At 39.6% G+C, this 115,343-nt stretch carries 94 protein-coding genes (1 of these 94 cut by a window edge); 68 read left to right on the forward strand and 26 right to left on the reverse strand.

The window, feature by feature from the left end:
- From BV902_RS03150 to BV902_RS03160, 3 genes are all read right to left on the reverse strand, one after another.
- A protein-coding gene (locus BV902_RS03150) for a FecR family protein (protein ID WP_172840638.1) crosses the window boundary here: on the reverse strand, positions 1-413 show its 5' end (the start). 715 nt of this gene lie to the left of the window's left edge; the window shows 413 of its 1,128 coding nt (coding positions 1-413); its start codon is at positions 411-413; its stop codon lies off the left edge, out of view.
- Between the two features lie 150 nt (positions 414-563).
- Positions 564-1,139 (reverse strand): RNA polymerase sigma factor, encoded by a 576-nt coding sequence (locus tag BV902_RS03155; RefSeq protein WP_075990746.1) that lies wholly within the window; start codon positions 1,137-1,139, stop codon positions 564-566.
- 161 nt (positions 1,140-1,300) lie between these two features.
- Positions 1,301-2,734, reverse strand: coding sequence for an arylsulfatase (locus BV902_RS03160; protein ID WP_075990747.1), 1,434 nt, complete (start codon positions 2,732-2,734; stop codon positions 1,301-1,303).
- 386 nt (positions 2,735-3,120) lie between these two features.
- Here BV902_RS03160 and BV902_RS03165 point away from each other — a divergent pair, with 386 nt between their 5' ends.
- The 29 genes from BV902_RS03165 (at position 3,121) to BV902_RS03305 (ending at position 52,771) form a co-directional block, all read left to right on the forward strand.
- Positions 3,121-4,107 carry a LacI family DNA-binding transcriptional regulator gene (locus BV902_RS03165; protein ID WP_075990748.1) on the forward strand — a complete coding sequence of 329 codons (987 nt, stop codon included), beginning with the start codon at positions 3,121-3,123 and terminating at the stop codon, positions 4,105-4,107.
- 148 nt (positions 4,108-4,255) lie between these two features.
- Positions 4,256-6,604: a GH92 family glycosyl hydrolase gene (locus BV902_RS03170; protein ID WP_075990749.1), complete on the forward strand. Its 2,349-nt coding sequence runs from the start codon at positions 4,256-4,258 to the stop codon at positions 6,602-6,604.
- A gap of 10 nt (positions 6,605-6,614) precedes the next feature.
- The gene (locus tag BV902_RS03175) at positions 6,615-7,337 is read left to right on the forward strand and encodes a basic secretory protein-like protein (RefSeq protein ID WP_075990750.1); all 723 of its coding nucleotides are present in this window, start codon (positions 6,615-6,617) and stop codon (positions 7,335-7,337) included.
- A gap of 10 nt (positions 7,338-7,347) precedes the next feature.
- A complete protein-coding gene (locus BV902_RS03180; RefSeq protein ID WP_075990751.1) occupies positions 7,348-9,642 on the forward strand; it encodes a GH92 family glycosyl hydrolase in 2,295 nt (764 codons plus the stop codon).
- A gap of 603 nt (positions 9,643-10,245) precedes the next feature.
- On the forward strand, positions 10,246-13,179 hold the full coding sequence (locus tag BV902_RS03185) for a SusC/RagA family TonB-linked outer membrane protein (protein WP_075990752.1): 2,934 nt from the start codon (positions 10,246-10,248) through the stop codon (positions 13,177-13,179).
- 10 nt (positions 13,180-13,189) lie between these two features.
- Positions 13,190-14,704 carry a RagB/SusD family nutrient uptake outer membrane protein gene (locus tag BV902_RS03190; RefSeq protein ID WP_075994599.1) on the forward strand — a complete coding sequence of 505 codons (1,515 nt, stop codon included), beginning with the start codon at positions 13,190-13,192 and terminating at the stop codon, positions 14,702-14,704.
- Positions 14,705-14,715: 11 nt separating this feature from the next.
- Entirely contained in the window at positions 14,716-15,819 is a 1,104-nt protein-coding gene (locus BV902_RS03195) for a fasciclin domain-containing protein (RefSeq protein WP_075990753.1), read from the forward strand.
- A gap of 22 nt (positions 15,820-15,841) precedes the next feature.
- Complete coding sequence (locus BV902_RS03200) at positions 15,842-16,954, forward strand: DUF5007 domain-containing protein (protein ID WP_157625870.1); 1,113 nt, start codon at positions 15,842-15,844, stop codon at positions 16,952-16,954.
- A gap of 11 nt (positions 16,955-16,965) precedes the next feature.
- Positions 16,966-20,121, forward strand: coding sequence for a SusC/RagA family TonB-linked outer membrane protein (locus tag BV902_RS03205; RefSeq protein ID WP_237241933.1), 3,156 nt, complete (start codon positions 16,966-16,968; stop codon positions 20,119-20,121).
- 12 nt (positions 20,122-20,133) lie between these two features.
- Positions 20,134-21,681: a RagB/SusD family nutrient uptake outer membrane protein gene (locus BV902_RS03210; protein ID WP_075990755.1), complete on the forward strand. Its 1,548-nt coding sequence runs from the start codon at positions 20,134-20,136 to the stop codon at positions 21,679-21,681.
- Positions 21,682-21,692: 11 nt separating this feature from the next.
- On the forward strand, positions 21,693-22,463 hold the full coding sequence (locus BV902_RS03215; protein ID WP_075990756.1) for a fasciclin domain-containing protein: 771 nt from the start codon (positions 21,693-21,695) through the stop codon (positions 22,461-22,463).
- Between the two features lie 27 nt (positions 22,464-22,490).
- Positions 22,491-24,107: a DUF5008 domain-containing protein gene (locus BV902_RS03220; protein WP_172840639.1), complete on the forward strand. Its 1,617-nt coding sequence runs from the start codon at positions 22,491-22,493 to the stop codon at positions 24,105-24,107.
- Positions 24,108-24,123: 16 nt separating this feature from the next.
- Complete coding sequence (locus BV902_RS03225; protein ID WP_075990758.1) at positions 24,124-25,860, forward strand: alkaline phosphatase family protein; 1,737 nt, start codon at positions 24,124-24,126, stop codon at positions 25,858-25,860.
- Positions 25,861-25,876: 16 nt separating this feature from the next.
- Entirely contained in the window at positions 25,877-27,247 is a 1,371-nt protein-coding gene (locus BV902_RS03230) for a discoidin domain-containing protein (RefSeq protein WP_075990759.1), read from the forward strand.
- Positions 27,248-27,291: 44 nt separating this feature from the next.
- The gene (locus BV902_RS03235; RefSeq protein WP_172840640.1) at positions 27,292-28,335 is read left to right on the forward strand and encodes a PKD domain-containing protein; all 1,044 of its coding nucleotides are present in this window, start codon (positions 27,292-27,294) and stop codon (positions 28,333-28,335) included.
- Between the two features lie 258 nt (positions 28,336-28,593).
- On the forward strand, positions 28,594-30,867 hold the full coding sequence (locus tag BV902_RS03240) for a GH92 family glycosyl hydrolase (RefSeq protein WP_335682257.1): 2,274 nt from the start codon (positions 28,594-28,596) through the stop codon (positions 30,865-30,867).
- A 232-nt stretch (positions 30,868-31,099) separates the two neighbouring features.
- Positions 31,100-31,480, forward strand: coding sequence for a hypothetical protein (locus BV902_RS03245; protein ID WP_157625872.1), 381 nt, complete (start codon positions 31,100-31,102; stop codon positions 31,478-31,480).
- A gap of 184 nt (positions 31,481-31,664) precedes the next feature.
- Entirely contained in the window at positions 31,665-32,771 is a 1,107-nt protein-coding gene (locus tag BV902_RS03250) for an efflux RND transporter periplasmic adaptor subunit (RefSeq protein WP_075990761.1), read from the forward strand.
- A gap of 13 nt (positions 32,772-32,784) precedes the next feature.
- Complete coding sequence (locus BV902_RS03255) at positions 32,785-37,335, forward strand: efflux RND transporter permease subunit (protein ID WP_075990762.1); 4,551 nt, start codon at positions 32,785-32,787, stop codon at positions 37,333-37,335.
- A 164-nt stretch (positions 37,336-37,499) separates the two neighbouring features.
- On the forward strand, positions 37,500-39,128 hold the full coding sequence (locus BV902_RS03260) for a DUF6377 domain-containing protein (RefSeq protein ID WP_075990763.1): 1,629 nt from the start codon (positions 37,500-37,502) through the stop codon (positions 39,126-39,128).
- 289 nt (positions 39,129-39,417) lie between these two features.
- Positions 39,418-42,363 (forward strand): SusC/RagA family TonB-linked outer membrane protein, encoded by a 2,946-nt coding sequence (locus BV902_RS03265; protein ID WP_237241937.1) that lies wholly within the window; start codon positions 39,418-39,420, stop codon positions 42,361-42,363.
- An 11-nt stretch (positions 42,364-42,374) separates the two neighbouring features.
- A complete protein-coding gene (locus tag BV902_RS03270) occupies positions 42,375-43,892 on the forward strand; it encodes a RagB/SusD family nutrient uptake outer membrane protein (protein WP_075990765.1) in 1,518 nt (505 codons plus the stop codon).
- 79 nt (positions 43,893-43,971) lie between these two features.
- Entirely contained in the window at positions 43,972-45,444 is a 1,473-nt protein-coding gene (locus BV902_RS03275) for a glycoside hydrolase family 30 protein (RefSeq protein WP_075994601.1), read from the forward strand.
- A 57-nt stretch (positions 45,445-45,501) separates the two neighbouring features.
- Complete coding sequence (locus BV902_RS03280; RefSeq protein ID WP_075990766.1) at positions 45,502-46,839, forward strand: DUF5125 domain-containing protein; 1,338 nt, start codon at positions 45,502-45,504, stop codon at positions 46,837-46,839.
- A 197-nt stretch (positions 46,840-47,036) separates the two neighbouring features.
- On the forward strand, positions 47,037-47,414 hold the full coding sequence (locus BV902_RS03285; protein ID WP_075990767.1) for a hypothetical protein: 378 nt from the start codon (positions 47,037-47,039) through the stop codon (positions 47,412-47,414).
- Positions 47,415-47,828: 414 nt separating this feature from the next.
- A complete protein-coding gene (locus tag BV902_RS03290) occupies positions 47,829-48,734 on the forward strand; it encodes a hypothetical protein (RefSeq protein WP_075990768.1) in 906 nt (301 codons plus the stop codon).
- 5 nt (positions 48,735-48,739) lie between these two features.
- On the forward strand, positions 48,740-50,728 hold the full coding sequence (locus BV902_RS03295) for a TonB-dependent receptor plug domain-containing protein (protein ID WP_075990769.1): 1,989 nt from the start codon (positions 48,740-48,742) through the stop codon (positions 50,726-50,728).
- A 22-nt stretch (positions 50,729-50,750) separates the two neighbouring features.
- The gene (locus BV902_RS03300; protein WP_075990770.1) at positions 50,751-51,599 is read left to right on the forward strand and encodes an MbnP family protein; all 849 of its coding nucleotides are present in this window, start codon (positions 50,751-50,753) and stop codon (positions 51,597-51,599) included.
- 149 nt (positions 51,600-51,748) lie between these two features.
- Positions 51,749-52,771 carry a cytochrome-c peroxidase gene (locus BV902_RS03305; protein ID WP_075990771.1) on the forward strand — a complete coding sequence of 341 codons (1,023 nt, stop codon included), beginning with the start codon at positions 51,749-51,751 and terminating at the stop codon, positions 52,769-52,771.
- A 7-nt stretch (positions 52,772-52,778) separates the two neighbouring features.
- Here the strand turns inward: BV902_RS03305 and folP are convergent, their stop codons facing one another.
- From folP to BV902_RS03325, 4 genes are read right to left on the reverse strand one after another with little or no spacing between them, the layout of a single operon-like run.
- Positions 52,779-53,621, reverse strand: coding sequence for a dihydropteroate synthase (gene folP, locus BV902_RS03310; protein ID WP_075990772.1), 843 nt, complete (start codon positions 53,619-53,621; stop codon positions 52,779-52,781).
- A gap of 32 nt (positions 53,622-53,653) precedes the next feature.
- Positions 53,654-54,133 carry a DUF4920 domain-containing protein gene (locus BV902_RS03315; protein ID WP_075990773.1) on the reverse strand — a complete coding sequence of 160 codons (480 nt, stop codon included), beginning with the start codon at positions 54,131-54,133 and terminating at the stop codon, positions 53,654-53,656.
- A 1-nt stretch (position 54,134) separates the two neighbouring features.
- Positions 54,135-54,713 carry an L-threonylcarbamoyladenylate synthase gene (locus BV902_RS03320; RefSeq protein ID WP_075990774.1) on the reverse strand — a complete coding sequence of 193 codons (579 nt, stop codon included), beginning with the start codon at positions 54,711-54,713 and terminating at the stop codon, positions 54,135-54,137.
- 24 nt (positions 54,714-54,737) lie between these two features.
- Positions 54,738-55,556 carry a 2,3,4,5-tetrahydropyridine-2,6-dicarboxylate N-succinyltransferase gene (locus BV902_RS03325; RefSeq protein ID WP_075990775.1) on the reverse strand — a complete coding sequence of 273 codons (819 nt, stop codon included), beginning with the start codon at positions 55,554-55,556 and terminating at the stop codon, positions 54,738-54,740.
- A 400-nt stretch (positions 55,557-55,956) separates the two neighbouring features.
- On the opposite strand from BV902_RS03325, the gene BV902_RS03330 reads away from it, so the two are divergent.
- Together BV902_RS03330 and BV902_RS03335 are read left to right on the forward strand one after the other, a co-directional pair.
- A complete protein-coding gene (locus BV902_RS03330) occupies positions 55,957-56,367 on the forward strand; it encodes an RNA-binding S4 domain-containing protein (protein ID WP_075990776.1) in 411 nt (136 codons plus the stop codon).
- Positions 56,324-57,409 carry an isoaspartyl peptidase/L-asparaginase family protein gene (locus BV902_RS03335; protein ID WP_237241940.1) on the forward strand — a complete coding sequence of 362 codons (1,086 nt, stop codon included), beginning with the start codon at positions 56,324-56,326 and terminating at the stop codon, positions 57,407-57,409. The genes BV902_RS03330 and BV902_RS03335 overlap by 44 nt, the downstream gene beginning before the upstream one ends.
- A gap of 121 nt (positions 57,410-57,530) precedes the next feature.
- Here the strand turns inward: BV902_RS03335 and ytxJ are convergent, their stop codons facing one another.
- The 5 genes from ytxJ to BV902_RS03360 form a co-directional block, all read right to left on the reverse strand.
- Positions 57,531-57,869, reverse strand: coding sequence for a bacillithiol system redox-active protein YtxJ (ytxJ, locus tag BV902_RS03340; protein WP_201670052.1), 339 nt, complete (start codon positions 57,867-57,869; stop codon positions 57,531-57,533).
- Between the two features lies 1 nt (position 57,870).
- Complete coding sequence (locus tag BV902_RS03345; protein WP_145327259.1) at positions 57,871-58,611, reverse strand: hypothetical protein; 741 nt, start codon at positions 58,609-58,611, stop codon at positions 57,871-57,873.
- 287 nt (positions 58,612-58,898) lie between these two features.
- The gene (gene ribH, locus BV902_RS03350) at positions 58,899-59,387 is read right to left on the reverse strand and encodes a 6,7-dimethyl-8-ribityllumazine synthase (RefSeq protein WP_075990779.1); all 489 of its coding nucleotides are present in this window, start codon (positions 59,385-59,387) and stop codon (positions 58,899-58,901) included.
- An 88-nt stretch (positions 59,388-59,475) separates the two neighbouring features.
- Positions 59,476-60,147 carry a tetratricopeptide repeat protein gene (locus tag BV902_RS03355; RefSeq protein WP_046674761.1) on the reverse strand — a complete coding sequence of 224 codons (672 nt, stop codon included), beginning with the start codon at positions 60,145-60,147 and terminating at the stop codon, positions 59,476-59,478.
- 78 nt (positions 60,148-60,225) lie between these two features.
- A complete protein-coding gene (locus BV902_RS03360) occupies positions 60,226-62,151 on the reverse strand; it encodes a polysaccharide biosynthesis protein (RefSeq protein WP_075990780.1) in 1,926 nt (641 codons plus the stop codon).
- Positions 62,152-62,284: 133 nt separating this feature from the next.
- Here BV902_RS03360 and BV902_RS03365 point away from each other — a divergent pair, with 133 nt between their 5' ends.
- Both BV902_RS03365 and BV902_RS03370 read left to right on the forward strand, forming a co-directional pair.
- Positions 62,285-63,496, forward strand: a complete 1,212-nt coding sequence (locus BV902_RS03365) for an alanine dehydrogenase (protein ID WP_075990781.1) — start codon at positions 62,285-62,287, stop codon at positions 63,494-63,496.
- Positions 63,497-63,575: 79 nt separating this feature from the next.
- Positions 63,576-64,427, forward strand: coding sequence for an alpha/beta hydrolase (locus BV902_RS03370; protein WP_075990782.1), 852 nt, complete (start codon positions 63,576-63,578; stop codon positions 64,425-64,427).
- Positions 64,428-64,436: 9 nt separating this feature from the next.
- Here BV902_RS03370 and BV902_RS03375 read toward each other — a convergent pair whose 3' ends face one another.
- The 3 genes from BV902_RS03375 to BV902_RS03385 are packed head-to-tail and all read right to left on the reverse strand — an operon-like array spanning position 64,437 to position 67,483.
- Complete coding sequence (locus BV902_RS03375) at positions 64,437-65,483, reverse strand: ABC transporter ATP-binding protein (protein ID WP_075990783.1); 1,047 nt, start codon at positions 65,481-65,483, stop codon at positions 64,437-64,439.
- A 23-nt stretch (positions 65,484-65,506) separates the two neighbouring features.
- Positions 65,507-65,917 carry a tRNA (adenosine(37)-N6)-threonylcarbamoyltransferase complex ATPase subunit type 1 TsaE gene (gene tsaE / locus BV902_RS03380; protein WP_075990784.1) on the reverse strand — a complete coding sequence of 137 codons (411 nt, stop codon included), beginning with the start codon at positions 65,915-65,917 and terminating at the stop codon, positions 65,507-65,509.
- 12 nt (positions 65,918-65,929) lie between these two features.
- Complete coding sequence (locus BV902_RS03385; RefSeq protein WP_075990785.1) at positions 65,930-67,483, reverse strand: T9SS response regulator signal transducer PorX; 1,554 nt, start codon at positions 67,481-67,483, stop codon at positions 65,930-65,932.
- A gap of 220 nt (positions 67,484-67,703) precedes the next feature.
- Between BV902_RS03385 and BV902_RS03390 the strand changes: the two genes are divergently transcribed.
- From BV902_RS03390 to BV902_RS03425, 8 genes are all read left to right on the forward strand, one after another.
- Entirely contained in the window at positions 67,704-68,954 is a 1,251-nt protein-coding gene (locus tag BV902_RS03390; protein WP_075990786.1) for an HD domain-containing protein, read from the forward strand.
- A gap of 33 nt (positions 68,955-68,987) precedes the next feature.
- Positions 68,988-70,028 carry a UDP-3-O-(3-hydroxymyristoyl)glucosamine N-acyltransferase gene (gene lpxD, locus BV902_RS03395; RefSeq protein ID WP_075990787.1) on the forward strand — a complete coding sequence of 347 codons (1,041 nt, stop codon included), beginning with the start codon at positions 68,988-68,990 and terminating at the stop codon, positions 70,026-70,028.
- A gap of 139 nt (positions 70,029-70,167) precedes the next feature.
- A complete protein-coding gene (locus BV902_RS03400; protein ID WP_172840641.1) occupies positions 70,168-71,568 on the forward strand; it encodes a bifunctional UDP-3-O-[3-hydroxymyristoyl] N-acetylglucosamine deacetylase/3-hydroxyacyl-ACP dehydratase in 1,401 nt (466 codons plus the stop codon).
- Positions 71,569-71,578: 10 nt separating this feature from the next.
- Positions 71,579-72,367 (forward strand): acyl-ACP--UDP-N-acetylglucosamine O-acyltransferase, encoded by a 789-nt coding sequence (gene lpxA / locus BV902_RS03405; RefSeq protein ID WP_075990789.1) that lies wholly within the window; start codon positions 71,579-71,581, stop codon positions 72,365-72,367.
- Positions 72,368-72,384: 17 nt separating this feature from the next.
- Positions 72,385-73,014, forward strand: coding sequence for an ABC transporter ATP-binding protein (locus BV902_RS03410; RefSeq protein WP_312208582.1), 630 nt, complete (start codon positions 72,385-72,387; stop codon positions 73,012-73,014).
- Positions 73,015-73,271: 257 nt separating this feature from the next.
- Positions 73,272-73,832 (forward strand): elongation factor P, encoded by a 561-nt coding sequence (efp, locus tag BV902_RS03415; protein WP_046674772.1) that lies wholly within the window; start codon positions 73,272-73,274, stop codon positions 73,830-73,832.
- Between the two features lie 245 nt (positions 73,833-74,077).
- The gene (locus BV902_RS03420; RefSeq protein ID WP_075990790.1) at positions 74,078-74,662 is read left to right on the forward strand and encodes a 5-formyltetrahydrofolate cyclo-ligase; all 585 of its coding nucleotides are present in this window, start codon (positions 74,078-74,080) and stop codon (positions 74,660-74,662) included.
- Between the two features lie 327 nt (positions 74,663-74,989).
- Complete coding sequence (locus BV902_RS03425; protein ID WP_157625876.1) at positions 74,990-76,660, forward strand: helix-turn-helix transcriptional regulator; 1,671 nt, start codon at positions 74,990-74,992, stop codon at positions 76,658-76,660.
- 259 nt (positions 76,661-76,919) lie between these two features.
- Here the strand turns inward: BV902_RS03425 and galE are convergent, their stop codons facing one another.
- Together galE and BV902_RS03435 are read right to left on the reverse strand one after the other, a co-directional pair.
- Positions 76,920-77,951 (reverse strand): UDP-glucose 4-epimerase GalE, encoded by a 1,032-nt coding sequence (galE, locus tag BV902_RS03430; protein ID WP_075990792.1) that lies wholly within the window; start codon positions 77,949-77,951, stop codon positions 76,920-76,922.
- Positions 77,951-78,943, reverse strand: coding sequence for a UDP-glucuronic acid decarboxylase family protein (locus BV902_RS03435; RefSeq protein WP_075990793.1), 993 nt, complete (start codon positions 78,941-78,943; stop codon positions 77,951-77,953). Before BV902_RS03435 ends, galE begins: the two co-directional genes overlap by 1 nt.
- Before the next feature lie 65 nt (positions 78,944-79,008).
- Here BV902_RS03435 and BV902_RS03440 point away from each other — a divergent pair, with 65 nt between their 5' ends.
- Positions 79,009-80,253 (forward strand): 3-deoxy-D-manno-octulosonic acid transferase, encoded by a 1,245-nt coding sequence (locus BV902_RS03440; protein ID WP_075990794.1) that lies wholly within the window; start codon positions 79,009-79,011, stop codon positions 80,251-80,253.
- A gap of 86 nt (positions 80,254-80,339) precedes the next feature.
- Here BV902_RS03440 and BV902_RS03445 read toward each other — a convergent pair whose 3' ends face one another.
- Positions 80,340-81,791 carry a glyceraldehyde-3-phosphate dehydrogenase gene (locus BV902_RS03445; protein ID WP_237241942.1) on the reverse strand — a complete coding sequence of 484 codons (1,452 nt, stop codon included), beginning with the start codon at positions 81,789-81,791 and terminating at the stop codon, positions 80,340-80,342.
- Between the two features lie 134 nt (positions 81,792-81,925).
- Positions 81,926-83,053 carry a radical SAM family heme chaperone HemW gene (gene hemW, locus BV902_RS03450; RefSeq protein WP_075990795.1) on the reverse strand — a complete coding sequence of 376 codons (1,128 nt, stop codon included), beginning with the start codon at positions 83,051-83,053 and terminating at the stop codon, positions 81,926-81,928.
- 375 nt (positions 83,054-83,428) lie between these two features.
- Between hemW and BV902_RS03455 the strand changes: the two genes are divergently transcribed.
- Complete coding sequence (locus tag BV902_RS03455) at positions 83,429-84,550, forward strand: glycoside hydrolase family protein (protein ID WP_216640430.1); 1,122 nt, start codon at positions 83,429-83,431, stop codon at positions 84,548-84,550.
- A gap of 102 nt (positions 84,551-84,652) precedes the next feature.
- On the opposite strand, the gene BV902_RS03460 is transcribed toward BV902_RS03455, so the two are convergent.
- Positions 84,653-86,530: a M1 family metallopeptidase gene (locus tag BV902_RS03460; protein ID WP_075990796.1), complete on the reverse strand. Its 1,878-nt coding sequence runs from the start codon at positions 86,528-86,530 to the stop codon at positions 84,653-84,655.
- 160 nt (positions 86,531-86,690) lie between these two features.
- On the opposite strand from BV902_RS03460, the gene BV902_RS03465 reads away from it, so the two are divergent.
- Positions 86,691-87,548, forward strand: a complete 858-nt coding sequence (locus BV902_RS03465) for a hypothetical protein (protein WP_075990797.1) — start codon at positions 86,691-86,693, stop codon at positions 87,546-87,548.
- Positions 87,549-87,668: 120 nt separating this feature from the next.
- On the opposite strand, the gene BV902_RS03470 is transcribed toward BV902_RS03465, so the two are convergent.
- The 6 genes from BV902_RS03470 to BV902_RS03495 all read right to left on the reverse strand — a co-directional run bounded on the left by BV902_RS03470 (position 87,669) and on the right by BV902_RS03495 (position 92,859).
- Positions 87,669-89,066: an MBL fold metallo-hydrolase gene (locus tag BV902_RS03470; protein WP_075990798.1), complete on the reverse strand. Its 1,398-nt coding sequence runs from the start codon at positions 89,064-89,066 to the stop codon at positions 87,669-87,671.
- Between the two features lie 11 nt (positions 89,067-89,077).
- Positions 89,078-89,893, reverse strand: coding sequence for a sulfite exporter TauE/SafE family protein (locus BV902_RS03475; RefSeq protein WP_075990799.1), 816 nt, complete (start codon positions 89,891-89,893; stop codon positions 89,078-89,080).
- A 74-nt stretch (positions 89,894-89,967) separates the two neighbouring features.
- On the reverse strand, positions 89,968-90,381 hold the full coding sequence (locus BV902_RS03480; protein ID WP_075990800.1) for a DUF6691 family protein: 414 nt from the start codon (positions 90,379-90,381) through the stop codon (positions 89,968-89,970).
- The gene (locus BV902_RS03485) at positions 90,382-90,942 is read right to left on the reverse strand and encodes a YeeE/YedE family protein (protein ID WP_237241944.1); all 561 of its coding nucleotides are present in this window, start codon (positions 90,940-90,942) and stop codon (positions 90,382-90,384) included.
- An 83-nt stretch (positions 90,943-91,025) separates the two neighbouring features.
- Positions 91,026-91,466: a hypothetical protein gene (locus BV902_RS03490; RefSeq protein ID WP_083663466.1), complete on the reverse strand. Its 441-nt coding sequence runs from the start codon at positions 91,464-91,466 to the stop codon at positions 91,026-91,028.
- Positions 91,456-92,859 (reverse strand): WG repeat-containing protein, encoded by a 1,404-nt coding sequence (locus tag BV902_RS03495; RefSeq protein ID WP_075990801.1) that lies wholly within the window; start codon positions 92,857-92,859, stop codon positions 91,456-91,458. The genes BV902_RS03490 and BV902_RS03495 overlap by 11 nt, the downstream gene beginning before the upstream one ends.
- 404 nt (positions 92,860-93,263) lie before the next feature.
- Here BV902_RS03495 and BV902_RS03500 point away from each other — a divergent pair, with 404 nt between their 5' ends.
- From BV902_RS03500 to secG, 24 genes are all read left to right on the forward strand, one after another.
- Positions 93,264-93,944, forward strand: coding sequence for a response regulator transcription factor (locus BV902_RS03500; protein ID WP_075990802.1), 681 nt, complete (start codon positions 93,264-93,266; stop codon positions 93,942-93,944).
- Complete coding sequence (locus tag BV902_RS03505) at positions 93,934-95,316, forward strand: sensor histidine kinase (RefSeq protein ID WP_075990803.1); 1,383 nt, start codon at positions 93,934-93,936, stop codon at positions 95,314-95,316. The genes BV902_RS03500 and BV902_RS03505 overlap by 11 nt, the downstream gene beginning before the upstream one ends.
- A gap of 157 nt (positions 95,317-95,473) precedes the next feature.
- On the forward strand, positions 95,474-96,664 hold the full coding sequence (locus BV902_RS03510) for a porin (protein ID WP_083663467.1): 1,191 nt from the start codon (positions 95,474-95,476) through the stop codon (positions 96,662-96,664).
- Positions 96,665-96,701: 37 nt separating this feature from the next.
- A complete protein-coding gene (gene ureA, locus BV902_RS03515) occupies positions 96,702-97,004 on the forward strand; it encodes an urease subunit gamma (protein ID WP_046674789.1) in 303 nt (100 codons plus the stop codon).
- 15 nt (positions 97,005-97,019) lie between these two features.
- Positions 97,020-97,391, forward strand: a complete 372-nt coding sequence (gene ureB / locus BV902_RS03520) for an urease subunit beta (RefSeq protein ID WP_075990804.1) — start codon at positions 97,020-97,022, stop codon at positions 97,389-97,391.
- Positions 97,392-97,393: 2 nt separating this feature from the next.
- Entirely contained in the window at positions 97,394-99,244 is a 1,851-nt protein-coding gene (ureC, locus tag BV902_RS03525; RefSeq protein ID WP_075990805.1) for an urease subunit alpha, read from the forward strand.
- Positions 99,245-99,254: 10 nt separating this feature from the next.
- Complete coding sequence (locus BV902_RS03530) at positions 99,255-99,749, forward strand: urease accessory protein UreE (RefSeq protein WP_075990806.1); 495 nt, start codon at positions 99,255-99,257, stop codon at positions 99,747-99,749.
- Between the two features lie 23 nt (positions 99,750-99,772).
- Positions 99,773-100,459: an urease accessory protein UreF gene (locus tag BV902_RS03535; protein WP_075990807.1), complete on the forward strand. Its 687-nt coding sequence runs from the start codon at positions 99,773-99,775 to the stop codon at positions 100,457-100,459.
- 18 nt (positions 100,460-100,477) lie between these two features.
- Positions 100,478-101,098, forward strand: coding sequence for an urease accessory protein UreG (gene ureG, locus BV902_RS03540; protein ID WP_075990808.1), 621 nt, complete (start codon positions 100,478-100,480; stop codon positions 101,096-101,098).
- A 12-nt stretch (positions 101,099-101,110) separates the two neighbouring features.
- Complete coding sequence (locus BV902_RS03545; protein WP_075990809.1) at positions 101,111-102,052, forward strand: urease accessory protein UreD; 942 nt, start codon at positions 101,111-101,113, stop codon at positions 102,050-102,052.
- Positions 102,045-102,527 carry a hypothetical protein gene (locus tag BV902_RS03550; RefSeq protein ID WP_083663468.1) on the forward strand — a complete coding sequence of 161 codons (483 nt, stop codon included), beginning with the start codon at positions 102,045-102,047 and terminating at the stop codon, positions 102,525-102,527. Before BV902_RS03545 ends, BV902_RS03550 begins: the two co-directional genes overlap by 8 nt.
- Before the next feature lie 42 nt (positions 102,528-102,569).
- Positions 102,570-103,619, forward strand: a complete 1,050-nt coding sequence (mutY, locus tag BV902_RS03555) for an A/G-specific adenine glycosylase (RefSeq protein ID WP_075990810.1) — start codon at positions 102,570-102,572, stop codon at positions 103,617-103,619.
- A gap of 19 nt (positions 103,620-103,638) precedes the next feature.
- The gene (locus BV902_RS03560) at positions 103,639-104,097 is read left to right on the forward strand and encodes a single-stranded DNA-binding protein (RefSeq protein WP_075990811.1); all 459 of its coding nucleotides are present in this window, start codon (positions 103,639-103,641) and stop codon (positions 104,095-104,097) included.
- Positions 104,098-104,335: 238 nt separating this feature from the next.
- On the forward strand, positions 104,336-105,376 hold the full coding sequence (gene pheS / locus BV902_RS03565) for a phenylalanine--tRNA ligase subunit alpha (RefSeq protein ID WP_075990812.1): 1,041 nt from the start codon (positions 104,336-104,338) through the stop codon (positions 105,374-105,376).
- A gap of 125 nt (positions 105,377-105,501) precedes the next feature.
- A complete protein-coding gene (locus BV902_RS03570; RefSeq protein ID WP_075990813.1) occupies positions 105,502-106,077 on the forward strand; it encodes a TetR/AcrR family transcriptional regulator in 576 nt (191 codons plus the stop codon).
- 396 nt (positions 106,078-106,473) lie between these two features.
- On the forward strand, positions 106,474-107,883 hold the full coding sequence (gene rlmD, locus BV902_RS03575; protein ID WP_075994610.1) for a 23S rRNA (uracil(1939)-C(5))-methyltransferase RlmD: 1,410 nt from the start codon (positions 106,474-106,476) through the stop codon (positions 107,881-107,883).
- Positions 107,884-107,894: 11 nt separating this feature from the next.
- Positions 107,895-108,293 carry a hypothetical protein gene (locus BV902_RS03580; protein ID WP_075990814.1) on the forward strand — a complete coding sequence of 133 codons (399 nt, stop codon included), beginning with the start codon at positions 107,895-107,897 and terminating at the stop codon, positions 108,291-108,293.
- Between the two features lie 207 nt (positions 108,294-108,500).
- Positions 108,501-109,253 (forward strand): hypothetical protein, encoded by a 753-nt coding sequence (locus BV902_RS03585; RefSeq protein WP_075990815.1) that lies wholly within the window; start codon positions 108,501-108,503, stop codon positions 109,251-109,253.
- A gap of 218 nt (positions 109,254-109,471) precedes the next feature.
- Positions 109,472-110,155, forward strand: coding sequence for an OmpA family protein (locus tag BV902_RS03590; RefSeq protein ID WP_349681403.1), 684 nt, complete (start codon positions 109,472-109,474; stop codon positions 110,153-110,155).
- A gap of 307 nt (positions 110,156-110,462) precedes the next feature.
- A complete protein-coding gene (miaB, locus tag BV902_RS03595) occupies positions 110,463-111,899 on the forward strand; it encodes a tRNA (N6-isopentenyl adenosine(37)-C2)-methylthiotransferase MiaB (protein WP_075990816.1) in 1,437 nt (478 codons plus the stop codon).
- Between the two features lie 36 nt (positions 111,900-111,935).
- A complete protein-coding gene (locus tag BV902_RS03600; RefSeq protein ID WP_075990817.1) occupies positions 111,936-113,210 on the forward strand; it encodes a sigma-54 interaction domain-containing protein in 1,275 nt (424 codons plus the stop codon).
- A gap of 9 nt (positions 113,211-113,219) precedes the next feature.
- Positions 113,220-113,735, forward strand: a complete 516-nt coding sequence (locus tag BV902_RS03605; protein WP_075990818.1) for an LptE family protein — start codon at positions 113,220-113,222, stop codon at positions 113,733-113,735.
- Positions 113,736-113,748: 13 nt separating this feature from the next.
- Complete coding sequence (locus BV902_RS03610; protein WP_075990819.1) at positions 113,749-114,819, forward strand: hypothetical protein; 1,071 nt, start codon at positions 113,749-113,751, stop codon at positions 114,817-114,819.
- A 12-nt stretch (positions 114,820-114,831) separates the two neighbouring features.
- Positions 114,832-115,245: a preprotein translocase subunit SecG gene (gene secG / locus BV902_RS03615; RefSeq protein WP_075990820.1), complete on the forward strand. Its 414-nt coding sequence runs from the start codon at positions 114,832-114,834 to the stop codon at positions 115,243-115,245.
- Positions 115,246-115,343 lie beyond the last annotated feature (98 nt).

Here is a 115,343-nt window from a genome sequence, read left to right on the forward strand (position 1 = left end):
ATGACATCGCCTGTTTGTATACTTTGATTGAGCGAAAGATGTTCGAGATCTATTCGTTTACCATTTCCCAAGATAATGATTGCTCTTTCTTTACCGGGCGGGATTGATGCCAATTGCGCTGTGGTCGCTAAGATCTCGGGCTTTGGCCAGAATTGTAAGATCGAAAAACCAATCAGCAGTATGCTGGCGGCGATTGCTATATACCTGACTGTACGAAGCTGTATAATCTTTCTTGTCGGATTTTGTATTTCCTTGATAAGGCTCTTTTTTGCATTATTTTGAATATCCGCAAATTCGGTCTCAGAAATGCCATTTTCGGACTGTTTTTCAAACCAGTCGAGTAGTTCTTTTCTATCTTGAACAGTATCCTTCCTGTTCAAGAAGACGGAAATCAGCTTGTATATTTCGTTCATTTGATTCATAACAGGTTCCATTGGAATGGTCAGTTACTATACAAGTGTGTAAAATAAGGTGGAACCTCTAGTCGAAAATGAAAAAAAATGTTTTTTTTAAAATGGGTAAAATATCTATGAAAATGCCTGTTAAAAAGGGGCGGGTGTTGACTAGAAAAACAGTGTAAAATGAAATAAATGGCTTGTCGCTGCTCGAAGATGTTTGATTGCTTTATTAATGTGTTTTTCAACGGTAGACTCGCTGATATTAAGCTGCTGGGCAATAGCTTTGTTGCTCATGTAGAAGTCACGGCTCAATTTAAATACTTCTCGGCACTTTTCGGGAAGGTTTTCGACTTCTTTGGTGACAATATCGATGATATAACGGTAATAGAGTTTATCTTCTATTGCAACGGTTTCATCTTCCAGTTCGAGCTCCTCAAAATCGAGAGATGATACCTTTAATTTTAAATTTTTGCGATAATGAGCAAGGATGAGGTATCTACAGGCGCTAAATAGATAGGCCGGGAGAGATTCTATTTGTTCAATCATTTCCCGATTTTTCCATACTGACATAAAAAGGTCGTGCAGTATATCTTCAGCGACTTCACTGTTAGCAACTTTTTTTGCAATAAAAGCAATTAAATCGGGCGTAAATAGATCATATAATATAACAAATGCTCGTTGGTCCCCTTGGCGTATAAGAGGGAGAAGTTCGTGATATTGATATGATTTTTGATTTTTCATGGGTGTACTCGGGCAGTAAACTTAGTGAAAAAAATATGATTTCTTGTCACAGGAAAGATAATCTGTATTTTTTAGCGGTCTTACTACATTGCTATATTTTCAGTGACTTTAATCATTTTTTGGGGAATAACACTCAGTTAGCTACTCCCCAAACCTTAGTTTTATTTTTTGTGCGTGTTTACACTTGTCAATGGGAAAATACCACTTTCGACATGCGCTTTTTCAATCAGCTGACGTAATTCTTTTACTTTCGTTGGGTTTTCCTGGGCAATATTGTGTTGTTCTTTTGGATCTTGTTTGAGATTATATAGTTCGGCTGTAGGTTGGCTACTTGTAACTTTTTGTAAGATAAGTTTCCAATCTCCTTGGCGCAGGGCTTGACGACCCCCATCTTCATGAAATTCCCAGTACAGGTATTGGTGCTGTTTTTGTTGTTTGTTTTTACCTAGCAGCGTTGGTAAAAATGAAATTCCGTCTGTATAACGCGGTTTTTTTGTCCCGGCAAGCTCGACCATCGTAGGCATAATATCCCAAAAAGCGCCCAGGTAGTTTGAGGTTTTCCCTTCGGCAACTTTTCCATGCCAATAAACAATGAAAGGAGTCTTGATGCCACCTTCATAGAGGTCGCGTTTGTTGCCGCGTAACCCGCCAGAGCTATTGAAAAAATTGGGATCGGCTCCGCCTTCCTTGTGCGATCCGTTGTCGCTCGTGAAAATGATAATTGTATTATCCAATAGCTTGTTCTCGCGTAACCTATCAACAATTTGACCGACATAAGCATCCATACGGCTTACCATACTCGCATACATGGCATGCGGTTTTTCTACCGAAGCGTAACCGGGAACAGTCGCTTGTGGGCCATAGTCATTTCCTTTATGTGGTTTTTCATCAAACCTGTCTGCATATAATTGATAATATTTGTCATCCGGACCTGATAATTCGGCGTGAGGAAGAACTGTAGGTACATAAAGGAAAAAAGGTTTTTCTTTATTTTCATCAATAAATTTCAAGGTCTTTTCTTGGATTAATGCCGGTGCATACTGCCCTTGGGCCATTAAACCATTGCCATGGAGTTCTATCCTTTCGTTATTATGCCAGAGGTGAGTTGGGTAGTAGCGATGGGATTGACGTTGGCAGTTATAGCCATAGAATTCATCGAATCCTTTTTGATCAGGAGCACCTGTTGTATGGACCATGCCAAGTCCCCATTTTCCAAACGCACCGGTTGTATATCCTGCCTGTTGTAGAAGCATAGCAAAAGTTTGTACAGAGTCGGCTAGAGGTTGTTGTCCTTCGGGCTCAATTTCTTTGTTACCGCGTATATAGGTATGGCCGGTGTGCTGTCCTGTCATTAACGATGACCGCGACGGAGCGCATACAGATGTACCAGCGTAGAAGTTATCAAATTTCATTCCTTTAGCAGCCAATGAATCAATATGCCTCGTTTCAATTTTTTGCTGACCATATACCCCAAGGTCTCCATAACCAAGATCATCCGCCATAATAAGTATGATATTGGGTCTTTTGTCTTTCTCTTGCGCTACAGCCATAGCTGTTAACATCATCAGAAAAGATAACATAAAACGTGTTTTCATTTGCATCTAGTTCATTCGTCAAATCAAATCTCTTTGTTGGTTAGGATAGGCCACTAATTTAGATAATGGTCATCTTAATCTTTTAAGAAATTCTGATGGTTATCAATAATGGTTTGTATTCCTTTTTTATACATCTATTTGTAATAGACATTTGCTATTCATAAAGAATGAAGTTTAAATCTAAGCAAAAATATCTTTTAGGTCATATCGGTCTTCATTCATAGAAGTATAATAGTGTTAGTTAAACAGTCTTCATTGTCAATCTGATCCTTTTTTGACTCCCGCGCACACGATTGTGTAATAATTTATTGTGTGCTATCAATTGTAATCTCCGATATGTTCATATTTATTTTCTAATTTCACCCTAATTTTATGAAAATGCTCTTATGGCCAAATCAATTAAAGAAATAGCACAGGAACTCAATGTGTCTAAATCAACTGTTTCGTTAGTCATTAACCACAAAGCCGAGCGAGCACGCATTAGCAAGGAATTGGAAAATCGCGTACTTGCATACGTTGAAAAAGTTGGCTATAAACCCAATGCTCTCGCTAAGAGTTTAGCAACGGGGCGGTCAAATACCATTGGGCTAATTGTAGAGAATATTGGGGATTCTTTTTTTGGTCCATTTGCACTGTATGTAGAGGAATTGTTCCGAAAGAAAGATTATCACGTCCTCTACAGTAGTACGCTTGGAGATTCGCAAAACGCACGCGATATCATCGATTCGATGTTGGAAAAGAAAGTAGAGGGTATTATTTTGGCCCCGACAGTAGATCTGGAAGATTATCAGCGCAAAATATTGGAGCATAAGGTCCCGTTGGTAGTTTTTGATAGAAATTCTCCAACAGTGGAAACCCATTATGTACATATTGACAATGAAGTTAGTGGGAAGAATGCATGTGACTATTTGAAATCTATTGGTTGTAGAAATTTTGGACTGGTAACCATCGATTCGGATCAACCACAAATGCTGGCGCGTAAACGTGCTTATTTGGAGTTTTGTGATACATACGGAATGGAACCTCGCATATTGCAATTAACTTATCAGCACCTGAAGCAGAAAGGTTCACGTATGTTGAAAAATTGGGCAGCTAAGCAGATAGGCTTAGATGGTCTATTTTTTACCACAAATTATCTTTGTATCCTCGGATTGAAGGTATTACGGTCGGCACCTGAGAATAGCTATAATTTTCCGATGTTTTCTTTTGATGACCATGAATTATTTGATATTTTGAATCCTAAAATTTCCTGTATTCAACAACCATTGGAAGCTCTGGCTAAAACTTGTGTAAAAGTTTTGTTAAAGGAAATAGATCAAGGGATATCCACACCAAAAGAATATATCATCTCAGCGAAATTGATGCGACGCTAAAATGGGACAACAAAAGAATATATAGAAATTGAATTGTAAAAATCATAAGACGTGTTTGTCCAATTCCAGGTCTTTATTTTGATTTAATATTCTTTTTTATATCTTTACTAATACGTTTTAGTAGAAATATTTTTATATATCCTAAATAATGAAGAAATCTTTAAGTGTTTTTCTAGGGTCGTTATTGTCTTTGGGTTTGTTTTACGCAAAACCGGTTTTGGCTCAGAAATTTAGAGGACAGCAGCTAGAAGCTGTCGATCTTGTTAATCCATTAATGGGTACCGAATCCAAATTTGAGTTGTCCAATGGTAACACCTATCCCTCGATTGCGAGACCTTGGGGAATGAATATGTGGACACCACAAACAGGGAAAAATGGCGACGGATGGCAGTATCAATATACCGCTGATAAGATTCGTGGATTAAAACAGACTCACCAGCCATCACCCTGGATGAATGATTACGGTGTTTTTTCTATCATGCCTGTAACTGGAAAGCCTGTATTTGATCAAGATGAGCGTGCGAGCTGGTTTTCGCATAAAGCGGAGATTGTAAAACCGTATTATTATTCGGTTTATCTAGCGGATCACGATGTGACTGCAGAGATGACACCAACAGAACGCGCAGCCATGTTTAGGATCTCGTTTAATAAAACAGACGATGCTTATATTGTTTTGGATGCTTATGAAAAGGGATCTGAAGTTCAGATTATTCCAGAAAAAAATATGATAATTGGTTATTCTTCGAAATATGCACGCGGTCCACTGCCAGCTAATTTCAAGAATTATTTTGTTTTGGTTTTTGATCAACCTTTTGCAAGTGTCGCTACTTGGGAAGGCAAAGAGAAGAAGGATGGACAACTTCAGATCAAAGGTGATCACACTGGTGCAATCGTCGGGTTTAAGGTAAAAGACAAAACAAAACCAGTGCAGGTGAAAGTAGCGTCTTCCTTTATCAGTGCCGAACAAGCCTTATTAAACTTAAATGAGTTAGGTAACAAATCTTTTGATCAAATAAAAGAAGACGGACGTCAGATCTGGAATTCGACCTTAGGGAAAATTAAAGTAGAAGGTGATGATATCGATCAGTTGCGCACGTTTTATTCGACCATGTATCGGACTTTATTTTTCCCGAACAAGTTATATGAAATTGATGCGCAAGGAAAGGCTGTACATTACAGTCCATATAATGGAAAAACACTTCCTGGTTATTTATTTGGAGGGACAGGCTTTTGGGACACTTTTAGAGCGTTGTACCCATTCTTAAACTTTATGTATCCTTCCATTAATAAGGAGATGCAAGAAGGTTTACTTAACGCGTATTTAGAAGGGGGCTTCCTTCCTGAATGGAGCAGTCCAGGATATGCTGATATCATGGTGGGTAATAATTCCGCTTCGGTGGTTTCGGATGCTTATATGAAGGGATTGCGCGGTTATGATATCAATAAGTTATACGAGGCTTTACAACACGGTGCTAATAACGAAGGACCAATGAGTGCGGTTGGAAGAAAAGGCGTTGAATATTACAATAGTTTGGGTTATGTGCCATATGATGTTAAAATCAATGAAAATGCAGCGCGTACATTGGAATATGCCTATGACGATTTCACGATCTACCAATTGGCAAAAGCATTGAACCGTCCGAAGGCTGAAATTGATTTGTATGCTAAGCGTGCACAGAACTATAAGAATTTATTTGATCCATCGACCAATCTTATGCGTGGAAAGAATAAAGATGGAAAATTCCAGGCCCCTTTTAATCCATTAAAATGGGGTGACGCATTCACAGAAGGAAATAGCTGGCATTATTCGTGGAGCGTATTTCACGATGTTCAGGGACTTATCGATCTGATGGGAGGAGAAAAGACTTTTGTGAGTATGTTGGATTCGGTGTTTGTTCAGTCGCCAGATTTCGACGATAGCTATTATGGTGGTATTATCCATGAAATACGTGAAATGCAAGTTGCGAATATGGGGCAATATGCACATGGTAATCAGCCAATTCAGCATATGCCATATTTGTACAATTATGCTGGCCAACCTTGGAAAACACAATATTGGGTGCGTCAAGTGATGGACCGAATGTATAAGCCTACACCTGATGGCTATTGTGGTGATGAAGATAATGGTCAAACCTCTGCATGGTATGTTTTTTCAGCGCTGGGATTCTATCCGGTTTGTCCGGCGACGGATGAATATGTGCTCGGAGCTCCATTATTTAAAAAAGCGACCTTAACATTTGAAAATGGTAAGACATTGACTATTGATGCACCAAAGAACTCAGCTGAAAATGTATATGTAAACACATTGCAAATGAATGGTAAGGATTATGGTAAAAACTGGTTAAGTCACAAAGCATTGCATGAAGGTGGCACACTTAATTTTGACATGGCGGCAAAACCCAATTATACAAGGGGATCGTCCAAAAATTCAGTGCCTTATTCAATGACAACGGATTTGCAAACAAATATCAAGTTGAAATCGAACAAAAAGAAATAATCATTGGGTTATGATAAACTTTAAAAACTTAAAAGTAGTTGTTACCGTATTTGGTTTGGCATACTCTTGTTCACTTTTCGCGCAGGACAACTGGAAACATACAGAAAACGACCGAAAATTGGCTGTGGATGTTGATAGTATCAGTAAAGGTGGGTACACCCTGATTTGGATAAATAAAGACAAAGATTTTAGTGCTCCTTTAAAAGAAAGGTTGGTGGCGGCATATTTTACAAACTATCCTAAACTAGCCAAGAAATATAATAAAAAGACCATTAAAAAGGTGTCTTTCGTTATTGATCCGGACTATAAAGGTGTGGCAGCGACAGCGGGCGGGATTGTCCGTTACAGTCCAGCTTGGTTTGCCAAAAATCCGGGCGATATTGATGTGGTTACCCATGAGGTAATGCATATTGTCCAAGCATACCCCGATGGGGCGGGCCCTTGGTGGATTACCGAGGGGATAGCCGATTTTGTGCGATTTGATGATGGAATAGATAATGCTGGAGCAAATTGGAAGCTGCCAGAATATAACGAAAAGCAGAAATACACAGATTCTTACCGTATTACAGCGCGCTTTTTGTACTGGATCAATCTACATGTAAAGAAGGATTTTGTCAAAAAATTGGATGCGGCGATGCGTAGCAAAAGCTATAGTGATGCTTTTTGGAAAGTGGAGACGGGTAAAACTATTGATGAGCTGTGGGCCGATTATAGCCAAAATCCCAAACTATAATTCATAAGCGATGAATATCAGAAGTTTAGTCTTTTTGGGATTATTTAGTGTCCCATATCTATTAAAGGCACAAGAAACTAAATTAGTTCAGTATGTCAAACCGCTCATCGGTACGGCAAAAATGGGGCATACTTTTCCGGGGGCGACAGTTCCATTCGGTGCTGTACAATTAAGCCCTGATACGGATACATTATCGTATGCTGTAAATGGGCGGTATAACGGCGATGTTTATAAATATTGTGCTGGTTATCAGTATGATGATCCAACGATTGTCGGGTTTAGTCATACGCATTTTAGCGGTACAGGTCACTCCGATCTTGGTGATATACAGATCATGCCGACACAGGGAAAAGTCCAATTAAACCCGGGTACAGCTGATCGACCACAAGATGGTTATCGATCACCATATTCGCATGCCAACGAACGGGCTGAGGCCAACTATTACAGTGTTTTACTGGATAAACATCAGATTAAAGCTGAATTAACGACAACAACACGTGTAGGACTGCACCGTTATACGTTCAAAGAATCAAATGCATCACATCTTATTGTAGACTTAACTGCTGGGATCTATAATTATGACGGCAAGAATGTTTGGACCGTTGTCAAGGTCTTGAACGATTCAACCCTGGTAGGCTACCGCCAGACAAACGGTTGGTCAAGAACCCGCACCGTATACTTTGCGATAAAGACATCAAAAGCTTTTAAGAATTACGGCGCCAAATATGAAGATGGAAAATCTGTCTATAATGGTTTCTGGCGTAAGTTTGATCAACAGAACAATTTCCCTGATCTTGCAGCACACAATATTAAGCTTCACTTGGATTTTGATACAAAAGCACAAGAGGCCATCCTTCTGAAAGTAGCTTTAAGTCCAGTAAGCATGAAGAATGCATTGGCCAATATGGAGGCTGAGGCTCCGGACTGGAATTTTGACGGCTACGTTAAGCAAGGGCAAAACGCCTGGGAAAAGGAGTTGCATAAGATAGAAGCTGAAATGTTGAACAAGGAAGACCTTGTCAATTTTTATACAGCTATGTACCATGCAAGCTTAATGCCGACGGTGTATATGGACAGCAATGGTGAGTATAAAGGGTTGGACCAGGAGGTGCACCGTGCTGAAGGCTTTACGAATTACACCTCATTTTCTTTATGGGATACCTTTAGGGCCTTTCATCCGCTGTTGAATCTAATAAACCCCTCTCGTAATGCAGATATTGTGGCATCCATGATGGCTCATTATGATCAGAGTGTATTGAAAATGTTGCCGATCTGGTCGCATTATGCAAATGATAACTGGTGCATGAGTGGCTATCATTCCGTATCGGTTATTGTTGATGCTATCCTCAAAGGTGTTTACAAAGGTGATGCTGAGGCTGCATTAGCAGCTTGTGTACAAACAGCAAATACACGTCAGTACGAGGGGATTGGGGCTTACATAGATAAGGGATATGTTCCTGCAGATGTATCGGGAACATCTGTTTCTAATACATTGGAATATGCGTATGACGATTGGTGTATAGCGCAATTAGCGAAAAAATTGGGAAAAGAGGATATTTACACGACCTTTTCCAAAAGGGCTGAAAGTTGGAAATCACTCTATGATTCCACTATTGGATTTATGCGTCCGAAGAATTCGGCGGGTAAATTTCAAGAGAAATTTGATGTTTTGGATACACATGGACAAGGATTTATTGAAGGTAATTCATGGAATTACAGCCTGTATGTGCCGCATCAACCTACTGAAATGATGGTATTAATGGGAGGCAAAAAACGTTTAGAGTCTTATTTGGATTCACTGTTTACCATGGAATTACCGGATAAATATTTTGAACATACGGAGGATATTACCCGGGATGGCATTATCGGAAATTACGTGCACGGAAATGAGCCTTCCCATCATGTGGCATACTTGTACAATATAACCAAGAGTCCCTGGAAAACTCAGGCACGTGTAAGACAGATCATAAGGAATCAGTATCATAATGGTCATGCGGGCTTAGGGGGAAATGATGACTGTGGACAAATGTCTGCTTGGTATTTATTTACTGCATTAGGCTTCTATCCGGTGGCACCTGGGGAAGATAACTATTGGATTGGCAGTCCTTTGGTAAAATCGGCAAAGGTTAATCTTGAAAACGGACGCAGTCTTTCTATAGTTGCCCGTAACCAGTCTGAGAAGAATGTTTACGTTAAATCCGTTTCTTTAAATGGGCGGAAATTGGCTGATTTTCTATTACCCTATAGCAGCATTATAAATGGCGGTGAATTAATCTTCGAGATGAGTAATAAACCGAACAAATAATAGTAACGATAGATTACTATAATAAAACCCCTCTTTTACGAGGGGTTTTTATTTTTTTTTTCTACAATCTGAATGAGCAGTGCTATCAATCTGGTATTCATATAATTGCTAAGCTGTCCATTCGTTTTTAGATTCGTTTGTGCCATGAAGTTACAATTGAAAAAAAAATTAATTTAAAATTCCATTTTAGCAAAATCATATTTTTTCTACGTAAAAATCCAGTTTTTAAGCTATAAATTACTTAATGCTAGTGACTAAACCAGTTTAGCAAATAAAGAAAATTTCACTGATAATTTTTTTTTCTCATTTTTCTATATATCTTCAATATAACCAAGAGAGATTAGTGCTGACCAATTAAGCAAACCGACTCGTTTTGACATTTCATTCTGTTGTGTTATGCTAAAACGTTTTTATATTTTAAACTTAAAACCTTAAATTATGATGTTAATCCTATTTGATACTGCATAATATCAATTTTGGATGGGAATCGAACAATTTTCCTATCCCGAAAAATCAATGAATTTTCATCTCTTTTTTGAGGTGATTTTAACCAGTTATAGTAGAAAAGTGAAAATAACCTAATTATATATCATTCATATGTACATGATAAAAAAAAGGTATTTGGATAGGCTTATTCTTTTAGGGTGGTCCTGTGCCTGTTATTCTTTTGCTTTTGGTCAAGATAAGGTGTTGTCACCATCCGATAGTCTTAAGCTTCAGATTGGAACTTCAAAATTGGATTCAATATTTCAGATTAAGACTAGCCAAGTAAATCCAATAGAAATAAAAAAACAGGCGTTATTACCTTACTCTTCCTTAGCACAATACCTAAAAGGAAATAATACTGGGCTTTATGTAACTGAACCTTCCGGGGAATCGGGTACCAAGCAGCCAATGTATTTTCGTGGTATTTCGAGGCCATTGTTCTCTGATATCGACGTATTTCAGAATCAGCCATTAGTTGTTGTGGACGGAGTTCCTTTGGTTGGAGAACATCCCTTTGCTTATGCCGTTCAAACCTATGACCTAGAGCGTATTGGCCCAGCTACCAATTTATTAGCGAATATTAATATAGACATGGTTAAGTCTATTGAAGTATTAAAAGATGTTGCCGCGATTGCGATGTATGGTCCAAACGCTGCAAATGGAGCTATAGTTGTTCGTACGAAAGAGTATAAAGCGGATAAAAGCAATCGGATAGCGGTCAATATGTATACAGGTTTGGCCGAGCGTCCACATGTCACAACAATTAATGGCGAATACGAAAATAAATTCAGAAAGCAGTTTTATGATCTGTATACCTCCAATGGCAAATATAATAACGGCGATTCATACCCTGTGTATTTAAGCGACTCGCTCAACATGAATTATTTTGGAAAATCCGATTGGACGGACTCTTATTACAATAGTGGTTTGGTTTACAATTTGAATGCAAATTTATCAGGTGGTGGGCCACGTGCAAATTTTCAATTTGCAGCGGGCTCAACACAGGATAAAGGCGTGGCTGATCAGGTAAAATTGAATAAATATTATGCTTTGTTTGGGCTCAATATGCGGCCGATGACTTGGCTGACGTTCTCCATGCAGGCAAATATAGCTCGACTCGATCGTAATCGTAATCTGAACCTGCGGGATAGGTTTGCCCAGTTAGCTTATTTTCCGGATCTGTCGGCCCCCTTGTCGCCCAATAAGGAGGTCTACAATGAGTATTTAAGTTATTATAAAAAGGGCTTTGACAACAACAAGACGAACGTAGTGCAGGGATACGGAAAGTTGCAGTTTGATTTTGGAAATTTTCATTTTCTTTCGACAGGGATGGTCGATTATAATGAAGGCTATAGAGATCAATTCTATCACAGTAAGCTAATGGAGTCCAATAATTTTGCTTCAAATTACTATGGCTATAATCAGCGGGCAGTATTTGACAATAAAGCTTTTTATGACTGGAATATCAATGCGGAGAGCAAATTAAACCTGTTGGTCGGCAATAGTTTGCAATGGGATACCTATCGTTACAATTATGCCTACGCTTACAAGGGGGTAAATGATTTTATTAAGGTGAATCTGTTGGAGGATAATATCAATCTTCCCAATTATCTCGAAGCTACTGCATACCCCAAGGCGCTTATATTTAAATATTTAGATCGTATTCGCCACAACTTAGTTTCATTTTATGGAAAAGCGACTTACAACTATGATAACAAGGTGGAGACATCGCTTTTACTCCGTTCGGATGCATCCTCTAATGCACAACCGGACGCCCGATGGATTTTTACGCCTTCGTTGTCGATAAATTGGAATATTAAAAACAGCTATTTCAATACAAACACGAACTTGAAAGAGCTTACTGCTCGTCTAAGTGCGGGGCGTATTGGACTAAGCAATGTTTTTGACGACTTTGCTCAAGGACCTAATTATGTTGCGCAAATGGGATTTACCGGTAATCAGCTTATAGCCGGATACAATGCCATCGCGGGATTGGTAAGACCTTATGAGTCAGGCTGGGTTGGATACAATATCCCTTGGGCGTATACTGACCAGGGCAATCTGGGCTTGGATTATGCAATTCAAAAGAAAAACTTCCATGTTTCCCTTGATGTCTATGTAAAGCAAACAAAGAACCAGCTGATTAATATTCCTTCCTATAGCGAATATGGTTATAAATCAAGCTATGCGGCAGGAATGAATGTGCAGAATGTTGGAGCAGAATTAACCATTGGACTTGATCCTATTCAATCCGAGCGGTTTAAATGGTCTAGCGCGCTCAATATTTCGCATAATCAGAATAAACTGAAGGCATTGCCTAATGGTCTAGATCGTCTTGTGATCGGTAATAATCTCCTGGAGGTAGGGAAACCCTTAGACCAATATTGGTTGCTTGCTAATGAAGGTATTTACAGGACAGATGCTGAAGTTCCACAAGGGATGACCTACAATGCGATTCAACTACGCGCAGGTGATCCTATTTGGAAGGATCAAAATGGCGACAATACGATCGATGATGGCGATCGGACGTTGCAGGGCCATCGTTTGCCCGCTGTATTTGGCAATTGGTATAACAATTTTGTGTTTGGAAAATGGGACCTGGGGATTAACCTGTATTATAATATTGGTCGGGAGCTTATCAATCAAGAAATGGCTAATCGTTTTGATTTTATCAACAATGAAGGTGCTAAAAAACTGGATGCGATCAAAGAGATTACGTATTGGGAAAAAAGGGGGGATTATAGTAAATACCCATTGTATAATCCCTGGAGTACTGTCATTGCTTATCAGGCCGATCAAGATCTTTTCTTAGAGAATGCTTCATTTGTTAAAATAAGGGCGATTACGTTGGGTTATAACTTGACTTCTCTTTTGGCGGGTCGAACTCAGGCCATTAAAAATGCTTATGCCTATGTGTCTGCTAATAACATTGCAACGCTAACGTCTTACAGTGGTGTAGACCCTGAGATCGTGGATTACACGGGGTATGATATTGGGTCAAAAATGCGGATCCCGCGAATTTATACCTTAGGAATAAAGATTGACTTTTAAACGAAAAGAAATGAAAAGATATCATCTCATATTTAGTGTTATGCTATTATTCTTGATGCTTCTGGGAGGTTGTAAGAAAATGTTGGATATTGACTCTTCTCGTACAGTCAAAGAAGAGAATATGTGGAATGCTTTGGAGGACACACGTGCAGGTCTGATGGGAATCTATGGTTTAACCAAAGCGGCTTTGGACGACAATAATGCGTATTGGCTGTATGGAGAAGTTCGGTCGGGGGATTTTGAGAGCCCTAATCGGCAGGATCTAAAAGCAATTATTAAGAATGACCTCAAAGCGAATTATGAATCGCTGAATGCCCTTTCCAATTGGAGGCGGTGGTTTGCCGTAGTTAATGCCGCTAATATTTTTATGGAGCGTGCACCGGAAGTGCGGGAAAAGGACATGCGTTATACTGAAAATAATTTGGTCGTAGATGTGGCGCAGGCCCGATTTTTACGTGCGTATGCCTATTTCAATATGGTGCGTATCTGGGGCGATGTACCCCTGATACTAAACTCTCATGATGGAAGTTTTGAGAATAAAGCGAAAGAAGACCGTTTGAAACTGTATGCTTGGATTGAAAAAGAAATGTATGATGCTGCCCAATTGTTACCCTATTCCTATAGTACAGGCGATGAACAGCAGATTGGGGATTATTACAATGAATCATCAGGCCGATGGAATGGTGCCTTGGTGAGAAAGCTTTCTGCTTATGCTATTCTGGCACATTTAGCGGCTTGGCAGGGCAATTATGCCGATGCAGCTTCCTACTCACAGTTTGTTATGGATAATTATACCAAAGCGGGAGCCTATTATTTATCCACATCTTTTTTAACAGATGGTAATGGCTTCTTTTTCGAGAAGAGATCAGAGCAAATGTTTTCATTTCCGTACATATGGGCACATGTGGAGGCATCGTTTACAGGTCATATTGAAGAGCTTAGTCTAGCGTCGCCTGTTGTCAATAAGTCAGTTCCCGACATATATATGCCGAAAGAAACGATTTTAAAAACATTCAACGAGAAGAAGGACCAACGGTTTAGCATTGATACACTTGGAGCCCCAACCACAGAAGTGTATTTCCGGAATTTCAATGGGAAATACCCAATTTTTAGCAAAATCAAGTGTATTATGGGAGGTTCTTCTGATCCTACGTTTCGAATTTTTACCAGTGCTACAGTTTTGACACGTTTAGAAGATATAGCGCTTTTACGCGCAGAATCTTTAGCCGTGTTGGGTGAAAAATCTACTGCCATTGAACTGTTAAATGAGATTAGAGAGCGGAGAGGGCTTAAAGTCTACAGTGAAACTGTAAACGGTGATTTGGTGGATGCGATTTTTTTAGAACGAAAGAGAGAATTGATGGGGGAAGGGCATCGTTGGTATGATATGATTCGCCGAGAAAAGATAAAACATGACAATCCCCAATTGGCCCAATTGATAGCCAATGATGGGATCTATTGGCCAATTGCTCGAGAGATTCTCGCACAAAATAAGTTGATCGAACAAAATGCTTATTGGAAGTAAAGGAGTTAATTATGAGAAATAACCTATTTATACGTGGTGTATATGCACTCTTAATGACAGCTCTGCTGTATGCTTGTGCCAAGGATAAAGGCTATTATTCGCCCGTATCTCAGGAACCAGTCTTTAAAGGTAATTTATATAGCTATCTTAAAAGTAAACCTGGTGTATATGACTCTCTCGTTAAAGTCATTGATCGAATTGGCCTGCAAAAGAAATTGGAAGATAGTACTGTGACACTTTTTGCACTGACCAATTCCAATTTTCAATTAGCTATCCAAAACCTGAATAATACATTAGCTGTTTCGGATAAGCCTGCACAGTATCTAAACTCAGTTAAATATGAAATATTGGATTCCCTGTTGTGCCAATATATTATTCAAGGAAAAATTGCAAGTGATTCCCTCCTTAATCAGGATGGGAAAGATGTATTGGGGATTCGCTATGGCTATCCAATGCATATTGGCTTGAACAAACAGGCCTCGTCAGGCTTCCTGAATGGAGGTCCTACGATTGTTGATTTATCAGATACAAGACGATCCGTTTTCAATCGTAATTGGGTGACGACCGAGACAAGCTCATTAAATATTCAGACAGATAATGCTATAGTTCATGTATTAAACCCGGATCATGTGTTTGGTTTTAACAAATTTGTCAGTCAGATTATTTATATCCCACCACCTGAAAATCTGTTCAAGACAATCGGTGGCGAGTGGTTTACGTCAAAAGAGGCTTCTGGCGGTCCCGATGCTGTTGAAGCAGCTAAATATGTCTTTGATGGTAATCCTGAAACCAAATTCTTTCTATCAAGTCCGGGTCGTTTTTACCTCGAATGGCAATTTCCTACTGCTGTAGTAGCCAATAGTTATACACTTAGATCCGCGAATGATCTCCAGGATCGGGATCCGACAGATTGGACCTTGCAGGGCTTGGATGAGGAAGGGAACTGGATCCTATTGGATTCTAAGCAAGGCGAAGAGTTTGATGAACGATTCCAGTTGCGTGTATTCTTTTTTACGAACACCAAAGCTTACAAAGGTTATCGTTTGAATATTGCGCGTATGTATAATGGTAACGATTTCCAGTTGGCGGATTGGACAATGAACCGCAATCAATAAATCTATTTAAGAATCTATGGATATGAAAATTTCTAGAAGTTATAGAACAATATGTAGCGGGACATACCGTCTTGGTTTGTTGGCTCTGTTATGTATGGGTTTAAATGGATGTAAGAAAATCTATAATCTGCCGGATGAAAAGGACTTTTTGAGTGTCAACTTGACCTATGATGGTAAATCTTTTTACCCCGTCTTGGGACGGACGAGTCGTATGGGGACGGTCAATACAGATCATTCAACAACTCCGCTACATTTTGAAATTGTAAATCCCCGCTATGGTGATGGGAGGCCTTATACGGATCTTTTCCAGGTAAAACCGGTCTATGAGTGGATATCCCGGTATGATGGGACAGAGAAAAATCTGGAAGAGATCGAGGCGAAACGTAAGTTGGTGAACCGGCCTCTTTTTGAGGTTGACTCAACAGGTACCTTTATTTTGTGGAACTCCTCTACCAATGAATTGATAGAACCACGTTCGAAGGATAGTGTTGATCTTGTTCAAAATATACGCTATTTTGATCTTAAAATATCCAATTCAGGGGGAAGCACGATCGTAAAGGACTTTATGATTTTGCCTTGGCGGGTACAGGATTATGATCCCTATTCCGACAAAAATCCGTATGATGGTGAAATTGCGCCTGATCCGAAGGATCCTAAAAATCCGAATAAGAAAAGCTATATCTGGCCTTCCTATATGGCCAACGTCAATGGTGAAACTTCCAATCGCCCCTTGCAGACAAATGATGATTTTAAGGACCTGGTTATTTATATACGTCGTTTTACGGGGGGAAATGGACACAACTTACGTTTCGTTTTCTTGGATAAGGATGGGAAGACCATGAATCCAGACAATTTTAATGAAACAAAGTGGAATGAAATTGTACATGGTTTTAACATGAAAAAGACCGCTGATTATGTACAGTATGATGTGGCTTATCCAATTCCACTGACGAGTTATCCAACTAAATATTTAAATGGAAACATGGCGAAAGTAGACTTTAGTTATTCCAGGAAAGGATTTGGTGGCGATTTAATCACCGCATCATTTGGTTTGAACTTTAGGATTTTTACCAAGGGCGATTGGGAAATTGTTTTCCATTTTCAACGAGAGAACCCACGATTTGAGAACGAATAATAGCGAACATTATGCAAATAAAAATAGTATATCATAGTTGTATTCTGGTACTCTGCATGCTGCTGTCTGTTGGTGCTTTTGCACAAGCTATCATTATGTCGGGAAAAGTAACAGATAATAAGGGGCGGCCATTGGCCGGTGTTACCGTGCGTTATGGGAAATCCGGAAAGGAGGTGACAGCTACAAACTCATCAGGAATCTTTAGTGTGACAACTACGACGGGGACGTCTGTTGCTTTTCGGTTGATTGGATATGATGGCGTTGCAATTACTGCACGTGCCGATCGTAATGTCGTTATTCATATGAAAGAATTAGAAAACCAGATGGATGAAGTCGTTGTAAGGGGCTATGTTAATCGGCCAAGAGAAACGACAACAGGGGCTTCTACAAAGATCAGCGGTAAGGATTTGCAAGATATTCCTGCTGCTAATGTGGAAAATTTATTGCAAGGAAAAGTTGCAGGTTTAAATATCCAAAATAACACGGGGGCTCCGGGATTCAGAGGGTCAACACAGATCAGGGGACTTTCGACACTCAGCGTTTCAGGTAGCGGTGATCAATCTTTTTTAACGCCAACATCACCTTTATATGTGATCGATGGCGTTCCGATGGATGCCGATCGGGCAAATGAACTCGGCCTCAGTCAACAGGGGCCTGGTATTAGCCCATTATCTTTGATCCCTCCCGAAGATATTGAGAGTATTGAGGTGCTCAAAGATGCTCAGGCGACTTCTTTGTACGGTTCATTGGCGGCCTATGGTGTGATCATTATTAATACGAAAAGGGGGAATTCGGAAGTGCCACGCGTCCGATATACAGGCAATTTTTTCATGAAAACACCGCCCAAATTGCGTGCAACACTTGGCGGAAACCTCGAACGGCGGCTCAAATTGTTACAGATTTATAGTAACGCACTATCTCAGTTTGATCTCGATCGAATTTCACAAACCCCTATGTTGTCAGATAGTCTAAATCCGTATTATAATAACTCAACCAATTGGCAGGATCTTTTTTATACCACAACTTATAATCAGACACATAACGTGGCCATTGATGGTGGGAATCAGAAGTTGAATTATAAAGCGAACTTAAACTATTATAATGAAAATGGGATCATCAAAAATACAGGTTTCGATCGTTATATGGCCAATATGCGGTTTGAGTACTACCCTACGGAAAAATTTAAGTTTATCGCTCAATTGAATGCATCATTAGGTTCGAAGAGTAAGGGAAATGGTCTTGGGATATTACAATCTGGTGTTGCGACAAATGGCGAGTATTCCACCTTATTGCCGGGTCCGTCCTTTTATCTCGCATCTTCGGGCTACAGCTCTGCTTTAAAAACAAAAAATGATAATTCATCGAAGTCAATTAAGCCTTTCATAGAAGCATCCTATGAATTTGTTCCAGGATTACGGGCAACAACGACTGTAAGTTATGAGTCAACGTCAGATAACGAGAGTACGTTTACGCCTGCCGCAGCAAATGGACAATTTGCTCAAGTGTATGCTTACTATGGCCGGTATAATTCATTGTATAATCGGAATTCGATCAATTACAGTCATACATTTAATGAAAAGCATACGGTATTTTTTAATCTATTTAACGAAGTCCGGACGCTGGAAAAACAAGCGAATGCGGCATTGCAAGCCCGTACGCCAAATGATCAATTTGAAGGACCTCTTGGTTTTGATGGATATTTCTCTAAAGGCGGGGGGGTATTGAGTCGAGGTTTTGGAAAAGAAAGAGGAGTGTCGTTTGCTGTTGCTGGAACCTACGATTATATGAAGAAATATGTGATTGATCTGTCGTATCGCATGGACGGATCCTCACAGAATGGTTTTGGGAACCTGTATACCAAAAATCCCGCCGTGGGTTTGCGGTGGAATGCTTATCATGAGGAGTTTTTAAAGGATGTTGAGTGGATCAATTTATTGTCTATTCGCTCAAGTTGGGGTGTAAATGTAATGCCTAACAGTACGTTAGAACGTGTTTATGGAAAATATGATATCACAGGTGGGTATAACGACAAGATTGGTATCGGGATCAATTATGAACAAATTCCCAATCCGGATCTGAAACCAACCACCACAAGCCAAATCAATGTGGGTTTAGACCTTGCTTTCTTTCAAAATCGCTTTGAACTAAATTATGATACCTATTACAAAAAGGTCGATAATTTGCTGTTCGAGGAAAAATTGTCAACCTCGCTTGGCTTTGATAAAGTCAATAGTAATTCGGCTGCAATAGCGAATTATGGACATGAACTTGCTGTTTTATTTAGACCATGGACGGAGGGGCGTTTTACGATGTCAATTGGTGCAAATGGAGCCTATAATCGCGATGTACTGCTCAAACTTCCGGAGCATTATGGGGGGCAATTTGTACGTTGGGAGAATGATGATGAATATAAACAACATGTTGTTTTCAGAGTGGGAACCTCTTCTATGTCTAATTACATGTTATTGAACCGTGGTGTTTATAGTACAGATGCCGATGTCCCGGTAGATCCGGTGACGGGGCGACGTTATCGAATGGCAAATGGTACAGAGTTTCAGGCCGGGGATCCTATCTTCGCGGATTTGGATGGAAACTATATTTTAGATGAAAACGACTATGCACGTACAGGAAATTCGCAGCCTTTAATTACAGGGGGGGTACAATTGAATTTCAATTATAAGCATGAAACATTGGGCACATTTGGTCTTAATCTATGGGCATCATATACTGCAAAACGTACCATCTTAAATAATGGTTTGGCCAAGCGACTACAGCTAATGAGCGATCCCTATGGCAACAAAGTTGTTGTTCCGCTGAACGATATCGATATGTGGCAGCAGCCCGGAGATATTGCCCAGTATCCGTATGCCTATGATTATCGCAGATACGCGAGTATCAATCCATTTCGCATGGATCAAGATCTATGGGCAGAGGACGGATCGTATTTTAAAATTAACAGTGTCAGCTTGTCCTATATGTTTACAAAGGCTGCCTTGGCGCGATATGGCTTAGAGCGTCTCAGGGTATTTGTATCCGCTGAAAATATTGCAACATTTTCAAAGTACAGTGGGCCAAATCCTGAAAATGTGAGTAGTATGGGACGAGATGTTTCCAATGGGTATCCTGTACCTCGGCAGTACAATATAGGTGTTAATGTTGATTTCTAATAGGCTGATCGTATGAAAATTAAACGGAATTTTGGAAGAATAGTATTTGTGCTAGGTTTATGCACAATGCTTTTTATGGGCTGTAAAAAGTTTTTGACTGTAGAGCCTATTGATCGGCTCACTGGTAACAATTTCTACCAATCTAAAGAAGATGTAGAAGCCAATATAGCGCGTATTTATAGCCAGTTTTTTGAAAAATTGAATGAATCTTGGGTAATGGGCGCTATAGGAGAGGCGCGGTCCGGCGAAATCTTCCCTTCGCCAACATCGGGCACAGACCGTATGATTCTTCGGGACCTAGGGACAAACAATATGAATGCTGTCTATCTGAATACACTAGATGGCGGGCGCTCAAGTGGTTATGCCATGTATAAGGTTTCTTTTTGGGATACCTATTATAAGGTCATTCAAAGTTGTAATATCTTAATTGCTAAACTGGAAGAAGGGATTCCTGGACTATCTGCTGCAGACAAGGATCGCTATAAGGCTGAAGCTACTTTTATGCGTTGCTTGAGCTATTTCTGGATGGTCCGACTTTATGGTGATGTGGTCTATTATACAGAAGCTTATTTTGCAAAACAACTTCCCCGCGAAGATATGGTATCTGTTATCACCAAGTGTATTGCCGATTTGGAGTCGGTCAAGGATATTATGCCTTGGACTTTTGGTGACGCCTCTCAACGGGGCGCTCGGGCAAGCCGGGGGAGTATAATTGCATTGCTGATGCATATGAAAATGTGGAACGCCAATTTTGATTCGGGCAACTCAGCGAAGTATTACGAAAGTGTTGCAAGTTTAGGTAAGGAGCTGCGTGCAAGCGGCGTACATCATCTGTACAAATTAACGGCAGAGGAATGGGCTAAAGTCTCCAAAGGACGTACCGAAGAATCATTGTTCGAATTTTACCGTACCATCAACTATGGAGATCAAAATAATGCCTATGCACCATTGTGGGATCATTTTCTTCGATGGCCTTATAAGTTTCCCCGGTACAATCAACAAAATAGCATTGCCTATTATTCATCCGTTTTTATGTATCGTATTTATCCCTTAAATGGTCCGGCGGACAAACGGAAAGATCTTTGGTACGAGGATATGTACGCAGATAATGGACAATTTGTACTGAAAAAATTTGCCGCAAATGTATTTGCATCCGGCAATGAAGACTCTAATCCCGATAATACATTTATGATATTTCGCTATGCTGATGCGCTACTCTTAGAGGCTGAGGCGTTGGCGAATCTAGGCGGGTCACGAGAAGCTGAGGCTATTGCAGTCCTCAATATTGTTCGGGATCGTGCAGAGGCTCCACGCTATGCGGGCGGTGGTGCGGATCTTAAGAATTTCATTTTTGAGGAACGCTGCCGAGAATTGATCGGTGAGGGGGTTCGATACTTTGACTTGATTCGGACAAGACGAATATTAAATCCGCAATGGACCATGACTCCCATGACGATCGATCAATACAATCGTCGCGCATGGACTTGGCCACTGGATGCTTCGGCTAAAAATTTTAATTCAAAAATTGTGTTGAATGGTTATTGGACTGGAGGAAACTAAATAGGTGTATTATGAAGAAAGATAATATTAGCGGATATGTGTTTATGATGATTGTGGTATTGCTTTGTAGTTTGGCATCCTGTAAACAGGATGAATATTACGAAGACGGTGGCTTGGCACAGGCGAAATTTAATGGATCAATTATGGCGTATTTGGATTCAAAGCCGAGGGAATTTGATACGATAGCACAAATCATACGTTTAGCTGGGCTTGAAGAGGATTTTAAGACCAAGGAGTTCACCTTTTTTGCTCCTCGGGATGAAAATATCAAGACATTAATAGGACAGGCAAAGGGAACTACGGTCGATAATATATACGGTGTCAATGGCACGCTTTATACTTTGGGACGGGATACGATCAAAACGCTGGCAGATGTTGATAGTACCATTTGGCGAAAATACTTATTGCGTTATATGTTTAGCGGTAAGCGTAAGTTGATGGACTATCCACAAATCGATTTTGATCTCCTGAATGTTTATAAAGGTCAAAATTATACAGCATTAGGGAATACCGTGTCTAATATTGGTGTGGTCTATAATGATGCCATTAATGATTCCGATAAAAACAACATAACCCGGCTAAAATATATGGGCTATAGGCAGCTCTATATCTCTTATATACCGGACGTCAGTAGACCAATGGTCTGGATTTCATGCCCAATAGCCTCATCGGATATTCAACCGGATAACGGAGTTGTTCATGTGATAGACTATACCAAATCAAGGTTTGGGTTTCGAGAATATGATATTATGTTAGATATATTGGAGAGTAAGCGTTATTAACCAGATGTAGATTAAATTATGAACGTTATGTACAAAATTATGGGCAGATATTTGGCTCTATTGTTTATGATCCCCCTCTTTTTCGGATGTAATAAAGAAGATAAAACTTTTTCGGCTCCTTATGAAGAAGGCTTGCCGGCACTGGGTATAGAAATTAATCCAACGGATAAAATGCAGCCTGAATCAGGAAAAATTGGCACAGAGACGATTATGCGCTTTAAAGGGCTTGATAAATATAAAGATAAGGCCATTGTAAGAGTAAACGGGGAAAAGGCGGAAATTGTGGAATTGACAGCAGATCATGTTAAACTCAAAGTTCCCCCTTTTGCGAGTACAGGGGTACTCTCGGTAACGATTGATGATATTGTCTTTTTTGGACCACAATTTACGGTCCTAGGAAATGTGTCTGTAGATGCAACCTTTCAAGTCGGTGTAGGCACAAACGGGACGGTTTCAGATGTCATCTTTTTGGAAGACGGTAAAATGATCTTTACGGGAGCTTTTACAAATTATAATAATAAAGGCGCAATACGACCCATTAATCGTTTGGTGAGAACATTTGCTGATGGTACTTACGATGCGAGTTTTAGGATAGGTACTGGAGCCAATAATTCATTAAACAGCATCTTAAAATTAGGGAACTACTACTTTCTGGCAGGTTCGTTTTCGGGGTATGGTCAGCGGAATTCAGATATCAGTAATTTGACACGAATTTATACGACGGGTGCCATCGATACCATGGGTATTAAACCATTTCGTCGGCCGGGACAAGCAGATACACTGAAATATTATCCGACTTTTAATGGAGGATTTGATGGCAATGTTGGTAATATTTATGAATCTGACGGGAAAATCTTAGCGACAGGGAATTTTAGATATTATATCCGTCGCACCTACGGTAAACCTAATAAGCTAGAAACAAGAGATACTGTTATCCTAGATAGCACGGAGATTAGGCATGTCGCTCGATTGAATCTCGATGGTACCTTGGATAAGACGTTTCGATTTGCTGCTGATGGTAAGCCTTTTACCGGCGGAAATGGGGCAGTAGCATCGGTTTACCATAATGCTGGTGTTTTAAAAGGAAAGATTTTAGTATATGGGTCTTTCAATCGCTTTGACGGACAGTCTAAAGGCTATATTACACGGCTAAATGCTGATGGAACCCTAGATGAAACATTCAATACGGGGGGGGCAGGAGCCGACTATAATGTGTTTTCGGTGACGTATAATAGCCTAACAAATAAATACTTGGTTGTGGGCGCATTTAGCAAGTATAATGGTTCAACGGCCATAAAAGTAGTGCTGTTGAATGCAAATGGTACGCTGGATCCTACTTTTAAGGCCAAGACTTTCGAGGGCGGAGAGCCCGCAAGTGCGATGCAATTAAATGATGGCTTAATTGTGGTAGCTGGAGATTTTGCACGCTATAATAATGTCGCGCGAAATGGCTTTATGATCCTAAATCCTAATGGGGAATTAAATAGTGATTACAATACATCGGGGTATTTCTCCGGATATGTTAATAAAGCCGTTGAAACTAAAACAGAGGATGGGAAACGCGCATTGCTTTTGATGGGCTCCTTTGATAGGTTTAACAATGAAGAGGTTCATAATCTGATTCGAATTAAATTGGAACAATAACTTAAACTTTAAACTGATGAGATTTAAAGATAATTTTCGAAATATTAAGCTATGGCTACTGTCTTTGTTGTTCTTATCGACAGTACTGTCTTGCAAGGAAGAATTCGGACGGTTGATACCGGATAATGAAGGGCAACAAGATACATTGGATTTAGTGTATGGTAAGCCGAAGGTATTGCTGTTGATTGTTGACGGCGCTAGAGGCGAATCTGTTCGCACAGCAAATATACCCGTTATGAATGGTTTGTTAAATCATGCTATTTATTCATGGGTTTCGTTGAGCGAAGAGCATGACGATCTAAATGGAACGGGGGCTGATCTAGCCAATATTATTACTGGAGTGAGTCAAAATAAGCATTTGGTCATCGGCGATAATTTTAATAATAATAACTTTCAGACTTTTCCGACCGTTTACACAAGGATAGCAGCGAATGCAAAGAGTACTGAATTTAAGGTGTACAGTAGCTCTAAGTTATTTGTTGATCATTTGGCACCTGTTGCGGCGGCTAAACTTGAAAATTCGGATGCAGAAGTTGTGAATGGAGTGAAGGAAGGACTAAAACTTCCCGAAATCACCATGTTGACTGCTCATTTTACAGCAGTTGATAAGGCTGGAAAAGCAAGTCAATATGATAACAGTAGTGCCAGCTATAAAACCGCAATAGAGAATTTTGATAAGCAGGTTGGAGAAATCACCAAAGCGCTAGAACAACGCTCTACTTATAAAAAGGAGAATTGGTTGGTCATTATCACTTCAAGTAAAGGAGGACCCTTTGAAATCCCTCCCGCGCAGAATGACAATACGATCTTTAGCAATCCGAATGTCAATACCTTCACGATTTTCTATTCACCGAAATACAATTCGAGGTATATCAATAAACCTTATTTAGGGAGTCGTTTTTCTGGTGATTTTTTAAGGTTTAAAGGCGGTGTCTATGCAGAATTGACTGAAGGTGATAATCCAGTATTTGATTTGGGCGATAAAGAGGAATTTACGATTGAATTAAAAGTTAAGAAGAATAAGGGACCCAATAATACATATAGATTTCCCAATTATCCATCTTTTATTGGTAAGCGGGAGAAATGGGAATCAGGGGCACCAACAAATGGATGGATTATGGCTTTTAAGGAGGATTATTGGATGTTTAATGCGCGAGGTCCTAATGGCAGTGGCGAGGTGAACGGTCCAAAATTGAACAATGCAACTTGGAATAATGTGACCATTGTTGGGTCAATAACGAGTGACGGGAAGCGTATAGTTAAAACCTACACAAATGGTCTTCCCGGCAATGAGATGGATATCAGTTCATGGGGTGCTATCAGCAGTCCTGAGAAATTTAGATTGGGGTCGATCAATGGAGGAAGCAATTGGAACGAAGGCGACTACTATTTGGCTGACGTACGATTCTGGAAGGTTGCTTTGCCTTTGGCGGTTATTTCACAGTACAATTGTCAGGTGGGGATCAATGAGGACCATCCTTACTTTCCAAATCTTGCTGCGAATTGGCCTGTCGTCGGAACTGTTTCCGATGGTGTACTTTACGATGAGGGGCCTTATGGGAACACATTGGAACTTAGTAGTTCCACGTATGAAATTTCCAAACTCAATGATTTCCTTTGTGCCCCTTCTGTTGAAACAATAAGCACCTTAGTGCCCAAAAATACAGATATAACAGCGCAAATATTTAGTTGGCTACAGATCGCTAGACAGGAGAATTGGCAATTGGATGGACGAGTTTGGGTAGATAAATAATCTAAAAAAAGAGACCATGAAAAGACTTTTTTATTTTATAACAATATTTTTGGGCTTGAGTCAGTTTTTGGCCTGTTCAAAAAATGATCTGGAAGGGTTTAATTTACAGGGGGGAGCTCCTGTTCAAGTTATCGCAGAAGGAGGTGGGGAGGACTTAATCAAAACAAATGACTATGTACAGGTTCCGATGAAGGTTAAATTGAGTAGTCCGGCGTCACAGACTTTTGATGTTGAACTCCAATTGAATACCGATACAATCACCAAACTAATTGAGTCGGGAACTTTAAAGGATGCTATTGCGCTCCCCAATGCAGCATTTTCTTTCCCAAATGTCGTTAAGTTTCAATATGGTGCCGATACGACCTCTTTTTTATTGACGATTTCCCGAACCGAGATCGAACGTGTGTATGGCAAGAAATTTATACTGTCTTATAAATTGTCAAACCCTGGAAAAGGTAACCAATTGGGAAATCCCAATAGTGTCATTGTTACGTTGGATTCCAAGAACTTGCTTACGGCGGAAGATATCCATTATCTTTCGATAACCAATTCACCTGGCAATATTATCCTGGCTAGCGATCATAATAATTACAATACAACCCCTTCTGGCATTGAAATACCATTAGGTGTTTCGCTGGCTTCCTTTCCAAGCAGGTGGTTTTATGTGGAGGTGCGTGGAACGACTGATTCAATTGCGAACTGGATAGCGAAAAAGAAGGTTCCGGAGAATACCATAGGATTGCAAGAAAACGAATATGCTATTCCTTCACGCGTGCAGGTTTTGGGTAATAAGTCCGCAGCCGCTTTCAACATCTCGATTCCTTGGGATATTATCACAAAAAATAAAGATAGATATCTCGCTGTAACGGTCTACCTCAAGGATCCAACCCTGCATGTTATTAATCCACAGAAAAATTATACCACGATTTTGATTGATTGTGCCAAGGTTGTGGAATTTGACGTGACGGCTGAAGGCGCTTTAACCGTAAATCGGGATAATGATGGTGGCCCAAATGCAGGCGAAGGTAGTCTTAAATTGGTTGATAATCGCACGGATACTAAGTTTTTACAAGGCGGGTTTACAGGAGATCTACAATGTACGTTGACATTTACTCGAACACTGAAGATTGGCGCTTATACATTGACTTCAGGTAATGATGAAATTAGCCGGGATCCAAAAAGTTGGAATCTCGAAGGCTCTTTGGACGGTACTAACTGGGTCGTCATTGATACAAGAACCAACGAGAGTTTTCCAAATAGGCTTGAAACACGACGATTTAATGTGCAAAAACCAGGAAGCTATAAGTTCTATCGTTTAAATATTACAGAAAATGTAGGGAACCGTTTATTTCAATGTTCCGAATGGCGTATGATCGAATTTTTATAGGTATTGCGGAAACTATTTGTATAACAACAATGAAATTTACAACAATGAAATTAGGAAAATATAGCTATTATATATTCTTACTGTTTACCTTATTAGGATGCAGTAAAGAAAAGGAAGTGGTTGTTGACAAACCGCAGCTTCCCAATCCAGTTTCTGCTTTTTCTATTAAGCAGGTTGCGAAGGATGACCCATTTACTTTTGAATTTACAAATCAGTCAAAAGACTATACTGAAACACGTTGGAGCTTTGGGGACGATAGCACTTCGTCAAAAACCTCACCGCAACATACTTTTTTAGGTACGGGTGATTTCACTGTAAGACTTAAAGTACTCAATGAAAATGGCGATTGGGCCCAGCGGGACGAAGTCATTAAAATTGATGCAGAGAAGCTAATCCGATTCAATGCGACAAAGAACGGAACAGGAAAGTTGATCCTAAGTTATGCTAGTGATATTGCAGTTAAAGGAGTCATTTGGTCAAAGATGACTGATAAAGATAAATATGAGCAAGTTTCTGATAAGGAGAAAGCCGATATTTCGATTGAGGTGGGAAAATTCGAAACCTACCAGCTAAATGTAAAAACTCCTAAAGGATCTCAAATCGTCGTTACCAAGATGCTTACCGATCTTGGCATTATAAAAGACTGGACAAATATTGATAATACCTTTCGAATCTCTCAGGACAACTCGAGCGGCCCTGATGCAGGTGAAGGATCGAAGAAGTTAATAGATGGTGATACCAAGACGAAACTATTTATTGGTGGGTATCAACCTGGAATGTATTGGCAATTTGTATTCTATCAACCACAAATCATTAATGGTTATACCATAACAACCGGAAATGATTCTCCTGAAAGGGATCCTAAAGATTGGGAAATACAGGCCTCGGAAGATGGTGTGGCCTGGACAACGTTGCACGAAATGAAAGGAATTGGTTTTGGTACTATGCCAGCTGATAGAAATAAATCGGTCAATTTCACCTTTACGAATTCAAAACCTTACACTCATTATCGGTATGTTGTGAAATCAGTCTCCTCTGGATCAAATTTCCAAATGAGCGAATTTAGACTTTTGGAACTACCACAGTAGATCCAAAAGAACGAGTTCAGTAAGCTAGTTAGTAATAAGAGAGTGACTGGTTCAAAAAGTAGTCGTAGAGTATTCGCTTGAAAGAGGAATATTCTACGGCTATTTTTATGCTAGGTAGGGATACGATCTACTCTTTTTTTGTAACCATCTTGTGAAAAAGACCTGGGCAATCGACTATATTTAAATTTCTTACCTATATTTACTAATACGTTTTAGCTTTTTTGCTAATAATTTTAAGCTTAACCAAACGCTTCATTTATGTTTAATATTAAAAAACTAACAGGTAGTATTCTTTTTCTATTCGCGGCGCATGCTGGAATGGCGCAACAAACCTCGCCTGTTGATTTCGTTAACCCTTTGATCGGTACTGAATCGAAGTATGAATTGTCTAATGGCAATACTTATCCTGCGATCGCTCGGCCTTGGGGTATGAATTTTTGGACCCCGCAGACTGGAAATATGGGCGATGGCTGGGTATATACTTACATGGCAGATAAAATTAAAGGATTTAAGCAAACCCACCAGCCAAGCCCCTGGAACAATGATTATGGTCAGTTTTCAATCATGCCAATAACAGGCACACCGCAATTTGATCAAGAAAAACGGGCGAGCTGGTTTTCGCATAAAGCGGAAATTGCCAAACCTTATTATTATAGCGTCTACCTTGCGGATCACGATGTGACAACAGAATTGTCGCCATCACAACGAGCAGCGATCTTTCAGTTCACATTCCCCAAAACAGACAGTGCTTATGTTATTATTGATGCATTTGATAAGGGGTCTTATATTAAAGTAATTCCGCAGGAAAATAAGATTATCGGGTATTCAACAAAAAATAGCGGTGGTGTTCCAGAGAATTTCAAGAATTACTTCGTCATTACTTTCGATAGACCATTCTCCTACAAAGCTGCTGTTAAAAGTGGAGCGATAAATAAAGATGAATTGGAAATTCAGGACAATCACGCCGGAGCAGTTGTGGGTTTCTCTTCCTTGAAAAGAGGGGAAAAGGTCACCGCCCGTATTGCTTCTTCCTTTATAAGTTTTGAGCAGGCAGAACTTAATTTAAAAGAAGTGAAGTCCAAAACATTTCAACAGGTTGTTGACGAAGGTAAGGCACAGTGGAACGAAATCCTCGGGCGTGTACAGGTTGAAGATAACAATATTGACCGGTTGCGTACATTTTATTCTTGTTTATACCGCTCAACACTCTTTCCGAGGGATTTTTCTGAAATTGATGGAACAGGCAAGCGTATGCACTATAGCCCTTACAATGGGCAGGTCCTGCCTGGGGAAATGTTTACGGATACAGGTTTTTGGGACACCTTTAGAAGTTTGTTTCCCCTGTTGAATTTATTGTATCCGTCGATGAATGATCGGATGCAGGAAGGGTTGGTCAATGCTTATAAGGAGAGTGGTTACCTTCCGGAGTGGGCTTCACCAGGACATCGTGCATCGATGATTGGAAACAATTCCGCTTCTATTGTAGCAGATGCTTTGATTACTGATCGGAAAGGCTATGATAAAGACCTGTTATGGGAAGCGCTGAAGCATGGGGCCAATAGTGCCTATCCGAAACACTCTTCGACGGGACGCTTCGGTTATGAATATTATAATAAATTGGGCTATATACCTGCTGATGTAAAAGTAGACCAAAATGTAGCACGTTCACTGGAATATGCATACAATGACTGGTGTATTTATGAATTTGGCAAAGCATTGGGCAAACCGGAAGCTGAAACAGCTATTTATGCAACACGTGCGATGAACTATAAAAATCTGTTTGACCCAAGTACAAAACTTATGCGTGGAAAAAAAGCAGACGGATCGTTCGTCTCAGATTTTGATCCAAGTGCCTGGTCAAGAGAATATACGGAAGGAAATGCTTGGCATTGGAGTTTTTGTGTGTTCCATGACCCTCAGGGTTTAATTAATTTGATGGGTGGTAATCAATCATTTGTGTCCATGTTGGATACGGTGTTTGTTATTCCGAGTTATGAGGGTATGAAAAGTCGCGGAATGATCCATGAAATGCGTGAAATGCAGGTGATGAATATGGGGCAGTATGCGCATGGAAATCAGCCTATCCAACATATGCCCTATCTGTATAATTATGCTGCAGAGCCCTGGAAAGCACAATATTGGGTGCGCAAAATAATGGATAAACTTTATTTGCCTACACCAGACGGCTATTGTGGTGATGAAGATAACGGGCAGACTTCAGCCTGGTATGTCTTCTCTTCGCTGGGATTTTATCCTGTTTCTCCTGCCTCGGGCGAATACGTGATTGGTTCACCACAATTCGATAAGGTGACACTAAATCTCGAAAATGGGAAAAAAGTGAATATCCAAGCTAAACAACAGGGAGCAAATCAGGTCTACGTAGATCAATTAACTTGGAATGGAAAGCCTTATAGTCATAATTATATCCGTTATAAAGATTTATTGCAGGGTGCCAAACTTGATTTCAAAATGAGCGAAGCACCGAATAAAAATAGAGGTACAAAAAAAAGAAGATGCTCCATATTCCTTTAGTAACGAGAAAATAAAAGGAAAATAAAGATTGAGTTCTGATAGACAATAATGAATTCAATGATGATACTTTAGTTCTAAGTAATTGTGTCGACTGTTTAATTGATCTTTTAAGGTTTGTAGCTGAAACCATGAACATTACTTGTTTTTTGAAAACCATGACTGCTAATTTTTTAGGCTGTCATGGTTTTTTTACACGAATAAAATAATCTTAGCTATTTAAAGTCATACCTTTGTGATTCGAAATTTCGATATGTTGGGCAAAATATTTCATTTTTTAACACTCTTTGCATACCTTAATCTGTTGACCTATGAGTCTTTCTCCTCGGCAACCGGACAGGTGCTGCATGCAGGTGAGACCATTGTGGAGTATTTTCTGGATGACGTATTGGATTTGGAACCCATTCATTCTTCCCAAGAAGAAAAAGTACTATTGCAAGATGATTATCGTATATTTTCACTCAATAGTCAAGTACTACCAATTTTTATTTTTGTTTTTGGAATCGTCTTTACTGCATTATGTTTTGCAAAAGATGATGAACATCCTTTTTACCGATCTAAAACCCTATGCTTACCAGGGTATTATCGCTTCCTATCCCGTTTTAGGCCATTCTAGTTACGCTCCTCTAATTTTCTAGCGGAGGCTGCAACAATTTAGTTTTATTTCTATATATGGTATGGAAGGCTTTGGGCCGCTCTTTACGCTATAGAATTGCTGTAGCTCCCATCTAACACATTCTCCTAACGACTGATTTTAAAATACCGTAGGAGGGTTTAACATTTTACATTTTTTATCGTTTATGAAGAAATTACTTTTACTGTGCCTTTTCGTGGGTATGGTTGGGATGCTGGCTTCATGCCATTCATCCAACGCTAACGCTGATTCGAAAGAAGAACTCAAAAATATACCTGTAGTACCTTTAATGGTGATGGATACGACTGTTTATCAGGAGTATATTGCGGATGTTCAAGCCTTAAAAAACGTCGAAATTCGTTCCAAATTGAATGGCTTTTTGGATAAAATTTATGTAGACGAGGGGGCTTGGGTAAAGAAAGGCCAAATGCTGTTTAAGTATAATAATGAGGAATATCGTTCGGAATTAGCCAAGGCCAAAGCACAGTATGATAATGCCATTGCCGAAGCGCAAAAGATCAAGCTGGAAATGGAACGAACTCAAAAATTGGTTGACAAGAATATTGTAAGCTCTTCCGAATATAATTTATTAAAAATTCAATTAAAAGCGGCCAATTCTAAGATAGAAGAAGCCCGAGCTTTGGTTAATCAGGCACAGACAAGATTGGACTATACTGTTATACAGGCTCCTTTTGACGGCCGTATAGACCGTATCTTATTGAGAGAAGGCTCTTTATTGACCGAGGGTAGCTTAATTACGACGATCTCCGATTTAAGCAAAGTGAACGTTTATTTTGATATTTCTGAAAGAGAGTATCTGACACTTATGCGTGATAAACTGGACGGTAAGGAAACGCAAAAATCGGTCAAGTTAATTTTGGCCAATGGTGAGCTGTATCCACACGAGGGAATTGCCCATTTGGTAGAAAGTGAATTTGAAGCCAATACGGGATCCATTGCCCTTCGGGTTCAATTTCCCAATGCCGAGCATATCCTAAAGCATGGTGCAACAGGTAAGATTGCAGTGCCAATGCAGACAGGGGAACATACCTTTGTACACCAAAAATCAGTATTTGAAATTCAGGACAAGACATACGTTTATACTGTACAGGCAGATAGTACCGTAAAAATGACACCTTTTACAGCGGGCCCGCGTGTGGGGCATTATTACATTGTGGATGGAGGTTTAGATCCCAAGGCCAAGATTGTCTATGAGGGAGTCCAGAGTTTGCGTAGTGGAATGAAGATTAATCCAAAAATGAGGAAACTGTAGGGGAGGATAAATTATGTTTGAAACATTTATAAAACGACCCATATTGTCGTTGGTTATTTCGGTGTTTATTACACTTTTAGGGTTGTTGGCCTTATTTACATTGCCCATCACACAATTTCCGGACATTGTACCACCTTCGGTAGTCGTCAATGCCAATTATACAGGTGCCAATGCTGAGGTGAGTACAAATGCCGTCGCTATTCCTTTGGAAAAAGCAATCAACGGTGTAGCTGGGATGACTTACATGAATTCAGTGTCTACCAATAACGGCAGCACGGTTATTCAAATCTTTTTTGAAGTTGGTACAGATCCAGATATTGCAGCTGTAAACGTACAGAATAGGGTAACTACTGTATTGGATGAACTCCCTGAAGAGGTCATCAAAGCAGGGGTAACCACCGAAAAAGAGGTCAACTCCATGTTGATGTATCTGAATGTTTTTACCGATGATGAAACCGCGGATGAAAGATTCATTTACAATTTCGCAGATATCAACATTCTAAAGGAACTGAAACGGATCGAAGGTGTCGGTCTCGCTCAGATTATGGGAATGCGTGATTATGCGATGCGTGTATGGATTAAACCTGACCGTATGGCAGCTTATAATATCTCTACGGAGGATGTGGTGGCCGCATTACGAAAACAGAATATCGAGGCTGCGCCAGGACAAACCGGTATCAGTTCCGATAAAATGCGTAACATGCAACAATATGTATTGCGTTATCCAGGTAAATTCACTGAAATTGAGGAATATGCCAATATACCTATTCGAGCTACTTCAACTGGTTCTATTATCCGTATAAAAGACGTAGCAGATGTTGAATTTGGTTCATTGGATTATGAAATGGTATCCAAAACTGATGGACGTCCATCCGCATCCATCATGCTAAAGCAATTGCCGGGATCAAATGCACAAGAGGTTATTCAGCGTGTAAAAGACCGCATGGCAGAATTGAAACAAACGCAATTCCCGACTGGCATGACCTATACCATGGGTTATGATGTGTCGCGGTTTTTGGATGCCTCAATTTCTTCTGTCATCAAAACCTTATTGGAGGCGTTTCTTTTAGTTTTTATCGTTGTATTTATCTTTTTACAGGATTTTAGGGCGACTATTATACCAATTTTGGCTGTACCAGTATGTTTGATTGGGGCATTATTTTTTATGCAGATGTTAGGTTTCTCAATCAACCTGCTGACCTTGTTTGCCTTGGTACTGGCCATAGGTATTGTGGTAGACAATGGAATTGTCGTCGTCGAGGCTGTATATGCAAAGATGGAAGAAGAACATCTTCAACCTATGGAAGCCACATTGGAGGCAATGAAAGAAGTCGGTGGCGCTGTTGTGGCCATTACGTTGGTGATGTCTGCTGTGTTTGTTCCAGTTGCCTTTCTTTCAGGGCCGGTAGGGATATTTTATCGTCAATTTTCATTGACGCTCGCGGCTGCCATTGTTATTTCAGGTATCAACGCGTTGACATTGACGCCCGCTTTATGTGCGCTTTTCCTAAAATCGCCCCATGACCGTAAACCTTCGAATAACTGGTTGGACCGTTTCTTTAAAAAATTCAATGCCATTTATGACAAGACTGCCTTCGGCTATAAGGGAATTTTGGTAAAAACCAGTGCGCGACGTGGACTGACTCTCCTTCTACTTGGAGGATTCTTTCTAGCGACCTGGGGAAGTAGTGCCATCTTACCCTCAGGTTTTATTCCAACCGAGGATCAAGGAATGATCTATGTCGCTGTAACAACCCCACCGGGAGCAACCGTAGACCGTACAGAACGCGTTTTGGATAAAATTGACTCCGTATCACGGAAACTCGATATTGTTGAAACGGTCTCTACGTTGTCCGGTTATAGTATCATTACAGAAGTATCCGGTGCTTCCTATGGGATGGGGATGATCAATCTTAAACCTTGGAAAGAGCGAGATCAAACGGTAGATGATGTCATTAAAGAATTGCGGGATAAAACAAAGGATTTTGCTGATGGAGAGATTGAATTCTTTCCGCCGCCGACAGTTCCCGGTTTTGGTAACTCTTCGGGTTTTGAATTACGTTTATTGGACCGTAGCGGTAATGAGGATCTCAACAAGACGGCCGAGGTATTACAGAAGTTTATGGACGACATGGAAAAAAGTGATGTTCTTCAGGATATCAACTCCAGTTTTGATGTGAACTTTCCACAGTATATGCTGAAGGTGGACTACGATATGGCTGCAAAAAAAGGAATATCGGTGGAGAATGCCATGAATACGCTGCAGACCTTAATGGGAAGTCTTTACGCGACAAATTTCATCCGTTACGGACAGATGTATAAGGTCATGGTACAGGCCGGTCCCGAATATCGCCAAAGACCAGAAGATGTATTACGCTTATATGTGAAGAATGAGACGGGTGAGATGGTACCATACAATGCCTTTATTTCGATGGAAAGAATTTATGGTCCTGAACAAATTACCCGTTACAATATGTTTAGTTCAGCCATGATTACTGGACAGTCTTCAGCCGGTTTCAGCTCCGGGCAAGCTATCGAAGAAGTCGAGAAAATTGCTTCTTCTTTGCCGCAAGGGTATAGTATAGAATGGTCGGGGATGACTCGTGAACAGAAAATCTCCGGAAATCAGGCCTTGTATATTTTTGCACTCTGTCTTCTGTTTGTTTATCTGTTGTTATGTGCACAGTATGAAAGCTTTCTGTTGCCTTTACCTGTTCTGCTCTGTCTTCCGGCAGGGATCTTTGGTGCATTTATCTTCTTGAAAGTCTTTGGATTGGAAAACAATATCTATGCGCAGGTCGCATTGGTCATGCTGATTGGTTTGCTAGGTAAGAATGCGATCCTGATTGTGGAATATGCCAATTTGAAATATAAGCAGGGAATGGATATCGTGACCGCTTCAATCGAAGGAGCTGTTGCCCGTTTGCGTCCGATATTAATGACTTCCTTTGCATTTATTGCAGGTCTAATTCCCTTGATGATGGCCAGTGGAGCAGGAGCATTGGGTAACCGAAGTATCGGTACCGCTGCGGTGGGAGGAATGCTTATCGGAACCATACTCGGGGTAATTGTCATCCCGGGATTAGTGATCTTATTTTCAAAAAAAGACAACAAGAAACAGGTCGTTAAAAAAGCTTCTTTAGTCATAGCTGCACTTATTTTATTTGGTAGTTGCTCGGTTCCCAAAAAAACGCTTCAACCGGAGAAATTAAATGTACCGACTTCTTTTTCCCAACATCTTTCTCCAGATAGTTTAAATGTAGGAAGCCGGTCTTGGAAGGAAATTTTTAAAGATCCGAAGTTGGTTTCTCTAATTGATTCTGCGCTGCAGAACAATTTAGATATACGTCAATCCATTTTGCGGTTGGAATCTGCACAAGCGTATTTTAAACAACGGAAGGCGGCCTTGGGGCCAACTGTAGAGGCTGCAGTAGAAGGAGGAATTCGGAAATATGGGCATTATACAGAATCAGGAATAGGTAATTATGATTCAAATTTTTCGGAGAACTTGAAAAGTGATGAAAAATTGCCCGAACCATTTATCCCAGATTATTTTATAGGACTTCGTTCGTCCTGGGAGATTGATCTTTGGGGAAAGTTGAAGAGTCAAAAGCAGGCCGCTTATTTTAGCTTTTTAGCTGAGCAGGAAGGCAAGCGTCTATTAGAAACGGAATTGGTATCCAATATTGCGACAGCTTATTATGAACTAATTGCTTTGGATCAAAAGATAAAAGTTTACAATCGGAATATTGAATTACATAGAAATGCACTGGAGGTTGTTGAGGTGAAAAAAGATGCCGGTTATGCGACTGAACTTTCTGTGCAACAATTTAAAGCACTATTAGCCAACTCGAAAGCTGCCAAAGAACAATTGAGTCAGGAAATAGCACTTTGGGAACACCATATCAACGGCCTGTTGGGGCGTTTTTATCAACCTATTGTAAGAAGTACATATACCGAAAATGCAGATTTGTATCATGCAATGCGTTTTGGTACGCCAGATGATCTCGTGAACCAACGCCCAGATATTAAAGCCGCTTATTTGAAAGTCATTGCATCTTCGAATAATCAGGAAGCATCACGTTTGGCTTTTTTGCCTTCTGTTGCAATAAGTCCATTTATCGGATTACAGAGCTTTAGCTTTAACAAGTTATTTAATTTGGATAAATCTATTGCGTATAATTTATTTGGCGGTATTACACTGCCGATATTTAATCAAAGACAGCTTAAAACGCAGTATGAGATCGCGAAAGCAGATTATGGAATTGCGTTTGTAGACTATGAAAAAGCAGTTGTAAACGCTTATAACGAAGTTTCCAATGTTGTCATGACGCAAGAGGCGATCGTCAAACGACGTAGCTTTGTCGATGAACATGTTCAAGCGTTAAACCTCTCTATTGAAGCGGCACAGGAACTATTTATTGCTGGGCGGGTGACTTCTCTCGATGTCGTTACAGCACAAAAAGAGTCTCTGGAAGCCCAAATCGGAAAAGTAGAATTGGAGAAAGAGAATACTTTAAATCAGATTCTACTTTACAAAGCCTTGGGAGGAGGTTGGAAATAGGTGATTAAGGATTAAAAAGAAAACTATTTTTCATGCGATAAAGAATTAACTTGTTAATTCTTGGACCCTTAACTGGGTCAGGGGAAGAGGCCGTCGTGAGACGTCCTCTTTTTTGTTGTTATTTTTATGTAGTTTAGTCTACACTATCTTGAACCGATTTTATTATGTTGCAGCGCATTTTTCTTTTTATTCTTTTCGCACATTTTAGTCTTTACCTATCTGCACAAGTGGCTTCCGATAGCACCCGGGTTTTGCAACGATTGGAATATCTGATGGAAAATCAGAAAATTTACATCAAGAACCGTGAAGATAAATTGGAGAAATTAAAACAGGAGGCAAAAGCATTAGAAGGCAATCCCGCTCAATTTTTGAAGAAGAACTACGAAATCTTTGAAAATTATAAGAAGTTTGATTCTGACGCAGCGCTTACTTATATTTTACTGTGTCAAAAGCTCGCTCCACCGCTTAATGACTCCCTACAGGCAGTGATTCATCTCGATTTGGCCTGGGTGTATTCCACCATCGGACGGTATATAGAAGCTTCACAATTGTTGAAGCAAGTCGATCCCGCTCATCTAGGTAGGGAGCTTCTTGCCAAGTATTACGATACCTACAGCTCCTTTTATAGTCATTACGGTCAGAGCAATAATCGGTCAGAATATTACCAGGCAAGTGAAAAATATCGTGATTCTTTGTTAACGGTACTACCGAAGTCTTCCTTGGAATATCGTACCACCATTGCGATAAAAACGCTGTTTAACGGTAACCGGGAGGACGCTAAAAAGCAATTGTTAATCCTATGGAATGAGAATAAAAAGGATATTGAGCAGCGCGCGCTGATCGCCTATTTTATGGGGCTCATTTATAAATATGAAAAGGATACGAAAAGCCAAATTTACTACCTTTCAATATCGGCCAGTGCAGATATTGAAATGGCAAATCGTGATAACGCATCTTTTCATGATCTGGCGTTAACGTATTACGACCAACAGGATTTTGATCGGGCTTTTCAGTTTATTGAAAAAGCAATCGACGATGCGATGTTATGTAAAGTACGGTATCGCATTATTGAGGGGACCTCTTCTTATCCCATTATCAATGCCGCCTATCAGCAGAAAATCAGTAGTCAAAATCGACAATTGGTTGGACTGGTCATTATCGTTAGTATTTTATTGATCGGTGTCATTATTGGACTTGTTGTTATCTATAGACAGGTACAACATTTGCGGCGAATACGATCAGAATTGTCTGCCACAAATCAGCAGCTTCGCTCATTGAATAACGAAATTAACCAGACTAACCTTAAATTGTCGGAATCCAACCATATTAAAGAAGAATATATCGCCCAATTTTTTGACATGTGTTCGAGTTACATCGATAAAATGGAAGATATCAGAAAGGCATTACTGAAAAAAGCGACGAATCAGCAATGGGATGCACTGCGGGAACAGTTAAAGTCAACGCAAATGGAAGAAAGGGAAGTGCAGCAGCTTTATGTTAATTTTGATCGTATCTTTTTAAATCTATATCCAACCTTTGTTGATGAATTCAATGCACTACTTCAGGACGAGGAGAAGATCTATCCCAAAAAGACAGAATTGTTAAATACCGAACTTCGGATATTCGCATTGATTCGATTAGGGATCGATGATTCCGTGAAGATTGCAAGTTTCCTGCGATACTCGCTTCGAACGGTTTATAATTACAGAACAAAAGTACGGAATAAAGCCGCGGGAAATCGTGATGCTTTCGAGGCGGCTGTATGTCAGATTGCGGTGATCGACCGGGCATAAAATGTGCTATAATACCCGAAAATTAGCTATGTTAAAGACAATTGTACGCTCCTTTAGGTACTTTTTAAGGGTGTGTATTTTTTATAGGTATCTTGTTTTTAGTTATTTATGTTTTTTCTTCGGTACTTTTTAAGTACTAGCTCTTTTTTCTCCGTCAAGCTGATCTTAGTTTTGTTTTGAGCAATGAAGCAGGGGAAACTCATTGCCATTTTGGAATAACCAAAAGATTAAACAATAACCAATTTTTTTATTTCATATGATTTACTTTACACGAAAAGTTGCCTTTTCAATGGGGTTAGCTTTCTTGTTTACTTTGGTGAATTTGGTGTTTGCCCAAGACCGGATTCAAGTTAGTGGACGTGTCTTGGATGCCCAAGATCAGAAACCACTCTCAGGAGTAACCATTACACAAAAAGGAAGTAATAACGCAGTCTCCAGTAACGGAGATGGACGTTTTCAAATTTCAGCTAGCACGGGCAGTATACTCCAATTTACTTTTGTTGGCTACGACAGTAAAGAACTACCTGCCAACAGTACCATGATTGTCCAATTAAATTCCTCAACCAATTTGCTGGAGGATGTTATTGTAATCGGTTATGGTAGCGTGAAAAGAAAAGATGTCACGACTGCAATCTCTTCAGTTTCCACCAAAGACTTAGAAAAGAGACCCGTTACTAATTTTGGGCAAGCCATTCAGGGTAAAGCTGCCGGGGTCACTGTTATTCAGCCGAGTGGTCAGCCAGGTGCAGCACCTCAGATACAAATTCGCGGAATAACGTCTTTTAATAGTAATACCACTCCTTTGTATGTTGTTGATGGAGTTCCTGTGGAAGATATTAAGTTCTTGTCTCCTAATGATATCACGGATATTCAAATTCTAAAGGACGCGTCATCGGCAGCGATTTACGGCTCGCGTGGTTCGAACGGTGTTATCTTGGTTACGACAAAATCAGGAAAAGCCGGAGAAGCAAAAATTACACTGGGAACACAATGGACAGCCAATGTTGTCAATAACACGGTTAAAGTTTTAAATACCAGTCAATACAAAGATTTACAGGATGAAATAGGCATGATAAATCTGCCAGAGGGATTGTTGGATCAAACAGATTGGTTTAAAGAAACCTATAAGACGGGGATCCAACAAAATCATCAAATATCCGTCTCGGATGGCAATGAGAAGCTTCGCTATTATTTGGGTGGGGGATATTTGAATGAAAAAGGAACACTACAGGGATCCTTCTTTAGACGATATAATTTTCGTGCTAATATTGATAACCAAGTCCGAAAATGGCTAAAGGTGAATGCGAATATCAATTATTCCGATAACAATGATAATGGAATTACCTCAGGATTGGGTTCTAACCGTGGGGGGGTAGTTACATCGGTGATTACAACACCAACCTACGCGCCTGTATGGGATCCAACCAATCCGGATCGATTCTATAATAATTTCTATGGGATCAACAACATCACCAGTCCTTTGGAAAACCTAGCCCGGACAAGAAATAATAATAACCGCGAAAACCGACTTGTTGCCACAGGAAGTGCACTGATTTCTTTTATGCCTAATTTAACTTGGAAAACTGCGTTTTCATTAGATAGAAGATCAGGTGTGATGACGACCTTTTTGGACCCTTGGACAACAGCTTGGGGAAGAAACCAATTCGGGGAGGCTTCAGATATTCGTAATACAAATACCGTGTTGACTTGGGACAATTTCTTGACGTACACGAAGAGCTTTGGAAAGCATAATTTGGAAGTAATGGGCGGTTCGTCATGGACAGATTCCAAGTACTCCAGAAGCTATATCTATGGTTCAAACTATGCAAATGGAATCATTGAGACACTTAATGCGGCAAACAAAATCTCTTGGGATAGAACAGGATCTACAGCATCCAACTGGGGGATTATGTCCTATTTCGCCCGCGCAATGTATAACTACGATGGCAAGTATTTATTGACCGCAAATATGCGTGCCGATGGTTCTTCGAAGCTGAGTCCGGAACGTCGCTGGGGGTATTTCCCATCGGTTTCAGCTGCATGGAGAATCTCTTCTGAAGACTTTATGAAAGATGTAACCTGGATAAACGACTTTAAAATCCGTGGCGGATGGGGACAGACAGGTAATCAATATGGATTAGGTGATTATGCGTACCTGCAATTGAGTGGGATCCAACGTCAACAGTGGTTCGTTGAGGGAAAAGACAATTCATTGCCAAATATCAATAAGCCAACAATCTTAAGGGCGAAAGACTTGACTTGGGAAACGACAAGTACAACCAGTATTGGTTTTGATATCACGATGTTGAATAATCGACTCAGCATCAGTGCAGATTATTACAACAAGGATACGAAAGATCTTTTAATGAATGCAAGTTTGCCCGCAGGACAGCAAGCAACCACAATCCAAAGAAATGGTGGCAGGTTGAATAACCATGGTTTTGAATTTGCGGTAAATTCAAAAAATCTGACCGGAAACTTGACTTGGAATACCGATTTTAATATTTCTTTTAACAGAAATAAACTGAAACAACTGGATCTACAACAAGTGTACTACGATGTAAAGACAAACGATTATGTCAATGATTTTGTCGTGAAGAATGAGCCAGGAAGATCACTTGCAGGATTCTTCGGTTATATCTCTGATGGTGTAAACCCTGAAACCGGCGAACTCATGTACCGCGACTTGAATGGCGATGGAAAGATTTCATCGAGCGACCGTACATATATCGGTAATCCTCTTCCAAAGTTTGTCTATGGTATGACAAACAGCTTCTCCTGGAAAAATTTCGACCTCAGTATATTTATTCAGGGAACTTACGGAAACGATATCTTCAATGCGAGCCGCATGGAAACAGAGGGGATGTATGATGGCCGAAATCAAACTACTGTTGTATTGGATCGTTGGCGTGTACCGGGACAGATTACCAACGTTCCGAAAGCTGGGTTTGACATGAAAAATTCAACTTATTTTGTTGAAGATGGTAGTTATTTGCGGATGAAAAATGTTTCCCTAGGCTATTCCATTTCTCCCGAGAGACTGAAACGTATTGGTATCCATAAAATTCAGCCTTATCTATCTGTAAGTAATCTATTTACCTTGACTAAATATTCCGGTATGGATCCCGAAGTAAACCAATATTCCGGCGGATCTGATTCCAGAATCCAGGGTATTGATTGGGGAACCTATCCACAGAATCGTTCATTTGTTTTAGGTCTTAATATTGAGTTTTAATTGTCTGTATCATGAAAAAATATATAAGTAACGCTCTTTCTTTGCTAACCGGCTCTTTGTTTTTATTTTCTTGCTCTTTGAACCGTGATCCACTTTCAGATTATTCGGATGTTAGTCAAGGAAAGACAGAGACAGGAACGCAGATTGTTTTCAAGAACAAAGCCGAAGTTGAAACTTATTTGGCCGGAATTTACCAGCAGATGAAAGATCGGCAGGAACATTGGTATCTCGACCTCCTCTTGATTGGCGATTCGCACGCCGATAATTCCTATGCTGGAACAACCGGAGCGGAAGTTGTACCTTTTGAAAATAATTCTATTGAAGGGTCTAATTCTGTGGTTGACCGGGATTGGGGAAGATATCTGGAAGATGTTGGACGTGCAAATCGATTGATCATTTATGTGGATAGTGTCGCCGATAAATCGGTGAGCGATACAGAAATTAGGACTTATAAAGCACAAGCTAAACTATTCAGAGCATTGGCGATGTTTGATATGGTCCGTATATTCGGATCTATCCCTGTCATCACCACAATTGCACCCGATATTACCGGTGATAATGTCAATGAAGTTTATCCGCAATATTTTCCAAAACAAGCTACCGAAGAAGAAGCTTATAAGCAGATCGAAAAAGATTTGATGGATGGATTGGCTGATGCACCAGCCAACAATAATGGGAATAAAACTTTATTTACCAAATCCGTAGCACGAGCTATGCTGGCAAAGATCTATGCCGAAAAACCAATTCGCGATTATGCTAAGGTTATTCAATTTGTTGACGCATTGACTGCGGATGGTTTTGATCTGAATACCAATTACTCGGATTTATATGCAATGAATGCAAGCAACACCGATCTTGCGCAACGGAATACGAAAGAATCGATTTTGGAGGCACAGTTTACTTCAGGTGGAGGTAACTGGGCGACTTGGATGTTTGGACGGGATTTGTCCAATTATGATAATAACTTCACATGGGCAAAATGGATAACCCCATCACGGGATTTGATACAAGCATATACGAATGAAGGAGATCAGATTCGTTTGGGGCAATCTATTGTCTATTATTCCACTACTTGGAGCAACTATTATCCTTCCAATCATTATCCATTCATGTTTAAACTGCGGTCTGCATTTAATAGTATTGTCAAGCTTCGTTACGCAGATCTTTTATTGCTTAAGGCAGAAGCTTTAATTCAACAGGGATCAGATTTGTCCGGCGCAGCAGACATTATTGACAAAATTCGCACACGTGTTAAATTACCAAAATTGTCAACTGCGATACGTTCAAATAAGGATGCTTTATTAGATGCTTATTTGAAAGAACGTCGTCTGGAATTAGCCTTCGAAGGACAACGCTGGTTCGATCTTGTGCGCTTGGACAAGGTGGAATCTGTCATGAATACGGTCTATGCAAAAGACGCTGGAAGAAAGGCACAGGTGTATCCCTTCACGAAGAACTCTTACCGTTTACCGATTCCGCAACCAAAAATTGATCAGAATCCTAATCTAGTTCAGAATCCGGGGTATTAATTGATTTAACAAGTGGAATCCCCCATCTGATGGATGGAGACAAATATATTAACAGATGAAACGTAATAATAAAAAAACTATGATATATACATTCTTGTTGTCCTGTCTAGTGACGGCAACATCTTGTAACCGTGACAGCTATACACCTTCGCAAGGTGATGAAATTAAAAAAAGGGGTGATGTTACCATTTATACGACGACAGGCAGTCGGTCTTTGGATTTTGGAAAGCGCTTTGTTGATTTCAGCTCCAAATTTAATATGTCGCCCAATACAATTACGCTAGATCCTACTAAGAAATTCCAGACGATGGACGGCTTCGGTGCAGCCATCACAGGCTCAACATGTTATAATTTAATGAAAATGAGTAAGGAAGATCGGACAAAATTCCTTACAGAGACTTTTTCAGATAAAGATGGAATGGGAATGAACTATATCCGTATTGCTATTGGATGTTCCGACTTCTCTTTGAGTGAATATACCTGTTGGGACAAAGAAGGAAAGGAAAATTTTGGATTGCAGTCTGAAGAGACCCAATATATCATTCCGGTGCTTAAAGAAATACTTGCTATCAATCCATCCATAAAAATCATGGGCTCCCCATGGACTCCACCGAAATGGATGAAGGTTAACAACCTAACTGATTTAAAGCCCTTTGATTCATGGACCAGTGGTCAGTTAAATCCAAAATATTATCAGGACTATGGTTGGTATTTCGTTCAATGGATCCAGGCACTGAAGAAAGAAGGCATTAATGTTTATTCGATTACTGTTCAAAATGAACCATTGAATAGAAAAAATTCCGCTTCGCTTTATATGTCATGGCAGGAACAACAGGCTTTTGTCAAACAAGCTTTGGGCCCGCAATTAAAAGCGGCTAACTTATCAACAAAGATCTATGCATTTGATCATAATTATAACTATGATAATATTGCCGATCAGTCTGATTACCCAGTAAAGATTTATAACGATGCCGGAGCAGCTTCATTCTTCGCCGGAGCGGCGTACCATAATTATGGTGGGGATAAAGCTGAACTTATTGATATTCATAATCAACGCCCAGACAAGGAATTGGTATTTACGGAAACATCCATTGGGGAATGGAATGATGGACGCAATCTTGAAAAACGTTTGATGGAGGATATGCGTGAAGTGGCTCTCGGTACAGTGAACAATTGGAGTAAGGGGGTTATTGTATGGAACCTGATGCTTGATACTGACAAAGGGCCAAATCGCGAAGGTGGCTGTCAGACATGTTATGGCGCCGTGGATATTAGTAAGGCAAATTATAAGAATATAACGCGCAATTCGCATTACTATATTGTTGGTCATCTTTCTTCGGTTGTCAAATCAGGAGCCTCGCGGATTGGTACTTCTGGGTATACAGCAGAAGGGCTAGTTTATACAGCCTTTCAAAATACAGATGGGACCTACGCTATTGTTCTGTTAAACGAGTCGGAAGATAGCCGTAAAATTACCGTCGCAGACGGTAAACATCATTTTAGCTATGATGTGCCAGCTAAATCGGTTGTTTCTTACCGTTGGACCTATTAACTGGAGGATGATAAACCCTAAGCGCTATCACATTGATAGCGCATAAATTATGAACAAATGAAAAGATATCTCATCAATATACTATTGGGAACTGCTGCTATTACTGCAGTTAGTTCCTGTAAAAAGGATGAAAAATATACCTATCAAATAGGGGATCCTAAAATCGAATTGAAATCGCCTATCTCGGCTGCAAATTTTGGGGATAGTCTCGAGTTTCAGGTCCATGTGTCGGATAGTGAAGTTGCGCTGTCTACTGTTAAAGCACAATTGTATTTTACAGACGACAAGGTAACAGAAACCGTCATCCGTACCAAACAAAATGGAGACTATGCTGGAAAAATTTATGTTCCGTTCTTGAAAGATATTCCCGATGGAAAAGCAACCCTTAAGTTTGTCTTACAGAATATTAGCCAAAAAATAACGGAACAATCTTTTGATATTAATCTGAGCAGACCCGACTTTCCATATTTAACTTTAGTCACAGAATCCAAATCCTATCGCATGGAAAAGGTAGGACGTAATCAATATGCGGCAAAAGAAAATTTTGCAGCTGAGGTAAAAGGCTATATTCAAGCGCCAAAAGTAGGTACACAGGGCAATGCGATGAATTTTGGTTGGGTCAATAATGTTATTAACTTGGGGTCTACCGCTGAAATTCCTTTTTCAAATTCAACCTCTGGTGTATATCCAATTCAATTTAATACATTAACATTTCAGGCATCTCCATTTATTGTTGTACTGCTAAATGGATCGCAGTTCAGTCGACTGGATGATAAACATGCTAAAGTTGAACTCGAGCTGGCTCAAGGGAAAACGACGACTTTTGAAGGGATTGCGGATCTGCAAGATTGGTGGATCGATCCAGATTTCTTTACCAAAGCGGCCGATGGAAGCCTATCGTTTAAAGGATCAACTGGAAAATACCGTGTTACAGCAGACTTTAACTTAAAATACTTTGTGGTTGAGGCGATGACAGGCAATGATTTGGCAAAACTACAAGATGATGGATCTGGTGCTGTGTGGATTATTGGTGAGGGAATTGGAAAGCCTAAAGTATCCAGTAACCAAGTGGGCTGGAACACGGATAAAGCGCTTTGTCTGGTTCCACTAGGTAACAAGAAATACCAGATAACTGTTAAGGCAGGAGAGTCTATAAATTCTGATAACATCAACTTCAAATTTTTTCATCAAAAAGGATGGGGAGGTGAATTTGGGGGTACAGATGTGACAACCTCAAATGATATCGTCTTTGTGGGGGATGGCAAGAATGGTCGTGATTCAGGCAATCTGGGTATCAAAACGGGTAAAGTTTTAGAGGCAGGTAAAACCTATGTTTTTACATTGGATTTAACTGCCGGCAATAAGAAAGCGGTTTTGACGGTTGAATCAAAATAATTGAAATTGAGTTTTATAAGTCCTAGGTAGTAGTCTGCCTAGGACTTTTTCTTTTAAATAGCATTTGTTTATTCCAAAATTCATTTGTTATATTTGCCCAAACTCAAGATGAATCATCATGAGCTCGATTTGGTAAGTTTACAAGATAAAGAAGTAATCTTAAGGATGTAAGCTGCTATTGAGAATAAAATATTCGAATGAAAATCAGACTGTTTATATGGATTCTATTACCCTTGATGCTCCTGCAGAGCTTCTCAACGGTATGGCTATGGACAGTTTTCGAGTTGAATCGAGATTATATCGCACGTTACGAATGTATCAATCGCTTTAACGATAATGCGCTTGCCTGTCGAGGCCAGTGTATTTTGATGAAGAAAATGCGCGAGCATGAGGAAAAGGAACAAAAAAATCTTGAATTACGTATTATTGATGTTGTTTTTATAAATAATACGCAAGATTTTACTTTTAAAAACACGGCTCTTTATGAAGACACTGTGGAGCGCCTGCTTCCAGTATATAAAGAAGATTATTCCTATAATCCCATCTTTACAATATTTCACCCCCCTTTGGTTTAAATCCAGTTAATATTTTATTTGATTAAGTAGTCGATCACTTAAGATGGATTACAAGGTATGCTAAGATTTCCTTCGCGTTATAATTTCGCTGTGAAACTGCTTTTAGTGATGCTTTGTCCATAAAATCGATCTTTCGGTTAAGCTATTTATTCAATAACGATTTATTTCAATGAAACCTTCTTAATTATTTGGGCTACATCGCGGTGTGGATCCGAATCATTTGAATATTGATAATAGCTAATAATCTGTTTAATATCAGTATGATGGTTTCATTTCGCTAGAAGTTGAATGGAGCGCATCTATTACGATGAAATATATCCGTTCGTCACAATAGGATATCATTTTGATTTATTGCCTGAGTTCCGGAGCTCACGCAATAAATCGGATAGCTTCCTAACAAATGAAAAATTATAGATGAGAGATTTATTTATAAAAAAAGTGGTTTTTTATAGCGCGATTATATCCTTTCTCCTAATCGCTTGTACAAAGGAGAAAACAGACTATGAGGCAGAACGTGGAAATAATGTAGCGGAGAATACGGAGTTTAAAGAGGTTACAAGCCTTGTTTCGTCAGGGTATAGTATTCGTATTGAGGCTCTAGGTGGGGTATTGTATCGCGGTTATAATGATATCCGCGTAATAATCAATAAGCAGCAAAATAACGAACCTGTCGCCGTTTCCTCAGTCAAATTGCTTCCAGTCCAAACCAATGTGCAAGGAATGAAAATTGTTTGTCCGCACCAGTCCGAAATGGACTACACGTTGGATGGTCGCTACTTTTCGGGTTACAGTGTGTTTACAGATGAAAGTTCTGCAGCAGTAAACTGGAGTTTGGAAATCGATTTTACAATTGGTGGTCAGACCTTCACCGCTACACAACATGTAACTGTGAAGCCGCAGGTAAATAAAAATCGTAACCTAACCACTTTCACTGGGAAAGATGGCGAACAGTATTTAATCGCCTTGATTGCTCCTTGGAAACCAACTGTTTCTGAAAATAAACTGGTCGCCGGGATTTATAAGTTGGACGCTGCACAATTGTCTTATACGGCAGTCAATGGATATACCTTACAATTGGATCCGCGTATGCCAGAACCTTCGATGGGGAACCATTCTTCGCCCAATAATAAGGACTTGGTACAACAGGCCGACGGATTGTACCATGGTGTTGTGAATTACACAATGACAGGTAACTGGACATTGAATTTTATTTTGGTCAACCAAAATGGAAGGGTAATAGCAGGAACAGAGGTGCCCAAGGACTTTACACCGGGTGTAGAAGGTCGTAAAAGTGAGTTATACATTGATATTCTATTCTAGAGGCTATGAGGAAGATAAGTATTATTCTCTTTATGTTGTCTTTGGGATGGAACGTACACGGACAAAACAATCCTGTTACCCGCGATACAACGAGACGTCTAGCCGAGGTTACAGTCAATGCAGCTGCCAAAAAGAGGATTGAAAACGATCTGAAGATGACAGTTTCTGTGGATGAATATTTGGCTTCTGCAAGTAATATCAGCTTCATAAAACGTGGTGCCTATGCTTGGGAACCCCTGCTCAATAATATGAGTAGCGAGCGTTCGACAATTACGATCGATGGGATGCATGTCTTTGGAGCATGTACGGATAAAATGGACCCGATAACCTCGTATGTAGAAAGTAATAACCTTGCTGCAATAGATATTAAATCGGGGCAGGAAGGTAATCTGCATGGTGCTACGGTCGCTGGCAGTATAGATCTGAAAAGAAGGAATACTGCGTTTGGTCTGCAGAAAAAAATTGGCGGAGCCTATCAGACAGGTTTTGAATTCAATAATAAGCAGACTTTCAATCTTGGGAATTTATATTACTCAAGTGACAAATTTGTGGCAGATGGAAGTATTGCCTTCCGGAAGGCTGGAAATTATTATGATGGAAATGACGATGAAGTACGGCATTCGCAATATAATAAATTCAATGCGTCGTTGGGTTTGGCCTATAAAACGAGTCCGCTTTCTGCTGTTCGGGTAGATGCTATTTTTGATCGTGCAAAAGATGTGGGATTTCCTGCTTTGCCAATGGACTTATCCTTATCCAGAGCGATCATCACTTCCGCTGCATACAAACAGTTGTTTGAAGAGGGCTTGGTAAAAGTATGGGACACCAAAGTTTATTTCAATGCAGTTGAGCACTATATGGATGATGCGACCCGTCCGGAAAATTTGGTCCATATGGATATGCCAGGCTGGAGTACGACCTACGGTCTTTTATCTAAAATTAATCTGCAGAAAGAGCGCTATTCTTCGGAAATACAGGTAAATGCTTACGATAATCTATCGATAGCTGAGATGCGCATGTACCCGCAGGATCGATCCAAACAGACCATGTTTGCCTATAGTTGGCCATGGGTAACCACCCGTTTTGCAAGTGTAGCCATGAATAACGCGTTAGATCTTTCTGATATCAGTAGACTTGTCTTTGGAGGTTCATTGGGTTTGAACTATAACTATTCGAAATACGTTGAATTCAACTGGATCTTCCATCCTGGTTCTCCACAGAAGAAAAATAGATTTCTGCCGAGCCTACATGCTAGCTATCAGTTAAATATTGGTCAGTTTGACTTTTCCTTAGGAACAGGGTTTGGGCATCGTGCTCCCTCTGTTTCGGAGGCTTATGGTTATTACATTTACAACAGTTTCGATCGTTATGACTATATCGGAAATCCGGATTTAAAAAATGAAGTTTCTTATGAAGCCAATGCCAGTGCCGGGTTTAAGACCGGAAGGTTAAGCATTGGGGCCAAGGCCAATTATTTCTTTATCCAAGACTACATTATTGGCCGGATTTTGAGTTTGGGTAGCCCGATGAACTATCAATCGGTAGGCGTGAAAGGCTATACCTCTTTAGATCATGCGACTCTGTTTAATCTGGCACTCAATGCGCAATATCAAATTTTGCCAGGTCTAGATTGGAAAGCCGTACTTACCTACGCCAGAGGGCAAGACAATATGGGCGGAAACCTGCCTTTTATACGTCCCTTAAGTTATCAAACATCATTGCATTACCGATACAAAATGATCGGTGTGCAAACTTCAATGAACGGGGACTTTAGCCAGGTCAATTTTAGCCCTGAATACGGAGAGGACCAAACCGCATCCTATAAGATATGGAATGTTTCGGCAGACTATACCTTCACTATTGGAAAATTAAATGCCGTGTTTCAGGTCGGTGCGGAGAACCTCTTCAATGAATACTATAGTACCTATGCAGATTGGGGAAATATACCTCGCATGGGTAGGAATATTTTTACATCCTTAAAAATCAATTTTTAAATACCTTAAAACTTAGAATAAAATGAAAAAAAATGCAATTAAACTCCTGATGATTTCTTTGGTTATGGTTTCTTGTAGCAAAAGTGAAGATGTCGCCAACAGTGTTAACTTACATTTCAACAATACATTTAAAAATACAACAATTGTGCTGGGTAATGCAGATTCACCAGCTGCCTCGACAAATACATCAGCCAGTGGACAACTGCATCAGTTTTCTGAACTGAAGTATGTAATTAGCAATATCAGGCTTATTAAAGCCGATGGATCTGAAATCCCTTATAATGTAAATGATCTGGATAAAGGGGCTGCAGTGATTGATCAGGCGAAAGCGGCAACTTTAAATTATGTGCTGAGTAATATACCTGTTGGAGATTATAAACAGATCAAATTCGGTTTGGGGGTAAAACAGGAAATAAATACGTTGGATCAACTGAGATTCCCAGTTTTCTATGCAACAGCAGGGGCTAATGACACCAAAATGCACTGGGAATGGGGGACAGGTTACCGATTTACGAAATTGGAAGGCTTTTATGGTGCTGATCATAAAGAGTTGTCTATTCACACAGGAAGTACGATCAACGGAACAAATGGTGATGAATCCACTTATAAACAGGGGGTAGATGCTTATCGGGATATTACGTTGAATTTACCTTCCTTAGTTACTGTTGGAAAAAGTGTACCACAGATTAATATCAAGGCGGATTTCGATAAGCTCTTAAGCGGGAAAACGAATACCATTACATTGGGTGCCAACAATGCTGTGCCTAGTATTCATTCTGCAGTGGAAATGGTGAAGTTTGTTGATAATCTCGGTGGTAACGGTAGCAGTGATACAGCTGGGATGTTCACTGTTGAGAGTGTTTCTAACTAAATTTTACGTAAATGGCTATGATCTTGAATGAGGTTGTAGCCATTTGCTGAAAATACGTTGTGCATAAAAAAAAAGAACGCCGTCTGATTGTACCATGATTTTCGAATGTGCATTCTGAATATTCATCAGCCATTGATAAAAATAAAAGGATGAAAAAAGTCATCTTAATCCTGACAGTTATAGTGATTGCTTTATCCTGTAGTAGGGATGATATCGTTGAATCTACGCAGGAAGACAACCCAACAGTCACGTTCAGTATTCCTGCGGATTTTCCGAGTCTGAATAATACATTTAATAGCAATAAGCCAACAAAGTATGGTGTTGAATTGGGTGAAAAGCTATTTCATGAAAAAAGATTCAGTGGAAATAATACGATATCATGTGCCAGTTGCCATAATCCCTCATTGGCTTTTTCCGATGGAAAGATGCAGGCAGTGGGTATAGATGATCGTGTCGGATTTCGGAACACTCCACCTTTGCAGAATTTGGCTTTTATGAAATTTTATAATTGGGATGGCAATATACTCGAACTGGAAAAGCAACCTTTAGTGCCAATTATCACGCATGAGGAGATGAACTCCTCTATTCTGGAGGTTATCGGTAAAATTAATGGGGATTTTGACTACAAAGTATTGTTCAAGAAGGCTTTTGGCGATGAGAATATTACACCGGAACGAATTTATAAAAGCATTGCCCAATATGAGTATACTTTAATTTCGGCCGACAGTAAATATGATCAGGTAAAACGAGGTGAAGGGGAACAATTCACGATTGAGGAAGAACGGGGGTATCAGCTGTTTAAGTTGAAATGTGAAAGCTGCCATGCAACAGAATTATTTACCGATCAGAGTTTTAGAAATGTAGGGTTTCCTTTAAATAAACATCCAGATGAGGCCGGGCGAGCACGTATCACAGGTATTGAAACGGACTATATGGCTTTTCGGGTACCTTCTTTAAGAAATGCGGAATATACAGCGCCTTATGGAAGTTTTGGGCAGTTCCCAACGTTGAAATCTGTCCTGGATTATTTTGACAAAGGTGTTTTGGATGCAGCTAACCTTGATCCGATTCTTAAAGAAAATGGCAAAAGAATTCCGATGACAGAAGACGAAAAAGAAGCTATCATAGCTTTTATTAAAACATTAAGTGATCCCAAATTTGTAGGCAAATAATGCTGATTTATGAATAGAAGAGATCAAGCAATTGTTTCGCTTCTTTCACATCATGTACGCGGAGAATTTGTACCCCTCTTTCGAGAAGTAAGGTATTTAAAGCGGTGGTGCCATTTAAAGCTTCTTGGGCGGTGATTCCGATTTTTTTATAAATCATGGATTTACGGGATATTCCGCCCAAAATTGGTAATTCGAAGTAGTGAAGTTCATTGACACGATAGAGCAACTCATAGTTCTGTTCGACTGTCTTTGCAAAACCAAATCCTGGATCAAGAATAATGTCTTTCACCCCCATACTTCTTAGTGTCGCAATGCGGTCACCTAAAAAGGTGGCTACGTCAGTTACAATATCTGTATAATCTGTTTTTTCCTGCATATTTTCGGGAATACCGCGCATATGCATGAGAATATAAGGAACTTGATATTTTGCTACCGTGGCGAACATGTTATCATCGAGTGTACCTCCCGAAACATCATTTATGATGTGCACTCCCGCATCGATTGCAGCAGCAGCAACGTCTGCCCTAAAGGTATCTATTGATAAAATAGCGTCAGGAAATGCATTTTTAATTGCTCGAATAGCGGGAAGAGCTCGATTCATTTCCTCCTGAGATGAAATTAATGGAGCGCCCGGACGTGAGGAATATGCGCCAATATCAAGAATTTGAGCACCTTCAAGCAATAGCTTCTTTGCTTTCTCTACCGCAAGTTCGACGGTTGTATTGTCACCTCCGTCATAAAAAGAATCTGGAGTCACATTGAGTATCCCCATAATAATGGGCTTTTCGAAGGTCATTAAGGTACCATCGACCAGTATGGAGTGACAGGGGGAAGTGTGGAATCTTTTCATCAGAACAATGCTAGGTTTGGTGTGAGAACGCCTTATTTGACAACCAAAACACCGTCAGCAATAATGCTAATATCTTTTTTAGGTTGTGTAATCTGGTCTATTTCAGACTGTGATTTACCAAGATCCTTTGCCGCATGTTGTAACGATGCTACAGAAACTTCCTTTTTCTTTGCGATACCCTCGACAACAACCGTTTTGCCGACAATGTCTGCTGGCATGAAGAAACCATAGTCTTTAAAACGGACGGTAATCGGCTCTTCGCCTTCCCGTTGCAGGGTCATGAAACAGCCTTTTTTCTTACATACCTCAACGACCTTGCCTGTCACCTGTCCGTTGAATGCGTTCTTTTGCGTGAGTTCTTTTTCAAGCTTTGCCACTGAAATCGCATTGGATGCAGAGATTTCTTTGCCATATTTTACACCAGGCTTGGCGGCGGGAATATCCTTTTGCTGTGCGAAAGATAAATTGGTAACAGCAAATGCTAATGCAAAAAATAAAACGATCTTTTTCATGCTATTTTCTAATAAATTCAAATTTACCACTTGGGTCCAGCTTCATGACAGTAGATGATTTCCCATCTGTTGTTACGTCTCTGTCATAGGCGACAATATAATCTACCCCATCTTTGATGGCATCAGCTATTTCATCAAAATCTTTCGCCGTGGGTTCACCACTGATATTTGCTGAAGTTGAAATTATCGGTTTGCGAAACCGTTGTAAAAGTTGTTCACAAAAAGGGTGCTTGACAATTCGAATGCCAATTGAACCGTCCTCAGCAATCGCATTGGGCGCAAGATTTTTGGCATTCGAATAGACAATTGTCAAGGGTTTTTCAGTGTATTCAATAAGTTGATAAGCCACATCCGGGATTTCATTTACATAACTTGCCAATTGATTGTCGTTGTGTAAAAGGACGATCAGACTTTTGGATTTATCTCTTCCTTTCAGCTGGAAAACTTTCTCCACGGCATCAGGATTGGTGGCATCACAACCGATCCCCCAAATGGTGTCGGTGGGGTATAGAATTAATCCGCCGTTTTTTAACGTCTCCAAGGCCTTATTCAAATCCTCACGATCTACGAATGCACTCATCTTATCTTTATACTAGTTTTAACTTTATACAGCTACATTATGATCACGTAGTGCATCATTCAATGAAGTCTTTTTGTCCGTAGACTCTTTACGTTGACCAATGATCAAAGCGCAAGGAACTTGATATTCCCCTGCCGCAAATTTTTTGGTGTAAGAACCCGGGATAACAACAGAGCGGGCAGGTACATAACCTTTATATTCTACTGGTTGAGGTCCCGTAACGTCGATGATTTTTGTTGACGCTGTCAATACGACATTAGCACCCAATACAGCCTCTTTTTCTACACGAATACCTTCAACTACAATCGCTCTTGAACCTATAAAAACATTGTCCTCAATAATAACTGGAGCTGCTTGTACGGGCTCTAATACGCCACCAATTCCGACGCCGCCACTTAAATGTACATGTTTACCAATTTGTGCACAAGATCCAACAGTTGCCCAAGTATCCACCATGGTACCTTCGTCTACATAAGCACCGATGTTAACGTAAGAAGGCATCATAATCACTCCTTTAGCCAAATATGCACCTAAACGAGCAGAAGCCCCTGGTACAACACGTACTCCAGTGTGCTTGTAGTCTGTCTTTAATTTCATTTTATCATGAAACACAAAAGGACCTGCAGTCATTTCGCGCATATCATTGATTGGAAAATATAAAATAACAGCTTTCTTGATCCAGTCATTGACGTGCCATCTTGTACCGATCATTTCAGCGACGCGGATTTCACCGCTATCTAATTTCATGATAACAGCGCGGATGGCTTCTGTATATTCTTTATATTCTAATAATTGCCTATCTTCCCAAGCTTCCTCAATCAGTTTTTTAAGTGGCTCTACCATATTATTTATTTTCTTATTTGAATTAGTTTATTTTGATGTACAAACTTAGATAAAGTTGGACTTAAAAACAACTTTATCCATTGTTCCTTGCAATAGACTTTCCTGATAACAACAGCCTACCAAATTATGATCAACTTCTGACTCCAACCACAGTGTGTGCACAGTGAGTCCACGTTGAGTCCACCTTTTTAAGGTGCATTCACGCTACAGACATTGTTTTCACAACCCGCTTGCAGTCAGGAGTTGGTATGGATTTGATGACAACTTGTCCGCAATTAGCTATTAGACTCTTCCGGCGAACGGATGAAAGACGTTTTAAGTAAGTGAACTCAGTTTAATCGGAATTTTCCATAATTGCTTTTGGTTATAATGGTTCTAAAAATATAATTATTTTTGTATTATGGCTGGAACATCAGAAAAATTGAGAATTGATAAATATTTGTGGTCAATTCGCTTATTTAAGACAAGAACTTTGGCAACAGAGGCCTGTAAGGCAGGTCGGGTGAAACTAAAAGGCCAAAATATAAAACCCTCTTATGAAGTTAAGATCGGAGATGTATACCATGTCCAAAAGGGAATTGAGAAAAAAGTGGTAAAGGTGACAGGTCTTTTGGAACGTCGTGTTGACGCCAAGACTGCTATTCAATTCTACGAGGATCAAACACCTGTTGAAGAAACTGTAGGGTTTAAATCCGTATTTCATGCTCCTGTCCTAAAACGCGACCGCGGTACAGGGCGCCCTACTAAAAAAGACCGTCGTGAGATAGATGATTTACAATCTTCAGAATGGTGGGAGAAGGAAGATGAATAACCTCAAGATATGCGCCATGATAATTGTGGGAAGCCTGTTGGCAATTTCCTGTAAATCGTATAAAAAACCTGTGGCCATGACGGAGGGAGAATTTGTTTTGGCGATCCATGGTGGAGCGGGGACGATCTTGAAAAAGAATATGACAGATTCGATGGAGCAAGCTTATAGGATCGTCTTGGAGCAAGCGCTTCGTATGGGCTATCAAAAGTTGCAAGAAGGTAAATCCAGTTTGGAAGCCGTCGAATCTGCTATCCATGTTATGGAAGACTCACCCCTGTTTAATGCAGGGAAAGGAGCGGTTTTTACACATGACGGACGCAACGAACTGGATGCCTCCATCATGGAAGGTAAATCCTTGGCCGCAGGCGCCGTTGCAGGAGTGACGACGATCAGAAATCCAATCTCGGCAGCCAAGGCGGTGATGGAAAAATCTGAGCATGTTATGATGGTGGGTAAAGGTGCCGAAGAGTTTGCGAAGCAAGTGGGATTGACCATTGTAGACCCTTCTTATTTTTGGACGGAAGCACGTTGGGAGGCTTTGCAGAAAGTGAGCAAGGATGACAGTACACGAACACAACTAGATCACGATCAAAAACAAAGCTCACGCTTAGGCATCATCAATAAAGATGCTAAATTCGGTACAGTAGGGTGTGTTGCATTAGATAAGGCAGGTAACTTGGCAGCGGGCACGTCCACGGGAGGGATGACAAACAAGAAGTTTGGGCGGGTCGGAGATTCGCCAATTATTGGAGCTGGAACGTATGCGAACAATAATACCTGTGCTGTTTCCTGCACTGGATGGGGTGAATATTACATCCGCACCGTGGCGGCATATTCGGTGTCGGCTTTAATGGAATATAAAGGTGAACGTGTTGATCAAGCGAGCAGGCAAGTAATCGATCGGATTGGTGAAATGGGCGGTAATGGCGGCATGATCGCATTGGATAAAAATGGACATGTTGCTATGCCTTTTAATACCGCCGGCATGTATCGGGGTACGGTGACTAAAGACGGTAAAATAACAGTAGAAATTTATAAGTAGCCAATTCAGCTGTTTTCAGCTTCATAAAATATCCCAAGTGATCAATACAATACATGTTGAAGATCGCTTGGGATATTTTATGCTAACTATTTTTATTGAATAGCAGTTATGGCCTATTATGTCAAATTGCCGTTAGGTATTGTTCTATCTCATCAAATTGGATATCACCATGTGAAGCGTCATATAAACTGTCTTTTCCTTCAACAATCAGTATTTGAGGTGATTGATGTTCTACATTCCAACGTTGGGCAATCTCATTCGATAGTGGGCGGTAACGCAAAAGGTCTAAAAGATAAATCGCATAATCATGGTCTGAAGTAGCAGACATACGCTCAAGACTACGCTTAGCCATATTGCTAATACCACAAGTCGTGCTATGTTTAAAGATGGCTACAACTTTATCGGATTGATAAAGCTCCTGTAGCTGTTCTTCTGTATTTAATTCTATCCAATTAATCATATTATAGTTCTGTAAATTTTTTCTGTTCTACCTGTACAAAAGATGAAATAGAGGAGAATATACAACTCTTTTGGTCATTGCTTGTGGAATTGAAGAAACTGGGTAAACGTATCCCGTCGCCAATCTCCTTATATTTGCTCACTTCATAAGTGTTTTTTTCGCCCTTATCTGTGTATTCGTAACGCACAATCTCACCAGTATTTTGATCAATATAAAGCAAACCATCAATCTTTGAACCAAAGATAGGGGCTGACGAGCTGATATTTGCTATCGTTAATTTCTGTCCAGCACTGAAACTTTCCTTCTGGCTTTTCAGCTGCACATTCTTCTGTCCGATCAAGGTAGGCAAAAGTAGCAGATTGAGATCCGAAAATAGCTGATTTTTAATTGATTTCTTTAGCTCTGGCCCATCTGTAGATAAATTCCCTCCAATAAAGAGTTTGTCTGACCCTGGGTTTTTAAAATTAAACAGGTAGGTCACCTGATCCGTTCCCTTATAGCCATCAAATCGACATGCTCCAGTTGTTCTATTGAACAGGAACTTTCGTTCGTCGTTTGACAACTGGTCTGAGATGGTATTTCCCTTTGCTGAGAAAGCCAAAAACTGCAAAGAATCCCATTTTTCCTGGCCACCGATACTTTGCCAAATCTGCTTGTTTAGACTATCGTCTTGTGCCACTAGATCCAACTGACAAAATAACGTCAGTATAACGACCAAGAGTACATTCGATAATGTTTTCATAATCCTATTTTTTAAAGAAACAATCATCAAGTAATTCGTATCAAAATTGATCCCATGAAACTTCATCATTGCGTCATTGTCTATAAAACTACCGACTGTTGTATAACCGATTTACACTACAATCAAGACAATTCAATAACAATTTATTCTAGTGAAAAAATAAAAATCGATTAATAAGATAACTGAATATTTTATTAATCGATTTGTTTAAAATATAAGTACCTGAGTAATAAGTCGTGCTCAGTAATACTTTTCATCATTGAATGGTAGGCAAAATTAATACCAAACTAGAATTTTTTGGCAATATGAGCCATTTGTATTGCTGTAATAGCAGCTTCTTCACCTTTATTACCATGTTTCCCTCCGGCACGATCCAATGCTTGCTGAAGGTTGTCCGTTGTTAATACGCCAAAAACAGCTGGTTTATTATATTTGAGCCCTACATTGGCAATACCATTTGCAACTGCATCGCAGATAAAATCGAAGTGTCTGGTCTCCCCCTGAATGACGCAACCTAAACAGATAACAGCGTCAAAACCCTGGTTTCTGAATGCGAGGTCTGCTCCTGAAATTAATTCGAAACTTCCAGGAACCTCTATGACTTGGATGTTGTTTTCCTTAGCGCCATGCTCTTCCAAGCCCTTTATTGCACCATTCAATAATGCACCTGTAATTTCTGCATTCCATTGTGCAACAACGATTGCAAATTTGAATGGACTTGCATCCGCAACCTGGATGTGCGAAAAGTCGGATAAATTTTTAATGCTACTTGCCATAATAGTAACAAAGATAGTGATTTTAGATGGTCACAAAAAAAGAGGCTATCAAATGGCCTCTTTTTATTATACTTTTACAATTATTCTCTTATAAATGTGCTTGTACACGACCCAATAAACCATCAATTGTTGAAGCTTCTTGGCTCTCTGGAAAATCTGTTTTAATCTTCTTGTAAGCAGTCTCTGCACTTTTATAGTCATTTTGTGCTTCATATACAAGTCCTAGTTTTTTCAAAAAGAGTGGAGTTGTATACGAGTTACTTGATTTTTCAGAAGCTTGCTTGTAATAGTCAGCTGCTTTTTTGTAGTCTTTTAGCTCTGAATAAGCATCACCTGTTAAACCAATTACGAGTGGGTCTAGAATTTGGCTTCCTGTTGGAGCATATTTTTCAAGCGCTTTCGCAGCTTCATCGAATTTACCTTGACGCAAATATAAACCTCCTAAATAGGCGTTTGCAATATTTGCAGATTTTGTATTGGAATACTCGTCCGCAATTTGTTTAAATCCAAGAAACGCACCATCGCCCATGATTGCTTTACTTTGTAAAGAATCAATTGTAGCAAGCTGTTCTGCTTTGTACATACGGTTCGAAGCTTCTTCTGCTCTTGGATCTAGATAAAGCTTTTGATATCCAAAATAAAGTAAGATCAATACAACGATACCACCTAAAATGAACACTACACTTTTTTGGTTATCTTGAAAAAAAGATCCTTTTGAAGGTTTGAAACCTTGATTTGTATTATTTGTGTTTTTAGACATTACTAATCAGTAAAATATGGATTGCAAAAATACACTTTTCGAGCAAATTTGCAAGTGTTTTGCAAATTTTAAAGTGAATTAACTTTGGTTTTCCGACTCATTCGATAGTTCAATTTCCTTGTCTAGCTGTTCGTAGATGGAATTTTTACTTTTGAATTCAGGTACAATAATTTTCATTTGATACACCACTTCGTTTTTGTTTTGTGTCGCTAAACGCTGTTGTAATTCTTCGATTTTTATACTTACAATATCATAATTATTTTCTCTGACTTTGGCGATCATGATCTTTTCGTGGTGCGTCGGCAAGGTATTCTCCAAATCATTTAATAACTCCTCATATAGTTTTTCACCAGGTCTTAATCCAGTGAATTTTATTTCAATATCTTCATTCGGTTTAAATCCTGAAAGACGAATCATTTTTTTAGCTAACTCAACTATTTTTACAGATTTACCCATATCAAATACAAAAATTTCGCCACCTTGTCCCATTGTTCCAGCTTCAAGGACTAGTCGACATGCTTCGGGAATGGTCATAAAATACCGCGTAATTTCTGGATGCGTAACTGTTACAGGACCACCTTTTTGAATCTGATCTCTGAATCGAGGGATAACTGATCCATTGGAGCCTAAGACATTGCCAAAGCGGGTTGTGATAAATTTGGTGTGCACAGTTGCCCCTAAGGAATTTTCCAAATGATTGTTTAACGATTGTACATAGATTTCTGCGATACGCTTTGTCGCTCCCATGATATTAGTGGGGTTGACAGCTTTATCGGTAGAGACAAAAACAAATTTTTCAACTTGAAATTCCACGGCTAAATCAGCTAGATTCTTAGTCCCCATGACATTGGTCTGTACCGCTTCCAAAGGATGGTTTTCCATCATTGGCACATGTTTGTATGCTGCCGCATGATATACATAATGCGGCTTGAATGTATCAAAAAGTAATTGCATCCTTTTTGTACTTCGGACGTCTGCTATATAAGTATGATAAACTTGATTTGGAAATTCATCTTGAAGGTCAAGTTGGAGATTGTGTAACGGGGACTCCGCTTGGTCACAAAGGATAATCATCTGAGGCTCGTATTTTCCCAATTGGGATGCAATCTCACTACCTATGGAGCCTGCTGCCCCAGTAACTAAGATTCTTTTACCTCTCGTTTGGCTTAGGATGTGATCGTCGTTAATCTTAATCGGCTCCCTTTCTAGTAAATCTTCAATTTTTATTTTTTGGATCTGATTGGGGTTAAGATCACCATTCATGATCTTTTTAACAGGAGGGAGCGTTAATATGTTGACATTTTTTTCGAGCGCAACATCTGTAATTTCATTTTTACGGTCCGAAGGAATGTTGTGCGAAGCGATGATAACCTCCTCAACATTTAATGTATTGATCAGATGGCTGAACTTCTGCGAGGAATATATTTTGGTCCCATCAATTACCTTGTTGATTTTTTGTTCATTATCATCTAAGAATCCAACAATAGCATTTTTGGATCGTACATCATGGTCTAAAGTTCTTTTTACAGCAATTCCCAAGTCACCGGCACCGTAGATCAGTGTCTTTTTTCTGGATCCATTGACTTTTTTGGTGTATAGAAAGAAAATTTTAATAATTGTTCTATATACGGTTAAAATAAGAAAGGAGAAGAGTGCAAAGAAGATAATGAGTGCAGTTGGAATGTTTCGCTCTATCTCGTTTGCTTGGATCACTAATTTTATAACCAGGAGAACGAAAACACTAAATGTTATCGTTGATAATATACGTATTGAATCGATAGCGCTCGTGTAACGAACTATCCCAGTATACATCTTGAAGAGATAGAATGATAAAGAACATATGGCTATAAATAAAATGTAACGAATGCTAAAATCAATGTCGAGCAGAAAATCGAAGTTAAAATCATAGTAAATAACATTTGCGAGGAGATAAGCGATGGAAACACTAAAGATGTCCAATAAAAAAATGATCCACCGTGGCACTATATTGACTTTACTGAGCATGGTACTATATCTGATTAGTTTAAACAAATGTAGATAAATTTGTTTCATTCCAAAGCCGTGCCAAACCAAATTTATCTTCGTTTGATAAGATTGATTTTTTATTGTAATTTTAGCTAACTATCAATTTTACAAGATGAATGAGTTAGGAAAGCTTGCGAGTCAGGCTATGATTTCTCCAAAAGAGATGCTGTTTGAGAAGAAAAAGAATGCAAAAAGTTTATTTATAGGCATTCCAAAGGAAATCTCGCTTCAGGAAAAGCGGATCTGCTTGACGCCATTAGCGGTTGCATTATTGGTAGAAAATGGACACGAAGTCATCATTGAGACTGGAGCAGGTGCTGGAGCCAATTTTTTAGATCATCATTATAGTGAGCAGGGGGCTCGTATCGTTTCATCTCGGGAAGAGGTGTACCAAGCAGATCTGATCATTAAAGTTGGTAGCCCTATCCTTAGTGAAGTGAAGTTGATGAAAGAAAGGCAGCTTTTATTATCTTCTCAACAACCTTCACTCATGAACCTGGATGTACTAAAGGCGTTAATGCATAAAAAAATCACTGCAATTTCTTATGAATATTTAAGAGATGAGGGCGGTTGCCTAGCAGTGGTGCGTGCGATGAGCGAAATCGTAGGGGCAACGGCAACCTTAATTGCGGGAGAGTATCTGAGCAATGCATTTGGAGGGAAGGGACTGATGCTCGGTGGTGTGACAGGCGTAGCTTCCACAGAAGTCGTTATTATTGGCGCGGGCACCGTTGGTGAACAGGCTGCCCGAACGGCTTTGGCGTTAGGAGCAGAGGTAAAGGTGTTTGATAATTCGATTTATAAACTTAGACGCCTACAAAATAATCTTGGTAGTCGTGTTTTTACCTCCGTTATACAACCGATTATTTTAAACAAGGCCGTGATCAGTTCGGATGTTGTTATTGGTGCTTTACGAGCGCGTAATGGACGTTCCGCTTGTGTGATTTCGGAAGAAACTGTTTCTAAAATGAAACCCAATTCCGTTATTATAGATGTAAGCATTGATCAAGGAGGTAATTTTGAAACATCGGAGGTGACCTCTCACGATAAACCTATCTTTCGTAAATTTGATGTTATTCACTATTGTGTTCCCAATATAGCGTCTCGGGTAGCGCGAACAGCTACTTATGCAATGAGCAATATCTTCACTTCTATTTTGCTTGATTTTGCTGAACTTGGGGGACTGAAAAATGCAATTTGGAAGAATCCCGGTATTCGGAGTTCAATTTATTTATACCAAGGAAACCTTACAAATGTTGACATGGCCTCAAGATTTAATATGACGGCGAAAGATTTAGATCTTTTAGTTGTTTCTTCCTTATAAACCATGGATATCCAGCTCATGTTTGATTCGTTTTTTCTAGTATATGTAGTCTGGAGCTATCTTTTAAAATATCATTTTAATGAAAAGAATTTTTATGATTTTATGTTCGTTGATTTCTCTCGTTAAGGCGCAGGAAACAATCAACCTTTATGCAGATTCCATTCCAAACTCGACTGATAAGGGGCAAGTAAATTTAGAAAAAAATGTACCGAAGTTATTTGCATATATGGCAGATAAAAGTATTGATAAAAATATCGCCGTACTGGTTATTCCGGGAGGTGGGTATTCTCATATAGCAATGGATCATGAAGGTCATGCTGTTGCTAAAGAGTTGATAAAAAATGGTTATTCAGCATTTGTTTTACAATACCGATTGCCTTCGCCGAACATTATGCGTGACAAATCAATAGGACCTCTTCAAGATGCCCAGCGAGCAATGCAATTGATCCGAACCTTGCATCCTGAACTTCGAAAAGTTGGGGTGATAGGGTTTTCCGCTGGCGGGCACCTGGCTTCCACTTTAATTACGAAGTTTAAGAAAGATTACATAGCGAATCCTTCCCATGTATCCCTAAGACCTGATTTTGCAGGATTGATTTATCCAGTAATCTCTATGGAAAACGATATAACACATAAAGGTTCGCGTATAAATCTCATTGGAGAAAACCCTTCGGAAGACCAAATCAAGCTGTTTTCTTCCAATTTGCAGGTATCTTCTGAGGTTTGTCCGGTTTTCTTTGTGCATGCCAAAGACGATATGGCTGTGCCAATAGAAAATAGCTATAGAATGATGGCAGCTTTGGACAAGTCAAAAGTGCCCAACAAGCTTTATACCTTTGAGCAAGGGGGGCACGGCTTTGGGTTAATTAACAAAACCTCAGACAAGTTATGGTTTGACGCATTTTTATCTTGGCTAGACACACAAGACTAGGATATACAATTAATGGTCAAAATGTATCCAGTGAGATATTGTTAGATCGACAGCCTGTAGTTTCTGTGGAATTATCTGCGATGTTATAATCGCATGTAAGTTAATCTCATTATTACTGACGACGATTTCATAATAAAAACCTCTGAATCGCACATCTTTTACAAAAAAAGTAGACTGCTCAGAAGGACTTATTGAAATCCATTCTTGATGTATCGCGACTGGTTTTTCGCTTGTTATGCCTAAATTTTGAGCTTGCTCAACTTGTAATATATTGCTTTTTGCCAGTAATTGCGCCGTATAAGGGTGCGATGGATTGCTATACAATACATGTGGATTGTTTTGATCTAGGATTTTACCAGATTTCATCACGATGAGGTTATCTGCTAAAGCAAGTACTTCCGTAGGATCGTGTGAAACTAAAATGACGGTCAGCCCAGTTTCTTTAACAATATCTTTTATGTCCTGTTGCAAGGTATCCCTAAAAGAGGCATCAACCTGATTGAAGGGTTCATCCATTAGTAAAACTTCAGGCTCGTTGATCAAAGCACGACAGATGGCGACACGTTGTTTTTCTCCGCCACTGATGTCTGCTACTCTTTTTTTAGCGAGGTGATCTATCCGTAGACGTTGTAATATTTCCGCAGTTTTGTCTTGTTTGCGTTTGATATCTGTGTTTGGCAACTGCGAAGCAACATTATCCCATACATTGGCATAAGTATTCAAATCGTCAAACCCTTGCGAGACTAATTTCATGGCATCATGTCCGGGGATTAACTTGTCCTTGCGCGTTGGAACCTGCCAACCTTTATAGCGCACAATGCCCCCAGTTGGTTCCAAAAGACCGTAGATAAGTCGCAGTAATGTACTTTTTCCACTGCCAGATTCACCAATGATTGCTGTTATTTTTCCTTCATCGATATCGAAAGAACTATTTTCAACAGCAAACTGCATATTGTTCTCATGAAAGGAAAAGCTAAGGTGCTCGGCGTGTATAGCCGCTAGTCCAGGAACATGGATATCAGATGGAATATATTGACAAGATGATAAATGAGCCATAGTAAGGAGTCGAAAAAAGGAGGTTAACGAATAGAAATTTTACGTGTTGTTGCATCTATGATGCTAATATGTATCTCTTTTGCTTCTTCAGGAAGTAAATTGGGGATTTTCTCCGGCCATTCAACAAAGCAATATGCACCTGAATAGAAATATTCCTCATAGCCAAAATCGAAAGCCTCCTGCTCATCTTTAATGCGATAAAAATCAAAGTGATATATGGGGCCTGCGGGAGACTCATATTCATTAACAATGGAGAATGTTGGACTAGATGTACTATCTTGTACGTTCAATTGTTTGCACAGGTGTTTTACAAAAGTTGTCTTTCCTGCTCCCATTGAACCATATAATAGAAAAATCCGGTCTTTTGGAAAGCTATTTAAAAGTGTCTGAGCCGCTTGAGATAGATCTGCTGTCGTATTTACAATGATTTCCATGTTGCAAAATTACTATTTCGGTAAGTATGTCGCAAAGGGGATAATCATTTCTTCCAAAGAGATTCCGCCATGTTGGAATGTTCCATTAAAGTAATTGACAAATTGATTGTAATTGTTGGGGTAAACAAAATACGAATCTTCTTTGGCAAAAACGTATGTTGAACTAACATGAAGTTTAGGCAACTGTGCCTCGTGGGGATTTTTGATAGCAAAAACATCTTTGTCAATATAGTTTAGATTTTTCCCTTGCTTATATCTCAAATTTGTATTTGTATTTCGATCACCAACAATTTTACTTGGCTTTTTTACACGGATCGTGCCATGGTCGGTTGTAATAATCACACGAACTTTCTTTTGTGAAAGCCATTTTAAAGCCTCCAATAGAGGTGAGTGTTCAAACCATGACAAAGTGAGGGAGCGATAAGCCGCTTCATCGTTTGCTAATTCACGAATCATAGAGCTGTCCGTACGTGCGTGCGAAAGCATGTCAACAAAGTTATACACCAATACATTCAGTTGATTGTGCATCAAATTACCGAGATTGTCTAACACGTCTTTTCCTTGTTCCAGGGTCAAAATTTTCGTGTAGGAGTGTTTTATGGATTTGCGGTAAAGTCGCTTGATCTGATCTTCCAAAAATTTATCCTCATATAAATTCTTGCCACCTTCATCTTCATCGTTTTGCCATAATTTCGGGAAGCGTTTTTCCATTTCCAGTGGAGTTAATCCACTAAAGATGGCATTTCTAGCATATTGTGTTGCTGTTGGTAAAATACTGTAATAGTTTATCTCCTCCTCAAGTCTAAAATAGTCCGTAATTACCTCATTGATAATTTTCCATTGATCGAAACGCAAATTGTCTATTAAAAAGAAAAATGTCGGTATATCATCTTCTATGGTCGGAAATACCTTCTTCTTAAATAGCTGGTGTGATAGAATGGGCGCGTTTTCAGGACGATTAATCCACTGGATATAGTTGTTTTCTATAAATTTGGAGAATTGCATGTTTGCTTCAGATTTTTGCATCGTCAGAATTTCATGCATATTGTTATCTTCAAGCTTTTCGAGGGACAATTCCCAGTAGACAAGTTTTTTGTAAACTTCTGACCATTGGTTGAAATCCAGATTGTCATTCAGGATCATCCCCAAATTGCGGAAGTCTTGTTGATAAGCCATGGATGTTTTCTCATTGACAAGACGTTTGTTCTCCGTTAATTTTTTTATTGTCATCAAGATCTGCTTGGGGTTGACCGGCTTGATAAGATAATCATCTATTTTGGAGCCAATGGCATCTTCCATGACATGTTCTTCTTCATTTTTTGTGACCAGAACAACGGGGACAGTAGGGTTGATCGATTTGAGTATGGCAAGTGTTTCGAGCCCGGTTAGCCCAGGCATATTTTCGTCTAAGAAAACGAGGTGGAAAAAACCATTTTTAAAGGCTTCAACGGCATCATTTCCATTGTTGACTGTGTCAACTTTGTAACCTTTGCTTTCTAAAAATAAAATGTGTGGTTTTAGAAAGTCAATTTCATCGTCAGCCCAAAGAATATGTGTTTTTTGCATCTTGTTATTATATGTCTATTAGTAGTAGAGGGGAGGATCGGATTTTCGATCTCATACTAACATAAGCAAATATCGTGCTTCAGATTTTATTTTTAACATTTCTTAACGATGAACTAACTATCTTTGTTTTAAGTTTATACTAGTGTTAACCAGGAGTTCACGATTAAAGGGCTCGGTTTCATATTTATAGTGTTGATGATCGTATTAATTTGTCTCCACATTGAACAAAAATAAAATTATTAATGATCCGGTATATGGATTTGTCGCTATTCCTACAGGATTGGTCTTTGACCTAGTGCAACATCCTTATTTCCAAAGGCTCCGCTATATTAAGCAGGTGAGCATGACACATCTCGTCTATCCCGGAGCTTTGCATACTCGTTTTCAGCATGCCATAGGAGCGATGCATTTGATGTCGATGGCATTGGAAACTTTGAGGAGTAAAGGTGTTATAATTTCAGGGGATGAAGAGGAGGCTGTTCTGTCGGCAATATTGCTGCATGATATAGGTCACGGCCCTTTTTCACATTCCTTGGAGCATAGTTTGATTGAAGGTGTTTCTCATGAGCTATTGTCTTCCCTTTTAATGGATCGAATCAACAATGATCTGGGTGGAAGACTAAGTCTTGCAATTACAATCTTTAATAATAAATACGAACGTAAATTTCTTCATCAATTGGTGTCGAGCCAATTGGATGTTGATCGAATGGACTACCTCAATAGAGATAGTTTTTTTACAGGCGTATCGGAAGGCGTCATCTCATTTGACCGGATTATAAAAATGCTCAATGTGGTGGAGGATGAAATAGTGGTGGAGTATAAAGCACTTTATTCTGTAGAGAAATTTCTGATTGCGCGGCGGTTGATGTATTGGCAAGTCTATTTACACAAGACCGTTATCGGTGCGGAACAGTTATTGATTAAAATTCTGCAGCGGGCAAAATATTTGACGGCTGCTGGCCATAAGCTCTTTTCTACTCCGGCGTTTCATTGGTTTTTAAGCCAGCAGGTCAACAAAACTAACTTTTTGGATGACCCGTTACATTTGGATTGGTTTACTCGTTTAGATGATACGGATATTATGTCTGCCATAAAAACATGGGAACGTCATGAGGATCCTATTTTAAGTACAATGTGCCAACGTGTTATGAAACGTAATTTATATCGATCTGTCATGAGTGATAAGCCATTCTTGCCAGAATATGTTGATTTAGTAAAGGCGAAAGTACAAGCTGAGATGGGGGTGGCTCAAGAGGATATCCATTATTATGTATTTATGCAAGAAATTCAAAACCGGGCCTATAATTCTTCCAGGGATCAAATTAAAATACTATTGAAATCGGGCGAGCTCGTCGATATAACGGAGGCTTCTGATCTAGGTAATTTGGAAGCACTGTCGAAAAATGTAGCTAAATACGCCTTATGTTATCCAAAAGAGGTGGGATATGTTGCAATTACTTCCATCAAGTAGTTATTTTTTAATAAAAAAACATAGATTTGTACCATGCAATTTACTGCGCAACAAATAGGGACATTATTAGAAGGACGGATTGAAGGAAATCCAGAAGTTACTGTAGGTAACCTTGCCAAAATTGAGGAAGGTAAAAAAGGCGATCTTTCTTTTTTGTCAAATCCAAAATATGAGCATTTTATTTATACTACTGATGCCTCGATTGTAATTGTTAATGAAGATTTACAATTGACGCAGGCAACTAAGCCAACATTGACGATCATAAGGGTTAAGAATGCATATGCTGCTTTCTCTACTATTTTGAATATGTATAATGAGTTTCGTCTTGACAAAAGCGGACGTGAGGAACCACATTTTATACATGCTGAAGCGGAGATCGGCCAAGGAGGTTATATTGGTGCATTCGTATATATTGGGCGTGGGGCTTCCATTGGAGATAACGTGAAAATCTACCCACAAGTCTATATTGGCGATAAAGTTACGATTGGCGATAATACAACACTCTACCCGGGCGTAAAGATTTATCATGATTGTAAGATTGGGAAAAATGTGGTAGTACATTCTGGTGTTGTGATTGGATCGGATGGATTTGGATTTGCTCCACAAGAAGACGGAACATATAAAAAAGTACCTCAGATTGGTTATGTGCAAGTGGAGGATAATGTCGAGATTGGCGCCAATACTGTAATCGATAGGGCAACAATGGGCGCTACAATAGTGCGCGATGGTGTTAAGTTGGATAATTTGATTCAAATTGCACATAATGTTGATATTGGAAAGAATACCGTAATCGCAGCGCAAACAGGTATTTCTGGTAGTTCAAAAATTGGAGAACATGTGGTTTTAGGAGGTCAGGTTGGTGTCGTTGGACATATTGTTGTTGCAAAGGGATCTCAAATCCAAGCCCAATCAGGAGTGAATAGATCGATTAAAGAAGAAGGTAAAAAGTGGGGCGGTACGCCAGTGATGCCTTACCAGCCGCAGTTGCGCTCCAATGTAATTTTTGCACGTCTTCCTGAGTTGGAAAAACGAATCCAAGAGTTAGAAAAGTTAGTAGAAAAAAAATTGAAATAATTATTTTTCATTGAAAATAAACTGTTCTTTAATTGTGATGAAATAATCATTCCTAGCAAGGCGATGGCGAAAATCGATATAGCTTAAAGGATAAATGTTTTGTCAAAAGAAGTTTTGATTTAAAAATATGTTATTAGAAATGAATGTAAAACAGAGAACCATCAAAAACGAGGTTGAAATTTCGGGGGTAGGTCTTCATACAGGAAAAATTGTATCGATGACTATTAAACCCGCTCCGGAAAATCACTGGTTTAAGTTCAGACGTGTAGATTTAGAGGGGCAACCAGAAATTTTGGTTGATGCGGATAATGTTACGGATACCTCCAGGGGGACGACAATAACGCAGAATGGAGCAAGTGTGAGTACAATTGAACATTTGATGGCATCGTTAATTGGTTTACAAATTGATAATGTGCTGATTGATATTGATGGTCCTGAAATACCAATTCTAGACGGTAGTTCAGCTATTTTTGTGAAGTTGTTAGAGGAAGCGGGATTTGAAGAACAAGATGCTGATCGGGATTATTATGAGATTTCGAATAATATTCATTATGCAGAGCCAGATCGCAAAGTCGAGATACTGGGCATGCCAATGGATGGTTATCGTTTGACTTGTATGATCGATTTTAATTCGCCTGTGTTGGGAAGTCAACATGCAGCAATAACATCGATTGAGGATTTTAAATCTGAAATAGCCTCTTCGCGTACGTTTTGTTTTTTACACGAATTGGAAATGTTGGTTGATCATGGCCTTATTAAAGGTGGTGATTTAAGTAATGCAATCGTTATTGTGGACAAGGAGACTTCTCCTGAGGAATTGCAAAAATTAGCGCATCTTTTTCATAAAGAAACCGTTGCAGTTGCTAAGGAAGGAATATTAAACAATAATCAATTGCGTTACCAAAATGAACCTGCTCGACATAAATTGTTGGACATGGTTGGAGATTTAGCGCTAGTCGGAAGACCTTTGAAAGGGCATATTATGGCTGCACGGCCTGGCCATGCAGCGAATGTGGCTTTTGCAAAAAAGATAAAGGAGCAGATCAAGAAAGATAAAACACGTAAAAAAATTAAAGTTTACGATCCCAATATGCCGGCATTATACGATACGGTAGAAATCATGAAGATTTTACCTCATCGTCAACCCATGCTTATGGTCGATAAAATTCTTGAGTTGACAGAAACACATGTTGTGGGTTTGAAGAATGTTACCATGAACGAAGATTTATTTATGGGACATTTTCCTGGTGCACCATTATTCCCTGGTGTTTTGCAAGTAGAGGCTATGGCACAAACAGGGGGAATTTTAGTACTGAAGACGGTCCCTGATCCAGAGAATTGGTTGACCTTATTCCTTAAAATTGAAAATGCACGTTTTAAAGCGCAGGTAACTCCAGGGGATTCTGTTATTTTTAGATGTGACTTGATGGAGCCGATCCGAAGAGGTATCGCAAAAATGAAAGGTGTGGCTATGGTAGGAGAGAAAATCGTGTGTGAAGCGGAGCTTATGGCACAGATCGTAAGAGTAAATAACAACTAAAGTAGTATAGATGATACAGCCATTAGCTTATATTCATCCGGAGGCAAAAATTGCTAAAAATGTGGTCATCGAGCCATTTGTAACCATTTATAAAGATGTCGTCATTGGTGAAGGCACTTGGATAGGATCAAATGTGACGATCATGGATGGAGCTCGAATTGGAAAAAACTGTAAAATATATCCCGGTGCAGTAATCTCTGGGGAACCTCAAGATTTAAAATTTGATGGTGAGATTACCACAGCTGAAATTGGAGACAATACAACCATTCGTGAGTGTGTAACAATCAATAGAGGAACCAAGGATAGGTATAAAACGGTCATTGGAAAAAACTGTTTGATCCAAGCTTATAGTCATGTTGCACATGATTGTGAAGTAGGTGATAATTGTGTTTTTTCGAACAACAGTACACTTGCTGGACATATTACAGTAGGTGATTATGTTGTACTTGCTGGAATGGTTGCTGTTCACCAATTTGTCAAAATTGGTTCGCATGCATTTGTTACCGGTGGTTCATTGGTGCGTAAGGATATTCCTCCTTTTGTTAAGGCCGCACGTGAACCGATTTCTTATGCTGGTATTAATTCTGTTGGATTGAGAAGAAGAGGATTTTCGGAAGAGCAAATTGCCGAGATTCAGAATCTTTATCGAATTCTTTTTGTCCAAAACAGAAACCTGGCTAAAGCAATAGAAATTATAGAAGCTGAATATCAGGCAACGGAAATCCGTGATGAAATTTTGGATTTTATTCGGAACTCCGGTCGGGGTATCATGAAAGGATTCAATAATAGAGCGATGTAGTCGCGTTGTCGATTCTAGTGAATTTGAAAATTACATTAAAAGATATTGGTAGGAGGTATAACAATGAATGGATTTTTAGGCATATAAACTATACCTTCGAGTCCGGCAAGAGTTATGCCATCCTTGGCCATAATGGTTCTGGGAAGTCCACTTTCCTAAAAGTGCTTTCAAGTAGTTTGACACCCTCATCGGGTGAATTGATCTACACGGATGGAGACCAAGTCCTAGGTGTGGAAACTATATATCAGCAGCTGTCTCTCGCAGCTCCTTATGTTGAACTGATCGAGGAGTTTACCTTAAACGAGCTGATTGATTTTCATTTTAAATTTAAAAATTATCTTCCTTCTTTTGATAAAGAAACTGTTGTAAACGTATTGGGATTGGAACATGCGCTTGACAGAGAGATCCGGTTTTTTTCATCAGGCATGCGTCAACGTGTAAAGCTAGCGCTAGCTTGTTGTTCTGCATCTGCCTTGGTTTTGTTGGATGAGCCTACAAGTAATTTGGATAGTGCGGGTGAACAATGGTATCTTCGTTTAATTGAGCGCACAAAAGTGGAATCTAGATTGTTTATCGTCTGTTCCAACCAAAAAAAAGAGTATGAATTCTGCGATGAAAGTATTTCTATCGTCGATTTCAAGTCTTAGGGGATCAACAATTGTTTCTGCCCTATTAAAAATAGGAGAAAAGTTTTTTGTCCTGTATCAAAAATGATTATTTCCCATAAACCGTCAAGATTGCATAACCATTAACAGCTACGAAAGTGAACTGAAGGTTCTCTCCGGCCAATAAAAACAAACACTTTCAGAAAAAAAAGTAGCGAATGAAATTTTAATAACACAATTAGTTTTTGTACTTTTGACGACTCAATAATGAGATAACCGTTTAAAGTTCAATTCAAAGAATGGCTAAGGCATCAGAGGTAAAATCAGGAAATATCTTAAGATTTAATGGAGAATTAGTATCCGTAGAAGAATATATACACCGTACACCAGGCAATTTACGTGCGTTTTATCAAGCGAGAATGCGTAATGTTAAAACTGGTAAGTTAGTTGAATACCGTTTTAGAGTTGACGAATCTGTAGAAATTGCACGTGTAGAAACTAGCGATTATCAGTATTTGTATGAGGATGGAGATTTCTTCGTGGTAATGGATAACAATACATACGAGCAATTCAATATTCCTAAATTTTTGTTCGGTGATTCAGCTCGTTTCTTGAAAGAGGGAATGACTGTAATTATTGCTTTTGAAAGTGATGAGCCTATCATGGCAGAAGCTCCAAAAAGTGTTGAGTTAGAAATTACATATACTGAACCGGCTGTAAAAGGAGATACTTCTACAAATGCGTTGAAAAAAGCAACTGTAGAGACTGGTGTTGAAATTATGGTACCGTTGTTCATTAATCAAGGTGAGAAAGTAAGAGTCGATACGCAAACAGGTAATTATATCGAGCGCGTAAAATAATAGAAAGATTTTAGGTTTAGGTTGATTATTCGGTCTTGTTAGCGCTCGCTACAAGGCCGTTTTTTTTTATGACTAGACTGCGTTTAACACCTGGTTTTTCTATTCTGAACCAGAATTTCTATTTGCTTTTGAAGCTTAAATAAAAATTGAATTGGAAGGAATGCTATTTTTGATTGATCTTGGCATAAGTGATGGGGGATTTTGGTAAGAAAGGGAAATAAATTTTAGGAATAACTATTCTACAAATGAAATCGAAACAAGAATTACGACTTGAATATAAAACTAAGCGATGTCAATTGTCTTTAGAGAGAGAAACTGCGCTCAATGAACGATTACTTTCGCAATTTACAAAGCTTGATCTCTCAAGGGTCGAATTTTTGCATATTTTCCTTCCCATAGGGAAATACCACGAACCCAATACATATTTAATAATAAATTATATTCAAGCGTTTTTTCCACAGATAAAGATCGTTGTTTCGCGATCTAATTTTGATGATTACTCGATGCAACATTTCATATTGGATGAACATACACTATTTGAGACGAACAACTGGGGTATTCCAGAGCCAATATCCGGCATTAAGGTCGCTTCATCGGTTATTGATATGATTATAGTGCCGTTGTTAATTTTTGATCTTTCCGGATACAGGGTAGGTTATGGGAAGGGGTTTTATGACCGTTTTTTCTCGTCCTGTAAAGTTGGTGTACAGCGTGTCGGACTATCTTTTTTTAATCCAATTGATGTTATTGCAGATAAAAATGAATATGATGTCCAATTAACGAAAGCTATTACACCAGATCATATTTATCATTTTTTTGATGACAAGTAATACTATTGGTCAGAAAAAGAATCTCACCGCTTTTTGTGAATAGTCACAAGGCTTTTTAAAAAGTGGCTGCTTTGTTTAATTCGCGAACAATAGTAGCGTATTATTTAATACACTATTGTTATTTTTAATTGAAGAATGTAAGGCATGATTACGGTCTAAATCTTAACTGTGTTTGTGGTTGGTTGATTTTGTCTCATGATGATTTAATTAAAATTATTTTTTATTTTTATTGCGAAATTCAATGCCTGTGCCGATATGTTTCGATGTTTTCTATTTTTTCTTTTCCTAACAATCATACCTTGTCGTGTTGTCTATGGGATGGATTTAATGGATTCCAATTCCTCGATAGAAGAGAAGAACTTTTACGAAACAATTATAAAAGAATCAGCGCAATATCAATCCTCTAGTATGTCGTTGAGCAGGTATCTTGCGCCATATTTTAGCCAAGCGGTACGAAAAAATGATAAGGCACTTTTGGCAATCTATTATTGTTTACTGGCGGATCAGTCGTTTAATGACGAGGGTGCAAGAAATAACTTTAGTGATAAATACTATTTAAAAGCGCTGGACCTTGAAGAAGGTTATAGCTATCAAAACGTACGCGTTTGGGTAAAGGTAATGTATGGCTTTTACCTATATCGATGTCTGAAAGCCTCTGAGGCATTACCTTTTATCTTGGAAGGAGAGAAAGGGCTCGAAGATATACCGAAAGAACTTGTTTTAGACCTAACACAAACTTACAAGAAGCTTGGCTATTTTTTTGGAACTTTAGGTGATTACACTTCTGGAATTAAATATCTGGATTTAGGGCAACGACAACAACAAATTTCACCGAAATTGAAAGCTGAAATCTTGGACAATTTAGGTTTACTGACATTGAAAAGTGGTGGTGATACCTTGCAGGCAATGAAAATTTTTGAATTGGCTCAAACTTTAGCCCTTTCAGAAAATGACTCATTACGTTACGCGAAGATTTTAGGGAATCAGGCGGCTGTGTTCGAAGGTATGAAGGATTACCATAAGGCTTTATTGCTCCTAGATAAAGATCTTGAGATTTCCAGATCTCTTGGGAATGACCGAAATACAATCTTTGCCTTAATGATGCGGATTCGACTAGATATAGCGAATAGGGAAACGAAGAATGTTCGTCATATGATTGCGGAAGCTGAATCCCTTTTGTTGGGCTCGGATGATAAGAAGACAATACTTGAACTTGAGATTCACAAGCTGAATTTGGCGATGCAAAGTAACGATATAGGTCGTGAGCTGAATGCACGAAGAAGAATAGAACGTCTCCAAGACTCACTACGCTTTTTAGATGGTGATCCGGTATTGTCCCAGTTGAAGTTTATGGCCGACAAGCAAAAGTATGCCGATAAATTATCGCTGGCACAAGCTGTTATTAAGAAAAAGCAAGCTGAGAGGCGATTATGGCTAATATTAAGCTTATTGGTATTGGTGTTATTCTTTTTTATTTATAATGCTGTTCGATCCCGTGCTAGAAAACGGATACGTGACTATGAATATCAGCTTCTTAATTTAAAGTATACAAAAGCAGAATTAGACAGGGAACTGGTGAGCTCTAAAAGCCAAGTGGAAGAGTACGTCGCTTATCTTAAGCGCAATAATGAACAGATAAATGTACTTTCTGCGATGCTTGAAGAAAAAGGAAATGTTGTTGAAAAAGATCGCGAGGAGCTAAAAATATTGTTGCAGTCACATCTCATCACTGAAGAGAAATGGCAGGAATTTAAATTATTGATTGTAAAAGAGTTTCCCAATTTACTCCAGGATATACAATCTAGATTTCCCGATATAACGGAATCTAATCTGAGGGTAATTGTGCTTATGAAACTGGGGCTAAATAATAAGGAAGTAGCCAACGTATTGGGGGTTACTCCAGACGCGATAAAAAAATCTATGCAGCGCTTGAAAAAGAAGCTCGGAGATCAGGCCGGGATGCTCATGGAATATATTTCCGACAAGGAGTTTGTTTAATGTCGACCTTCAGTTGGCAGAAGGACACTTTGGGCCTAGTTCTGGCCAAATATACTCAACGAAAAGGATTTTAATCCAGTTTCGATTCTAACTGCTTTTCAGCTTGAATGATAAGTGGGAAGTAATTTGATGGGAATTATTGGAAAGAAAGGACGTGGAAGGACTCGTACAGCTAAAAGTATGACCGCCTCAGTTTTTAAGACGGTCATATACAGTTAAGCTAAATACAATGCGTTGTTGCTGCCGCAGAGGCTACTGTTTAATCCAATGGATTTTCCTTCAGATTTTTTTCCCATGCCCAGGCAGAAGCCATCATTTCATCAATACCAAGTGCTGCTTTCCAATGCAACTGATTGGCCGATTTAGTGACGTCCCCGTAAACCTTGATGATATCTCCGTCGCGACGTGGACCAAATTCGTAATTTAGTTTTTGTCCTGAAGCTTTCTCAAAAGCCTTGATCGCTTCAAGGACAGAATATCCATTTCCTGTTCCCACATTAAAGACATCGTATTTTCCGTTCGGGTTGCCTTTTTCCAATAATCTGATTGCTGCAACGTGAGCTTTTGCTAAATCAACAACGTGGATATAGTCACGGATGCAAGATCCGTCCGGTGTGTCGTAATCAGAGCCAAATACCGTTAATTTTTCTCTTTTTCCAATGGCTGTTTGTGTGATAAAAGGAAGCAGGTTCTGTGGAACACCGTTTGGTAATTCACCGATCAATGCCGACTCATGTGCACCTACAGGGTTGAAATAACGGAGCGCAATAATATTGTAGTTGTCATATGCAGCAGCAGTTTCCTGCAGAATTTCTTCAGCAATTTGTTTTGTATTTCCATAAGGAGAGGTTGCCTTTTTTACGGGAGCACTCTCGTCTACAGGTAAGTAGTCTGGCTCACCATATACAGTACAGCTTGAAGAAAAGACAAAATTAATAGGCTTATTTTGATATGCCTCTAATAAGTTAATTAACGAGAAGAAATTGTTGTGGTAATATTTCAAAGGCTTCTGTACAGATTCACCTACAGCTTTAGAGGCCGCAAAATGGATAATTCCTGAGATATCGGTATTGTTTTTTACAAATTCATTCACGCGTTCTGTGTCACAAAGGTCAAATTGGTGAAATTCAGGTCTAACGCCGATGATCTTTTCAACCTGATCCAAAATTTTGATGTTTGAATTGGACAGATCATCCACGATGACAGGTACATATCCTGCTTTATGTAGTTCGACTACTGTGTGCGAACCGATATAACCTGTTCCTCCTGTGACTAGTATTTTTTTGTTCATTATTGTTGATTATAGTAAGTAAAGTCTTTATGTGATAAGTTATCCAAAGGGATCTTTTTGTAAAATGCTATGGTTTTTTTCAATCCTGTTTTTCGGTCTATTTGAGGTTCCCAGGCTAATTTTGATTTGGCCAAGCCAATATCGGGTTTTCGTTGTTTGGGATCATCAACCGGTAATGGTTCGTAGACGATTTTACTCGAGCTGTCTGTCAATTCGACGATTTCATGGGCCAATTGTAGCAAGCTGATTTCGTCTGGATTACCAATATTTATAGGTGTTGCACATGCCGAATGCAACAAGCGAAAGATGCCTTCGACCTGGTCGTCAATATAACAGAATGATCGTGTTTGTGAACCATCCCCAAAAATCGTGATGTCTTCGCCACGTATCGCTTGTGCGATAAAGGTGGGAATAGCTCGGCCGTCATTGAGACGCATTCTGGAACCAAAGGTGTTAAATATCCTGACAATACGGGTCTCCAGACCATGTGCATTGTGATAGGCCATCGTTATCGCCTCTTGGAAGCGCTTCGCTTCATCGTATACACCACGAGGTCCCACGGGATTTACATTGCCCCAGTAGTCCTCGGATTGTGGTGAAACCAGTGGGTCACCATAAACCTCAGAGGTGGAGGCTACCAAAATGCGTGCTTGTTTAGCACGCGCTAGGCCCAAGAGATTATGCGTGCCCAAAGATCCTACCTTCAATGTTTGTATCGGAATTTTAAGGTAGTCAACGGGACTGGCTGGTGAAGCGAAATGCAGGATATAATCCAAGTGCCCGGGAACGTGGACAAATTTTGAGACATCGTGATGATAGAAGTCAAAATTTTCCAACTTAAATAAATGTGCTATATTCTGTAGATCTCCGGTTATCAGGTTGTCCATTCCAATGACATCGTAATCTTCCGCAATAAAGCGATCGCAAAGGTGAGAACCGAGGAAGCCAGCTGCTCCTGTTATCAAAATCCGTTTACGATGTTTATTTTCCACTCAATGGTTCCGTTTAATGAAATGGGTTTAATATCTTTGACTAAGATAAACATTATTTTAAAAACATGCGTTTGCTTTATTCAATTGGAATCTTTCTTTATGGACTCTTACTGCGTATTTTGGCTCCTTTTCATGCCAAAGCCAAGCTCATGGTAGCGGGACGAAAAGACTGGTATTCGAGGATGAAACAAACGGTTGATTCTTCCCAAAAACATATTTGGTTTCACTTTGCTTCATTGGGGGAATTTGAGCAAGGAAGACCTGTCCTGGAAGCGGTGAAAAATAATTATTTGGATCATAAAATAATTGTAACATTTTACTCTCCCTCTGGCTATGAAATCAGAAAAAACACTGCTTTGGCCGATTATGTTTTTTATCTCCCCTACGATACTGCGCAGCACGCACGGCTTTTTCTCGACTTGATCAATCCAAGTTTCGCTGTGTTTACGAAATATGAATATTGGTATTATTTTTTTGAGGGCCTGCATAGACGGGGTATTCCCTTGTTTTTGATCTCAGCAATATTTAGACCCGATCAGATTTTCTTTCAGGCCTATGGTACTTTTTTTCTGAAAATTTTAAGTTATGTGACTTACTTCTTTGTGCAAAATGAAGAAAGTGTACGTCTTTTGAAAGAATTTGGGATACGGAATGCAGGGTTAGCCGGAGATACACGTTTTGATCGTGTAGTAGACATTCCTAAAAGCAGAAAAATGATTCCCGAGATCAGCCAATTTATTGGTGAAAATCCGGCCTTGGTTGCAGGAAGTACCTGGCCCGAGGATGAGCAGGCGCTACAGGAATTGCTTCTGGATAATACAGACTATAAGCTGATCTTGGCTCCGCATGAAATTAATGAATCACATTTAGCGAGCATTTTTAACCTTTGGCCGAAGGCACTCCGCTTTTCGGACATGACTACCTACGATGCCGCAATAATAGCGGATTCAAAGGTACTGGTTATCGATAACATTGGTATGCTTTCGTCTTTGTATGGGTATGGCCAACTGGCCTATATTGGTGGTGGTTTTGGCATGGGGATACATAACACACTCGAAGCCGCAACTTATGGCATACCGGTTCTATTTGGACCAAATTTCAAGAAGTTTCAGGAGGCGAAAGATCTTGTGAAAAATGGATCAGGTTTCGCCATTGCCAGTGCTAAAGAATTAAAGAAAGTCTTTGCTGTTTTGCAAGATCAGACTGTCCGTCAAAAGGCCGGAAAACTGGCCCGTGAATATGTTCTGCAGAAAGCAGGAGCAACACCGATCATTATGAAATACCTCAAAAGCAATCCTGTAAAAATATAAGCGGTAGCTGTACTGCCGCCGCCTATATTCCACCGGTTCCGCGTGATTTATTTATTCTTGTTCTTCTTGATGCTTTATACTGGTACCTAATAATAGGTATACCTTCTTACGCCGGTAATATGACGAGATAAACGCATTACCTGATGGGAATATCCGTATTCATTGTCGTACCAGACATATAGAATGACATTCCTGCCATCTGCCGAGACTATCGTCGCTGGAGCATCCACGATCGCAGCGGCAGTGGAGCCTATGATATCTGAAGAAACGAGTTCATTGTCTTTAGAAAATTTAATCTGTTCGACAAGGTCACCCTGTAGTGATGCCTCTTTTAAAAGTGCATTGATTTCTTCGACGGTAGTTTTAGATTTAATTTCGAGATTTAAAATTGCCAATGATCCATTTGGTACGGGAACGCGAATGGCATTGGAGGTCAGTTTGCCCTTCAGTGAAGGCAATACTTTTGAAACGGCAGCCCCCGCTCCAGTTTCTGTGATCACCATATTGAGCGCTGCGGCACGGCCCCGTCTGGACTTCTTGTGCATATTGTCGACAAGATTCTGGTCGTTAGTATAGGAATGTATGGTTTCGATATGCCCTTTTTCAATGCCTATGCTATTTTCAAGGACCGCCAAAATAGGAGAGATTGCGTTGGTCGTACAGGAAGCAGCGGAAAATATCGCATGCTGTTGCACGTCAATATCATTTTCGTTGACTGCATATACGATATTTGGAACACCTTTTCCGGGTGCTGTTAATAAAACTTGGGCGGTACCTCTGGATTTCAGGTGGCGACTCAGTTCGTGCTCATCTCGAAAAGCACCCGTATTGTCGACGACTAAAGCATGCTGTATTCCATAATAGGTATAATCGATGTCCTCTGGCTGTTTGGCAGAGATAAGGTGGACAGTGATGCCGTTGATAATAAGTGCCTGATTTGGAATGTCGACCTGTACGTCGCCTTCGAACGCACCATGTATGGAATCTGTTTTTAATAGTGTCGCTCTTTTCAATATGGACTTGCTATCATTGGCGTCTCGCGTTACAATGGCACGAAGGCGAAGCTGCTGTCCAGCACCGGCTTTATGCATAAGTTCTCGGGCGAGTAAACGGCCGATACGGCCAAATCCATAAAGCACAACATCGCGTGGTTTTAATTCCGCTTGTTGATTGATATCTTTTAATTCATTTGTAATAAAACTAGGCAGATCGTTGTTGTCAATAGTCTGTTTCTTGACCTGTAAGGTAAGTTTTCCGATATCGATACGCGCAGGTGATAGCGTGAGTTTTTCCAATGCCTGTGCCACGTGGAGGGTGTCAAAAATATGGAATGGCTCGTCGGTAAGGAGGACGCTTTCCTTGATCAGGTTGAGAATTGAACTCGATTTTACATCAATGAGTTGATTTCGAAAAAAGACAAGTTCAATAGCGTGGTTATACCACAGGTTACTGACAATTTGAATTAAGCTTACGGCAGCGTTTTGTTGCTCTCTGTAACTTTTGATCTCTAAATCAAAAGATGGCTTGTGTGACATCATAATTTTATAATAGATTATGTTGCAAACATAGTACAAACCGCCTAGAAAATAGATTTATATTTTTATTTTCGTAATTTTTTAAATGTAAACACTCTTAATATTATTATTTTAATAAAATATTGGTGATTTATTTGTTAATCCTCTATTATGAATAATTCAGACATGATATGATCAGCCATTAATTTACCGGGATCCGTCAAGCGTAATTTGTTTTCTTCCAAAACGAGATTTTTCTCTCCTAAAAATGGTTCAGCATCCTTTAGGACTCGGTTTTTGACAGATTGCCCGAATTTGCTTTCCAGCGCAATCAAATCCAGTCCCCACATGGTTCTTAGCGAAGTCATGATACTTTCGTTGATCTGGTCCAGCGTAGAAAGCTCCTCAATTTCCAGGGGAAGTTGGTTTGAATTGATTGAGGTCATATATTTCGCGTTGTTGGAAACATTCCAAGCTCTGGAAGTTCCATTGAACGAATGTGCTGAAGGGCCTATGCCAAGGTAATGTTTGCCTTTCCAATAATTTGTGTTATGACGTGCATATAGGCCATTTTTTGCAAAATTGGAAATTTCATATTGTTCATATCCCGCGGCTTTCAATGTATGGATAAGAAGACTCATCTGATCCGCTGCCTGATCAGAATCTATAGCTGGACTTAAGCCTTTTTTAATGAAGTGATCCAATGCTGTCTTATTTTCTACAGTCATGGAATACGAAGAAATATGGGGAATTTCAAAGTCAATCAGCTGTTGCATATTGTGGCGCCATTTCTCATCAGTCAACAGTGGGTAGCCATAAATAAGATCACAGGTAATATTTTCAAAGCCCGCGTCTTGCACCCGCATGATAGAAGCCAGTGCTTCCTGCTGATTATGTGCTCTGTTCATCCATTTAAGATCCTCTTCAAAGAAAGACTGTATGCCTATGCTGAATCGATTGATTGCTGTATTCCGCAGACTGTTTACTTTGGCCGCATTTAGATCGTCGGGGTTTGCTTCCAGCGTAATTTCAGCGTGATTTACGATGTCAAAATGCATTGCTATCGTATCGATGATCCGCGCGATCTCTTCAGCTTCCAATAAGGATGGCGTGCCACCACCAAAATAGATCGATTCGACCTTTTTGTCTTCCAAATAGGCTGCTCTGAGTTCGATTTCCCGTCGTATGGCATTGATCATCTCACTTTTGTATTGAAGTGACGTGCTAAAATGGAAGTCACAGTAATGACAAGCCTGTTTACAGAAGGGGATATGGACATAAATCATGGGGACAAATATACCAAGACCTGACCAACTTCGCTTCTTATTCGTATTATTTCTTCTTTCTCGACGATGTATCTAGAAATATTCGTCGGACTCTTCCGCCCGCACACGAAGTGATTTAAAAAGAAAGTGTTATAGGATGAAAGAATTATCTAAAAGAAGATTGACAACAAGCTAGTTATTCTTTATCTTGTTGTCAATATTTGTTAGTAGAAAGCACCAATATACCACCTAATGTCAGATGAAGGAGGAGTGAATTCAAAAGTCTCCTTCTAAAAATAAAAAAGCTATCGGTACGAGTCGTGTGTAAATTATTTCATGGGAGCCTATCAAATAGATTAAAAAACGAATTATTTTCTTCTAATAAATGTAAAACGTATGACAACCTCTCGTCGAGACTTTCTGAAAAATGTAGCTGGTGTTTCTGGCTTCTTCCTGTTTTCAAACCATGGATATGCTTTGGGGGACAGTCTTGAAGACTCCTTTATAGATAAGTTATTACCGGCGCCAAAAGGGGGAGGATTTGCGATGAAAGATTATTGGATTTGGGATCCATCGGTCATAAAAGGAGAAGATGGACGATATCATATGTTTGCTTCGCGTTGGAGCAAACAATATGGGTTTGGTAATTGGGTGACAAATTCCGAAGTCGTCAGGGCTATTTCAGATACCGCTGAAGGGCCATACGAATTTGTTGAAGTTGTACTGCCTGCTCGGGGGAAGCAATATTTTGATGGCTGTACGACACACAATCCTCGAATTGTAAAAAATGGTGACTATTATGTGCTTTATTACTTTGGCAATAATTATGATGAACCAAATCCCTCTTTTACAGAAAATGTATGGGAGTCGGGCTTAGGTCAGAAAGCCTGGATGCATAAACGTATTGGGATGGCCTATTCCAAGTCAATTGCAGGGCCATGGAAAAGAGTTGATCAACCGATTTTGAATCCCCGAAAAGGGGAATGGGATGCCTCCATTACATCAAATCCTTCGCCAGTTGTCTTACCGAACGGAAAGGTTTATTTAGTTTATAAATCTTCCCCAGTAAATTATAATCCACCACTTTTATTGGGAGCCGCGCAAGCGGATTCTTTCCTCGGACCTTATCGCCGTTTATCGGACAAGCCCATTTTTTCATTTCATACAGACCAAAATCATGAAAACGATGTAGAAGATCCATTTGTCTGGTATAACGGTCAGCAGTTTGAACTTATTATGAAGGACCGTTACGGAAAGATCTGCGGTGAAGAGGGGGGCGGGATACATGCTTATTCGAAGGATGGCATAGATTGGCATCTTTCGAAGTCTGTAAAAGCTTATTCTAAAACAATTCAATGGGATGATTGCACGACGAGTCATCAGGCCAATTTTGAACGACCATTTTTACTATTTGAAAATGGGAAGCCTACGCATTTGTTTGCTGCTACGGGAGATGGTTCAGAGCCCTATCAATTTGAACGTACATGGAATATGGTTATTCCGCTTAAGGGTATCTAATCCATGGAATTAAAAAAACAGCTTCCACACCGCGTCGTATATATTGGGTTTGGAAGCTGCCTTGATTTTCCCATCTGTTCGGATAATGGGAAGTATATGTAGTTACTTACTAAAACTGTTGTTTGCCGATTCTACATCCGCTAATCGCAATGAAGGATCAATTGTTACCGTTTTTGGTGTTTTCGACACATGGATAGTATAGTCGGGTTTGGTCCAGAACCAATCCTCAAGCACGGTTCTTTTGACACCTTTGTAAATGTCAAAATGCTCTTCCGGTTTTTCTCCACGCATTTCACGCAAAGGGATATAAAATAATTCTTTGCTTCCGTCGATGTATTCCACCAGAATATCCAGTGGCATGGCAAAATTGGACTTATTGGCCAATAGGATTTCTGTATCTGTTACTTTTTCAATGGCGTAATCGATTTGACGTGTTGTATTGATAAACAGGTTGAAATACCATTTCAAGTTGATACCGGAAACATCTTCAGCCACGCGTTTGAAATCATTTGGTGTCGGATGTTTAAACTTCCAGATATCATAGAATTTCAAGAAGGTTTTTTCTAAATTTTCCTGACCAATAATATAACCCAACTGCTCTGCAAGCACGGCACCTTTGTTGTATGCTTCGTTGCTGTAGCCATAGTTGGTGTTATAATAATCTGCCAGTAAACTCATCGGTTCTTCTTTACCTGAAAGGGCCAATTTGTAATATCCACGGTAGGCTGCAATTTGTGGGTTAGATGCTATCGCACCTCTTTTTTCAAAGATATGCTGCATAGCCAACTCTTCGACATAGGATGTGAAGCCTTCATCAAACCATTCATCTACGGTTTCGTTGATCCCAAACAATTGTTGGTACCAAGAGTGTGCCGATTCATGGAATATTACACCGACAAGGCTTTTTAGATTGCGGCCACCTGTGATAAGCGTAGCTGTACCATATTCCATTCCGCCATCTCCACCTTGAATGATGGTATATGTTGGCCATGGATATTTACCAAACTTCGCACTACAGAAGTCAAAGAATTCGGTAGAAAGTCCTATTGCTGTTTTCCAATTCGAGATCACTTCTTTGTCTGTTGGCAAGAACACGGTATACACTCTTATGCCATTTTTACTTGAGGCGGAATCTACGACAAACTTGGGGTCTGCAGCCCATACAAAATCGTGGATATTTTGGGCCTTATAGTGCCAGGTTGCTTTATTGTCGACGGCTTTTACTTTTGCTTTTGGTTGATAGCCTTTAACATCTGATGGATTTTGAAGAACACCTGAGGCACCAACGACATAATTTTTATTGAGGTGTATGGTAACGTCAAAGTTGCCAAAAGGGGCAATAAACTCACGGCCCGTATATTCATCCAAATGCCAGCCGAATTCATCGAATTGAGCCATCTTCGGATACCATTGTGCCATAGATAGTGCTACACCTTCGGCCGAATTTCGGCCAGTTCTTCTGATTTGTTCCGGAACTTGTGCGGTCCATTCCATATCAAAACGCGCTGTTTCGCCATCTTGGATTGCAACTGGTAAAGTTACCTCCAAAATAGTTCCATCAATTTTAAATGTTGTGTTGGCACCATTGACTGTTAAGCTTTTGATTTTTTGATAACCAGTTTGGTTGGCTTTCAGCTCTCCGATGCGGCTTTGATATACCGGTTTTTCTTTTGTACCCAGGTTAGTGACCATTCGCTTGTCGGGATCACTGATGTTTTTTAAGCGGTAATCCATCATCGATCCTGGTTGAAACGCATTAAAATATAAATGGAAATATACCTTTTTTAGTGACTGCCCTGAATTATTGCTGTACTTCAAGGTCATTTTTCCATCGTACTGATATGCTTTTTCATCCACGTTGACATCCATGTTGTAGTCAACTTTCTGTTGCCAGAATCCTTTTCTTTGGGCCTTCGCTACTGCCCCCCAAATATTTAATACACATGCAAGTGTAAAAAAGGATATTATTTTGATTTTCATGCCCCAAACTTACAAAATTGTCTCAATAAATGGCACTTAAACGAATGTAACGAAGTTAATGTCATCAAATCTTGACGAAAATTGACTGGTCTTTGGAGAATTGGCTTGGTTTTGGTTAGGGGATTTATCTGTTAAGTTAAAAATCAATTTTACTGTTTTTATGGAAAATCTATATTATAAGCCCTCGGGAAAGGCTCCTGCTTTGGCATTAATTGGCTCTCTTGTGCTAGGTACAGTGGGTGCCGTTGTCCTGGCAATTGTTTACATCGCTTTGCAGTGGTTTATTCCTATTATTTATTTTAATGTATTTATTACATTGGGATTTGGTGCTGGAATATTCTATGTTCTTAACTTCTGTTTCAAACAATGGAAATTAAGAAATAGGGGCATTGCAATATTGATTACTTTGCTGATTGCAATTTTAGGTTTTTATGCCCAGTGGGCTCTTTTTGTGTCGCTGATGTACAATGCGGAGGGGACAATGGGCGGAGATACCTGGGTAAAATCGTCTTTTAATCTAGAGGGATTCAAGGCATTTTTCTTACACCCTTCATTTATTTGGGAAGCGATGCAGGGTTTAAATGAAGTCGGCACTTTTACCTTGAAAAAGAGTCCGGTTTCGGGCGGTATGTTGTGGGCCGTGTGGGCCATTGAAATGGGTATTATTCTGATTACCCCAATTATTATGGCATTCCGGGGTATTACTATTTATCCTTTTTCTGAAAAAGACGAAACATGGATGAATAAACGGACATTACCCGGAAGGTTAAAATTCGTGGCGGATAAAGATGCTGTAGTAAGCTCCTTGGGTAATCATGATTTTGCCTATGTGTATGACCATCTTTCGGATGAAGAAGAGCATTTCTCTTTTGCCACTGCCGAAGTATATGAATCTGAAACGGACGACCATCAGTACCTGACCATCTATAATCACCAATTTACGGAAAAGAAAGGCAAGTTGGAAGAGAAGAAGGACGAGGTTATCGAATTTCTGCGGATCAATAGAAATAGTCTATAAACGCATACTGACGAGTTGAATTGCTCTTTATTGTATGTAATGGCAGCTAAAGTTCGATCGTATAGCTTGGTTCTTTAAAAAAAGATCCCAGGATAAATATCCCGGGATCTTTTTTACATGTTATTGTACCAATGTTCCACCCTTTAATTTCCATTCATTGATGGAAGGACTATAAATTTTGACGTCCTTAATACCGTTTTTCGCCAATATGGATGCCGCTATGGTTGCGCGGTCTCCAGACTGACAATGCAGGTACAGCTGTTTACTTCGATCAATTTGGTTAAGATTGTCTGCAATTGTACCAACAAAGATATGAGTCGCATGCGGTAAATGGCCCTCTGAAAACTCAGCGGCATTACGCACATCAAGTATTTGGATGTCGGATTTGCCCAATACACTATTCATCTCTTCGAAACCGATGAGTTGCTGATGCTCCAATGGAATCCCCAAATGAGGAATCGTATCAGACGTAATATATCCAGCGACATGATCCAATCCAATGCGCATAAGCTTGCGGGCAATGTCGTCCAATTGGCTTTCCTCTACAATGAGTATAAAAGGATCCGTGTAATTAAGTATCCAACCAGCCCAGGTATTAAACGTTTTGTTATTCTGAATATTGATGCTATTGGGGAGATATCCTTTGGCAAACTCAAACTTATGGCGTGTATCAATGACAGTTGTTCCTTTGTGGTATAAACTCAGAAAAGCTTCGTTCGTTAACTTGTTATACTGAGGAACTGCTGTTTGCAAAGGCCGTGCTATTTTGTTGAGTTTTTTCATCATGGCAAAATAGCGTGGCGGTTCAGGCTGTCCTGATAATAGCTCTTCCACGAAGGCTGTTTCGTTCTTTTGGTATTGAAGCGCCCAGTTTCGTATTTTTTCATAACCAACTGTTGAACTCGGAACGGCGCCTAGGGCCTTTCCACACGCGGATCCGGCCCCATGTGCGGGCCATACTTGAATATGATCAGGTAGAGCCAAGAAATGTTGCAACGATCGGTACATTTGGTGGGCTCCAATTTCCTTGGTTCCGATCATTCCCGCCGCATTTTCTAACAGATCTGGGCGTCCGATATCTCCAACAAATACAAAATCACCTGTAAATATCATGACTGGCTCCATGGTTGCAGGCGTATCAATCAATATAAAACTGATACTCTCGGGCGTATGTCCAGGGGTATGGATAACTTGGAAAATCAGATTTCCAACTTGAAATTGATCTCCATGTTTTAATCCAATATGTGGAAATTCATATTGCCAATCTTCTCCACCTTCATCGGAAAGATAAGGTTGGGCGCCTGTCAATGCGGCTAATTCTAGCGTACCTGAAAGGTAGTCGGCATGTATATGCGTTTCCGCAATATGGGTTATGGTCAGATTATTCTTTTGTGCAATCTCAAGATAGCTGTCTACATCTCTTTTAGGGTCAATGACTAGCGCTACACCCTTGGCTTGACAACCAATGATATAACTCGAATGTGCTAAAGATGACTCAAAAATGTGTTGAAAAAACATAACGTGTGATTTTAATAATTTACAAATTGAATGAATTCGAAAGCAAAGATTAGTATGCCGATACTAATTAAAAAGTACCCAAAAATACCTTTCAATTTTGCCGCATCTAATTTGTCTTTCCATTTGGAACCAATTTGGAGGCCTATTAAAGTGATTAACGTAAAGGTAACCAATATAAACCAATTCATATGTTCCAGGAACTGATAATTCGCGATCAAACCGAATGAGGCGTTTAAACCGATGATAAACAACGAAGTTGCAATGGCCTGCTTAAGTGGAATTCCTAAGAGTAATACGAGGGCCGGCACAATGATAAAGCCTCCTCCTGCCCCCACCAGGCCGGTCATGATACCGACGAGCAATCCGACGAGGACAACGTTGAAAATCTGGCCAATTCCACCCCTGAATCGATCGTGCTGAACCTGTTTACGTCTTCGTACCATTGCTGTCGCAGAAATCAAAATCACAATCGAGAAAAGCAGCATGATGATATGGTTTCTGGAGATTGCTATTTCGCCCAGGTGGAATGACTCTGGTATGGCTACAAGGAGATAACGCTTGGTCAAATAGACCGAAATTAGCGATGGAAAGAGAAAAATGGCCGTAGTTTTCAGGTCAATTTCTCTTTTTTTCAACGGAGAAATTGATCCGACCAAGGCTAATATTCCTATAGAAAACAACGAATAGTCCAATGCATATTGAGGTTCTATATGAAAAATATAAACAAATATTGGCAATGTTAGAATGCTTCCGCCACTACCCATCAAACCCATTGACAGGCCGACCAGAACAGCTAATATAAAACCAGCTATAAATATTAATTCCATTTTCTCTTTCTAAAATTTTAACCCGTGGTACAGGCGTCAGATTGCGCGTATCGGTATAAAGTAGTTTGTTAAAACTAATGCGGCAACTTATTGCGCAAGACACCATAAAGCCAAGTACCCAACAAAGCGAAAAGCAAGACGATCCCTATAGTCCAATAACCAGCACCGATTAGGGCAAACATTGGTCCCGGACAAGCGCCTGTCAATGCCCAGCCTAAGCCAAAGATTGTTCCCCCGAGCAGGTATCGTGTAATACTTTTGTCTTTATCATGGAATGCTATTTGCATCCCGTTACTATCTTTGATTTGCTTTCTCTTGATGATTTGTACGATTATAATTGCTGTGGTCAGTGCTGTACCGATAATCCCATACATATGAAAGGAACGAAATTGAAACATTTCGTAGATTCTATACCATGATGCGGCTTCTGATTTGTATAAGATGATTCCAAACAATATACCGATGAAAATAAATTTTAGTGCTTTCATTTATGCGAAAATTAGCGGGAATAAAAAATGAACCATGATGATCCCACCTAGGAAGAAACCTATAACGGCGATCAAAGAAGGAAGCTGAAAATTGCTAAGTCCAGAAATAGCATGGCCAGATGAACATCCACCAGCATAGCGGGTTCCAAACCCAATCAATAGACCGCCAATACTTAAAAGTAGAAACTGAAACAAAGATCCGTCGAAAATGAAAATGGATTCAGGAAGGTAGCCTTGTAGATGGTCGATAATACCCAGCTCTTTTAAGTCGGCAACACTTTTGGAATTAATCTGGCTTGCAGTGCCGTCGCTCAGAAAATGATGTGCAATAAAACCGCCAATAGCTGTCCCGAGTACCATCAATAAATTCCATGACTGGGTCTTCCAATCAAATCTGAAAAAAGAGGAAGTTTTTCCGGCCCCCAATACAGTACACATGGTGCGCAGATTATTGGACATGCCAAAATCCTTTCCCTGTTTGAGCAGCAGGTACATGACCAGTGCAATTAAAGGTCCTGAAATATACCAGGGCCATGGTTGTTTGATGTATTCCAATAGCATAACATTGTTCTTAAGTGATGTTACAAAGGTACATACTGCCTTTGCAAAAGCCTGTAACAAATGTTACCGAAGGAAGAAAGAATTTATAGGTCGTAATATTCGATGTCGGCGTCCTTTAGGGCTTCCGTTAGCAGGGGAAGATCATCTTCCTTTTGAAATAATTTGTTGCGCCAGGTACGGAAGGCTGGCCCTTTGTTTTGGTTGATAATGATCAGGTTGCCGCCGGAACGTTTGAGATTCCTGATATGAGAAATATTATTCAAAGGGAAAACGATTGTTTTTTTAGCGTTGCTTATCTGAAGTGTATTTTCATCCAAGACCCAAGTCGATGACAAAGTCGAAGACTTTATGGCCAGATACAGTGCTAAAGGAATCATTAAAAGAGCAATAATAATCTTGAGAATTTCCTGTATGGGAACTTTAGACATTCCCATTCCGATCAAAAAGATTGAAATCAGCAAGATTAACATGTATTTTCCACGATGCAATGTCGACAAGTGGAACGTCTGTGGATTACTCTTCATATTTCTTGATAAACTTCCCTTTTGCGTCAATATAGTAAAAATTCTCTAGATCCTCCGTTACAAGCGCCAGCCCGTTTTCAAAAGCTTGGGCATTTTGTAATTTAAATGGAACAACGACTTTTCCTGTGTAATCAATGTACCCATATTTATTGTCATTAAATGCCAGTAGAAGTCTTTCACCCGCAAAAGATAGAAACTCATAATCCGTTTTAAGTTGATTATGCCCCGTTTTATTAATAAGCTGGTAAGATTGGTTGACTAGAATTAACGCGAGATTATCGCGATAATCCGAAATGGTTTCATATTTGGCAGGAAGTAAAACAGCGCCTTTTTGATCCATGATACCCGTATGTTCTCCTTCCGTAAAAAGTGCATATTCTGGGCTAGGAACTGAAATAAAGTCATATTTGGGCTGCAGCAATATTTTACCGTTTGTATCCAACAGTCCATACTTAAGATCTCTCATATAAACTACTGGACCGCCTTCGGTTTCTAAACTGAGCGATTCATATTGACATGGAATAACTTCTTTGCCGTGTATGTCTATTAAGCCAAACATTTGTGCTGCATCATTTACGATGGCATAGTCTCCTACATAGCTATATATTGCCGTATACTTTGCTGGTGTTAATTTGTTTCCTAAGCTGTCCTGTACACCAAAATATGCTGTATTGGAATCTTGATACCAAGATAGCTGATCGTTTAGCGTGGAATCTATAGCTTCCTCAATAGGTTCACCTTCTTCATAATCCGCTGGAATTTCAAAGAGTGATTTGTCGAATGTTATTTCTTCCACATTGGTCGCTTGAATTCCGAGCCCGGCCGATCCGATATAGAGCGCTGCCCCGGGCACTTTTTCGAGATAATCGTAAGTGCCCCAGTATAACTTTGGCAATTTTGGTGCATACCAAACGGTAATTTCCGTTTGTGGATCTTGGCTACCTGTTAGATTGAATGTTGCTTTTTCGCAGGTGATTCCTGCAATTATCTTCTTTTGATCGGGAACTAAGCTGATCTCAAAATCTCCCGAATAGGCATAATTATCACCCTCGTTTACGGCAGTCTCAATGAGTTTGCCGGTGGCCAGCTCTGTTGCAGTATAGGTTTTATTTATTTCATCCAGTAGAAAAGAGCTGCCTTCGTGGATATTGCTGATCTGTATCGATTTTCCGAATAATAAACTTTCAATTCGCATCTGGTCTTTGGTGATGAAGGCCTGCATTAATGCTTCATTATTTCCAGCCAATATTTTGATGAATTCTGAAGATGCAGTATCGGTTCCCGTTTCAGGATCAGCAAATTGATATGAAATTTTATATAGCTTTTGCTGGGCGTGTCCTTGTCCGATAAGGAGAAAAAACGCCAGCTGTAAACAAAGGATAAATTGTTTCATTGTGTGATTTTAAGCTGCAAAAATATTGAAATTCGATTGATTTTTGAAATAATCTTTCGTTGTTTGTGGAAATTCTTTCAAAAATAGATATTATTGTATTTGGTTGTTTAAAACCGATTTTTGGTCTGTACTTAGGGTTCAGGTGCTAGCGTCTTATTTTTTGAGTAAAGATCTTGCGTTGTGGACTATTTTTATGCCAAGTGAAATAAATGGTTGTAAGGGCGGCGGTTAAGATAGCGGTCTTGCGGGAGTGTATGTGTTTTTTACTTGTTTTATAGGTTATTATCATATAATCGTCAAGAAAAAGCGAAAATAATTAAGGAATGTAGCTTTTTGGAAAAAGGTGAAATGTTAATTTTGTATTTTACAAACCTCGAATTTTTTACTGTTTAAAAAAGATACCTGTGGAACTATTACTAATAGAGGATGAACCATCCGTCATATCATTGATCGAAAGAGGCTTAAAAGAAGAAGGCTATCATATTAGTATTGCTATGGATGGTTATACTGGTCTAAAAATGGCGGGATTGAACCGTTATGACTTGATCCTATTGGATGTGATGTTGCCTGGTATGAATGGCTTAGATGTCTGTAAAAACATTCGGATGTCTAACAACGAAGTCCCAATTATTATCTTAACAGCTTTAAATCAAACAGAGGACATTGTTGAGGCCTTTGACAGGGATGCGGATGATTACTTGACGAAGCCGTTCCGTTTAGAGGAATTAAAGGCTCGAATCAGTCGCTACAGCCGCAAATCCAAAACAGTTACCGAGCAGAAAAATATATTGGTATTTGACGATCTTCAATTGGATAGAGACAGTAAGTCGGTTCAACGTGCCAATTCTCCTATTATTCTCACGGCTACTGAATTTCGTTTACTTGAATTTTTAATGCTCAACCGAAATAAGGTATTGAGCCGGATCGATATCCTGGAAGAAGTATGGGGTATGGATGTTGACTTAAGTACTAATGTTGTTGATGTGTATGTAAACTACTTGCGGAAAAAGATCGATAAACAATTTTCACGTAAACTTATCCATACAGTGATCGGTATGGGCTATGTAATCCGTCATGAAAATTAGGACCAAAATAGTTCTCCTATTTTCTATCATCAGCACCCTGCTGCTTGTTGTTTTTGCCATTTATGTGTCTTATTTTACGTACGACAGTCTACAGACCAAATTTTTTCATCGGTTAGAAGAGAACGCCGTGATTGTCGGAGATCATATCGTTCATCAGAAGGATGAAAACAGGGCACTCTATATTCAGGTAAAACGTAAATACCTGAAACAATTATCTGAAGGAACAGACCATCTCATTCGTGTAGTTAAGGGAAGTGATCGAATTCAATTGAGGCCTGAGCTGCCCATGCCACAAACATTCTATGCCGATGTAATTCGTCATGGAAAGGGAAGATACATGCATGGTAAGACTGCCTTTGTAGCGGTATTCTTTCAGGATCATCTTCACCAGGAAAATTTGATTGTTGTATCGGAAGGGATTGATGATTACGGTCATGATGAGCAGCGTCAATTGGATCGTACCCTGATCACAGGTGGGATTTTGGCGATTTTTTTAATCGTACTGATGTCTTTTTATTTTGCTGACCGATTATTGAAACCCATTAAGGATATCAACAATGATTTAGACAAAGTTGATATCGCACATTTAGACCATCGCCTGTTTAGTAAATTTAGCAATAGCAAAGATGAATTGGGTGTTTTGATTGCGAACTTAAATTCAATGCTTAGCCGATTGGATATTTCGGTTCAGTCGCAACAGAGTTTTATCGGAAATGCCTCTCATTCGCTAAAGACCCCGCTTACAATTATCGGGGGAGAAGCCGAATTGGCACAACAGCTCCTGTCTAAAGAGCATGAAGCTTATTATTCACTGGAGACGATCGCGAAATATGCGGATAAAATGGAGTTGATTATCAACAATCTTTTGCAACTATCTCGCATGGGCTTCAAGGGGGAAGTGGACAATAAAGAAATTATTCGAATTGACGAATTACTCTATGAAATTTATAAAGCGGAAAAAAGTATTCATAAGGACCTCAAGCTTTCTTTTGATCTAACAGAAATTCCAGAAGATAGTGATGAGCTTACGGTTTTGGCTAACCCGGATCTGTTTTTTATTGCCTTTAGCAATATTATTTCAAATGCATTTAAATACGGCAATGGACTGCAGGTTGGCGTAGCCATAAGTAGCGATAGCAAAAATATTACGATAAAAGTGTTTGACCAAGGGATAGGTATTCCTAAAAAAGACCAGCCACATATTTTTACCTCTTTTTACCGCGCTTCTAATGTCGGTGATATCTATGGCAATGGTTTGGGGCTTGTTTTAGCCAAAAATATCTTTGACCTTCATGGTGCTGAATTGTTCCTCAATTCAACGGAAGGTCAAGGCACTCTGGTCGTTGTTACAATCCCAAAAACTCCTTTCTAATTTCATTTTAATCTCATCCTTATTCCATTTTTAGGTGGCTGTGATATACTTGTACCAGAGATAAGTATAACTCATGGATCTATCTTGTTGTTTCGAATCGGATTATGTTTTGAAACCGCGGGATTGCTTCGTTACCATAAAGGAACAAAATATAAGGATGAAAAAAACACTTTCACTTTTTACAACACTGGGGATTAGTATAGCATCATTGCATGCGCAGGAGCAGATCCAAACGGACTCTGTTCAGGCGCAAAGAAGCAGCTTGTTACTGAAAGAACCCGCGCGAGCAAAATCATTTCAATTGGATGTCCTGTTAAGAGCAGGTCTGCAAACGGACAATGGGGAGGGGGAGTCTCAAGCAAAAGCAAACCTTGATGATGCCCGTATTTTGATGAGCGGGGAATACAATGATAGACTGTCGTATAAAGTGCGTTTTCGCTTGAATAGGTCATTTGCTCCAACGAGTCAGGATAATGGCTCGCGTGCATTGGACATGGCATTGATCAAGTACAAGTTTGGAAAGGATCTCAAATGGTCCGTTACGGCCGGTAAGCAAAGTGCGATGGTCGGGAGTTATGAATTTGAAAATAACCCAATTTACGAATATAAGTTCACAGACTATGTCGACCGTATACTGAATCTCTTTGTTGTCGGTGGAATGTTATCTTATGAAGTCAACCCGAATCATTCGTTACATGCCCAAGTTTACAACACGACCAATGATAGTTTTATGGAGCTTCATGCAAAAAATGGTTTTGCTGTAGGTGATTTGGAACGCTCTAGTGTACCAATGGGCGCCTATTTCACTTGGGTGGGTGCATTTATGGATAAGCGTTTTAATACGAAATGGTCTTACAACATCGCTCAGTTTGCAAAGGGACATACTAATCATGCCGTTTCATTAGCGAATAAATTCAAAACAGCAAAACAGATGCTATATCTTGATTTACAGTACTCTTATCTTGCTGTCGATCATGCGATGATTGCATCTTCGGCGATCAACGAATTTTATGGTAGAACTGGCGAGAACCGTGTATTGGCCAAAGATGTGAACTACAGCTCTGCCATATTGCGCTATGATCAATTTTTGAGTAAAAAATGGGAGGTGGCTTTGAAAGGTGGGTATGAGATCGCGGGATCGAGAGATGATAACCAACTCGGTAAGAATTTTCGCCAAAACTGGACCTATTTTGCGGCTTTGCAACATAAGCCGTTTCACAACCAGGATCTTCGGTTTTATTTAGGTTACGTTGGTAACACCGTAAACTATAAGGGCTATATGGATATGGCCGAGAGTCAGTACAACCGCTTAGCCTTTGGGGCATATTTTACCATTCCAGTTTTATAATAATTCCTTTAACAAATTAACAAATAATTATTTTTTTATGCGTTTAACACCGAGAGAAACAGAAAAGCTGTTGTTGCATTTGGCCGGCGAATTGGCGGCTAAGCGATTGAAACGCGGGGTAAAATTAAATTATCCAGAGTGTATCGCTTACATCAGTGCCCAGATTATGGAGGAGGCTAGGGACGGAAGGTCTGTGGCGGACTTAATGTCTTATGGTACTACCTTATTGAAAAGGAGCCAAGTCATGGAAGGAGTCCCCGAGATGATCCATGATGTACAGATCGAAGTTACTTTTCCGGACGGAACTAAATTGGTGACTGTCCATGATCCTATTCGTTAATAAATATTGAATGATATGATTCCAGGAGAATACATTTTAAAAAAAGAGGAAATCAAAGCTAATGTTGGGCACAGAACCACAAGCATTGTTGTGAAAAATGAAGGTGATCGACCGATTCAGGTAGGTTCACACTATCATTTCTTTGAAGCGAACAAGTTGCTTTCCTTCGACAGGGAGAAAGCGTTTGGGATGCGCTTGAATATTCCAGCCAGTACCGCTGTTCGTTTTGAACCAGGGGAACAAAAATCAGTTGTTCTGGTTGAATTTGGCGGAAGTAAGGAAATCCACGGTTTTAATGGATTGACAAATGGGAAGTATACAGATCAATCGGTGAAGACCAAAGCCATTGATAAAATGAAAAAATTGAAATTCAGACAATCTAAATAAATATGGGAGGATGGAATAGACGCGAATGGATTAAAGTTGTAGGGCTCACTACTTTGGGTACTACTGTTGGTCTACATGCGCTTGGTTTAGATAAACTAGGTTTAGATAAATCATCTGTAAAATATGTTGATGGGGAACTTTATATCCCGAGAGACAAATATGCGGCTCTTTTTGGACCGACCACTGGAGATAAGGTTCGTCTGGCAGATACAGAGCTTTTTATTGAAATTGAAAAAGATTTCAATGTTTATGGAGAAGAGAACAAATTTGGTGGCGGTAAAACTATTCGCGATGGTATGGGGCAATCGGCTCGTGCCTTGCGTGATGAGGGGGTGTTGGATTTTTGCATCACTAATGTCATTATCATTGACCACTGGGGTATTGTAAAAGGCGATATCGGTATTAAGGATGGTAAAATTGTAGGTATTGGTAAAGCTGGAAACCCAGATGTACAGGATGGTGTAACCGAGGGCATGATCATCGGTGCTTCTACGGAAGTGCATGGGGGAGCGGGCTATATCCTAACTGCAGGCGGTATTGATACGCATATTCACTTTATCTCGCCGCAACAGATTGAAACAGCGCTATATTCTGGTGTAACTACTTTTATTGGTGGCGGTGCGGGACCAGCAGATGGAACACTGGCAACGACAGTGACCTCAGGAAAGTGGTATATCGAGCGTATGTTTGAAGCTTTTGAAAACCTTCCTATCAATGTTGGTTTTTTCGGAAAAGGTAACGTGTCGACCACTAAACCTATCGAAGAACAAATTGAAGCTGGTGCACTGGGCGTGAAAATCCATGAAGATTGGGGAGCGACTCCGGCAACAATTGATGCGGCATTGAAAGTTGCTGATAAATACGATGTACAAGTTGCGATCCATACCGACACACTGAATGAGGCCGGTTTCTTGGAAGATACTGTTGCTGCGATAGATGGTCGTGTAATCCATACTTTTCACACGGAAGGAGCCGGAGGTGGACACGCTCCGGATATTATTAAGATCGCCATGTATCCCAATATCCTCCCTGCATCTACCAATCCAACAAAACCTTTTACGGTAAATACTGCTGAAGAACACTTGGACATGCTGATGGTCTGCCATCACTTGGATAAAAATGTGAAAGAAGATGTGGCATTTGCTGATTCACGTATCCGTCCACAGACAATCGCTGCCGAGGATATTTTGCAAGACATGGGCGTATTTTCAATTATGAGTTCGGATAGCCAAGCGATGGGGCGTGTCGGAGAGGTCATTTCCCGTACATTCCAAACGGCCCATAAGATGAAAATCCAACGCGGCCCTTTAGCTGAAGATCAAGGCAAAGAAAATGATAACTTCCGTGTCAAACGTTACGTGTCTAAATTTACAATCAACCCTGCTAAAGCACATGGTATTGACCAATATATTGGTTCGATTGAAAAAGGAAAGTATGCAGATTTGATCCTTTGGAAACCAGAATTATTTGGTGTAAAACCCGAGTTGATCATCAAAGGCGGTATGATTTTGGGCGCTAAAATGGGGGATGCCAATGCGTCAATTCCGACACCACAACCAATCATTTATAGGCCAATGTTTGGGAATTATGGTAAAGCGGTTTCAAAACTATGCTTCAATTTCGTTTCGAAAATTTCTTTGGAGAACGGAAATATTCAAAAATTGAATTTGTCGCGTAAATGTCTGCCTGTGGAGGGATGTCGTACGGTGATGAAAAAAGATATGGTCCATAATCATGCAACACCAAATATCGTCGTTAATCCAGAAACCTATGAAGTAACAGTCGATGGTGTGTTGGCGACCTGTGAACCATTGAAGGAACTTCCAATGGCCCAACGGTACTTCTTATTCTAATTGGTTATTTATGTTGTTAGCAAGAGACATTAAGGGGAATATTTGGGCCGATAGCACAGATCAGAACAGTGTTGAACTTGATTTTTTGGAACTCGAATGGTTTGATACGGAAAGACGTATTATCCGAGGGTTCACTGTTGAAGGCCGAGAAATAGGCTTTAAAAATTTAGGAACGGAATCCTTGTTTGACGGTGATATTTTGTTCGAAACAAAGGAACTGCGCATTGTTGTTCGAATATTACCCTGTCCTTGCCTTGTCGTACGTCCTAAAAACCGCTTGGATATGGCTCGGATATGTCTCGAAATTGGCAACAAACATATCCCTGTTTTCATCAACGCTGCACATGAAATTATTGCAGCCTATGAAAATCCCCTTTGGGAAACCTTAGAAAGGGCGGGTTTTACACCGACGAAAGAACTACGGGTGATTGAAAGAACCCATACGTTACGCATACATCAGTATGCCGTAGTCCAGCACAAAATTACCTTGGCCAATGGGCTCTAATACTTAATTAATAACGATTACATATGAATCCATTGTTGACATTAATGCAGATTAACGACTCTGTATTTCCGATTGGAGGCTTCACACATTCCTATGGCTTGGAAACTTATATCAATAAAGATATTGTACATGATGCTAAAACTGCAAAAGAATATGCCCAAACTTTATTGGAGCATAGTTTCTATTACAACGATGCCGCTTTTTTTCATAAAGCTTGGCAATTATGTGAATCAAGGGCAACCAGGAAAAAGATCGCTGAACTGGATGCATTGATAACCGCTTTCAAAGCTCCTTATGAGATTCGGGATGCCAGTAAGAAATTGGGAATACGGTTTTTAAAATTGACAGAAAAGTTAAAACCGGTCAAGCGTTGTTCGGCTTATCTAAAGGCGATAAATGCGCAAGAACTGCATGGTCACTATGCGATGGCATTTGCCATGTTTGCCCATGCGCAGGAAATTAGTTATGCAGACGCACTGAGTGCTTTTTATTATAATTCTTTGAATGGTATTATGACGAATTGTGCCAAACTGGTTCCAATTAGCCAAATGGATGCACAGCAGATTTTGTTTAAACTACAGCCCTTGATTAATAAATTGGTCGGATTACAGCCCGAACTGGATGATGATCTGGTCGGAAATTGTTGTATCGCTCAGGATATTCGATGCATGCAACATGAAAAATTATACACGAGAATTTACATTTCGTAAAAATAACTGAAATAAAAGATGTCTAAGAGAAATTACGTGAAAATTGGTGTTGCTGGTCCTGTAGGCTCTGGCAAGACGGCACTTATTGAACGGTTGACACGTTCGATGTCGGCAGATTATAGTATCTGTGTTGTAACAAATGATATTTATACGCGTGAGGACGCTATGTATCTACAACAGAATTCGGCCCTGCCCGCTGAACGTATTATTGGTGTTGAAACTGGAGGCTGTCCGCATACGGCAATCCGTGAAGATGCTTCGATGAATATTGAAGCTGTAGAAGAATTAGCGAATCGTTTTGCGGATGTGGAACTGATTTTTGTTGAAAGTGGAGGTGATAACCTGACGGCGACTTTTAGTCCGGATCTAGCCGATTTGACCATATTTGTTCTCGATGTTGCTGAAGGCGAGAAAATGCCACGTAAGGGTGGGCCAGGTATTACGCGCTCGGATTTGTTGTTGATCAATAAAATAGACCTTGCCCCTTATGTAAATGCCGACTTGGAAGTTATGCGCCAGGATACAATCCGCATGCGCGGTGAAAGACCATTTATTTTTACAAACTTAATGACTTTAGAAGGTTTAGAAGATGTGAAATCATGGATCAAAAAGTATGCTTTGTTGGAGCCCGTAGGTTAAAATTTATCGTATATGGATAGCAAAATCGTATTAAATGTTGCCAAAGAGGACGGCAGAAGTAGATTGAAGGAGAGTTATCATAATGCACCTTATAAACTAACGCATTATGGCGCGGCAGGATTGACCAATCATTTGGAAATGATCATCATGAGTGCATCGCCTGGTATTATGGATACGGATTATTTGCACATTGATGTTCATGTGAAAAAAGATGCACAATTGAAACTTTTTACACAGTCCTTCAATAAGCTTCATCCTATGAAAACCGGCGCAAGACAACATACGGACGTGCATGTGGGTGCCGGTGGCTTGTTTCATTACATTCCACATCCGGTAACGCCGTTTAAGGATTCTATTTTTAAGGCAAGCAATCATATTCACTTGGCTGACGATGCAGTTTTGATGTGGGGTGACATTATTAGTGTTGGAAGAATTCACATGAAAGAAGCATTTGAGTTTGATAGTCTCCATACGCAAACCAAGATTTTTAGACAAGGTAAACTATCCTTTATTGACAATCAGCTTTTGCGCCCCAAAAGTCAACCGATACAGAAGATGTTATTTTTTGAGGGATATACCCATCAGGCAACTTTTGTGTTCTCGGCTCTTTTTGCGCAAGAATTAAAATATGAATTGGATGAAATCTTAACTGTTGAATACAATGATATCTCTTATGGCTTTACGCAGGCTTCAAAAGATGTGGTTATCCTACGTGCTTTGGGTACTGATGGAGAGTTGCTTTACGACTTTTTACATATGTTGGGGCAATTGTGTTGGGATTTTACACAACATAAGCTTTCTGAAAGGAAGGAAGATACAGTCGTTGAAGCGATAACGGAAGATGAGAAATCGAAGGCGGGGGAAATTACCGTCATTGAACACAGAAAACCTCTTCGAAAAGGTAAGCGGGAGTTGGTGGATGCTGTAGTGGTGGAAGGAACTAACTATGCATAAGGGGAGCCAGCATGACGAGATATGGATTGATGTTATCCCTGATTTTGACAAATTGAAGCTGGGCCGCGATTCAGATATTTTGGATCTTTCCTATTATGAAGTAAATAAGCGCGTTATCCAGCGGAAAACAAGAAAGGGTAATCTGGTGCGCATACAGCGTGATGATGGCAGCGCACTGCGTTCAGGACAGTGTATTTATCATTGTGGTGATTTATTCATCCAGGTCAACATTTTACCTTGTCTTTGTGTATTGTTGGATAGTCAGAATCTATCTGTTGTGGGCGAGTTCTGCTTCGACGTGGGCAATCGACATTTGCCGGTTTATCTCAAAGCAGATGGGCGATTTGCTGTTTCTTATGATGGACGTCTCTATCAGGCGCTAAAAGAAAAATATAAAGGCTTTATCACATTGGAAAATACGATTTTAGAACCTGATGAACAGATTACCTACATTCGTAGACCTATCCTCGAATGATGGAATGCTGGTATTAGCGAAAAATTGCGCATTTTTGTCGCTATGAAATTTGGCGAGGAATTGCAAGCATGGTATCGACAGCATAAGCGAGATCTACCATGGCGAGAAACAAAAGATGCCTACAAAATATGGCTTTCTGAAATTATTCTGCAACAGACTCGTGTCGAACAAGGCTTGCCCTATTATGTACGTTTTGTCGAGCGATTTAAGAATGTTGTGGAATTTGCGAATGCAGAAGAAGATGATATTCTCCATCTTTGGCAAGGTCTGGGTTACTATTCTAGAGGACGGAATATGCATAAGGCCGCGCGAATAGTTCGCGATCGGTATCAGGGTGTTTTTCCGGTAGATTATCAAACATTAATAACGCTTCCTGGAATAGGAGAGTATACTGCTGCGGCGATATCCTCTTTTGCGAACGATGAAGCCCAGGCAGTATTGGATGGAAATGTGTTTCGTGTACTAGCGCGATACTATGGCATAGAAACACCTATCAATTCTACGGAAGGAAAGAAGATTTTTACAGCTATAGCCAAAGAAAATCTTGATCATAAACACCCGGCATTGTATAATCAGGCGATTATGGATTTTGGTGCTACCCATTGTAAGCCCAAGCTGCCTTTATGTGAATTCTGTATGTTTCGTCCTTCCTGTTATGCGTTATCTAAAGGCCAGGTAGATCAATTGCCCGTAAAGCTTAAAGCCAAGGCAAGCAAAAATAGATACTTTAATTATTTTATCTTGAAGGACAACGATCGGATACTGATGTCTAAACGCGGTGAAGGTGACGTTTGGCAGAATCTATATGAGTTTCCACTTTTGGAGTCTAATTACAGCTTGTCAATTCCGGATGTTGTTAGCGATGAGTGGTTTATTTCCTGTTTCGGTTCCGATGCAGAACTACATGTTTTACAGCAGCAGACAAAACATATCTTGAGTCATCAAAATATTTATGCGACATTTTTTGAGGTGCGGTTAAAAGGCGATCTAATTCAAAAAAAATCCAATTGGGATTATGTATTTCTAAAAGATTTAGATAAATTAGCTAAACACAAGTTGATCTTTACCTTTTTGGAAAGATCAAATTTTTAACCATTTATGCTTTTAAATTATGTCAGGAGTTAACAAAGTCATTTTAGTGGGACATCTTGGAAAAGATCCCGAAATTCGCTATTTAGAAGGCAATGTCTCTGTTGCCAGTTTTCCATTGGCAACATCAGAAACGTATAACAAAGACGGAAAAAGAGTAGAACAAACCGAATGGCACAATATTGTTATGTGGCGAGGTCTTGCTGACGTGGCTGTAAAATATCTAACAAAGGGGAAGTTAGTTTATATTGAAGGTCGACTGCGGACTCGTACTTATGAGGATAAGGAAGGTATTAGACGATATGCTACCGAGGTTGTCGCTGAAACCTTTACGCTTTTAGGCCGTAAATCGGATTTTGAGCCGAATGCAGGTGCAAGTGCTGGTAATACAGCAAACACGCAGGCGCAAAAAGTCGAAGATAAGGAAGTGGAGGTCGATTTTACGGAGAATGATCAGGAGGATAACCCATTACCATTTTAAGCTGAAGAATTTGAGATTATGTAAAAACTTTACATGTATAGTAAATATAGTAAAATCATCGAAAAACAAAAGAGCAGGCAACTAAGCCTGCTCTTTTGTTTTATTCGTGTTTTGGGGGGAAATTCTGATTGCCTTCTCCTAAGCGAGGACGCTGTTTCTGTTATGTGTTCTTTTATGATGCTCAGTCGAAGTTCAAAATTTCTTTTTAGCGGAAATTTTGGCTATGTTTGCTCTAATTATGTTGCAAGATAGAATTACGCAGTATACTGAAGAGATTAAGGCATTTGCGCCAACTTCTTCAGCCGATGTAGAAAATTTCAGATTGAAGTTTTTGGTTTCCAAAGGGATTGTGAAAAATCTTTTTGATGAATTCAAAACAGTTACGCCTGAAGAGAAACGTACTTTGGGGAAAGTGTTGAATGAATTTAAGCAGTTAGCAGAGAATACATTCAAAGAAGCACAAGAAAAGTTCGGGTCTGGTGAGAAGCAAAAATCCCAGGAATTTGCGAGTGATTTAACATTGCCTGGTCAAGGTTTTCAGCTGGGGTCTAGACATCCAATCTCTTTAGTTCGTAAAGAAATTGTTGAAATTTTCAAGAAATTAGGCTTTATTGTGTCAGAGGGACCGGAAATTGAAGATGACTGGCATAATTTTTCTGCGTTGAATTTTCCGCCGGAACATCCTGCGCGTGATATGCAAGATACTTTCTTTATCAAAAAACAGGAAGGTAATGACATTACATTGAGAACGCATACCTCTTCGGTTCAGGTGCGTTTAATGGAAGCCGGTAAACCACCGTTTCGTGCGATAATGCCTGGACGTGTTTATAGAAATGAAGCTATATCAGCCCGTGCACACTGTTTCTTTCATCAAGTAGAAGGTTTATATGTAGATGAGAATGTTTCTTTTGCCGATTTGAAACAAACTTTATATCATTTTGTTCAAGAGATGTATGGCGAAGGTACCAAAGTACGTTTCCGCCCATCCTATTTTCCTTTCACTGAACCTTCGGCAGAAATGGATATCTCCTGTACAATCTGTAAAGGGGCGGGGTGTAACTTGTGTAAGTACTCTGGCTGGGTAGAGATTTTAGGTTGCGGTATGGTCGATCCAAATGTGCTTGATAACTGTGGTATCGATAGTAAAAAATACTCAGGTTTTGCTTTTGGTATGGGAATAGAACGTATCACAAACCTTAAATATGTGATTAAAGACCTACGTCTTTTCTCAGAAAATGACACACGTTTCTTGTCTCAATTTGAGACTGAATTAATATAAATTAATCATTGTAAAGATTGTGGCATCACATTATTCTCTACGATAACTAGGCAAGAGAACAATGTGATGCTTTTTGGTCTTTAAGCTTTGTAGATGACTTTCAACATTCGTACGATCTAACGTATATGGAACCAGATTATATTATTGAATCCATAAAAAGAACAGCACGTGAGCTCTTTCGTCAAAATGGCTACCATAAAACCAGTGTAAACACATTGGCAAAAAAAGCTAGGATTGCGAAGGCGACGGTGTACAAGTATTTTGATAGTAAAGAGATGATCTTGCATGCCATTCTCATGGATTATCTTCGTGCGAGTCTGCAGGATATTTTGAAAACAACCAAATATGAAGATGATATGGCTTCGTTTTTGGCTTCAACAATTTTGCGGGTAAGCCGACTGACTTATACGGCTTGCAATGAATTGATCGGTTGGGAGTTTATCCGGGAATCTGCGAATGCACAAGAATATTTAAAAACGCTTTCTGAAGATTTGGAGTTTCTGCTCCTAAGCACATTCATTCAGAATGAAAAAATAAATGAAGCGATTAGCGAAGAAAAGCTGACCTTTTTGATCAAGTCCAGTAAAAGTATTGTGTTTTCTTTTGCTTTTACGGCCGTCTCAGATGCCGATGTGCGAAAAAACTTTATTTCGTTTCAGAAAGAGATCCTTCCTTATCTTGTTCAGGCAACAGTTCAGTAACATTATTATAACGCGCTCATCCCTTTCTAATTCACGACGTTATCTTTTTTTGCATGTTCACTTTTTTTATGATGCTCAGCAACGTTAATGGTATTGTCGGGTTGTCTTCGTATTATGTTCGTACCACCTTCGGAGATGAACAGTCTTGCAACTATTATTGACCAGACCCTGAACAGATAATTCCTGTTCAGCGTTTGGTCGGAATCTGATCAGCAACGGTACACGATCTGTATCGCATCCGAACAAGGTACGAACAATGTCCGAATCTGATCCCGGTATTCTATTCGTTCGAAACTTATCATACCTGTCAGGTACTCGTTTATGCCAGTGATAATCAATGGCTATAAATCATTTATGCAGATGAAAAATCGGTATAAATTTGTATTTTTGCACCCTATGAGTAGAAGAATTCCGCAAGAGAAAAAGTTCTTGAAAGATATTGCCATCATTGATATTGCCGAAGAGGGTAGAGGTGTTGGAAAAACCGAAGATTTGGTTTTGTTTGTAGAAAAAGCTGTTCCTGGTGATGTTGTTGACGTGGAGCTTATGCGCAAGAAAAAGAATTTTGCGGAGGCTCGGGTGACCAGTTTAAAAGAGGCTTCATCTTATCGTGTAGATCCGTTTTGTGAACATTTCGGAGTGTGTGGCGGATGTAAGTGGCAGCATATGACCTATGATGCTCAGCTAAAATTTAAGCAACAATCTGTCGATAATGCCCTTTCGCGTATTGGGAAAGTAGATACTTCGGCGATAGAAAGTATTTTAGGCTCTGCGCAAACAGAATATTACAGAAATAAATTAGAATATACTTTTTCAAACAAAAAATGGTTGACTTCTGTTGATGAAGATTCGTCCCAATTAGAAATGAATGCACTGGGTTTTCACGTGCCTGGACGTTTTGATAAGATTTTAGATATCGATCATTGTTTTTTGCAAGAAGATCCTTCAAATGAAGTTCGTAATAGTATCCGTGATTTTGCTCTTAGTCAAGGTATGACGTTCTACGATTTGCGTGAACACACAGGTGTATTGCGTAATTTGATTATCCGCATTTCTTCAACCGGGGAGATGATGGTGATCGTTGTGTTTGCATATCCGGAAGAAGGACAGGTTGAGTTGTTGATGGAATTTGTGAAAGAAAAGTTTCCTCAAGTCGCTTCCCTGTTATATATCGTAAACCAGAAACGCAATGATACAATCTTCGACCAGGATATTCATGTATATGCCGGTCGTGATTTTATCTATGAGGAGATGGAGGGATTGCGTTACAAAGTTGGGCCTAAGTCGTTCTATCAAACAAACTCTGCACAAGCGTATGAGCTGTATAAAATCACACGTGACTTTGCCGATTTAAAGGGGGATGAGTTGGTGTATGACTTGTATACAGGAGCGGGTACAATTGCAAACTTTGTCGCTAAGAGGGCGAGAGAAGTTGTTGGTGTAGAGTATGTTCCTACTGCCATTGAGGACGCTAAAGTCAATTCGTCGATCAATGATATTACGAATACAAAGTTCTACGCTGGAGATATGAAAGATGTGTTGACCCCTTCCTTCATAGCTGAACACGGAAAACCAGATGTGGTGATTACAGATCCACCACGTGCAGGAATGCACGCTGACGTTGTAGCTCGTTTGTTAGAAATGGAATCACCGCGTATTGTATATGTCAGTTGTAATGCTGCTACACAGGCACGCGATTTGGTGTTGTTGGGCGAAAAATATGAGGTGAAGCGGATCAAGCCAGTAGATATGTTTCCGCATACCCAACACGTTGAGAATGTGGTTTTATTGGAATTAAAGAAGTAATAGCATACAGTATGGAAGTAGAAGATTTATTTGCAGGATCTGCAAGAGAAGAAAATACACCGTCTACAGAGCAAAGTCCATTAAAAAGTCTGCAGGTAGATCTCGATTTTTATAGTGAATCAATCCGCGAAGTAGCGCTTGAGATTGTTGAAGAAGGTTATTCTGACTACCCAATTTTTGTCGCACATCAGCATGAAGTTTCTGTTGGCGAAGTGATATTAGATCGTAAGGAACTGGAGACGAAATGGAGCATAAACGCCTCGACACTGGAAGAGTTTGTAGAAATGGATATTATTCAAGAAGATCGTAAAGCGTCTTTTATTCAGAACTACAAGCCTGCGAAAGACTATATGTGTTTGTTTGTTGTAGTGACTGAAGGGGCTAATTTTGTTTTTTATCCATACAAGTGATAAACAAAGAATATTTAAACTTTTTTAACAGTACAAGTGTCAAACTATTACTACTTTTAGCAAAGTAGGTTAGGTGCAACAGGGAATTAATAAGATCGAAATAAATTATAAACTGTTCCTTACGGAAATGAATGTTTGGCCCAATGAAAATGGTGAGAATTACAATCGCACTGAAACCAATTGGGGTAATTGAAGAGAGATAATAGGATGAAAATAATACATATACATATATTAGGGCTTTTTTTGCTGTTATTCACCTATTTTGGAGCTACTGCGCAACAACAGCAGAAGGTTTCGGGAATGGTGCTGCAAAAGGGGAACGGTAATCGCATTGGAGATGCTGTGGTGCTTAATATGCGCACGCACAGATCAACGTTGAGTAACTCTTTTGGTGTTTTTACGATTGATGCATCGGTAGGAGATTCCCTGTCTTTTACCAAAGTCGGGTATTCACCTGTTAAAACCGTGCTGACCAACCTGAATGAGTTTTATGTGGAATTGCAAGAAGGGATACGATTGGAGACCGTCATCGTTGAGCGAAAAACGAAAGAGGCCGAATTAAATGATGCCATGAATAATTACGCTAAAAAGGGTGTTTATAATGGGGGTAAAAATAAGTTCGGAACCTATTTGGGTAGTCCTGCCACCGCTCTTTATAATCTTTTTGGAAGGGAAGCCAAAAATGCGAAACGCTTTGGGCGATTTATGGATAGGGAGAAGGAAGAGTTACAAGTTGATCGTATTTTCTCTCGTGAAGCTGTTAAAAATCTGACGAAGCTGGATAGTACAGAATTAGATGCTTTTATGATACGTTACCGTCCATCTTTTGATCTGGCTGAGCATTGGGGACAGTATGATTTAATGCATTACGTACAACAATCTATGGACGACTTTAATGCAAAGGGAAGGCCTAAAGGAGCTCTTTTACCTGATATTGAAGTAAAGACCCAAGAAAAATAAAAACATTTTGCTTTTGTTACTGTTAGCTGTTTGTACGAGTAGGAAAAGGTGATTTAAAATTATGTAGCGTATCGACGTCATTTTTGGAAGTTTTAACGGCCTTTTTCAGTGTTTTGTAACAAAAAAGTTGATAAAAATGTCTTTTGGCACTTTGTTTGATTTTAGTAGAACGGTATTTAATTTGAATATTAAAAGTCTTAGATAGCATACATATGAAAATGAATAGAAAATTAGCTGTATTAGGTTTGACAGTTGCAACCTCAGCTATGTTATTTGGAAGTTGTTCTACCATCCAAAATACAAATAATACGACTAAAGGTGGCGTAATCGGTGGTGTTGCTGGAGGTGCTTTAGGTGCATTGATCGGTGGCAAAGCTGGTAATACGGCTATCGGTACATTAGCAGGTGCTGCAATTGGTGGAGCTGCCGGTGTATTGATTGGTAAAAAAATGGATAAACAAGCTGCTGAGATTTCTAAAACTGTTGAAGGAGCTGAAGTTACGCAATCTGCGGAAGGTATCGTGGTTAAGTTTGATTCAGGTATTTTATTTGATTTCAATAAATCAGATTTGAAAGCGTCCGCTAAAGATAATATCGCAAATTTGGTAACAACCTTGAACAAAGAACAAGGTACTGAAATCTTAGTTATCGGACATACGGATAATGTAGGTACGTTGGCTGCGAATGAAAAAGTATCTTTAGACCGCGCAAATTCTGTACGTGCATTTGCGGTATCTAAAGGCTTAGCGTCTTCGCGTATTAGAACTGAAGGTAGAAACTTCTCTGAACCAATTGCAAGTAACGATACGGAAGCAGGACGTGCTCAAAATCGTCGTGTTGAAATCGTTATTGTTGCAGGTGATCAAATGAAGAAAGAAGCGAAACAACAAGCAGGTCAGTAAGCATTCTCAGGAATATTCTCCTGAAACAAATCTATTGATCTTGAATTATAAGAAAGCGTTGATTTAATCAACGCTTTTTTTGTGAAATACAGCGTGTCAGAATTTTATATAGTCCATTTGCTCCTAAAATTTGACAAAGGATAAACCATATTTCTGTCTGACAAACTGTCATTATATGGATTTAAATTTCTAACTTTGTAGTCTTTGAAATAACTAAGGGCATAAAATCAGATCAGCAAAAGATCGGTCATTGCATTGGTTATGTCATCGAAAATAATAAAAATTATATTCTATTGAATATCGAGCTATGCTAGATTTAACACATACCACTAAGGAACACGACGAATCTCGTCAGGGTGAGGCATTATTATTAGAAAAGGATCCGACGTTAAGTAATGGACGCAAACTGTATATTGAAAGTTACGGTTGCCAGATGAATTTTTCGGATAGTGAGATTGTTGCTTCTATTTTGTTGGATAAGGGATTTGAAACAACCAAGAATTATCAGGAAGCGGATGTGGTTTTTATTAATACCTGTTCAATCCGCGAAAATGCAGAACAGCGTGTGCGCAATCGTCTAAAGGAATTTGAAGCTGCTAAAGCAAAAAATCCTGGAATGATCGTTGGTGTGCTGGGGTGTATGGCGGAGCGTTTGAAATCGAAATTCTTAGAGGAAGAGAAGTTGGTTGATGTCGTTGTAGGGCCAGATGCTTATCGCGATCTACCAAATTTGATTGATAAGGTTGACGATGGAGCTAAAGCTGTAAACGTTTTGTTATCTAGAGAGGAAACGTATGCCGATATTAATCCAGTCCGTTTGAATTCAAATGGTGTAACAGCTTTTATTTCGATTATGCGTGGCTGCGACAACATGTGTTCTTTCTGTGTTGTTCCTTTTACACGTGGACGTGAACGTAGCCGTGATCCACAATCTATCGTGAAGGAGGCCCAAGATCTCTTTAATGCAGGTTATAAGGAGGTTACGTTGTTGGGACAAAATGTGGATTCCTACAAATATACTGCTCCAGTAGCTGAAGGGGAGGAACCGGGTGAAACTATAACATTTGCTCGTTTGCTTACGATGGTTGCTGAAATCAGCCCGCTTTTACGTATTCGCTTCTCTACTTCCCATCCAAAAGATATTACAGATGAAGTTTTATATGCAATAGCTTCGCATGAAAACATCTGTAATTATATTCACTTGCCAGTTCAATCTGGAAATTCCCGGGTATTGGAATTGATGAATCGTACCTATGACCGTGAATGGTATATGGAACGTGTGGATGCCATCCGCCGTATTATTCCTGAATGTGCTATTTCTACCGATGTTATTACAGGTTTCTGTACTGAAACAGAAGAGGAGCATCAGGAAACATTATCTATGATGGATTATGTCAAATACGATTTCGCCTATATGTTTGCTTACTCGGAAAGGCCAGGTACTTTGGCTGCAAAAAGATACGCAGATGATATTCCAGAGGATGTAAAAAAACGTCGTTTAACAGAAGTTATCAATAAACAGCGCGATCATAGCTTATATCGTTATCAACATTTTGTTGGCAAAGTATGTAAAGTGCTTGTCGAGGGATTTTCAAAAAGGTCTGAGTTCGATTTTTGCGGTCGTAATGATCAAAATGCATTGGTGGTATTTCCAATTGATCCTCGATTTAAACAAGGTGATTATGTGAATGTACTTATCGAGTCATGTACTTCTGCGACATTATTGGGAAAGATTGTTGATTAAGAAAACTTAGATTGTTTTATTTCCAACTGGAAATTTATGGATAACCAAGATATAAAGAATAGATTTGGAATTATCGGTAATTCGCCTTTGTTGAACCGTGCTATCGATATTGCACGACAAGTGGCTCCAACTGATATCTCCGTATTAATACAGGGTGAAAGTGGGAGTGGTAAAGAAGTTTTTTCGCATATTATCCATCAATTAAGCTCCCGTAAGCATGGCCCTTTTATTGCGGTCAATTGTGGAGCTATACCAGAGGGGACCATTGACTCCGAGTTGTTTGGTCACGAAAAAGGTTCTTTTACGGGTGCCCATGAAGCCAGGAAGGGATATTTTGAAGTTGTTGATGGTGGAACAATCTTTCTGGATGAAGTGGGTGAGTTGCCTTTGGGGACACAAGCGAGATTATTACGCGTATTGGAATCAGGGGAATATATACGGGTAGGGTCATCCAAGGTACAGAAGACAAATGTGCGGGTGGTTGCTGCGACAAATGTGAATGTGTTTGAAGCCGTACAAAAAGGTAAATTTCGTGAAGATCTTTATTATCGCTTAAATACTGTGCCCTTGCGTGTGCCGTCTTTACGTGAAAGACCTGAAGATATCAACTTATTATTTCGCAAGTTTATTGTGGACTTTTCTGAGAAATACCGTACACCTGGCGTTCAATTGACAGAAGATGCACAGAATATGCTACGCAACTATAGCTGGCCCGGAAACGTGCGTCAACTGAAAAATGTTGCGGAACAAATCGCTGTTTTGGAGAAAGAACGCATTGTTGATGCATATACACTTCAAAATTATCTACCCAATGAATCCCGAACGAGTTTGCCAGCGGTCGTTCCTTCAAATAATGGTGGAAAAGAGGATTTTTCAGAAAGAGATTTGCTGTATAAAGTCTTATTTGATATGAAGAAGGATATGGTTGATCTGAAAAAACTGGTGGTTGAATTAATTCAGAAAGGTGTCGATTCTAACACATTTGATCAAAATTCTCCCTACATTAATCAATTGTATCAGGAGATTGAACCACAATTGAAAGCAGATCCAGAAAATTATAATACAACCCCAACGCTAACGATACATTCTCCGGCAAATCCGACCAATGTATTAAAAAATCCTGTTGCACAGGATGAATATCTTCAGGATGCTCAAGAAGTTGAGGAATCTTTATCGCTTGTCGATAAAGAGTCTGATCTGATCAAGAAAGCACTGAAAAAGCACCGTGGTAAACGTAAAGCTGCTGCGCAGGAGTTGGGAATTTCTGAAAGAACTTTGTACAGAAAAATTAAAGACTTAAATTTAGATTAAGGTTTACAGATGTTGTCAAGAAAAATTTTATATGCTTTTCTCACCACAATCTTTTTGTTTGTAATGAATAGTTGTGGGGTAAAATATGGATTTACTGGTGGATCCATTCCTGAGGGAATGAAAACAGTCAATATTCAATATTTCGAAAATATAGCTCCTTTGGTTTATCCGACGTTAAGTCAGAATTTTACGGAGGCACTGAAAGAGCGTATCCGTAACCAATCTCGATTGAGTCAGGTGAATCAAGACGGTGATGCTACCTTTGAAGGATTTATTACAGAGTATTCGATAAGTCCGGCAGCTGTTGAAGCCGGGACAGATCGTGCAGCTATGAATAGATTGACTATTACAATCAAGGTTGCCTATCATAATAAAATTAATCCGAAGGATGATTTTGAACAGCCTTTTACGCGATTTAAAGAGTTTGCAGGAAATCTTCAAAGTGCACAAGAAGAGACCTTGGGTAAAGAAATTATTCAAATGTTAACTGAGGATATATACAATAAAGCGTTTGCTAATTGGTAATTCTATTTCCAAGATGAATCTTAATATATCATTATCCAATAACGAGCTTTTTTTTCAAGCAATCAATCATCCGGACACTGTGGCGGAAGATGTTGTTTTAGCATTGATTGAGAAATATCCGTACGCCCAAAGCCTGCGATTTGTTTATGAACGTAAAGTTTTTGGCAAGCATAGTTCAGTTCAGAATTTATCGTCTACTCTGCTCTATGCATCTTCTCCGAGTTGGTTGTATGAATTTATGCATTGTAAATCGGCGGCAGAGCCTGATGCAATAATGCCTTCAGATGAATTTCTAGTGGATGGAGCACTTCGCGACGATGATGGGATTGTCGAAATTGAAGCTGAAAGCGAAATTGTTGCTGAACCAGTTTTATCCAAGGTGGAAGTTGATGAATTGGATCGTTTGATTCAAGCGGGGGTTGCAAAAGATTATTTTCGGTCAAGCGATCAGCAGCAAGAAATTATTGCCGATTCAGAGGAGTCTGCACTAGTAGCACCTGTTCTATCGGAATCTGTTGCCGAAATAATGGATGATGGTCAAGAACGTGTTTCGGTCTATGATGATGATACCATGCCATACAGTTTCTTATGGTGGTTGCATAAGACGAGATTAGAATATGCTGATACCTATCAGCCCTATGTTAAATCCCCATTAGGGCCAATGAAGCCCTCCAATGACGATATTGCTAAAATTCATGAGAAACTAGAAACTCAGCTACTCGATCAACAGATCCGGGAGAATATTTTTCATTTACAATCGCCTGAAGCAAAGTTGAGTGATGAGGTTAAAACGACAATCTCTTTTCAAATACCGCGTAAAACTGATGAGGTGATCGAAAAGTTTATTCGTGAGGAGCCTATGATTCAGCCTTTACAAGCGGAAAAATTAGACTTGGAGAATAAAGCTAGGAAAAGTTCGGAAGATCAACATACACTTGTTACCGAAACGCTCGCAAAGATCTATGTGGAACAAGGCTTATATCCAAAAGCAATAGAGGTTTACAAAAAATTAGTTTTGAAATATCCAGAAAAAAATGCTTACTTTGCGGCACGCATAACAGAATTAGAAAAGAAATTAAATTAATAACATAAAGAGATGCAAGGATTATTAATCGGTCTAATCATATTAGCTAGTATTATTTTAGCGTTTTTGGTTTTAATCCAAAATCCAAAAGGAGGTGGTTTGTCATCTGGTTTTTCAGGTGGAACAAATCTTATGGGAGTAAAACGTACAGGTGACTTTTTGGAAAAAGGTACTTGGATCATGGTTATTGCCATTATGGTATTTAGCTTAGGTGTAAATATTATTGGCACATCACCAAGTACATCTAAAGGTGGATTGGGCGGTCAAATTGAAGCGCCTAAACAACAAGGTCCATTGAATTTGGGTACTGGACAACAACCTACTGGTACTCCTGCGGGACAAGGGCAAGCTGCTCCGGCTCAATCGCAAGAAAAGGCCCCAGTGACTACACCGGCAACAAAACCAGCAGAAGAAGCTAAGAAATAGTTATCAATAAAGAATTATGAGCCCCGTTTGTTTCACAGACGGGGCTTTTTTATGTTGTGTATTTTGTCTAACGCCGACCTGTACCGTTAAATTTATCT

It is taken from the genome of Sphingobacterium sp. B29 (assembly GCF_001952815.1).
GTDB lineage: Bacteria > Bacteroidota > Bacteroidia > Sphingobacteriales > Sphingobacteriaceae > Sphingobacterium > Sphingobacterium siyangense.

Excerpts from the sequence above, each read along its gene's own strand:
- BV902_RS03155 (WP_075990746.1), bottom strand. The coding sequence starts at position 1,139 with ATGAAAAATCAAAAATCATATCAATATCACGAACTTCTCCCTCTTATA.
- BV902_RS03160 (WP_075990747.1), bottom strand. The coding sequence starts at position 2,734 with ATGAAAACACGTTTTATGTTATCTTTTCTGATGATGTTAACAGCTATG.
- BV902_RS03165 (WP_075990748.1), top strand. The coding sequence starts at position 3,121 with ATGGCCAAATCAATTAAAGAAATAGCACAGGAACTCAATGTGTCTAAA.
- BV902_RS03170 (WP_075990749.1), top strand. The coding sequence starts at position 4,256 with ATGAAGAAATCTTTAAGTGTTTTTCTAGGGTCGTTATTGTCTTTGGGT.
- BV902_RS03175 (WP_075990750.1), top strand. The coding sequence starts at position 6,615 with ATGATAAACTTTAAAAACTTAAAAGTAGTTGTTACCGTATTTGGTTTG.
- BV902_RS03180 (WP_075990751.1), top strand. The coding sequence starts at position 7,348 with ATGAATATCAGAAGTTTAGTCTTTTTGGGATTATTTAGTGTCCCATAT.
- BV902_RS03185 (WP_075990752.1), top strand. The coding sequence starts at position 10,246 with ATGATAAAAAAAAGGTATTTGGATAGGCTTATTCTTTTAGGGTGGTCC.
- BV902_RS03190 (WP_075994599.1), top strand. The coding sequence starts at position 13,190 with ATGAAAAGATATCATCTCATATTTAGTGTTATGCTATTATTCTTGATG.
- BV902_RS03195 (WP_075990753.1), top strand. The coding sequence starts at position 14,716 with ATGAGAAATAACCTATTTATACGTGGTGTATATGCACTCTTAATGACA.
- BV902_RS03200 (WP_157625870.1), top strand. The coding sequence starts at position 15,842 with ATGAAAATTTCTAGAAGTTATAGAACAATATGTAGCGGGACATACCGT.
- BV902_RS03205 (WP_237241933.1), top strand. The coding sequence starts at position 16,966 with ATGCAAATAAAAATAGTATATCATAGTTGTATTCTGGTACTCTGCATG.
- BV902_RS03210 (WP_075990755.1), top strand. The coding sequence starts at position 20,134 with ATGAAAATTAAACGGAATTTTGGAAGAATAGTATTTGTGCTAGGTTTA.
- BV902_RS03215 (WP_075990756.1), top strand. The coding sequence starts at position 21,693 with ATGAAGAAAGATAATATTAGCGGATATGTGTTTATGATGATTGTGGTA.
- BV902_RS03220 (WP_172840639.1), top strand. The coding sequence starts at position 22,491 with ATGTACAAAATTATGGGCAGATATTTGGCTCTATTGTTTATGATCCCC.
- BV902_RS03225 (WP_075990758.1), top strand. The coding sequence starts at position 24,124 with ATGAGATTTAAAGATAATTTTCGAAATATTAAGCTATGGCTACTGTCT.
- BV902_RS03230 (WP_075990759.1), top strand. The coding sequence starts at position 25,877 with ATGAAAAGACTTTTTTATTTTATAACAATATTTTTGGGCTTGAGTCAG.
- BV902_RS03235 (WP_172840640.1), top strand. The coding sequence starts at position 27,292 with ATGAAATTAGGAAAATATAGCTATTATATATTCTTACTGTTTACCTTA.
- BV902_RS03240 (WP_335682257.1), top strand. The coding sequence starts at position 28,594 with ATGTTTAATATTAAAAAACTAACAGGTAGTATTCTTTTTCTATTCGCG.
- BV902_RS03250 (WP_075990761.1), top strand. The coding sequence starts at position 31,665 with ATGAAGAAATTACTTTTACTGTGCCTTTTCGTGGGTATGGTTGGGATG.
- BV902_RS03255 (WP_075990762.1), top strand. The coding sequence starts at position 32,785 with ATGTTTGAAACATTTATAAAACGACCCATATTGTCGTTGGTTATTTCG.
- BV902_RS03260 (WP_075990763.1), top strand. The coding sequence starts at position 37,500 with ATGTTGCAGCGCATTTTTCTTTTTATTCTTTTCGCACATTTTAGTCTT.
- BV902_RS03265 (WP_237241937.1), top strand. The coding sequence starts at position 39,418 with ATGGGGTTAGCTTTCTTGTTTACTTTGGTGAATTTGGTGTTTGCCCAA.
- BV902_RS03270 (WP_075990765.1), top strand. The coding sequence starts at position 42,375 with ATGAAAAAATATATAAGTAACGCTCTTTCTTTGCTAACCGGCTCTTTG.
- BV902_RS03275 (WP_075994601.1), top strand. The coding sequence starts at position 43,972 with ATGATATATACATTCTTGTTGTCCTGTCTAGTGACGGCAACATCTTGT.
- BV902_RS03280 (WP_075990766.1), top strand. The coding sequence starts at position 45,502 with ATGAAAAGATATCTCATCAATATACTATTGGGAACTGCTGCTATTACT.
- BV902_RS03285 (WP_075990767.1), top strand. The coding sequence starts at position 47,037 with ATGAAAATCAGACTGTTTATATGGATTCTATTACCCTTGATGCTCCTG.
- BV902_RS03290 (WP_075990768.1), top strand. The coding sequence starts at position 47,829 with ATGAGAGATTTATTTATAAAAAAAGTGGTTTTTTATAGCGCGATTATA.
- BV902_RS03295 (WP_075990769.1), top strand. The coding sequence starts at position 48,740 with ATGAGGAAGATAAGTATTATTCTCTTTATGTTGTCTTTGGGATGGAAC.
- BV902_RS03300 (WP_075990770.1), top strand. The coding sequence starts at position 50,751 with ATGAAAAAAAATGCAATTAAACTCCTGATGATTTCTTTGGTTATGGTT.
- BV902_RS03305 (WP_075990771.1), top strand. The coding sequence starts at position 51,749 with ATGAAAAAAGTCATCTTAATCCTGACAGTTATAGTGATTGCTTTATCC.
- folP (WP_075990772.1), bottom strand. The coding sequence starts at position 53,621 with ATGAAAAGATTCCACACTTCCCCCTGTCACTCCATACTGGTCGATGGT.
- BV902_RS03315 (WP_075990773.1), bottom strand. The coding sequence starts at position 54,133 with ATGAAAAAGATCGTTTTATTTTTTGCATTAGCATTTGCTGTTACCAAT.
- BV902_RS03320 (WP_075990774.1), bottom strand. The coding sequence starts at position 54,713 with ATGAGTGCATTCGTAGATCGTGAGGATTTGAATAAGGCCTTGGAGACG.
- BV902_RS03325 (WP_075990775.1), bottom strand. The coding sequence starts at position 55,556 with ATGGTAGAGCCACTTAAAAAACTGATTGAGGAAGCTTGGGAAGATAGG.
- BV902_RS03330 (WP_075990776.1), top strand. The coding sequence starts at position 55,957 with ATGGCTGGAACATCAGAAAAATTGAGAATTGATAAATATTTGTGGTCA.
- BV902_RS03335 (WP_237241940.1), top strand. The coding sequence starts at position 56,324 with ATGATTTACAATCTTCAGAATGGTGGGAGAAGGAAGATGAATAACCTC.
- ytxJ (WP_201670052.1), bottom strand. The coding sequence starts at position 57,869 with ATGATTAATTGGATAGAATTAAATACAGAAGAACAGCTACAGGAGCTT.
- BV902_RS03345 (WP_145327259.1), bottom strand. The coding sequence starts at position 58,611 with ATGAAAACATTATCGAATGTACTCTTGGTCGTTATACTGACGTTATTT.
- ribH (WP_075990779.1), bottom strand. The coding sequence starts at position 59,387 with ATGGCAAGTAGCATTAAAAATTTATCCGACTTTTCGCACATCCAGGTT.
- BV902_RS03355 (WP_046674761.1), bottom strand. The coding sequence starts at position 60,147 with ATGTCTAAAAACACAAATAATACAAATCAAGGTTTCAAACCTTCAAAA.
- BV902_RS03360 (WP_075990780.1), bottom strand. The coding sequence starts at position 62,151 with ATGCTCAGTAAAGTCAATATAGTGCCACGGTGGATCATTTTTTTATTG.
- BV902_RS03365 (WP_075990781.1), top strand. The coding sequence starts at position 62,285 with ATGAATGAGTTAGGAAAGCTTGCGAGTCAGGCTATGATTTCTCCAAAA.
- BV902_RS03370 (WP_075990782.1), top strand. The coding sequence starts at position 63,576 with ATGAAAAGAATTTTTATGATTTTATGTTCGTTGATTTCTCTCGTTAAG.
- BV902_RS03375 (WP_075990783.1), bottom strand. The coding sequence starts at position 65,483 with ATGGCTCATTTATCATCTTGTCAATATATTCCATCTGATATCCATGTT.
- tsaE (WP_075990784.1), bottom strand. The coding sequence starts at position 65,917 with ATGGAAATCATTGTAAATACGACAGCAGATCTATCTCAAGCGGCTCAG.
- BV902_RS03385 (WP_075990785.1), bottom strand. The coding sequence starts at position 67,483 with ATGCAAAAAACACATATTCTTTGGGCTGACGATGAAATTGACTTTCTA.
- lpxD (WP_075990787.1), top strand. The coding sequence starts at position 68,988 with ATGCAATTTACTGCGCAACAAATAGGGACATTATTAGAAGGACGGATT.
- BV902_RS03400 (WP_172840641.1), top strand. The coding sequence starts at position 70,168 with ATGAATGTAAAACAGAGAACCATCAAAAACGAGGTTGAAATTTCGGGG.
- lpxA (WP_075990789.1), top strand. The coding sequence starts at position 71,579 with ATGATACAGCCATTAGCTTATATTCATCCGGAGGCAAAAATTGCTAAA.
- efp (WP_046674772.1), top strand. The coding sequence starts at position 73,272 with ATGGCTAAGGCATCAGAGGTAAAATCAGGAAATATCTTAAGATTTAAT.
- BV902_RS03420 (WP_075990790.1), top strand. The coding sequence starts at position 74,078 with ATGAAATCGAAACAAGAATTACGACTTGAATATAAAACTAAGCGATGT.
- BV902_RS03425 (WP_157625876.1), top strand. The coding sequence starts at position 74,990 with ATGGATTCCAATTCCTCGATAGAAGAGAAGAACTTTTACGAAACAATT.
- galE (WP_075990792.1), bottom strand. The coding sequence starts at position 77,951 with ATGAACAAAAAAATACTAGTCACAGGAGGAACAGGTTATATCGGTTCG.
- BV902_RS03440 (WP_075990794.1), top strand. The coding sequence starts at position 79,009 with ATGCGTTTGCTTTATTCAATTGGAATCTTTCTTTATGGACTCTTACTG.
- BV902_RS03445 (WP_237241942.1), bottom strand. The coding sequence starts at position 81,791 with ATGATGTCACACAAGCCATCTTTTGATTTAGAGATCAAAAGTTACAGA.
- hemW (WP_075990795.1), bottom strand. The coding sequence starts at position 83,053 with ATGATTTATGTCCATATCCCCTTCTGTAAACAGGCTTGTCATTACTGT.
- BV902_RS03455 (WP_216640430.1), top strand. The coding sequence starts at position 83,429 with ATGACAACCTCTCGTCGAGACTTTCTGAAAAATGTAGCTGGTGTTTCT.
- BV902_RS03460 (WP_075990796.1), bottom strand. The coding sequence starts at position 86,530 with ATGAAAATCAAAATAATATCCTTTTTTACACTTGCATGTGTATTAAAT.
- BV902_RS03465 (WP_075990797.1), top strand. The coding sequence starts at position 86,691 with ATGGAAAATCTATATTATAAGCCCTCGGGAAAGGCTCCTGCTTTGGCA.
- BV902_RS03470 (WP_075990798.1), bottom strand. The coding sequence starts at position 89,066 with ATGTTTTTTCAACACATTTTTGAGTCATCTTTAGCACATTCGAGTTAT.
- BV902_RS03475 (WP_075990799.1), bottom strand. The coding sequence starts at position 89,893 with ATGGAATTAATATTTATAGCTGGTTTTATATTAGCTGTTCTGGTCGGC.
- BV902_RS03480 (WP_075990800.1), bottom strand. The coding sequence starts at position 90,381 with ATGAAAGCACTAAAATTTATTTTCATCGGTATATTGTTTGGAATCATC.
- BV902_RS03485 (WP_237241944.1), bottom strand. The coding sequence starts at position 90,942 with ATGCTATTGGAATACATCAAACAACCATGGCCCTGGTATATTTCAGGA.
- BV902_RS03490 (WP_083663466.1), bottom strand. The coding sequence starts at position 91,466 with ATGAAGAGTAATCCACAGACGTTCCACTTGTCGACATTGCATCGTGGA.
- BV902_RS03495 (WP_075990801.1), bottom strand. The coding sequence starts at position 92,859 with ATGAAACAATTTATCCTTTGTTTACAGCTGGCGTTTTTTCTCCTTATC.
- BV902_RS03505 (WP_075990803.1), top strand. The coding sequence starts at position 93,934 with ATGAAAATTAGGACCAAAATAGTTCTCCTATTTTCTATCATCAGCACC.
- BV902_RS03510 (WP_083663467.1), top strand. The coding sequence starts at position 95,474 with ATGAAAAAAACACTTTCACTTTTTACAACACTGGGGATTAGTATAGCA.
- ureA (WP_046674789.1), top strand. The coding sequence starts at position 96,702 with ATGCGTTTAACACCGAGAGAAACAGAAAAGCTGTTGTTGCATTTGGCC.
- ureB (WP_075990804.1), top strand. The coding sequence starts at position 97,020 with ATGATTCCAGGAGAATACATTTTAAAAAAAGAGGAAATCAAAGCTAAT.
- ureC (WP_075990805.1), top strand. The coding sequence starts at position 97,394 with ATGGGAGGATGGAATAGACGCGAATGGATTAAAGTTGTAGGGCTCACT.
- BV902_RS03530 (WP_075990806.1), top strand. The coding sequence starts at position 99,255 with ATGTTGTTAGCAAGAGACATTAAGGGGAATATTTGGGCCGATAGCACA.
- BV902_RS03535 (WP_075990807.1), top strand. The coding sequence starts at position 99,773 with ATGAATCCATTGTTGACATTAATGCAGATTAACGACTCTGTATTTCCG.
- ureG (WP_075990808.1), top strand. The coding sequence starts at position 100,478 with ATGTCTAAGAGAAATTACGTGAAAATTGGTGTTGCTGGTCCTGTAGGC.
- BV902_RS03545 (WP_075990809.1), top strand. The coding sequence starts at position 101,111 with ATGGATAGCAAAATCGTATTAAATGTTGCCAAAGAGGACGGCAGAAGT.
- BV902_RS03550 (WP_083663468.1), top strand. The coding sequence starts at position 102,045 with ATGCATAAGGGGAGCCAGCATGACGAGATATGGATTGATGTTATCCCT.
- mutY (WP_075990810.1), top strand. The coding sequence starts at position 102,570 with ATGAAATTTGGCGAGGAATTGCAAGCATGGTATCGACAGCATAAGCGA.
- BV902_RS03560 (WP_075990811.1), top strand. The coding sequence starts at position 103,639 with ATGTCAGGAGTTAACAAAGTCATTTTAGTGGGACATCTTGGAAAAGAT.
- pheS (WP_075990812.1), top strand. The coding sequence starts at position 104,336 with ATGTTGCAAGATAGAATTACGCAGTATACTGAAGAGATTAAGGCATTT.
- BV902_RS03570 (WP_075990813.1), top strand. The coding sequence starts at position 105,502 with ATGGAACCAGATTATATTATTGAATCCATAAAAAGAACAGCACGTGAG.
- rlmD (WP_075994610.1), top strand. The coding sequence starts at position 106,474 with ATGAGTAGAAGAATTCCGCAAGAGAAAAAGTTCTTGAAAGATATTGCC.
- BV902_RS03580 (WP_075990814.1), top strand. The coding sequence starts at position 107,895 with ATGGAAGTAGAAGATTTATTTGCAGGATCTGCAAGAGAAGAAAATACA.
- BV902_RS03585 (WP_075990815.1), top strand. The coding sequence starts at position 108,501 with ATGAAAATAATACATATACATATATTAGGGCTTTTTTTGCTGTTATTC.
- BV902_RS03590 (WP_349681403.1), top strand. The coding sequence starts at position 109,472 with ATGAATAGAAAATTAGCTGTATTAGGTTTGACAGTTGCAACCTCAGCT.
- miaB (WP_075990816.1), top strand. The coding sequence starts at position 110,463 with ATGCTAGATTTAACACATACCACTAAGGAACACGACGAATCTCGTCAG.
- BV902_RS03600 (WP_075990817.1), top strand. The coding sequence starts at position 111,936 with ATGGATAACCAAGATATAAAGAATAGATTTGGAATTATCGGTAATTCG.
- BV902_RS03605 (WP_075990818.1), top strand. The coding sequence starts at position 113,220 with ATGTTGTCAAGAAAAATTTTATATGCTTTTCTCACCACAATCTTTTTG.
- BV902_RS03610 (WP_075990819.1), top strand. The coding sequence starts at position 113,749 with ATGAATCTTAATATATCATTATCCAATAACGAGCTTTTTTTTCAAGCA.
- secG (WP_075990820.1), top strand. The coding sequence starts at position 114,832 with ATGCAAGGATTATTAATCGGTCTAATCATATTAGCTAGTATTATTTTA.